We start from the raw sequence: 89,476 nt of genomic DNA on the forward strand, positions 1-89,476 counted from the left end.
TTTATTTTTTACTAGAAGTGATTATTTATTTTTATTCGTTGACCTAAAGGTTTCAGCTTAAGCTGAGGGATTTAACCCCATTATACAGACATTAAATTTTAAAAATACTTTAGCAAAGGTTGTATTTCAAAAATAAAACACTCTTTTATATATAGAAGGTAAATCGGTCGATGAATTCCTTTTAAAAATAATGAAAGTGAGGTGAAAAGAATGACATATCCTTTTACACGTACATTAACTGAAGGCAATACGGGACAAGATGTGTATAGAATGCAGTATGCATTAAACGCCGTCGGCAGATACTATTTAATTTCAAGCTGTCACTGCGAAGCAGATGGCATATTTGGACCAGAAACTAAAAGTGCTTTAATGTCTTTTCAATCCTGGGACGATATAACTGTAGACGGGATTTTCGGAAATATAAGCTCAGATCACCTTGTAAAAAGATACAACGCTGGTCCAGTTGCAGTATGGGGTGAAAAACCGTTAGATCAGGTTTTTCAATCTTAAAGATAAGGACCACAAAGCAAGAGAAGAAGTGAAAATATATTTTCTCTCACTCCTTCTCTTGCTTTAGATATCATTTATTATTTAATTTATGTCAATAAAAATATTTTTGTCTACTTGTTCAAATCATCCTTCAATTGTTTTAATACGTCGTCATTTAAATTTGACATAATATTTACAGTTGTCTTATCTTTATGGTATTCTTGTATAAATATAAATTTTGTAAAATCCTCGTTGTAGTAGTCAAGCTCAATAGCATTTTCATTTTTATATTTCCGTACCTCAAATAGCTTAAAACCTTTAGGAATCTTATCTGGTACAATTATATCAAAGTTAATAGCCTTCTGTGCATCATTAATCGAATGAAAAATATCAAACTCGGTTAATCTATCAATTACAGGAACGTTTGAAGGAAAATTAGGTTTTAAACTTTCCTTGTCAATGTCAGAAGCAAAATATGTCTTATACATTATTATTGTTTTAATATCGTTATGGAGAGTTTCTTGTTTTAAAATGAAATTTGTCTTTTTATCTATCCAATAAGTCTCTACCCAGCTATCATCCTTAGAATTACCTGATGTTACTTCAATTACATTGGTATCAATTCCATCTATTTTCTCGCTGCCTACCAATTTATAACTATCATTTTTTGCTATATCATCTATTTTTGATTTAAGGGCTAAGAAAGGTGAGCCAGATGGATCTGAAGGAATTATTTCAATGCGATTTAAGTCTTTGTAATAATTCCATGACTTATCGCCATTTACGACTCTTATAAAATCAGGCGTTTCATATCGATAGTTTAATGGGCCAGCATATATTTCTTTCCAGGAATTATTAGATAAAACCACATTTGTCTTCATGTTTTTTGATATCTCTTTGCCCTCAATTACAATAGTTTTAATATTGTCATAAGTTTTTTGCATAGCATAGACAATATTATACGATGGACTTAAAGTAACCTTAGGAACTATTCCATTTTCCTTATTTGATCCCCAAAAATGTATATTAACAAATATTATTGATAAAGACATTAAAATAGCCGCTGCTATGAATGATGTCAATAAATAATTCCATACTGATCTTTTTTGACACTCTACGCTTGTATTTTCTGTATTTTCGTTTAAAGGTGCTTTCAATACCTTTTCTAATACATCAGGCGTATGCTCATTAGCATACTTGCGACATTCCTTATAAAAGTAATACAACTTCATAATATCATCTCCTAATATTTTTTTAATAATTTACGAAGTTTTTTCTTGATTATGGAATATTTCCACCGTATGGTACCTTGTGGAATATTCAAAATCTCACTGATTTCTCTATGTGTATAACATCCAAAGACATGTAGCGAAAATATTTCTCTCTCATCATTACTGAGATAATTCAGCACATCATTTATCATTATAGAATCCGTAACAAACTCATCAACATTTACAGCTTCTTCAACATTAGCATTTATTTCTTCATAATTTAATAATTCAAACTTTCTATCCCGCAAACAATTCAGAGCAAGATTCCGAGCAATTTTCATTATCCATGTTCGTAAATTATTAATAGAGCCATATTTATAGATGTTTGTTCTCACTCTTATGAATGTTTCTTGCATGATGTCTTCTGAAAGTCCAGCATCTTTCAAGATAGATAAAACATAAAAATACACAGGTGTTTTGTACTTCATATATATTTTTATAAATTCATCGTCATTTTTTTGTTTTTCGTCATGCAATTTTTTACCTCCTCAATCTGAACTAATACAATCTATAGACACTTCGTCGATTCATTTTGTTGGCAAAAAGTTATAATTTAACTATAAGTTTTAAAGAAATTTTCATACTTTGTTTGTATAATAAATATGTTAAAATACTTATGAGGTGTTTTAAATGGTATCAGAAGTATGCAATATATGTCCAAGAAATTGTAATGTTGATCGCAGTGCAAAAGTAGGCTTTTGCGGCATGTCAAGTGAAATAAAGGTAGCAAAAGCATATCTTCATGAGTGGGAAGAGCCTTGCATAAGTGGCAGCAGAGGGTCTGGAACAGTATTTTTCACAGGCTGCAATTTAAGATGTGTATTTTGCCAAAACTACAAAATCAGCCAAGGGAATTTTGGAGTAAGTGTTTCACCAGAAAAGCTTGCAGATATTTTTATGAATTTAGAAAAAGCAGGTGCTCACAACATCAATCTTGTGTCTCCTACAATATATGTTCCAAAAATAAAAGAGTCTATTATTAAAGCTAGAAATAATGGACTTAGTATACCTATAGTTTACAACTCAAATGCGTATGAAAATGTAGAATCTCTAAAGACTTTAGAAGGGCTCATAGATATATACTTGCCTGATCTAAAATATTACAGTGATGAATCTGCTTTAAAATACTCTAAAGCATCACATTATTTTGAGTACGCTACAAAGGCGATTTTAGAAATGTATCGTCAGGTAGGTAACCCTGTCTTTGATAACGACGGCATAATGAAAAAGGGAATAATTATACGCCATTTAATATTGCCAGGGAAATTAGATGAGACAAAAAAGATACTGAAATGGATAAAGGATAATCTATCTAACGAAGTGTATATAAGCCTTATGGGACAATATACACCGTATTACAACGCAAATAAATACCAAGAATTAAATAAAAGGATAAGCAATAGAGAATATGAAGAAGCTATAGAATATTTCTTTGAAATAGGTCTGGAAAACGGGTTTGTCCAGGATGATGAAAGTGCATCAGAAAGCTTTATTCCTGATTTTGACTTAGAAGGCATTCTTTAAAACAGCCTTCATATCATCCGGAATTGGCGAATAGAGAGAGATGCACTTTCCAATAAAAGGCTGCCTAAATGTAAGTCTATAAGCGTGGAGTGCCTGCCTTTTTATATAAGAGGTATCCGAACCATATAACGTATCGCCAATTATGGGATGTCCTATATGGCTTAAATGAACTCTTATTTGATGCGTCCTGCCTGTCTTTAATTCTAACTTTACAAGGCTTAACTTTTCGCTTCTTTTTAGTACATAAAAATCTGTCACTGCCGTATCTCCTTCATCATCTACCATTCGCTCAATGGTGCTGCCTGGTTTTCTTTTTATAGGCAAATCTATCGTTCCTCTGCCATCCATATCTCCTTCGACTATTGCAATGTATAATTTTTTCATAGGGCAGACAATTTGAAGATAATTTTGCATAAAAGGATTTTTTGCAAAAATGATTAAGCCAGATGTATCTCTGTCTAGCCTATTGACAGGCCTTATTGGCGCCTTAATGTTATTTTTTTCGTAATACCAAGCAACACCATTTACAAGTGTACCATCAGGATGCCCGGCTGTAGGGTGGACAACTATACCAGCATCTTTATTGACAACCAAAATGTCTTCATCCTCATAGCATATATGTAAATCCATTTTTTCAGGACTTACTGATGTGTTTTCATCATCTAGCAAAAGTTCCACAGTGTCTCCTTCAAAGACAATCCTGTTAACTATTGAAATTTCTCCATTTACAAGCATCTTACCACGATTTTTGTACTTTCTTATTAGAGTTGGAGAAAAACCTTTATTTAGTAAAAACTCTTTCAATGTCAAATAAGCATCTTCTTTATTAACGACTATTTTCATTCCCTTACACCTTAAAGATCACGCTTTAATCAAGCCAAAAAGAGACTTTCTTTCTTCTTTTTTCAGTAATTTATCCAATACTTCTGTGTCATAATATTTAGCACCGCATTTTTGACAAACGTAAGTTGGAACATTTTTATAAACTACCGTCTTTTTCCCCTTCATCAACACATATTCTGCCATCTCTATCTTTACGTCTCCCCCACAGAAGCATCGATTTAGCATTATTGACCTCCTTACATATCTAAGTTCCATACATTATATCGAAAAAACGACAAGAAATTTTAACATTTGATATAAACATTATATCATTATTTGTAGAAACAGGGAATATTTTATACCGTAACAAAAATATTTTTTTATCATAATATGTTATTGTATCTGTTCCCATTTATATAAAAAAGGGGGTATTGTAATGTCTGGAACTGACTGCAAGAAGAAACCAAAAGACGACTATTACTGGGTATGGATAGTTTTGATAATTGTCATAATATTGCTTTTAGTACCAGGTGTATTTGTACTCGATAAGCAAGAACCTACAGTATAATATTAAAAAGGCGCGGCTTCATGCCAACGCCTTTTTTTAGCTTACAAAACACTTTTAATAAAATGGCCATCTTTATAGAAAAGTTCACCGTCTGCGTATATTTCCCCACCTTGCCTCATGTCGCAAAGCATATCCCAATGGATAGCAGAACGATTTTTCCCACCTGCTTCAGGCATAGAATCACCTAACGCCATATGCACTGTGCCTCCTATTTTCTCATCAAAAAGCATATTCCTCGTAAATTTTTGTATGCCGTAATTGGTGCCTATGGCTACTTCTCCAAAATGTTTTGCACCTTCATCTGTGTCCATCAAAGCGTGCAATAAATCTTCACCTTTTTCTGCTGTGGCTTTTACGACAAGTCCATTCTCAACTTCCAGGTATATACCTTCTATGCTTTTACCCATGTATATTCCTGGGAAGCTGAAAGTGATGTGACCATTGATTTTGTTTTCAACAGGTGATGTAAAAATTTCTCCATCAGGAAAATTCTCTGTACCACTGCAGTTTATCCACTTCCTACCTGACGTATTGACGTATATGTCAGTTCCCTCTGATACTATATGCAATTCTGACTTTTTATTTAGATAATCAATCCATATATCTTGCTCCATGCGTATTTTTTGCCATAATGATATAGGATCATCGCTGTCTAATAAACCTGCGCCGTAAACAAAATCCTCGTATTCACTTAGGCTCATTTCAGCTTCCTGTGCATCTGCCTGCGTAGGATATTGTGTGCCGCACCACCTTAAAGAACCATTGCCCATTCTTTCAGAGTAAACTTTCCTCCATGAAGACGCTCCTTTTGTCGCCAACTTAAGCTTAGCTGGATCTACATTCGAATTAGCTTTTGTGTTTTTGTTAGCCCACGCAGTAAGCCACACATCGGCTTTTTCAAGAGCAATTCTCTGAATATATTTTTCCATAAGAAGTTGCTCATCGGTAGAGTTTTTTAAAATAATCTCTGACACATCAAGAATGTCAACCAATGTCTCAACATGGGCCCCTGCCTTAACTGCCTCCCTAACTACTTCGCTTATCCATGGTATAGCAATATCTCCTGCTTGAACCAATAAAAAATCTCCTCTTTTGACTTTTGTAGAGTAATTCACCAATAGATTTGCAAGCTTTTTTAGCCTTGGGTCTGTCATCTACCCACCCCCCATTAAATAATACTTAACCATATTATTACATATTACAGACGAAAATCCAATACTATCTGCAAATTTTGTTGTATAAACACATACTGCAATATTCCCTTTTTCGGCTGACATATTCTTCAATCCCTTTAGCACCTAATAAAAATGGTGTAGCCTTAAGGATTTTCTCTAATGTTTCCATGATATAAAGATCAGAAATGTCAACTTCAACGTATTTGCCTACATCTAAAAAGTACAAAAAAGCACCTTTCAAAGTTTGAGAAAAACCACTTATAGTTTTTAAACGCCTTAAAACATGCGAATAAACATGAATCTGTGGTGTGTAATGTCTAGCTATTTTCTCCAAATCATCATCGCTATCTATTTTGTTTGTCTTATAGTCAAAAATGTACGATTCAATATTTCCATCATTTTCGTATATATCAATTCTATCAATTACTCCGTTTAAATTTATGTTGTCATCTATAGGCACCCTAAATTTGTATTCCTTCAATCTTTTTAATAATCTGCCACTTATCTTCTTTCTATGTTTATCTCTAAGCATGTAGTAATTGTCAATATACCTTTTGATGATTTCATCATTTACATTACTTACATCAATATAGTCATCATCATCTAAAGTTTCAAGTATTTTATGAACAATCGTCCCTCTTTCTAAAGCACTTATTTTGTCATCGCTTTCTGAATAAATATCATCACTGTTTCCATCTAATTCAACATACTCGTCAGTAAGCGATACAATATGTTTGTAATAGTAGAACATAGGACACGTCAGATAATCAATATATGCAGTTACAGAAACGTTGCCTTTAACGCTAAGAGGCATTTTATCTATCAACCCACCAAATAATTTCATTTTATTTACATTTTCATCCAATTCTTTTACATCATAAGGCTTGCTTTTTGCATATGATTGTAAACAACTACCATCAATGTAGTCTATGTTAGAACAGCCATCTTTAATAGCAAATAGCAACTGTTTCATAAATGAGTTAAGCTTGCTATCTTCGTCAATGTCGTCTATATTATCTTTCATTTGCCCTATAAACGCTAAAAACTTCTTTGCCCTTGTAGAAGCTACATAAAAAAGTCTCCTGCTCTCCATATTTTCCTTTTCAAGATACCTGTCATATTCCTCTTTGTATAAGCTGTTTGCCGATTTATCCAAATCTCCATCATCATTGACACCTATACAAAAAATGTAGCCTTCTTCGCTTAGCATAAATAAAGGAGCCTTTCTCACCGATATGCCATCAGTAGCTTTATCCATGTCAGGTATTATTACAGCATCAAACTCCAGACCTTTTGATGAATGAATAGTCATAATCTTAACAGCATTGCTTTCTTCAGTATCCAAAAAAGCTTCAGAGTCAAGCCCTGATGACTCTTTCAAAGCATCTAAATACTCAATCAAATCTTTTGAATCGAGTATGCGTTTCTCTTCAAAGCTTTTGATTATACTCTCTAACTTCTCAACATTTCTGAATTTTTGATACCCATTTGGCAATGAAATCAAAAGTTTTTTATACTCTGTGATTTTTAAAATCATCTTGAATATTTCGTATGGGTTGTATACACCCCTCATCTTCGAAATCTTATCCAAAATGTTGCAAGCTCTTTTTATGACCCATTTATCGTCACCGCACTTCGGAGAAAAATTTTTTAAAGCTTCCAGCGGATCATCTATGCATTGGCCATTGTATATATTCATGAACGCAAATAAATCATCATCGCTAAATCCAAAAATAGGCGATCTTAAAGCTGTAAGAAGCGCAATTTCATCCGATGTGTCAAAAGCCAATTTGTAAACCGAAATGATGTCAATTATCTCCCTTTTATCCCAAAATCCAATCCCACCTATGATGCAATACGGTATGCCGCAATCCGCAAGTGCACCTTCAATGCTTTTAAGACTTGACCTGCTTCTTAAAAGTACAGCAATATCCTTATATTCAAATCCTTCGCCTACAAGCTTTAAAATCCTACCTGCTATAATCTTGCCCTGAAAATCCTTTCTTGAATTAGCCAAAGCTCCGTCTTCCATCAGCAACTCATTAAGCTTTCCTTTATTGTCATCGTCTTTCAAAAGTTGTTTTATCTTTTTATATCTTTCATTCTTTTCATTAACTATATCATCTTTTTTGTAAGTGATGAGTTCTACTTTAGGGCCTTCGTCAGCAAAGCTTTGATACTTCAATTCTTCGTAAGGCTCTATCAAATTTTTAAAGACGTCATTGATTGTTGATATGATGTTTTTTGTGCTTCTGTAGCAATTGCTTAAATTAAGCACTTTTCCATCTGCTTCTATTTTTCTGCAAAACTCATCAAATATCCTAAAATCCGTCCCTCTAAAACCGTATATTGACTGTTTTATATCTCCTACAATAAACAATTTGCCATCTGGAATCTTACCATCTTTCTCAGTAAGCTTTAAAATAATCTCTTTTTGAAGGCGATTCGTATCTTGAAACTCATCTACGAGAATATATCTGTACCTTTCAAAATAATCGTTTCTTATGATATCGTTAGAAAGAAGTTTTAGCGCAATCGTCTCTAAGTCGTTAAAGTCAAGCAAATTCTTGCTTGATTTGAATGCCTTATAATTTTCCTCTATTTTCTCTAAGATTATAAGCGCCAAATTTTCCATGGCCTTTGTTGATTCATCGCTTTCATAAGACAATTTTATGTCTTCAACTGATAGTCCAGCTTCTTTCATGCGGAAATATAAGCTTATTACCTCAGATTGAAACATTTTTCCCGTAAATATCTTTGAAGGATATTTTTTTAATGCAGTTGCTAACATATATTTATTTTTTTCATCGTTTATCACTTCACCTGTCACAATTTCCGCCATCTTTTTAACTGCTGTGCTAACCTCCGCCTCATCCATAATAGAAAACGTAGGATCGACTGAGGCTTCGACAAAATTATCTCTTATCATTTTCTCGCAAAAACCGTGAATAGTATCGATGTTGGCAAATATCAGTGAATCTCTAAATACAGTCCATTTTTTGCCATCCTTATCTGATTTGCACAGTGATTCTATTTCTTTTCTTATCCTTTCTTTCATTTCAGCAGCAGCTTTCCGAGTAAATGTTATTGCGACGATATTGTCAATCTTGATATCAGTCACATCATTCAAAAGCTTTATGTACCTTTTAGTCAATACTCTCGTCTTGCCAGAACCAGCACCGGCTTTTAATGCTACGTTTTTACTTATATCAAGAGCTCGTGATTGCTCTTGGCTTAGATCTTCTTCAATCAACACACTACACACCATTTACACCTCTTTTACTTTCACTTTTATCATACCTGCATATTGATACATAAGGACATCTTATATTAGAATCATCGTATGGACATTCTTCAGGCAGATTAAAAGAACCTGTCATCATTTTGCCTACATTTTCAATTCCCTTTTTTTCGATCCATTCCATTATTACATCAAAGCTACTTTTGCTTAATACATCTCTCGGGCCTGCATTTCCCTTAAAAAGGTATTTCTTGTATTCATAAAGCATAATCCCATTTCTTTTGATATTTTCTACGCTGTAGTAGAGCAATCCTAAACAGGATGGATTTTTGATGCCAAGCTCATTTATTAGAATTTCTTCTGCAGCCATGTAATACGTGGGCAATTGAAAATCCAAACCATCTATGCACTGCCTTAGCCCTCCTACTGCCCCTAACTTATAATCGTATATAAGGTATTTCCCCGTCAAATTACCATCTATGCTTCGCTCTAAATCGATTCTATCTATCTTGCCGTAAAACCTGTAACCACCGTAATGACTGTCTATCTCGAATTTCTTTTCAAACATTAAAGGAATAAGCTCAGCACCAATCTTCTTGTAATAATTAAGCCTATTTGATATATCATCTACTATAAGCTTAAATATAGTGTCATACATCTCTTTTTTAAACTTTTCAAGTATAATATCATTCTTAATTCCATCTAAATTCTCACAGATTTTATCAATCACATCTTTAAGCCTTTCTTCATTCACATCGTAGAGATCTTTATTTTCACTGTAATATTTCATCAAAATCTCATGGTATGTAGAGCCCATGTTTTTCTTGAATTCAATTGACTCATCTGAAACTTTGATATCCAAAAGCGTCTCCACAAAAAACCTAAAAGGACAAGCAACATAACTGTTTAAGCTTGACGCGCTTAAGTGAATTTCATCAAGTATCTTTAAATTTTCCTCTCTATGTATTTTCCCTGTGTACTCATTTATTTCATTGCTTGTCATTCTTTTTCTCTCTAATGATGATAAATATTTAATATGCTGGTACGTTTTTGTAAGGTTTTCCCTGCCTGACAAAATGTTCAAGTCAACATCATCGCATTTCGAATTTGCCAAAAAATACATTATTTCATCTTCGCTGGATAAATTATTTAGATTATAGGTAAATCTATCTTTCATGTAAACAATAGGAGCAACTATTTTTCCTAATGATATTTCATCAAAAAGACTTTCAATCTCATATACAAATGGTGATTTAATCATTTTATTGCCTTCTTCATCTGTCGTTCTGTACGATATATAAACATCACCTAAAGAAGAAGCGATGCAGGCATTAAATCTTATTTTCTCCCTTTCTATTTCGAAGTTTCGGCTAAAAACATAGAGATGGCTATTTCCCAAATAAGCTTCATCCTGCAAATCAAAAATCGGATTGATAGAAGATGTAGTTGGAAAATCCCCCTCATTTGCACCAAGGATAAACACTGCATCGTATTTCTGACCTCTTGCCAAATCCGGATTTACCACCTTAACACCTTCAATGTCAAGATTTTTAATCATTATATCGCAGTTTACCATCATGTCTAATAAGTCCTCTTGAATAGTCTCAATGTCGTCAGAAGAAGTTTCACCATACAGCCTTTTTAATTCCATAACATTCTTTAAAATTTGTTTCATCGCTTCTAACGCTTTTAAACTGTATACAAAATTCCTTCCATCTATAATGCCTGATTCGTACAACGACATTATGTTTGAATCGATTTTAAGCATCTCAATGACATTTAAAATACTATCCAGAAATTCACTTGTATCTTTATACTGCTTTTCCTTGAAATCTACAAGCATATTGATGTATTTTTTTAATCTTTCAAACTCGTCGTCGTTTAATGCAGATAAAAATTCTTCTTCATAATTGCTATGAGATACATCTATCAGTTTTGATGCTTTATTGTATACGTCAATTATTTCATTAGGCATCAGATACTTTGATTTCATTATGCTGTCAAAGCTTTTAAAATCATGATTTATCTTATATGTGATCAAACTGTAAATATCACCGGCAATCATCATTGATATTAATTTCTTGCCATCATTAAACCTTAAAGGAATGCCCATCTCGTCAAAAATATCAATTATGCTTTCTCTGTAGTCATCAATATTTTTCACAAATACAGCAATATTTTCAGGTTTTACTTTCTCAAATACTATCTTCTTCTTTATTATCCTTGCAGCTTCTCTTACTTCATGCTCTATGGAAGGACTATTCAGGATCATAAGAGTGCCGTCTACGCTTTTAATAATCTCTTTCCCTGAATACAAATATTTAGAAACTTTCTCAGCATTGCTGCCATCTATACTTTCTTCCATCATTTCATTTAGCCTAAATCCAATCTCCAATAAATCTTTCACGATGCCGTTTTTTATGAAGATTTCATTGTACTCATTTTTAAATGGAATATTCACGTAAATATCATAATCGCCATTTAAGGCCATCTTCCTCAATAATTGCATATTTACACCGTCTAAATTTATAAAGCCGTCTATTACGACAATTCCTATTCTACTGAAATAATTTGAACTATTTGCATATTGAAAGGCTTTAACTGAAATATCGTCTACATCAATCAATCCATTTTTATTCTTGTACTCCTCATAATCAATGTAAATTTCCGCTAAATTATTCAGCTTTTCTCTTAACACATCTTTTTCTAAGCCATTTGCGATTTTTTTGATATCAGTAGGATTTAACATGTTTCTCTTCGCTGTCTTTATGAAACTTAAAACAGATTTTAAGAATCCTGCTTTGTCTTTCACATTTCTATAATAACCATTGTAATGAGATTTCCGTATGATATTTCTTAAAATTTCTTTTATCTCATAAGTCGATATTACCGTGTAATCTTTTATAAAATCACCGCACAAAAGCATCGATAGATCTTCAAACACTAATATATCCGTATCAACAATACCACCATTTAATTTAATAAACTTATCTCTTACATCAAACATAGCCTCACGGGAAGGCAATATGTATAAAATCCTTTTCCCATTTCTTATAGCTTCCATAGACTTTCCAATAAGCGTATCTCTAATATTGTTGCAAAAAGGCCCAAAAAATATCTCCTTCAATTTATCAACTCCCACAAACTAAATCACATATTTATTTTATTACATATGCTAAGGCATCTCAAGGTAAAACTGCGTATTAAAAAAGACTGATGCACTATGAACTATTCAGTCATTTGTGCAGCAGTCCCTTTTCATCATTTTTTATTAAGTTTATACTCTATTGAGTCTACAAGCGCTATCCAACTGGCATCTATTATATCTGTAGAAACACCAATGGTGCTCCAAATTTCGTTTCCATCGGATGATTCTATTATTACCCTTACTTTCGCTGCTGTAGCAGAATTAGAGTCTAAAACTCTTACTTTGTAGTCTGTAAGTTTCATCTCCTTGACTTCTGGATAAAACCTCTCTAAAGCCTTTCTGACTGCCTTATCGAGTGCGTTTACAGGTCCGTCGCCTTCTGCAGCGGTTATTTCTTCTTGCCCGTCTACTTCTATTTTTATGAGGGCAGATGAATTTACATCATCAACAGATGGTTCATTGACTATAACTTTAAATTCTATAAGCCTAAATGAAGGTTTATACAGTCCCAAAGTCTTCAATATCAAAAGCTTTAACGAACCTTCAGCACCTTCGTACTTGTATCCCTTAGATTCCATTTCTTTTAGCTTATCTAATATCTCTTTCGTCTTATCAGAATCGCGGTCTATGGTTGGATCTACTTCATTTACTATGCCTATTAAAGCACTTCTGCCAGCAACCTCTGACAATAAAAGCACTCTTTCATTGCCAACAAGCTCTGGATCGATGATTTCATACGACCTTGTGTTTTTGCAAACAGCATCTGAATGCATACCTGCCTTGTGGGCAAATGCGTTTCTCCCTACGTACGGTGCTCTTTCATCTGGTGCAGCATTGGCTATTTCACTTATTCTTCTTGAAAGTACCGTAAGCTCTCTCATCTTGTCGTCTTCAACGCATTTTATTCCTTTTTTAAACTGCAAGTTTGGCAAAATCGTGCACAGATTTGCATTTCCACATCTTTCACCATATCCGTTTATCGTTCCTTGCACTTGTACTGCACCTGCTTCTACAGCCATTATAGAATTGGCGACAGCCATACCATTGTCATTGTGAGCATGTATGCCTATCTCACAATCAAATTTATCTACAACCTTTTTGGTTATGTCATATATCTCTGTAGGAAACATGCCACCTTTTGTATCACAAAGGCAGATACTGTCTGATCCTGCATCATACGCAACCTGAATTGTTTTCAATGCGTAATCAGGATTTTCTATAAAGCCATCATAAAAATGTTCTGCATCAAATACGACTTTTTTACCCTGCTTTTTCAAGTAATTTATCGTATCATATATCATATTGAGATTTTCATCTAAAGTCGTTCGCAATATCTCGCTAACATGGAAGTCCCATGACTTTCCAAATACTGCCACATATTCTGTCTCCGCCAATAGAAGCGAACTGACATTAGCATCTTTCTCCACAGCCGTATTTGCCCGCCTTGTGCTGCCAAATGCTATCAACTTGGAATTTTTCAAACTTTTTCTTTTTATAATGTCAAAAAACTCCATGTCTTTAGGATTGGAACCTGGATTTCCAGCTTCAATGTAATCTACACCAAAATCGTCTAAAAGCTCAACAATCTTTATTTTGTCTGATACTGTAAAGGAAATCCCCTGTGATTGAGCTCCATCTCTCAATGTAGAATCGTAAATGACAATGTTTTTCACTTCAATGTCCCCCTTTGAACATATTCAACTATATCTATATATAAAGATATTTTATCAAATCAAATCATCAAAGTGAATAACTTGTTTAAAAAATTTAAATAAAAAATAGGAGAAAACACCCGCCGTTTAGTCATTTAATCCCTTCCCACTTAAGATTTTTTCTATGTATTTTTCAACTCTGGACTGTCTCGTCTTAGATTGTTTTGGTTGAGAAAAATAAAACTTTTTCTAAATACTCATCAACTTTGGGATTTTTCATATAAAAGCCTCATTTCTGTTTTTAATATATCAGCTTGCTTTATACACTTCCGGCACGTTCTTTAAGCCTTTGCATCCAGTGAGAATCATGGCTTGATACAACTCATCAGCAACCTTATTTAGATAAAACTCTATGGCTTCTCTTCCTCCTCCATGTGCAGCAATCATTATAGGTCTTCCTATCAAGACGGCTTTTGCTCCCAATGACAACATCTTTAAGACGTCGATCCCTGTTCTTACGCCACCATCTACCAATACCTCGATTTTGTCTCCAACAGCCTTTGCGATGTTCGGTAGAACATCAGCAGTTCCCATAGTGTGATCTAATACTCTTCCTCCGTGGTTTGAAACGACAATTGCCTTTGCACCTGCTTCTGCTGCAATCACTGCCTCTTCTGTCGTCATGATGCCCTTTAATATTAAAGGAAGCTCAATATTTTTAGTTATCGTCTCGATCTCTTTTCTCGATTTTGGTCCTACAAACTGACCGCTTCTTACCATCATAATAAGCCCAGCTCCATCCACATCGACGCCAAATGCTATAGCACCTGCTTCTTTGGCAATTTTCGCCTTCTTTATTATCTCATCTACTGTCCGAGGCTTAGAAAATGGTATACCTAAAACACCTGTTGATTTTATAGCATCAATGCCTGCAGGATACATGTCCATATCATTCGCATCGCCTGACATAAATATCGTTCCTACATTTTTACACGCCTCTGCGACAATCATATCGTATTCACGCTCAGACAAATATCCACCTGCATTTCCCTTAAGTCCTGTCATTGGAGCAACAAAAACAGGCATCTTGACTTCAAAGCCAAGAAAAGATGTGTTTATGTCTGGCTTTAGGACATCGTGAAGCGTCTTCAGCTTGACTTTCCATCTGTCTAATGCCTTTATGTTTTCAATGAATCCATTTCCCGTGCCTGTGCCTCCCATGCCGGGGACTTCACCTGCACATGCAATGCCATCACATCTTTTGCATCCTCTGCAATAGCCCTTCATGTTTTCCCTTGCTTTTTCTCTTATCTCATTCCAATCCATAAAAAGACCTCCAATGCAAAAATTTGTCCACATATATTATACAACTTTTTTTAGTTTAATCATATTACATAGTATGTTTATAGGAATTCTTTGTTTTTCAAAAAATATGTGGTATAATTTAGTTGTAACTTCAAAACTAGGGGGAAATTTTATGAAAGATTTAAAAGAAGTGTTCGAAGAAAGGCGTTCTGTCAATTTCTTTGATAAAAATAAAGGACTTGATGAAGATACATTAAAGAAAATAATCAACTTAGCAGTTTTGGCCCCATCTGCGTTCAACTTACAACCTTGGGAAATAATCGCTGTAAAGTCAAAGGAAGCAAAGGAAAAACTTTATGATGTTGCATTGAAACAGCCAAAAATTCTTGATGCGCCAGTAACTTTAATCATGATTGGCGATAAAAACGCATATAAGGAAGACAATCCTGCTTGGTGGTATATGAGAGATGTGGGAATTCCTGATGATAAGATTCAAGGTAGCATCGATTTTGCTAAAAACATGCTTTACAATACAGACTTAAAGGCGAACAATTTTGCCGTTAGAAATACATCGCTTTTAAGCATGTCCATAATGTACGCCGCAAAATACTATGGCGTTGACTCACATGCAATGATCGGCTTTGAGGAAGATAAGTTAAAAGAAGCATTTGGTATACCTGATGACAAGGTCGTAGTGATGCTTATATCTCTCGGATACTTTGATGAAAGCAAAACGCTTTATCCAAGGTTAAAGAGAAATGGATATGAAAAGATAGTAAAAGTCCTATAAATATGACTAAAACCACCTATTTAGGTGGTTTTAATTTTTTATTTCAAGTATCTTATTGCCTGTATCTATGTCTAAAATATATATGCCATCATCATCAATTATGCTTATAGTATTTATTCCATCAGCTCTTTTGCTTAAAGATGTAGAACCTGGATTTACAATTATGCAGTTGTCATGTCTCTTCAACTCCGGAATATGAGTATGTCCAGTAATAAAATAATCAAGCTTGTACCTGAAAATTAAATTCTTTATTTCGTCTTGGCTTACATTGTCACCATGCTGTACTAAAAACCTTTTATTCTCAATCACTGCAAAGACGTAAGGCGATTGAATAGGGATGTTCAATACCATTTGGTCTACAAATGCATCACAGTTTCCTTTTGATATCAAAATAGGTATTTTGCAATCATTTATGGCAGAAATAAGTTTCTTAGGATTATATCCAGACGGAATATCATTTCTGGGACCATGATACAAAACATCCCCTGCATGCAATATTAAATCAGCATCGTGAAGATAGCTAATAGCTTTTTCCCACGATGTATAATCGCCGTGTGTATCGCTTATTACCCCTATTTTCATATAAATTGCATCCCCTTTAACGTCAACTGATATTTATATTATATCACAAAATCACCTGTTATCTACTTTTTCAGGGTACATATCATGGTAAAAAAGCCTTTTTTGTGCTACATCTTCCCACTTCGTACCAGGTCTTCCATAGTTGCAGTAAGGATCTATAGATATTCCACCTCTTGGCGTAAACTTACCCCAAACTTCAATGTATTTTGGATCCAACAGTTTTATTAAATCCTTCATAATTATATTTACGCAGTCTTCATGAAAATCACCGTGATTTCTAAAGCTAAAAAGATAAAGCTTTAATGATTTACTTTCAACCATCAATTTGTCTGGAACATATGAAATGTATATTGTAGCAAAGTCAGGCTGTCCTGTCTTAGGGCAAAGGCTTGTGAATTCAGGGCAATTGAACTTTACAAAATAGTCATTCTCTTGATGCTTATTAGGGAATGTTTCAAGCAAAGATGGATCGTAATCGAAAATATACTTAGTTTCTTTATTCCCTAATTGAGATAACCCATTAAGCTCTTTCTCATCTCTCGGCATGATACTCACACTCCATCATAATTTGTTTTTCAACTGTTTGACTAACAGTACACCTACAATTCCGGGTATAATCTGACCTACTGTAACGCTTATGGCTAATATGTGATACGGTATTTTAAGCAAAACAGAAAGCCAAATTGGCACTATAAGGCCTGGAAATAATATTATAGGAATTGAGATAAACCAATCATTTAGACGATACTTTCTAACAAGGTAAACTGCATACGACGTCAATATGCCTACAAAGAAGCCTCCAATCATATCAGGAAGCCCTAAGCCTCCCATTAAAATATTACTAAGCATATTGCTTAATCCCATTGGCAATACCAAAAATGGAAAAATTGCAGACAACGCATAAATCGATGTTGCTATTCTTATTTGGTACTGGCCAAAAGCAAAATTTTGTGTAAAGTACATTACAACAAGGTACAATGCAATTACCAATCCAGAGATAGTCAATTTTTGAGTAAGGCTGTACTTCTTTTTTAAAAATCCTACGTTCATGATATACCTCCTAAAATTTCCAGTTATCACATCCTTCAATAAACATAATGAAAAAAGAGCACAGCCCACCTGTGCTCATATATGCAAACTTTCAATTTGCAATGCCCGTAGTTTTGTTTATAGACAGGATGGTTTCGAACTGTCTTATTCAATTACTTATTTATTTTAACACCTTTATAAGATTTACACAAGATTTTTTTATTTATACCCATAGCTCCAATTCCAATTCTATCGATCTGTCGAAGTGATCCTCTATCGCCCTTTTGTTTCTTCCTGTTATTATGAGTATATCCTCTATGCCTGAGTTTACAGCTTCCTCAACTATATACTGAATCGTAGGTTTGTTTACTATTGGCAGTTTCAAAATTATTAAATATTTATGTGAATCTTATGTGAATTTAATTTGCCGCATTTAACTTTTCATCAATTTTATTCTTATCTCCTACTTTTCCCGACAGCAAAATTGACAAAAGCATAAATAAAATCCCAAAACATGCTAAAATAAATAAATCATGAGTAATCACTCCTGTATTAGAGCCTGAAATGGCTTCTCTCAATGCTTGAGTACCGTATGTCATTGGGAAAAATGGATTTAGAATATTAAAGAATTTCGGCTCTAATTCCATAGGAAATACGCCACCAGATGATGTCAACTGTAGCATCAAAAGCACAACGGCGAAGAATTTTCCTGCCATGCCAAGAAGCATTACAAAAAAGCCAATAATAAACACAAAAACCACAGACATTACAGCATTTATAACGTAATAGTAGATCAAATTGTTCACAGGCAATTTAAGTGCTTCTATCAATACAAAACCAGAAACTATCGATTGAAAAATGCCTAAGATGCTTAAGCTCAGCAATTTACCTACGACAATTGAAGCGTTGCTAATATCTTTATAGCCGTTTTTATCGTAAATATCTATTATAAAGAATAAAATCAATGCGCCAACCCAAAGTGATAAAGGTATGAAATACGGTGTAAACCCAATGCCATAATTCGCTACTGGATTTAATCTCTTAGTATCAAGAATAATAGGTTCATTTATCATGCTCTTTTTCTCATCACTTGTACCCATCACTTCTATTTTGTCAGATGCATCACTAAGTTTTTTATAAAGAAGATCTTGATTTTTGTATAGTTTCTCCATGTTTACTTGTATCTGCTTGCTGCCATTAGATACCGTCACCAACCCGCTATTTAAGTCTTTAGAGCCATTGTATAAACTAGAAGCACCTTGTTTTAATGCATTAAGTCCATCATTAAGTTTTAAAAGCCCGGATGTAATTTCGCTCATCTTTTGATTTAACAACGATATTCCATTTGCATACTGAGAAATGCCATTGCTTAAATTATTTTCACCATTTATAATTTCTGTTACGACTGACTGCAATTGAGATACCCCATCATTCAATTTGTCATATCCAATTGTTAAATTATTAGTAGCGCTGTCTAATTTTTTAAGAGAATCGTTCAATGCATCCATCTTGGCCTTGTTAGTTTCAAGTCCATTGATTATTTGTTTTAATCCTGAATTTGATTCTGACACAACGGTAATCGCCGTCTTAAAATCCGCATCTGACATGGCCTCGGGATGTTTATCAACATAATTGTTTAATGCAACAACGGCGCTGTCCAAATTTGTCTGAATACTGTTCAATCCGTTACTTACCGAATCAAATTCTGTCAAAAATGACGATAGACTCTGACCAATTTGATCGTAACCATTTGTTACAGCAGTCGAACCGCTTTTCAATTGGTTTATGCTATTGCTTATCGCATTAAGACCTTGACTCACTCCATTTAAACCACTCTTTATATTATTCATTCCATTTAAAATCAAATTGCTATTTTTGTCTACTTCATCTAACTTCTGAGATAAAATCTGAGCGCCATTTGATAAATTTGACGCGCCATAAGATGCGTTATTTGCCCCAATGCTTAAATTGTACAACCCATCTTTAAATTGATTTGTTCCAGCCAAAGCTTTGTTAATGCCATCATTCAATTTTGAAACGCCATCATTTAGCATTTTTGCACCGTCTGATAATTGTTTTTCTGCTAAAGAGGCTTGTTTTAAACCATTTCCCATGTTTTTGACATTTGAAAAAACAGTATCTATATAGCTTTTTCTTATCGTATCAGCTATTCTTTGCGTCAAATTTTCTATGGCTTTATTTCCAAGCTGTGTCGCCAAAAAATTCTTTTTGTCATTTGTCATATACTGAATATGAGCTTTTTCTACGGCATTGCCATTGACACTTAAAATATTTTTGGAAAAGTCTTTCGGTATTACTATCATAAAATAATATTTATTGCCTTTTAAACCATCTAAACCATCATCGTAGCTTACAAAATTCCATTTGAAATCATGATTGTTTTTTAATTCCTTTACAATGTCATCCCCAAAACTTTTATATTTTCCATCGTATAGCACACTTTTATCCTGATTCACAACTGCAACTGGAAGTTTGTCTAACTTGCCATATGGATCCCAAAATGCATACAAATAAAGAAAACTATACAATAGCGGCATAAAAATAATTACTATGACAGCTAATCTAATAAATCTGTTTTGGGCCAATTTTTTAAGCTCATTAGAAATCACACCTATCATAAATACACCTCCAATATTTTTTATACTGACCAGTCAGTTCTAACTTATTATAGTATCTTTCATTTTAAAAGTCAATAAAAAAACCATTATAAAGATTTATCTCTATAATGGATTCCATTAAATGTATATTCAATAACACTATCTGCTATATTTTCTGGGTCTATAACATCATTATTTCTAAATTGAAAGATAATAAGAGAGCTTATCATGCCAAAAAAAGCAGAAGACAACAACTTTTTGTCACATTTTTCTATTAACTTTTCTTCAATTCCTTCATCGATGATGTCTTCAATAATCTTTAAATAATCGTAAATTTTTTCTCTAAAGCTATTCTGAATCTCTTCTTTTCCCCACAATTGACTTAGCAATATAAGGACAAAATCTTTATACTTAAATAAAAAATTCGACTGAACTACAATTATTTCTCTCAGTTTTTCTGCTGAATTTTTCATGTGGTTTATTTTCTCCAGTATTTGACTCTTTAAAAGTGACAATCCTTCGTCTATCAAAAAGATCAATATATCATCTTTGCTATTAAAATGATAATAAAGGGTTCCCTTGGCAACCCCTGCCTTATCTGCAATTTCATCCATTGTGGATTTGTAAAAACCTTTCTGAGAAATTATATCTATTGCTGCATTAAATATCTTTTCCTTTGTCTTATTCATTTAACACTATCCCTCTTCATTCGATATTATGCTATTAATATTATAATACATTTTTATACATTTTTTTAATTTGTGCCGCAATTTTTTAAACTTGTGCCTCAAACCACACGGTAATGTTTGCTCCTTTTCCTACATCTTTGTTTTTATATGATAGCCTTGAATATTGAGAAAATAAATAAGGTACCAATGCAACTGTTTTGCCTGCATCTAAAATTATTTCATTGCCATCCTCTATCCATAAATCATCACCAGGACTTATGAGGAGTTTTATTATAACTGAATTTTCACTTGTATTATACACGAAGTACGTATATTTGTCATATGCTGAACAATCATTTACATCTGTAAAATTTTCATCATCATATGCTGTGTAAGTAGACTTCGCCTTCACAAACCTTCTTTCGTTTAGCGTAAATGGGTATCCCCCTATATAAGTCAGTTGCAACATTGGCCTTAGAGATATGTTTATTGCTTCATCTTTAGAATAAAAACTTTTCGTTTCAAAGTTCTGTACTTCTGGCGTTTTAAGCATTATCCCATTGTTTACGTAAAGCCCACTTATCCATCCATTAACTATATTCGTTATATTCCATCCATACCATCCTTCTTTTGTCACGGCTTTTGTAGAGCCAAATACTGTTTCGTCAATATTCGGCCCATTATTCCATGTTGCTGTATTTTCATCCCATTCATCCACAATTAAAAACGGTGTAATATATGCAGGAATTGATGAATTTGTTGCATAATTGAAATAAAGCTTTAAAATAGCTTCAACCACGATAGAACCTTGTGGCACCATGCCTAAATCAAACTGTATAAGAGCTCTGTACACCGATTTTCCAGAAAAACCAATGTAATACCTACCGATCCAAAGTGTAGGATCACTTCCTCTATTGCTGTTGGGGTAACCCGATTCTAATGACGTATCTTTTGTGGATGGTTGTATAATTATAGAAGGCATTCCATCACCCCTACAATCAAAATCAAAACAATCAACTAATTTTATCTTCCTTTTGCCCACACAAACTGCGTAATATAATCATACCTTCTTCATCGATTATATCAAATAGCTTCATAGAACGTGTCAATTCTTCTTCAGCAAGTTTGTATGCTCCATGTCGATAATAAAGCTTTCCTAATCTCAGCAGAACATCTTTCTCATTCACCATATTAAGCATATTTAAAGATTTTTCAAACAACTCAAACTCCTGAATCTCAAATAATTTATCGAGTATAATAAAAATAACATTTGTATATGTGCCAGTGTCTTCAACGCCTATTGGCAATACCACATCTTTTTTAAGCAATAGGTCAAATTTGAAAAATACTTTATAAGCCTCTATAAAGTGTTTTTTTAACGACAACATTGGATTTTTTATATCTTTACCAATTAATAAACGGCAAATAATATTATTAATATGACTATCAAGGATGTATTCACCACCATCTATCATTTCAAAACATTCTACAGCTTCACCATATTTGTGTAAATACATCAATGTTCTTCCCTTTATATAATACGTTATATTATTCTTTAGTGAATTTAGTGCCATGTCTATAAATTTTAGCGATTCATGATACTTGCCATTTAAAAAGAATATATCGCTTATAATCGTATATGCTTCAGGTGACACGTCAAAATGCGAAACAATTTTTTCTATAGCAGTCTTCTCATCATATTTGCTGAAATAAGCGTTTGATAATTTGTACAGTATTGCTTTATTGGACGGGTTAAGTCTGAATGAATTCAAAAAACATTCAATAGCATTGTCAAAATCTTTTATATCCATAAAAACTTCCCCCATGGCAAGGTAAGCTTTAAATCCGCCTACGCCTGTTATAAACCTATAAATAAGTGGCGGTTCTCCCATATCTATGCATCTTTTAAAGCAATTTATGGCTTCTTGATAATGATTAATCCTGTGATATAACATACCTTTTAAAAACATTATATCAGTTACATTCGGATATTTTTCAATAGACTCATTGCATAAGCTAAATGCTTCGTCAACCTTATTTAGTTGATTTAAACAAATAATCATCCTGATAATTAGTTTTGTCGTATAGCCGGTCTTAACATCTTTTGAACAATAAAATGACTTTTTGAAGTAGTTATACGCACGCTCATAATCACCCAACGCCATGTACTCTGCTCCAATATTGAAATTGTGAAAAGGATTGTCTGGATCTCTTTTTAGCTCTTTTTTCAGTATAGACATGTTCCTATTTCTTTTATCTTTTTCTTTGATGATTTTGCTCAAATAGCCGTAGTGATAAACTTTTATCGGAACTTCTGCTACATTTCCACCATGATTTAATATTGAAATCAATATCTGTTCATGAATAGCTCCAATAAATCTATACTCAGCTTTATTCTTTATGAGCCTTACATTTAAGTTTGAAAGAGCATCTGAACCTGGTTCCTCTCCCACATAGCTTATTGTTTCGAATAAATATGCATCAATTTTATCATCTTCCAAAAGCACATTTATCATTTTTTTACCGTCTTCATCAATTGCATCATCAGCATCCATCAACAAAATCCAATCACCTTTTGCCTTATCTAATGAAAAATTTCTGGCTGCACTAAAGTCATTATTCCATTTATAGTAAAATACTGTTGCACCAAATTTTTTCGCTATGTCCACCGTTTTATCAGTACTACCTGTATCCACGATTATAATATCATCGACTACGTCGTAAACACTTTTAAGGCATCTTTCAAGATTGTCTTCTTCATTTTTTACGATCATGCACAGGCTTAACATTTGAATCCCCCTTTCGAAAATATATGGGGCTTAAAGCCCCATCGTTAAACCTGAGCGTTGTAATAAAATTCTGCAGTAGCTGCGGCACCGCCTGTATCGTAATACAACCTTGTATACTGCATAAATTTTACAGCAGTCAAGACCGTAATAGATCCACCTGCCAGACTAATACTATTGATGTCGTCGACGAAATAAGTGTCAGTAGTAGTAGGACTTATCTGAAGTTTGATAGAGATAGTATTAGTACCTGTATTCGTAATATAATAAGAGTACATAGATTTGTTGCCTGTATTCTCCATCAGAACAACACCTGTTCCAGTTACACCTGCAATATTTGTAGAGTCTTCTAAGAATGTCCTGCTTCCAAGTGTAAATGAATCGGTTGAAGCAGTAAGAGGCCTTATATCCAATGATGATGCAGTTACAGTCACTGTTCCAGCGACTGTAACTGTACCACTGCTAATGGTCACAGAATCAGTTGTACCACTTAAAGGTCTTATATCAAAATTTGATGCAGTAACCGTTAGAGTTCCTTGTGCCGTTACTGTACCTGCTACAGTCACAGAACCATCAACAGTTGATAAAAGCTTCCCTGTCGTCGAATCTAACAATAGAGGTGTTGGTATTGTTCCTTGCATTCCATGAACCAAAGTTTTTAGTTGCTCTGCCACTGGATTAAAAACTATATTGTTAGGCATCTATATCCCCCCTCTTTTTATATATTATGAAGATATAACTTATTTGTTACAGAAATATATATTATTAATATGTATAGAAAAACTTGTATATAGAAATGAGATTTTTAAACCATATCCACTATTGACATTTTAACGAATATTAATTATAATACCATTGTTAAGTTTTTTGACATAAAAATTTATGTGCGGATGTGGCGGAATTGGCAGACGCGCTAGACTTAGGATCTAGTGTCTTTGACGTGGGGGTTCAAATCCCTTCATCCGCACCAAAAATATATGAATTGTGATGGAGATTTACATAGATAAAGGCGTTGACCTACTTTTAGGTTAACGCCTTTTACTTTTAAGACTATCCATACATATTATCTATAAATTTTTTATGAAAAATTGAGATAATAAAGTAGGTCTGAAAGCTGCGTTTTTCTAATGTCCCATTTCCTTCTGTAAAGTTTAACCACTTTATATGGCAGGTTTAGGTTATTTACAAACTTAAAAAACTCATCGTCAAGCCAAGGTGGTGTCCATGCACCCGATCTGCATATATGTATAGCTGCTGTATATATACCATTAGGCAATGCATCAATATCATTGTAATATCTAACCTTAAAAAGTTTATTAAAATCTTTAAAATCCTCTGGCTTTTCAGTTGTATGATGGCTGTATACTATATGAGCCCTTTTTATCCGACCTTCATTTAACAGTTTACCCATCCAATTAGCACAATTTAACTTAAAACTTACTGAACTAATTCCCCCATATCCTAAATCAGCATGCGTATCTAAAGAGTACACTTCTTCACATTCATTTTTTATAGCTATATGATATGACAACATGTGAGACTCAGACACGTATACTTCAATGTCTTTTTCAAAACTGAAATGTTCTCTTATCTTATCCCAAAAATTATTCAACCGCAAGGATATGCCTACCGATTTTTCTAAGTCAACACCTCTTAAAGAGCTTTCTAAATACCTTTTATACCATATCCACTCTATATTTCTTGGTGTCTCAGTGTAGGAATTCAACCACTCTTTTTTTAAAGGAATAAAGTAATCCCAATCTATACTTAGTAGACTGCGAACCATATCCCTTCATCACCCAAAATGCTTAGAATAGTGGTTTCTCTCTATTTTTCAAATTCCATACATTATATTATATCACAAGAACAGATTAAGTGAGTTTATTCTTCTTTATGCTTATATACAATAAGTACCTCATTGTCATAGCATATTGACATGCTCCATGACTTCCCTAAAAAAAACATTTTTGACACATTAGCAATAGTTTTGATATAATTTATTCGTAATTTCTACTAACGAAAGAATGATTTATATGCAGTCAATGGGATATCGTGGAAAAAGATTTTACAGAGAAACTGATGAAAAGCCTCACATCACAAAATCACTTATTTTACGCATACTAAAATATTTTTTGCCATATTGGAAGCTAATGATAGTATTGTTTATGACTGTTATTTTTACTTCCATATTAGGCGTAATCCCATCTATACTAACTAAAAACGTAATAGATATTGCACTGCCAAAGAAAAACTTGAAGCTTTTGGTTGTATATATTCTTTTGTCATTTGCAACGACATTATTGCTTAATATTATTACTGTTGGACAATCATATCTAAACAGCATTGTCTCAAAAAGCATAATTAGAGACCTAAGATCCATCATGTACAACCACTTAGAACATATGTCTATAAGTTTTTTCTCTAATGCAAAAACAGGTGAAATAACTTCCAGAATCAATAACGACATTGGTGGAATAGAAAGTGTATTTTCAAATACGTTTATTCAGCTTTTGTCTGGTATATTTGTATTTCTAACAACTGCAGCAACTTTATTCTACACAAATTGGATACTTGCCATCGTCAGCCTTTTGACATTGCCCTTGTTTGTAATACCTACAAGAAGGGTTGGTAAAAGACGCTGGGAAATAGCACTTAAAACCCAATCAAAACTTGCTGAATTGACAAACATAATAACTGAAACTCTAAATATAGGCGGTATGTTCCTTATTAAGCTCTTTACAAAAGAAAACGAAAAATATAAAGAATTTGAAAAAGTAAATAATGAAGTAACACAACTTCAAATTAGGGAGACTATAATTGGCAGATGGTTTTTTATGACAATACAAACTTTTATTGCAATAGGGCCAATGCTCATTTATTTGGTTGGAGGAATAATACTTATAAGATATAACAATATTACAATAGGCGGAATAATCATGTTTGTATCACTTGTGTCTAGGCTATATGGCCCAGTAAACACATTTTCAAATATACACGTAGATATTATTCGGTCATTAGCATTGTTCGAACGAATTTTTCAATATTTAGATCTAAAAAGCGAAATTTATGAAAAAGAAGATGCAATGGTTATTAATGCTGTAAAAGGCGATATCAAATTCGATCATGTTTATTTTTCCTATGATGGTCTACACGATACTCTTAAAAATATCAACTTCGAAATAAAGCCTGGTCAAATGGCAGCTTTAGTTGGACCAAGCGGGGCTGGGAAAACTACCATTACTTATCTTCTTCCCAGACTTTATGATGTGAAAATAGGAAGAATCTTTTTGGATGGCGTAGATATAAGAAATATCTCACTTAGCTCTCTAAGAAGCCATATAGGAATGGTTACACAAGATACGTACCTTTTTAACACAACTATAAAAGAAAATTTACTTTTTGCACGCCAAAATGCCACAGATGAGGAAATAATAAATGCGTGCAAAGCAGCATATATTCACGATTTTATCGAATCTCTTCCTAACGGCTACGATACAATTGTAGGCGATAGAGGTATAAAATTGTCTGGCGGTGAAAAACAACGCATATCCATTGCAAGGACATTACTAAAAGATCCCAAGATTATAATATTTGATGAAGCTACATCAGCACTTGACTCCAATTCTGAGTTTTATATACAAAAGGCATTAGAACCTCTCTTAAAATCCAGAACCAGCTTAGTTATTGCTCATCGTCTATCCACCATAATTGCTGCAGACATAATATTTGTTGTAGTAAATGGTGAAATAGTTGAAAAAGGAAGCCATGAAGAACTTTTAAAAAAAGGAGGCGTCTACAAAGATTTGTATAACACTCAGTTTAGAATGAAAAAATGACGCCTTGATTTTAAACTCTGCGCCATCAATATCTTTCAAAAACTTTTTTGTATCTAATTAGTGTGTCTTTATTTAAAAAGTGATTTCGCATACAAAAAGTGTATCGATAAAATCTCGATACCCTTTGATTGGCTTAAATACTAGTGCGCCATTAGGGACTCGAACCCCAGACCCGCTGATTAAGAGTCAGCTGCTCTACCAACTGAGCTAATGGCGCATATTGTATGGAGCGGACAACGAGACTCGAACTCGCGACCCTCACCTTGGCAAGGTGATGCTCTACCAACTGAGCTATGTCCGCACGATATATGGTGCGGGAGAAGGGACTTGAACCCATATGCCATGACTGGCACTAGAACCTGAATCTAGCGCGTCTGCCAATTCCGCCACTCCCGCATTAACGCCAGATTGTTCTCTTTCAATATCTTTTTAAGTGACCCATCCGCGATTCGAACGCGGGACACCCTGCTTAAAAGGCAGGTGCTCTGCCGACTGAGCTAATGGGTCATGCTGGCTGGGATGGCAGGATTCGAACCTACGAACTGCCAGAGTCAAAGTCTGGTGCCTTACCACTTGGCTACATCCCATTAATGGGGTGGGTAGTGGGACTCGAACCCACGACCTCCAGAGCCACAATCTGGCGCTCTAGCCAACTGAACTATACCCACCATATTATAAAATATACATCACATTCTCCAAAAAATGGTGCGCCTGAAGAGATTCGAACTCCCGACACACGGATTAGAAGTCCGTTGCTCTATCCAACTGAGCTACAGGCGCATATTGGAGCGGGTGATGGGAATCGAACCCACGTAGCTAGCTTGGAAGGCTAGAACTCTACCATTGAGCTACACCCGCATATACAGTTGTCATCGCTTATTTCTGCCTCATCGCTCTGACAGTTTTAAATTATATCAGGAATATTTATCTTTGTCAACACCTAAAATTCAAATTTTGTTCCACTTTTTTTATTTCCAATGTATTCCTCCATATCATCTATATTTATTAGCTGCGGTACAATGATGCCATCCTCTATATTTACTATAGATACTGTCCGTGATGACCCTTCACGTGGCATTGAAGGGCTTCCAGGGTTCAATACAAGCATATCACCAGCCCTGTATACTAATGGTACATGGGTGTGGCCATAAAATACCGCATCAACGCCGTATTCTCTAGCTTTTTCTATTATGATGCTTTTTTCAAATTTGACGTAGTACTTATGTCCATGTGTTAATAATATTTTTTTACCAGCTACTTCAATAATCTTTTCGTACTTCTCTTTGTCGCCAAAATCACAATTCCCATATACATAAATAGTCGGTATTCCAAATTCTTTATCTAATTCCTCTGCATCTCTATAATAGTCACCTAAATGTATAATGTAATCAATATTTTTAATATTTTTTAAAATATTCCTGACTGATTGTAACATTCCGTGAGTATCACTTGTAACAAATAGTCTCATTTGCGGTCCTCCAAATTATTTTTTATATATTCTTTTAATTTTTTTAAAGCATTTGCCCTATGACTTACTTTATTTTTTTCTTCTAATGTAAGCTCTGCTAATGTCTTCCCTATTTCATCAACATAAAATATAGGATCATACCCAAAGCCATATTGTCCTCTTGGAGCATCAATTATCCTACCATCCACTTTTCCTTCTATTATAGCTTCTCTTCCTTTGTAAATCAATGCTATTACGGTTTTAAAAGTAGCTTTCCTCTTTTCCATCGGAACACCTTTTAATAAGTTTAAAAGCTTGTTGTTGTTGTCTTCGTATGTGGCATTTACACCGGCAAATCTTGCAGTATAAACTCCTGGTTCACCATCTAAATAGTCCACAAACAAACCTGTATCATCTGCAATTACCAGTTCATCGGTTAAATATGCTATAGCCCTGGCCTTTAAAAGAGCATTTTCTTCAATCGTCTTCCCTGTTTCTTCTACTTCATCATATGATCCAATGTCATCTGCCGACAATACTTCATAATCTCCTTTAAAAAATTCCCTTATCTCATCCACTTTATGCTTGTTGTGGCTCGCTACAACTATTTTCATCGCTTTCAACTCCAATTTCTAATGATATATCTCCTAATGATTCTTTTTGAACCTGTATGATTTTATTCAAGCCTTCCTCCGCTAATTCTAAAAGCTCTGAAAAATCACTTTTGCTAAAAGGCCCACCTTCACCAGTTCCTTGTATCTCGATGAATTCGCCTTTATCCGTCATGACGATGTTCATATCAACGTGCGCATTGCTATCTTCTAAGTAACAAAGATCTAAAAGCTTCTCATTGCCTACAATTCCTACACTTACAGCAGCGACAAAACTTTTTATAGGGAGTTTACTTATGGCGCCCTTTTCCTTAAGTTTATTCATGGCATCTACAAGTGCTACAAACGAACCTGTGATGGAAGCTGTCCTTGTTCCGCCATCAGCCTGTATTACATCGCAGTCAATCCATATCGTCTTCTCACCTAACGCATCTAAATCGACAACAGCTCTCAATGCTCTGCCTATAAGCCTTTGGATTTCCATGGTACGTCCTGATTGTTTGCCTTTTGTGGACTCCCTCTGTGTTCTGGTTTCAGTAGCTCTCGGAATCATTGAATACTCACTTGTAATCCATCCCTTGCCAGTCCCCTTTTGAAATGGCGGTACTTTATCTTCAATTGATGCTGTACAAATGACCTTTGTATTGCCAACTTCTATCAAAACAGATCCCTCAGCGTATCTGTTGAAATTTCTTGTTATCTTTATAGGCCTTAATGATCTGGAATCTCTTCCATCTACTCTTTTCATTTCTTCAGCTCCTTTATATTTTATACTATAATTTTAGCCTTATTTAATTTTCATTATCCAGTGCGTAAACCATAATATTATTTTAAAACCTTTTAAATCAATTTACAAGAAAGCATATAAAAAAAACAGGCGATTTTTTGCCTGTTTAATTGCTGCCATATACAGAGTTTGAAACAGTCGTGCTTATGCTGCCATTAGATAATTTGTCAAAATAATCGACAATCCCATTGTATATTCCTTGTGCTACTTTCCACTGAAAATTTTCATCAGTCAAAAGCTGAGCATCTGTAGGACTTGTGACAAATCCAGTCTCCACCAAAACAGCAGGCATCTTCGTCTGATTGAGAACAACTAAATTAGGCCTTTCTGAAAGCCCTCTGTCAGTGGTATTTATCTGTTTCATCAGATCATCATGAATTATCTGTGCAAATGTCTTTTCATCTCTTGTATCGCCATTGTAACCGTTTGGGTAATACAAAACTGTTGTGCCGTTTGCTGAAGGCGATTCAAAAGAATCAGAATGGATGCTTACAAAGACATCTGCTCCAGCATTATTTGCTTGTGAAGGCCTGTCATAAAGACCCACATCAGTATCTGTTGTCCTGGATATCATAGTCCTATATCCTCCATTGTCCAATAGCGTCTTCAATTTTAATCCAATGGCAAGATTGATATCTGCTTCGTGTATCCCTCCGACACCTATAGCACCTGGATCAGAACCTCCATGCCCTGGATCTATATAAACTAACTGCTTCTTGTTAGGGTCTGGTTTTGTTATTGTAAGCAATACGCCCTGAGGAGTTGGTTGAACACTAAAATCTGCTTTAAGGCTTGTCTCCGCAACAATCCTAACTGTATTTGTATCAAGCTGGGAATATCTAATACCAGTAACGACATTTCCAATATACGATATGTTACCTGCCAGTTTACCATCAGACATTGTCAGACTTGCACCTGCCACATCTATAATGATCTTGTTATCACCATATCTAGATGGGCTAAAGTGGTCGGAATCTGTATTTATCGTTATCTGATCGCCATTGTTGACCTTAGCAGCTAAAATGTTCGTCACCTTATTTTGTCCTATTTTAAACGATATATCAAATTCTTTTTTATCTTGTGACTGTGTTATGGTATATGGCATTGAATAGTCCATATTCACAACAAGCCTGGTTACTGCTGGTTGCAACTTGTTCTGCCCTATATAAGCTTGATTTAAGCCATTTTTGTCTATATTTATCTGCTTATTAGTAACAGTATTTATCGCATTGTTGAAGTCAAAGTAAATTCTTATACTGCTGTCATCATTTACAAACCCTCGTGTATACGTTAAAGGTCCATCACCTTTAACAGTTATGGTGTACGTACCATTTGTGTAATTTGATGTAAAACTCACAATATTAACATTGTTTGCAGAGGGAGGATCTACTTTCTTAGTAACTTGAATTAGATATTTGTCTGCAATCCATTTCACATCATAACCTAAGTTTTCAAACAAAAACCTCATAGGCACATACGTCGTATTGTTGTTTATAAGCCTTGCTGGAACATCCAACGATACATTATTGCCGTTTACTGTAGCGTAATTCTTACCTATAACCAATTTAATTACTTTGTCCTTTGAAGTCACAATAACTGTCTGAGTCTTACCATCCCAGTCGACTTTTTGACCTAATCCTTCGCTAATTGCTCTAAGCGGCACTATCGTGCTATTGTCAATTATAAGCGGTGGATTATTGCCAGTGTCAAATTTTCCTCCATCGACAGTAATCGACACGTCAGGCACATTGTAGCTTATAGGTTTGTTATCAACTACAATCGTAGCTTTATATGCATAGGCAGTTATGTAAAACGTAGACAAAAGCAGTAAAAGTGCAAAAAAAGCGATGACCTTTTTCAACATTTTCCCCCCTTTGCATATAAAATCGGCATTTTTTTCATCATATTTATATATTATTATACATATATTACAGACAAGTTACAAATATATTAAGATTTTATTAAGATGGTGAACGTTATTATTTAAATTCAATATTGATAATCTTCTCGTGAATTGCACCAGTTACTATATGGAAATGATAACTGTATTAATTTCATAAAAATAAAGCACTCAAACGAGTGCCTTATTTATCAAAAAGATGACATGCAACAAAGTGTCCACTTCCAACCTCTTTCAATTGTGGCGTGACTTGGCTGCATATGTCCATGGCATATTTACACCTTGTTCTGAATTTACAGCCTGAAGGAGGATTAATTGGGCTTGGCACATCTCCTTCAAGTATGATTCTCTCCCTCTTTCTCTCCACTTCCGGATCAGGTATTGGAACAGCAGAAAGAAGCGCTTGTGTATATGGATGCAATGGATTTGAATACAGTTCACCACTTTGTGTAAGTTCTGCAATCGATCCTAAATACATAACTGCAACTCTATCGCTTATATGCCTTACCATGCTTAAATCATGAGCAATAAAGAGATATGTCAATCCCTTTTCTTCTTGTAAATTCATAAGCAAATTTACAATCTGGGCTTGTATAGACACATCCAATGCTGATATAGGCTCATCGCAGACTATAAACTCTGGCTCAATTGCCATTGCCCTTGCTATGCCTATCCTTTGCCTCTGCCCACCGGAAAATTCATGAGGAAACCTATTAGCATGTTCTTTGTTTAAACCTACCGTCTCAAGGAGGTTGTATATCCTTTCTCTCCTCTCTTTTCCAGTGTACAAACCATGAATATCTATTCCCTCTCCTATGATATCGCCAACAGTCATGCGAGGATTCAACGATGCGTAAGGATCCTGAAAAATCATCTGAGCTTTTCTTGCAAATTTCTTTCTTATTTCATTGTTCATTTTATGAACAGGTATATCATCAAATATCACAGAACCACCTGTAGCCTCATAAAGCCCAATTATAGTCCTACCTGTAGTAGACTTTCCACATCCTGACTCGCCAACAAGCCCCAATGTCTCACCTTTTTTTATGCTAAAACTCACATCGTCAACAGCTTTTAACACACCACCGCTGACGTGAAAGTATTTTTTCAAATTCTTAACTTCAAGTATTATATTATCTTTCACCAGCATACGCCTCCTTTTCAAAAGGATTCTTAACCTTCGGCGCATATGGATGCTTCAACCAACATGCTACTTTATGCGTATCAGTTTCATCTGTATACTCTGGTTGGGCCTCATAGCAAATCTTCATGGCATAATTGCACCTTGCAGCGAATGGACATCCTACAGGAGGCGCAAATAAATCAGGAGGCGTTCCAATAATAGGTACAAGCTTCTCTTTATTCTGAGCATCAAGTCTTGGAACAGATTTTAAAAGTCCCCATGTATAAGGATGCTGTGGATGCTTAAATATCTCATCAGATGTACCTGTCTCTATAACTTTACCTGCATACATGACTATGATTCTCTCTGCTATATCTGCAACAACGCCTAAATCGTGCGTAATCATGATTATAGACGTATTGAATTCTCTTTGCAGATCTTTCATCAAATCGAGAATTTGCGCTTGTATTGTAACATCAAGTGCAGTAGTAGGCTCATCAGCAATGAGAAGCTTAGGTCTACATGCCAGTGCAATAGCGATCATGGCTCTCTGCCTCATGCCACCGGAAAATTCATGAGGATACTGATTTATACGCCTTTCAGCATTTGGTATACCTACTACGTCCAACATTTCCTTAGCTTTTTTCATCGCTTCAGCTCGTGTAACCTTCTGATGCTTCAAAATCACTTCGGCAATTTGTTTTCCGATAGTCATTGTCGGGTTTAAAGATGTCATAGGATCTTGGAATATCATCCCAATTTCTGAACCCCTTATTGCCTGCATTTGCCTTTCACTAAATTTTGAGATCTCTTTTCCATCGAATATGATTCTTCCAGCTTTAAATCTTCCTGGAGGCTCAGGATTTAACCTCATTACAGCCTGCATTGTAACTGATTTCCCGCATCCTGATTCTCCAACTATGGCTAACGATTCACCTTTCATAACTTGAAAGCTGACATCCCTTACTGCCTTTACTTCGCCTGCATACGTGTCAAATGAATATTCCAAATTTTGTACATCCAACAATACTTCTCTATCTTCCAAAATACTTACCTCCTTTAACGGCGAAGCCTTGGATCTAATGCATCTCTCAAGCCATCACCAAGCATGTTAAATGCCAGCATTGTTATGCTTATAAAGAAGCCCGGTATGAAAAGCTGCATTGGATACATTAGCAAAACTTGTGTAGCGTCATTCGCAAGCGTACCCCAGCTTGCCAGAGGTGGCCTTATGCCAAGACCGATGTAACTTAAAAATGCTTCTGCAAATATTGCATTAGGAACATCGAATGTCATTGATACTATTATTGGACCCAATGCATTTGGTATCAAATGTCTCAATATTATCCTGCCTGGACTCGCTCCAAGCGTCTTAGCAGCTAAGACAAACTCCTGCTCTTTAAGCTGCAGCACTTGACCTCTAACTATTCTGGCCATACCTACCCAACCTGTCATAACCATTGCAGTGATGATCGTCCATAAGCCTTGACCCATGACAACCATCAAAAGGATTACAAGTATTAAGTAAGGTATGCCATAAAGTATATCAACTATACGCATCATGATATTATCTACTTGCCCACCAAAATAACCAGCTATACCACCATACGTAACACCAATTACTGCATCCAACAATGCAATTGTAACACCGATAAACAATGATACCCTTGCACCCATCCAAACTCTTACAAACAAATCCCTTCCAAGGTAGTCTGTTCCGAACCAGTGAACTTTTGAAAATGGCTTGTTTGTATTAAACAAATCCTGATGTGCGTAGTCAAAAGGCCTTAAGTGAGGACCTATTATCGACATTATAACAAGAAGTATTAAGAAAACCAAAGATGCCATAGCAACCTTGTTCTTTTTAAGCCTTCTCCACGCATCTTGCCAGTAACTAATGCTTGGTCTTACAATCGACTGGCTTTCAGAAGCATTTGCTCCAACTATCTCAAATTTATCTTTACTTATATCCACCATTTTACTTTCCTCCCTTTGCCAGTCTTACTCTTGGATCTATAAGTCCATAAGCAATATCTACTATAAACATCATAACCACCAATATGATGCTATAAAATATGGTTGTACCCAATATCATGGAATAATCTTCATCGTATATGCTTTGCACAAAAAACTTTCCAAGACCCGGTATGCTAAAAATCTGTTCGATGACAAACGTGCCGGTGACTATTCCAGCAAACAATGGACCTAAAACTGTTACAACAGGCATAATGGCATTTCTAACCATATGCTTCCATATTATCTGCAACTGTGAAAGTCCTTTCGCTTTTGCCGTCTTTATATAATCCTGTCCAATGACGTCTAACATGCTTGTTCTCATCATACGAGAAATTATAGACAGTGTAGCGAATGACAATGCTATAGATGGCAATATAGTGTATTTAAATGAACCCCATCCTGACACAGGAAGCAGCTTTAGCTTTGATGCCAAAAGAAGCTGCAATAGGGTCGCTATTATAAAGTTTGGAACAGAAATACCAATAATGGCTAAAAACATCGAAAAATAATCCCAACCACCTCCACGCTTTAATGCCGCAACAATTCCAAAGAATAATCCGAAGACAACACCGAGGAAAATTGATTGCACACCAAGCTGGAATGAAGCTGGAGCAGATTGCTTAATTATATCATCTACCGTTCTGTTTAAATATTTAAGAGAAATTCCTAAATCGCCATGCATCAAATTATCTAAATAATACCCATATTGTACAATGAGAGGCTTATCAAGATGATATTTTGCCAACATATTTTGTCTTATTTGTGGCGGAACCTTTTTTTCGCTTGTAAAAGGATCGCCAGGTATCATGTGCATCAAGAAAAATGTCAATGTTATGATTACCCATATTGTAATAAGCATATACACAAACCTTTTAATTGAATAATTTAGCAATCAAAACACCTCCTATAAATATTTGTTTATGGTATATATGATGATACATATATACCATAAATCTTAAATTTTAATTGTTTTGAATATAAGCCCATTTAAATTCCCAATCAGAACCGAATGTATGGAAATACAAATCTTTCACATAAGGCTTTACTACGAATGGCCTTGCTTGGAAATATACAGGTCCTATTGGCATATCATCCATTAAAATCTTCTCTGCTTGTATAAGCTCATCGTTTCTCGCTTTCAAATCTACATTTACTTTTGCTTCATCTATAAGTTTATCATATTGGGGATTGCTATAAAATGCCGTATTATTCCCATTGTTTGTTTCCCACATATCAAGGAATGTAAGTGGATCATTGTAGTCAGCACCCCAGCCAGCAAATACCATGTCATAGTTTCCTTTGTCCATCATGTCAATTCTCACTTTAAATGCTACGTTCTGAATTTGAACATTTACACCCAAGTTTTGGCTCCACATCTGCTGAAGTGCTTGATCATACTTCTTTGCATTGTCTGTATCATCCCCCAGCAGTGTTATTGTAGGAAGCCTACTTATGCCAAGCTCTGACATCCCTTTCTTAAGCAGCTCTTTTGCTTGTAACACATCGTTGTCCTTAAAATAAGCTTCTCCTGCTTCTTTTCTAAAATCACCATTATAACCTGGTATGCCTGGCGGCACAACAGCTTCGGCAGGAATAGAACCATCTTTTGTCACCTGTTCAACAAAAGATTTTCTGTCAATAGCCAGTGTAAACGCCTTTCTTATATCTGCATTTTTAAACACTGGATTTTTCGTGTTAAATTGTATATACCAGTTAGTGGCAAGGGCTTTATCGCTGTACTCACTTGAGCTTTTGTACTTATCGATGTAATCACCAGGCACAAATATAGAATCAAGCGTACCGCTATCATAGTTTTGAACAAGTGTGTTATTGTCTTTTATCATAGTAAAGTTAACTGTCTGCAATTTAACGCTGCTGCTATCCCAGTAATCCTTGTTCTTTTCTAAGGTTATGCTTTGCTCATGGTTCCATTGGCTAATGACAAATGGACCACTGTACACTAACTTATCAGGATCTGTACCAATCTTATCACCATATTTTTCATAAACTGATTTTTCAAGTGGTAGATATGTTACGAATGAAGTGAGTCCTAAGAATTGGGGAGTAGGTGCTTTTAGTGTAACCTGCAATGTCTTATCATCCAATGCCTTAACAGCAACCTGATCAGCAGTACCCTTGCCGGCATTGTACTCTTCTGCACCTTTTATATAAAATAGCTGGTACGCGTACTGCGATGCTGTTTTAGGATCAAGGGCTCTTTTCCAAGCGTATTCAAAATCCTGTGCTGTTATGGGATTGCCATCGCTCCACTTAGCATCCCTTAAATGAAATGTATAGGTAAGTCCATCTTTTGAAATATCCCAACTTTTCGCAAGACCTGAACCAGGTTCTATCTTGCCATTTTTGTCATATCTTGTCAATCCATCTAATACTTCTGTCAATATATCAATAGAAACCACATCAGTCGCTTTTTGCGGATCAAGCGTAGGTGGCTCTTGTACCAGATTTAGGTTTAACACTTGCTTATCATTACCGCCATTTGATGCACTGTTTGTAGCACTCCCCCCACAACCTGTAACAACTACACTCAGCGCCATCAATAAAACAAAACCCATTATGACTATCTTCTTCTGTCCTTTCATCATTTCTCCTCCTAAAGTTAATAAAAATAAAAAATGAAAATAACAGTATTCGCCCCCCGGCTATACTTAAAAAGCACACCCCCCATTATTCATATTTTTTGATTTATATGATAATTGAATTTTTTATATACATAAATTTTATTACATTTAGATTTATTAATCAATAACAAATTTTTACCCTTTACACTTGCAGAGAGACACTATATTTTACTTATTTTAAACTGCGAAAAATTCTGCCACAAAAATTTCATAAAAATATTGTTATTTATAAACTAAACACTTTTTAAGTATAGCACCATTGACAATCAATCTCAATATTTTAAAGTATTTCGGCAATTTTTTAGAGTCAATTAAAATCCTTGTTGAATTGCACGAAAATTTGCAAACATGCAAAAACCGGGGAGCGACCCCGGTTCATCCTCATTGATGAATTATTATTGATTTTTTCCTTCTATATATGTCCACTTAAGTTCCCACTCTGTTCCGAATGTTGGAACAACCAAATCCTTAACATAGCTCTTTGTAGCTAATGCGTAAGCTTGGAAGTAAAGCGGACCTATAGCCATATCGTTCATGGCAATTTTCTCTGCCTGTATCATATCGTCGTTTCTCTTCTTCAAATCTGGCGTTGACTTTGCATCATCAATTAACTTGTCGTATTCTGGATTGCTGTAAAAAGCAGTATTGTTGCCATTGTTTGTCTCCCACATATCAAGGAATGTCATTGGGTCATTGTAGTCTGCACCCCATCCAGCTAATACCATATCGTAATTTCCTTTATTCATGTCGTCTATTCTTATCTTAAATGCCTCATTCTTTATCTGCACATTTACGCCAAGATTCTGGTTCCACATTTGCTGCAATGCTTCAGCATCCTTTTTAGCCGCACTTGTATCATCTGCTGTAAATGTAATTGTAGGCAATTCTTTTAAGCCTAATTCTTCAAGCCCTTTCTTCAGATAATCTTTTGCAGCCTGCACATCATTATCTTTAAAGAATGGTGAACCGTCTTGCTTTGAAAAATCCTCGCCGTTATATCCAGGAACTCCTGGCGGCACTATTGATTCTGCTGGTATAGAGCCATCCTTCAAAACCTGCTCTGTAAATGCCTTTCTGTCTATAGCTAATGTAAATGCTTTTCTAATATTTACGTTTTTAAATACGCCTTTCTTATCGTTAAACTGTATATACCAGTTGGTAGCTACAGGCTTTATTGAAAATTCTTTTGTATTCTTATACTTATCCATCAGATCGCTTGGAACCCTCATCTGATCAAGCGTACCATTGTCGTAGTTCTGAGCCTGTGTATTTGCATCTTTTATTATCAATAATGTGACTTTCTGTAACTTCACACTGTCTTTATCCCAGTAATCAGGGTTTTTCTCTAAAACGAGATTTTGATCGTGATTCCACTGCTTTAATACAAATGGACCACTGTAAACTAATGTATCTGGACTTGAACCTAATTTATCAACTCCTACTTTTTCTACGAAAGACTTCTCCTGTGGCAAATACGTTCCAAATGCAGTAAGACCTAAGAATTGTGGCGCAGGTGCTTTTAACTTGACTTGCAACGTCTTGTCGTCAAGAGCCTTTATTCCTACTTGGTCAGCACTGCCTTTGCCTGAATTGTACTCCTCAGCACCTTGAATGTAATAAAATTGATATGCGTATTGTGATGCTGTCTTAGGATCTAATACTTTCTTCCATGAGTATTCAAAGTCATAAGCTGTTATCGGGTTTCCATCGCTCCACTTTATCCCATCTTTCAAGTGGAATGTATAAGTGAGACCATCGCTTGATATGTCCCAACTTTTTGCAAGCCCAGAGCCTGGTTTAAGCTAGCCATTCTTGTCATACCTTGTCAATCCTTCAAGAACATCATTCAATACATCAAATGACGCAACATCTGTCGTTGTGAATGGATTTAAGTTCGGCGGATCAGCCCTTAAATTTAAAGTCAAAACCTGTTCATCTGCCTTTGCAGTTTGAGTACCTGAGCTACTATTGTTTTTGCTTTGTGAACTGCTGTTACTATTTGCTGAACACCCTGCCAATAGTGCAGAAAGTGCTAATACCAACGTCAACAATAATGCTAACCAATTTTTTCTCTTCATCAAAAATTTCCTCCCATCAAAATATAATATTTTTGATTTTACTCCCCCCAAAAATAAGTCCTCATCTCTCACCCCCAGCTATGTAAGATTTATTTTAAAGTACTTCTTGACTACATCAAAATTTTAATATTTTAATATAGGCACAACTTAATTGAAAATCAGGACATATCGCAAATAAAAATATTTTACTCACAATATACTATGCATGCGGCATTAAGATAAATTTACTGTTCATAATTTTGAAACAATTTATGATGATTTTTATTTATTATATCATTAGATGTTTTGCTAAACAAGTATATATTAAAAATTCAGTGAAAATTGTTTATATAATACTACTATCTTGTATTTTTTAGTATATTCTGAAATAATATTAAATTTAAAAAGCATACACTGTTATTAATAGTGTATGCTTAAATTTTAAAAATAATAATATTTATTTTGAGAGCTCTTCTAATAAAATTTTATTTGCCAATTGCGGATTTGCCTTTCCTTTTGTCGCCTTCATTATTTGTCCTACTAAGAAACCTATTGCCTTATCCTTGCCATTTTTATAATCTTCAACAGATTTTGGATTGTCCTCAATGACTTTTAATGCAATCTCCCTAATCTCATCTTCATTGCTAAGCTGTTTTAATCCCTTCTCCTCTACGACTTCTTCGGGATTTTTACCTGTTGCAAACATTTCCTCAAAAACGGTTTTAGCAATAGAACCTGTAATAGTGCCATTATCTATAAGATTTAAAAGCGAGGCCATCTGATGTGGTTTAATCAAAACTTCTTCGACTTCTTTTCCCGTTTCCTTTAAAAGCCTCATCATTTCACCCATTATCCAATTACTTACTGTTTTGGCTGAGGAGTACTCTAAAACGCACTTCTCAAAAAAATCTGCCAATGGTTTTGATGAAGTAATTACAGATGCATCATATTCTGGAATCCCGTATTGTGTGATAAATCTTTCCTTTTTATGCTCAGGCATTTCAGGAAGTGATTTTCTTATTTCCTCTTTCCATTCATCAGAGACTATTATTGGCACAAGGTCTGGATCTGGGAAATACCTATAATCATGTGCTTCCTCTTTAGAGCGCATTGACTCAGTAATGCCTTTTTGCTCGTTCCACCGGCGAGTTTCCTGCACTATCATCTCTCCGTCTTCTATAAGTCTTATCTGTCTTTTTATCTCGTATTCCAATGCCTTCTGAACAGCTTTAAATGAATTTAAATTTTTAAGCTCTATTTTTGTCCCAAATTCTTTGCTGCCGACAGGCCTTACTGATACGTTTGTATCAACTCTTAAAGATCCCTCCTGCATTTTACAGTCAGATACTTCTGAGTACTCAAGGACGCTTTTTAGTTTTGTCAAGTACAAGTAAGCTTCTTCAGGTGTCCTCATGTCTGGTTCAGATACTATCTCAATAAGCGGCACACCTGTCCTGTTGTAATCTACTAATGATCCATCTACGTTTTCATGCATTAACTTTCCAGCATCTTCTTCTATGTGTATCCTCGTAAGCCCTATTTTCTTTTTTACACCATCAGATGTCTCAATTTCTACGTATCCATTCTTGCAAAGCGGAAGGTCGTACTGAGATATCTGGTATGCCTTAGGCAAATCTGGGTAAAAATAATTTTTTCTATCCATTTTGCTAAATTTAGATATTTCACAATTTAGCGCAAGTCCAGCCTTCACAGCATACTCTACAACTTTTTTATTCAAAACAGGCAGCGTACCTGGTAACCCTAAGCATACTGGACATACATGTGTATTAGGTTCACCCCCAAATTCAGTAGTACAGTTGCAAAATATCTTCGTCTTCGTAAGAAGCTCTGCATGTACTTCAAGTCCTATAACCGCTTCGTACTTCATCATTTAGCACCACCTTTTATACTTGGTTTTGCATTAAAGCTTAAAGCTTTTTCGAAAGCATATGCTGCATTTAATATCGTTCCTTCATCAAAATGCTTACCGACGATTTGAAGGCCTACAGGAAGTCCATCTGAAAGTCCACAAGGCAACGACAATCCCGGAAGCCCCGCTATATTAACTGGAACTGTATATACATCAGCCAGGTACATTGCTAAAGGATCTTCCACTCTTTCACCGATTTTAAAAGCCGTCGTAGGTGACGTTGGCCCTACTACTACATCCACATCTTGAAAAGCCTTCTCATAATCCTGTTTAATAAGTGTCCTTACTTTCAGCGCTTTGTTGTAGTACGCATCATAATACCCCGAACTTAATGCATATGTACCTAACATTATCCTTCTCTTTACTTCTTTTCCAAAGCCTTCGCTTCTGGATACCATGTACATATCGATAAGGTCTTCGTATTTTTCTGCTGCGTGGCCATACCGTATGCCATCATACCTTGCCAAATTTGAACTTGCCTCTGCAGATGCTACTATGTAATACGCCGCCAGCGCATAATCCATGTATTTAAGGCTTATTTCCCTTATTTCGGCTCCTAACTCCTCAAATGTCTTTAACGCGTCTTCGATGGATTTCTTTACTCCTTCATCAAGACCTTGCCTAAAGAATTCTTTTGCATATCCTATCTTCATTCCCTTTATATCGTCTTTTAGGAAATCTTTATAATCGCTTTTTCTTACATTGTCTACAGAAGTAGAATCTTTTGGATCATGACCTGCAATGGCATTTAACACAATAGCACAGTCTGTCACGTCCTTTGTGATAGGACCTATTTGATCTAAAGATGACGCGAAAGCCACAAGTCCATATCTGGAAACAAGACCATACGTAGGTTTCATGCCAACGACGCCGCATAATGATGCAGGCTGCCTTATAGAACCGCCTGTATCAGATCCAAGTGAAAATGCACACTCATCAGCAGCAACTGATGCGGCAGAACCACCAGATGAACCGCCAGGCACTCTTTCCAAATCCCATGGGTTTTTAGTCGTCTTGAAAGCAGAATTTTCGGTTGAGGAACCCATCGCAAATTCATCCAAATTTGCCTTTCCCACCATTACAGCGCCAAGATTGTTAAGGTTCTCGACTACCGTCGCATTATATGGTGGGACAAAATCTTCAAGCATTTTCGATGCACACGTAGTTCTTATGTTCTCTGTACACATATTGTCCTTTATGACAACAGGTATACCTGTCAAGTCATTTATGTTTCCATCTTTAATCATTTTGTCAGCTTTTTCGGCTTTTTTAAGCGCAAAATCCTCTGTTTCGCATATCAACGCGTCTACTTTTGGTTCAACTTCATTTATTCTTTTTAAATACGCTTTAGTCACATCTACAGCGCTTACTTCTTTTTTCCTTAAAAGTTCATTAAGCTCATGTATTGTTAATCCATGCAATTCCATCAATATCACCTCACTCGATTATCTTTGGTACTTTAAAGCATCCATCTTCTTTTTCTTTAGCATTCATAAGGATTTTTTCTCTGTCCATTGATGGCACAACTTCATCTTCACGGAAAACATTGCTTATTGGTACAATATGCGCTGTAGGCTCTACGCCATCTGTATTTAGCTCATTTAACTTGTCCACATATTTTATAATGCTATCAAGCTGATGAGAAAATTTCTCTAATTCGTCATCAGAAAATTTAAGCCTTGCTAATTTTGATACGTGGATAACTTGGTCTTTTGTAATTGACATGCATACACACCCTTTCAACTCTTAAATACTAATAAAAAGCATCGTTTAGTTAATTTTATCATTGTTTCAGCATGTTTTCAAACTGTTCTTCATTTAAAATCTTTACTCCAAGCTCTTGTGCTTTTGAAAGCTTTGAACCTGGATCTGCACCTACGACGACATAATCTGTTTTTTTGCTAACAGAACCTGTCACTTTTCCTCCTCTTTCTTCTATAAGCTTTTTAGCCTCATCTCTTGTGTACTTTTCAAGTGTTCCTGTTAAGACAAAAGTAAGTCCTTTAAAATTGTCATTAACATTTATTGCATCCTTCTTGCGCATATTTACACCAGCAGCTTTTAATCTATCTATTATATCCAGATTTTGTTTTTCCTTAAAAAAGGCCACCACACTGTCTGCCATCTTAGGGCCAATTTCTTCTATTTCAGTAAGTTCCTCAAAAGTAGCTTTCTCAAGAGATTCCATCGTCTTGAAATGACTGGCTAAAATGCCGGCAGCTTTGCTTCCAATGAGATCAATGCCAAGCCCAAAAATCAATCTGTCTAAATCTCTGCCTTTGCTTTCTTCTATAGCATTGATGAGATTCTTTGCTGATTTATCTCCCATCCTGTCCAGTTTTACTAAATCATCGTACTTCAAATAATACAGATCTGATATGTTGTGTATAAGATGGTTGTCAAGAAGCTGTCCTATTACCGCTGGTCCTAATCCATCTATGTCCATAGCATCTTTAGATGCAAAGTGTATTATGCCTCTTTTTAACTTAGCAGGACAATTTAGACCTGTGCACTTAGTCACAGATTCACCGGGAAGCCTCACCGTTGCAGCACCGCATTCGGGACACACTTCTGGCATGATAAAAAACTTCTCGCTGCCATCTCTTTCTTCTGCTACAACACTTACAACTTCAGGTATGATTTCGCCTGCTTTTTGAATTATCACCGTATCACCGATTCTTATGTCCTTTTCTCTTATGTAATCTTCATTGTGAAGCGTCGCTCTTGATACGATGGAACCTGCAATTTTCACAGGCTCTAATATGGCAGTTGGTGTCAGTGCACCAGTCCTTCCAACCTGAACTACTATATCTTTGACTTTCGTCTTTTGCCTTTCTGCTGGATATTTGAATGCAATTGCCCAACGAGGATCCTTTGCAGTAGACCCCAAAATTTCCCTTTTTCCCAAATCATTTACCTTGACAACTGCTCCATCTGTTTCATAAGGCAAACTATCCCTTATGTCTCTTATATAATTTATGTCTTCAATGACTTCGTCTATATTTCCACATACTTTAATATGCGGACTTACTTTAAATCCTTGATATTTTAAAAATTCTAATGCTTCAGCATGTGTTTTTAATTCTATTCCATCTATTCTCTGTAAATTAAATACGAAAATATCCAGATCTCTTTTAGCCGTGATTTTAGGATTTAATTGCCTAAGTGATCCAGCAGCAGCATTTCTCGGATTTGCAAAAAGGCTTTCTCCGTTTAATTCTCTTTCTTCGTTTAACTTTTCAAATGAAGCCTTAGGCATAAAAACCTCACCTCTTACGATGAGATTTAAATCATCTTTAAGTCTTAAAGGAATTGATTTAATGGTTTTTAGATTGTTTGTCACATTTTCACCTATAATTCCGTCACCTCTCGTGGAGCCGACGGTAAAAAAGCCATTTTCATATATAAGCTCCACAGATAAACCGTCAATTTTAAACTCTACTACGTATTCTACATCACCGACAGATGCTCTTACTCTCCTGTCAAAATCTCTAAGCTCGCCTTCAGAAAAAGCATTTGCCAAACTTTGCATCGGCACTACATGTGTAAATGGTTCAAACTCTTTCAAAGGTTCACCGCCAACCCTTTGAGTCGGTGAATCAGGCGTCTTAAACTGAGGGTACTTTTCTTCTAACTCAATGAGCTCTCTCATCATCATATCATACTCATAGTCAGATATTTCAGGCTTGTCCAGTACATAGTACATGTAGCTGTGATGATTAAGCTTATCTCTCAATTCTTTTATCCTGTCTTCTATCGCCATAAATACACCACCTTATAATATAGCCCTGATTGGAGCGTACTTCAAAGACAACCTCTTTATGCCAACATTAGGAAATGCGACTGTAATCTCCTTATCATCGCCGCTTCCATCAACGCTTACTACAGTTCCAATGCCCCATAATTTGTGCTCAACCTTATCTCCTGGATTGTAGTTTTCTTTATTATTCGCCTTCCTGGCAAAAGTATTTATATACGATGAAACTGAGACATAGTCATTTCTTTTAACAGTGCCTTTGTCGTATTCGATGACCAAGTCTCGAGGAATTTCATTGATAAACCTTGAAGCCGTATTGTACTGTGGCTTGCCGTACAGATTTCTATTTCGTGCATAAGTCATAAAAAGCCTTTCTTTTGCCCGAGTTATGCCTACATAGCACAACCTTCTCTCTTCTTCCAGTTCATGCTCGTACACAAATGACATAGAATTAGGGAATATCCCTTCTTCCATACCTGCTATAAATACGACGGGAAATTCAAGCCCTTTAGCTGAATGTAGTGTCATTAAAACTACGCTCTCTCCTATTTCACCTGCCGTATCAATATCAGATACCAATGTTATGCCTGACAAAAATGCTTCTAAAGATTTCTCCTGGGAACTTTCCATAAATTCACGTGCTGCACCGATAAACTCATTTATATTTTCTATTCTTCCTTCAGATTCTTCAGTGCCGTCGGCCTTAAGTTCCTCTATATATCCAGTTTTATCCAGTACATAATCGATAACTTCAGTGACAGTCATAAAATCAAGCTGGCTTATCAGATCGTCAATAAACTCTTTAAATCTATCAAGTGCCTTTCTCGTTCTTCCACTAACTTCAACATGAGGAATCGCAAAATACATACTTGTATCATGTTCTACAGCATATTTTTCTAAAGAAGCTATAGTTGACTCACCAATGCCTCTTTTAGGTACATTTATTATCCTTTTTAATGATACGTCATCGTATGGATTTACAAGAATCCTTAAATACGCAATAATGTCTTTTATCTCTTTTCGATCGTAAAACCTCAATGCTCCAACCAATTTATACGGTATGTCATTCGCCATAAAAGCTTCTTCAAATATACGAGACTGGGCATTTGTCCTATATAAGACAGCAAAGTCCGAATATTTTCTCCCCTCAGAAACCAAGTTTTTTATCGTCTCTATGATGAAATTAGCCTCATCTCTCTCATTTTGCGATTCCCATACGACAATCTTTTCACCGTTTTTATTATCTGTCCACAGTCTTTTTCTTTTTCTTTTGACATTGTTATCAATTACGCTATTAGCCGCATCAAGTATAACCTGCGTTGAACGGTAATTTTGTTCAAGCTTTATAACCTTAGCCTCTGGATAATCTTTCTCAAAGTCTAAAATATTCTTTATGTCGGCCCCTCTCCATCCATATATGCTTTGATCATCATCGCCTACGACACAAAGATTTCTGTACTTTTTAGCCAATAGATTTACAAATTCATACTGTGGCCTGTTTGTATCTTGATACTCATCTATCATTATATACCTGAATTTATCTTGATAATACCTCAATATGTCCTCGTTTTTTTGAAAAAGCTCTATGGTTTTTATTATTATATCATCGAAATCCAGTGCATTGTCTTTTTTAAGCTTCTTCTGGTACAGCTTATAAACGTCAGCGATTTTTTTATTTCTGTAGTCATTGCCAAATTCCAGCAAAAAGTCGTCTGGCGATATCATCCTGTCTTTCGCCTTTGATATGGCACCTAACATTCCTTTTATTGTGTACTGCTTGTCATTTAAATTCAATTCTTTTATGCAGTCAGAAATCAGCGTTTTTTGATCTTGCGTATCGTATATTACAAAATTTCTATCATACCCGATTTTTTCAATATCTCTTCTCAATATGCGAACACATGCCGAATGGAATGTAGAAACCCAAAGATCTCCTACATATCCTAATAGTGACTCAACTCTGTCCTTCATTTCTTTTGCTGCCTTGTTTGTAAAAGTAATAGCGATGATGTTTGCTGGTGACACATTTTTTTCCCTTACAAGATATGCAATTCTATGTGTTAAAACTCTCGTCTTTCCGCTACCTGCACCAGCCAAAATCAGAACAGGTCCTTCTGTAGTGACAACTGCCTCCTTTTGTCTATCATTTAGTCCTTCAAGAATATTCATCTAATTCACTCCAAATAAAATATTTGTACCTAGACTTACGATTATATTGTATATGTAACTTTTTAATTAATCAACCATTTTATTGTTATGCCTATAATAAAATAAAATCTCGGGTCTACCGAGATTTTTCCTTTAATCTATCTAAAATCAAATTGTATCCATTCGCTCCATAATTAAGCGCCCTGTTAACTCTACTTATGGTAGCTGTGCTGGCACCTGTCTTTTCAGCTATTTCAATATACGTCTTCCTATCTCTTAACATTTTAGCCACTTGAAGTCTTTGAGCTAGCGACTTAACCTCGTTTATAGTAGCTATATCTTCAAAAAAACGATAACATTCTTCCATGTCTTTAAGCATTAAAATCGCTTCAAAAAGCTTGTCCACGTTCTCGTCTTTTATTTTAGAATCGTACATCGACAATCCCTCTCTCTTAAAATTTTTTATAAAATGTCCATCTCCATTGTACAAAATTTACACAAATTATTCAATACTTTAAAGCAAAAAAGATAAAAAGCAATCTAAAATGGCAAAATTAAAAGGTGAGGATGACTCACCTTTTAATTCAGTATTTATTTTACTTTCTTTTCAAGAGCATCTAACCTCTTGTAAAGATCTATAAGCCTTCTTATGAGGTTCTTTTCTGCAAGAGCCGTCATAAGCTGGTCTTGAGCGTGTATAACAAGGAAGTTAGGTGTTTCGCTTTGTTCACCTTGTACCAATGCGTTTTGATAATCATGACCTGCGTAAAATTCCTCATCAGCCTTTTCCAGATGCTTCTCGGCAGATTCAAAATCCCCTTTTTCTGCTGCATCTAATGCTTCATAAGCCTCGCCTCTGGCGTTTCCGCCATGTAAGACTAGATTGTAAATGATTTGCTCTAATTCCATCAAAGGGTTCCTCCTTAATATATTTTAATTATTTTTCCTCAAGCTCTCTTTCATTCTTCAAAAGCTGTGCTTCATACATTTTGAAGAATGGATAGTATATAATACCTGCTACAATCAGGTTTACAAGCTGCAAAATTGGTCCTCTCCAGTCAAGACCACTTGATATGAAACCTCCTATAAATACAGGAACTGTAAATGGAAGCTGATACAATGGTCCTGTTACTAAGTGGAAATGGAATGCGATATAGTTTATCGTGACAACCGCTGCAGGTGCAATTATAAATGGTATCATCAATATAGGGTTCAAAACTATTGGAGCACCGAAGATGAGCGGTTCATTTATATTAAATATAGCAGGGATAAGCTCTGCTGTACCTATCGTCTTAAGCTGTTTTGATGCTGAGAACAAGAACATTATGACAAGAGGCCATGTTGTACCAGAACCACCAAGGTGTGTGAACATGTGGAAGAATGGCTCTGTAACAATACCTGTCATAGGTTGATGTGCATTTAATGCCTTTACATTTGCAGCAAGCTGACTCATCCAGAAAGGATATGCTATAGACGATACGACATTCATACCATGGATTCCAAGTGACCACAAAAGCATCATAAGGATTATCTCAGCTAAAGCTGCCCAATAGCTATTTGATGCTGCAACAAGCGGCTTAAATAACTCAATTACCAACTGTGGCAATGTAACTTTGAAGTTAGCCCATACAATCCACTCTACTATCCAGGCCGATACTACCATGACAAACATCGGTACAAGTGCCATAAAGCTTCTTACAACATAAGGTGGAACGGCTTCAGGCATCTTAATTACAAGACCTTGCCTATTGAAAAATCTAACCACAACTGCTGTCAATACGCCTATTATTATAGCTACAAACAAACCTTGTCCACCAAGGTAATTTAAAACATCACCGAAGCTTACTTTTGTAACATCTGATGCTGGGAATGTTGTAACTAAAAATGCTAACATGGAAATAATACCTGTCATTGCTTCATCAAGATCCCAGCGAGTAGCCAAACTGTAAGCTGTACCAAATGCAACCATCAAAGCCATGATGCCAAATGATAAATTGAAAGGAATCATCAACTGACCAGCAATAGGCTTAATAGCATTTGCCCATGCCACAATAGGGCCCCAATTTGCACCTTCTGCAAGTGGTGGATTAGCTATTATCAAAAACAGTGAACCTGTCAATATAACTGGCAATGCGAAACTTGAAAAAGCATCTCTTATAGATTGAAGTATAACATTTTGAGCAATCCTTGCCAGTACAGGCACAAAGATGACTCCATCCATTTCATAAACCAATTGTTAGTAAGTCTTTCGTTCATTTACATTACCTCCTATGCATCTTTTCCATTTTTCTTAGCAAGCTCGATAATCTGATTCAATATCTTTTTTGCATCCATAAGTGCAAAAGCCTGCATATCAACGATGTCGACAGGAATGCCAAACTTTTCAGCTATCGTCTCAACTTCCTTCTTTAAATGCCTTACCTGCGGCTCTAAAAGAGCAACATCGTATTCTTCAGCTTTTTTCTTAAATTCACCTGTGCCTCCTGCATCTACTGTCACATCTAAACCTTGCTTTTTTGCTTCATCAGTCACTTTTTTTGCTAATGCACTTGATGTAGCGCCCCAACTGCATAATATAACACCATGTATAGCCATAGTAAATTACCTCCTTTTTTTATTTTTCTTTTTTATTTCATTTTTTAAATTTTTGTCATACAATTTAAGCATTCTTATCATGTACGCTTGTATAAGCGCAATTCCCGCAATGAAAAATGCACCAAACAAAAGAATCTCTAAGCCATGTGCAAATGTATCATTTATCATAGAATACACAGCAGTTGCAATCCACACCAAAGACAGCATCATATAGAAAATTTTTCGCTGTTTTACCGAAATACTAAACATTTTAATCACCTACAAGATTTCTTTTTATTTCATCGTAATACTTATCCATCAAGGCCTTCTTGACAATTTCCTTCGCCTCATCAATTTTGTCAACCTCATTGAGATTTTTTACCAAGTCTTTACTTTCAATGAACGAAACACTTAAATCGCCAAGTATTTCTATCCACATCTTGTCGCCATCTGGTGCAACCATTAGAAAAGCCGTCTTTATAATTTCATATTCGTTAATCAAATTTTTCATCTTAACATCGCTTCTCAGTTTTCCAAAGACGAGGATTGGCTCCACCAAATCAGATGCTGTACAGTGGTAGATTACAAATCCTTTCCCTGGAAGTATTATCTTTCCAAGGCTTTCTCTTCCCAAAAGCTTATCTTCTATCTGCTTTATCTTCTCATTATTAATTCCATCATTACCAGCAAAATCTTCTAAGAGAGAATCTATGATAGCTTTTGAGTTTTTGCCATACACATCTTTAAGCTTAAGGGAATCGCACAGCTCAATTATCCTTTTGCCATACCACGCAATGTGTTCTAATTCTTTGTATCTGTCGCCTATGACTTTGACTTTTTTCTCTGAAAAGTCCATTATAAAATCTGTATTTAAAGCGTCTTTCAGCTTTTTTACGTCTTCATCTAAAAGCAACGGATTGACTATTACAGTCTCTTTGCCCTTTATGTCCAGCGGAATTGTAGACACTATCAAATCAATATCATCTCTATCTTTAAAGTCTTTAACCCTCAAACTGGAAACCGTATCTACAATGTTTAATTGTGGAAACATCTGGAGCTTAGATAGAAGCATCCTCGATGTCCCTATGCCGCTGGCACACACGACTAAAATATTGTGCCTTTTCGTCATATCGCTTTTTCTTGCTATGGATGCGCCAAAATGCATCGCAATATATCCTATCTCATCATCAGGCACATCAACATTAAGCTTGTCTTTAATCACATTTGCAATAGATATACATTTTTCAAATAAACTGCTGTACCGTTCTTTAATGTCATTTATAAGCGGGTTTCTAATCGCAAGACCCATGCGAAGTCTAAAGATAGTAGGCCTTAGGTGCGTCTTTAAACCGCTTAAAAGCATCATATCATCTTTGAAGTCAGTGCCAAATTCATCTTCTGCAACGCTGATCATTTCCTGCAGTATTTCATTTAGCAGCTCGTCATTTACGTCTTCGGTATTTGCCCTGTACCTTGCTCCTTGTAGATGAATCGTTATATAACCGATTTCATCTTCCGGAATAGAAATGTCGAATTCTTCTTCCAAAAACCTGGCAAGCATTTCTGCAAATTCGAACTCATCCGACTTTTTAAGCTCATAAAGGCTTTCATTACCTATTTTTATCTTTTCGCCTTCTTTTATTCTTTTTAGCGCCAATGCCAGATGCACTGTAAGCCCCATGTACGAGCTTTCTGCTAATTCGTAATTAAGGGATTTCTCCAATTTTTGTATAGCCTTCTCTATCTTTAAAACCGTATCATAGTCTATAAGCCTAAGCAGCCTGTCATTTATGTCTTCACTAAGTTTGTTTATATTATTGTACCCCTTATTTAAAAACTCAATTAGGTCTTTTGTCTCTACATTGTCATACAAAAAATTTATAATAGCCCTTCTTATATTGTTTTCATCGCCTTTTACGTATATGCCAACACCAGGCTTAGTTACAATTGTAACATTTTGCTTGTTTAGCCATTTATCGATCTCTTTAATGTCATAGCTTATTGTTGCCGTAGTCACATTGTATTCTTTAGCGAAGTACTCAAGTTTTACAGGTTCTTTCATCTGCAAAAGCTCAGACAGTATCAGCTTTCGCCTTTTATCAGCATCAATGCTTGGCCTATAACCTATTACATCGAATTTGAATTTTTCGATATCATTATCAGTTCCTTCTAAGACTAATGCTCCATCGTCATTTTTAAGCCTCAAATTGTATTCTTTTATATACTCATTTATCGCATTTATTTCCCTGTAAACAGTCCTTTTGCTTAACTTGTACAAAATGACGATATCGTCCAAACTGGAAACTTCTTTTGAAAGAACCTTTTTGAAGATTTCTAATTGGCGCCTACTTAACTCTTTCATAGATATTTGTCCTTTCATCTATGACAAATTATTAATAAGTTAACTTATCTTTCATCTTAATTATAATCAATTTATTGATTAAATCAACACAAACTTGTGAACACGCTGTCAGATTTATTATGACAAAAATTTAATATTGCCGCATGAAAATTTTGCTTGACTTTTCAACATCCATCCTATATAATCATTTTAACAACTAAAAACGAAATTATTCTCTTATCTAGAGAGGTGGAGGGACTGGCCCGATGAAACCCGGCAACCGGCACGTATGTGCAATGGTGCCAATTCCTGCAGCGATTGCTGAGAGATGAGAGAGGACAAAACCTCTTTCATTGGAGGTTTTTTTTTATTGCTTTTTTAAATTAAATTTGCGAAAAGAAGGTGAAATGATTTGATCGAAATAAAAAACTTAAGCAAAGTTTACAACACAAACGGAAAAGATGTAGTAGCTTTAAAGGACATCAACTTAACTATAAGCGATGGTAAAATTTATGGCATAATGGGTCTAAGCGGTGCCGGGAAATCATCATTGATAAGGTGCATCAACATGTTGGAAAAACCTACATCTGGCAGCATACTGATAAACGGCGTAGAAATGACAAAGTTAAAGCCAAAAGAACTAAGAAATATGAGAAAAAAGATTGGCATGATATTTCAGCATTTCAATCTTTTGATGAACTCTACAGTGTATGAGAACATAGCATTTCCTCTTAAGATCTCGAAAGTCAGCGATTCTGCCATAAAAAAACGCGTTGATGAATTGCTGGATGTGGTAGATTTAAAAGATAAAAAGTACGCATACCCTGCACAGCTATCTGGCGGGCAAAAACAACGGGTAGGAATCGCAAGAGCTTTAGCAAACAATCCAGACATAATTCTATCTGATGAAGCCACATCCGCTTTAGACCCTACAACGACAGAATCCATCTTAAATCTTTTAAAGGACATAAACAAGCAATACGGAATTACAATCGTGGTAATAACGCACGAAATGTCTGTCATAAGAAATCTGTGCGACAAAGTGGCAGTTTTGGAAGACGGCAGAATAATCGAGGAAGGAAATGTAATAGACATCTTTTCAAACCCTTCAACAGAAACATCTAAAAGATTTTTAAAAGATATGATAGCTGAACTTCCACCAGACATATTGCTTGATGACGATAACCCAAACGAGGAAGTCTTAAGATTATCGTTTTTTGGCAGCAGCAGCAACCAACCTGTCATATCTCACATGATAAAAAATTTCGATGTTGAAGTGAATATCATTTCAGGAAATATCGAAAGGGTGCAAAACTCACAAATAGGAAATCTCCTAATAAAAATAAGCGGTGGACAAAATTCTATAAAAGATGCGATAAAATTTTTAGAAAATAATGGTCTTAGAATAGAGGTGCTTAAAAATGGTGTCATCTAATACATTGCAGTATCTGTTAAACTTGTGGCAACTTATGGAGGAGCCTCTTTGGGAATCTTTGTACATGGTATTTTTCTCAACACTTTTCTCAGTAATCATAGGACTGCCTCTCGGCATAATACTCGTCATAACAGATAAAGGACATATAAAGGAAAACCTAAAGTTAAATCAGATATTAGGTACTGTAATTAATGTCATGAGGTCAGTGCCGTTCATAATCCTCATAATCGCAATCTTCCCATTGGCAAGGCTTATTGTTGGCACAACTATAGGGCCTACTGCTGCTATTGTACCATTGTCAGTTGCTGCAGCTCCATTTGTTGCAAGAGTCATAGAATCATCTCTTAAAGAAGTAGACTGGGGTGTCATTGAAGCATCTATATCTGTCGGTGCATCAATACCACAGATAATATTTAAAGTCATGATTCCAGAATCATTGCCATCACTTATATTGGGAATAACTCTTACGGTTATAAATATTTTAGGGTATTCTGCTATGGCAGGTGCTATTGGAGGAGGTGGTTTAGGAGATCTGGCTATAAGATATGGCTACCAAAGGTTTCAGACAGATGTGCTTATAGCTACAATCATAGTCTTAATAATCTTTGTAGAAATTGTACAAAGAATTGGAAATTATCTTGCAAAAAAAGTTGATAAAAGATGAAAGGATGGTATGTGATGAAAAAATCATTTTTATTTCTCACTCTCATATTGACATTTGCATTTATCTTATCAGGATGCACAAAATCAAATAACGTATCTACTACATCTAATGCAAACTCAAACACAGATAGCTCTACTAAAATGACGAAGATAGTCGTTGGTGCAACACCAAACCCCCATGCAGAAATACTTAATGTAGTAAAGCCTATTCTTGCAAAAGAAGGCGTAGACCTTGAAATAAAAGAATTTACCGACTATGTGACGCCAAATACTGCACTTGTCGACAAGCAAATCGACGCAAATTTCTTCCAACACGTTCCATACCTTGAGGACTTTGAGAAGAAAAACAATGTAAAATTGGTGCCATTAGTCAAAGTGCATGTAGAACCGATGGGGGCATATTCAAAAAAGATTAAGTCAAAAGATGAACTAAAAGACGGTGCAACAGTGGCTGTTCCAAACGATGCTACAAATGAAGGAAGAGCGCTGCTTTTACTGCAAAAAGAAGGGTTAATTAAGTTAAAAGATCCAAATGGTCTTACACAAACCCCGAGAGACATAGTGGATAATCCAAAGCATTTAAAGATTGTAGAGCTTGAAGCACCTCAGCTTCCAAGGACACTTCAAGATGTAGATTTGGCCATTATAAACACTAATTTTGCATTAGAGGCAAACTTAAATCCTTTAAAGGATGCAATTTTTATGGAGGACAAAAATTCTCCTTATGCTAATGTGTTAGTCGTAAGGCAGGACAATCAAAATGACCCAGCAATACAAAAATTAGCAAAAGCCTTAAATTCTGATGAAGTCAAGAAATTTATAGAAGACAAATATAAAGGCGCTATAGTTCCTGCCTTTTAACATTAAAAAAACCCGTTTAAAGCGGGTTTTTATTATTTATTCCTTGAAAATATAAGTCTATTTAAATCTTCTAAATATGGAAGCTTTACAAGTTGACATGATGCAATGTATACTAAAAATCCTGATAATACTGTAATAGACATTGTAATCCATTCGTTTGCTACTGCTGTAACCAGATTAAAATAAATAATCGTGTCGTAAATCCCCATTATAAGCGCAGCTATAAGCGGTTTTAAGAACCAATTGTTAAAATCAATTTCTAAGTTAGTAATCTTAACCAATGCTTTAAAATTTAAGAAGAAGACAAAAGCATCAGCGAATATGAAGCCGTAAATATACCCGAAAAGCCTTAAACTTGGTATAGGAACTAATAGATACATGGCAATCACAGAAATTGTAGTCCAGATGACAGAATTTCGCAAAACTAAGTTTTGCATCCCAAGCCCATTCAATATGCTTGTGACTATCGACTCCAGGTAAGCAAAAATGCTTCCTGCAGCTATTACCTTAACTAACAAACCTACTCCTGGACTTTTAGGGTAAAGCAATGAAGCTATTTCATCAGGCAACATCAAAAACAATACGGCTGCTGGTATGCCTATCATAGTAGTATATCCTATGGCTTGATTTATCCTCTGCCTTACTACATCCCATCTTTTTAAAGATGCCGCTTCTGAAACGGCAGGAAGCACTGTCACTGACAAACTCATTGTTATAACTGCAGGCATATATGCAAGTGGATAAGCCATTCCAGATAACTTTCCAAACTCAGATATAGCGTCTTTGTGTGAAAGTCCTGATTTGACAAGCTTTGAAGGTATGATGAGAGATTCAAACAAATCCAAGATATTTACAATCATCCTTGAAATAGTAATAGGAAAAGACGTCTTTATTATTGTATTTGCAATATCTACCTTATTCCAAATCTCCCCTTCATTTGGCATTTCCTCATTTATGTATTTCAATTCACGCCTATAGTAAAATATGTACATGATAAAACTTGTGACTTCTCCTATGGCTATTCCAAATACAGCTATTGCTGCAGCATATTCCAACTTCATTCCTGTAAATACGCTGAATAGATACAGCGTCAAAAAAACTCTCACTATCTGTTCCACTATCTCAGACACCGATGCAGGAACCATGTTAATTAATCCTTGGAAAAAGCCTTTGAATATAGAAGATGATGAAACTACAATTAGTACAGGTGAAAAAATCAATATTGATAGATACGCTCGTGGCTCATGAAGCAAGTTGTTTGATATGTACTTGGCATTAAAGAATATTATAGATGAAATTGCTATGCCCATTATAATTACGATAAAAAATGAAACTTCCATTATGCTGAAAATATTTCTTTTGTTATTTTTGGCTCTTTCCTCAGACACAAACCGAGATGTAACAGCCGTAATTCCTGATGTTATAAATGTTATTGATACAAAGTAGATTGGCAGCGCTATTTGATATATCCCAGTTCCCTCAGAGCCCAGCAGATTAGAAAGGATGATTCTGAAGACAAAGCCAATAGCTCTGTCTACAACATTTGCTATAGTCAAAATAAAAGCACCGCGAACAAAAGATCTATTGCGCATACACGACACCTCACAATAGTTTATTCGCGGCACCTAATATATATTACCTTCTAAAGTTTTTCCAAAACAGCCTTTGCGTACTCCTTCGCGGTAAAAAGAGAATGATCTCTATAGTTACCGCACTGAATCTCATTTGTAGCAGGTACATCTTCTTCTTTTGTCGTTAAAACTCTTTCTAAGACTTTTCTCAATGCATCTTTTATTTCATCAATTGATGTGTCTCCAAACTTTGTAAGGTAAAATCCAGTCCTGCACCCCATAGGAGAAATATCTATTATGTCATCGAAATAATCTCTAAAGTAAGTAGCAAATAAATGCTCTAACGTGTGAATCCCACCTGTAGGTATTGAATCTACATTGGGCTGTGTCAACCTTATATCGTACTTTGTTACGACATCACCGTTAGGTCCAACCAGAGTACCTGATTTTCTCACGTACGGTGCTTTTACCGTTCTATGATCTAATTTAAAGCTTTCAACTTTTATCTCCATAACATCACCTCATCAATTGTTGATACATTATATTTTATCATTTTTCTTTACATTTACCAACATTAAGCCGATGGATTTAAGGCAGAAAATAAAAATATCCGGCATAGCCGGAGGTCATGTTTAAATGGGAGGAGTTTTTCATCTATCTTAACTTGTAACTATAAGCTAATTCACTGAAATCTTCATTTCTAATTGTCGCATCAGCCGTATCTTTGTAGCCAAACTCGCTTCTTAAAAATTCTTCGTACTCAGTGTTATCTTTCTCTATCGCTGCGGGTACAAATATCATTATAAACGCCATCAATGTTATTATAAATAACATTTTCATCACCCACCCTTCAATACATATTATGCATCAATAATCTAATTTTGTCAAGATTTACTTCATATAAATTATTTTTGCAAGATTTCCTGTATTTTTGTAAATATATAAACCTATTCTCAAGATTATACATCAGTATGGCTATATATGGCAAAAAATCATGCATAAATATGTATCAAGAGCATCTTTGTTTTCCAATTTATTTTTATATATTACAAAAAAATTTTAATAAAATGCTAATTTCATAGAGAATCGCTATAATTAAGCATATTTTTAAGCATCCTCTTTTGCTTAACTGCGTCTTTTGAGTCATTTTGTAAATAATTTATGGCAGTCAATACATGTATAGCTATGCCATAAGGAATGCAGTTTTCGTCAACATCAAACATGTTGTTGTGGATAGGCTTATCTATCCCCTTCTCCTTATTTCCACACCCTAATTTATAAAAGCATCCAGGAACTTCCTTCAAGTAGTATGCAAAGTCTTCCACACCAAGCGTCGGCAATACACTTATTACATTGCTATCACCTACGATTGATGCAGCACTTCTTTTCATTATGTCTATCATATTGCTATCGTTTATAAGGCAAGGGTATCCTTCCACGCGATTAAATTCGGCTTTGCCTCCCATCGCTTCCGCGGTATTTTTAGCTATGCTTTCCACCCTTTTTGTTATCTTATCGCGATTTTCTTCATTTAACATCCTTATTATGCCAGACATGCGCACTTTGCTGGCAATTACATTTCTGGCATAGCCGCCTTCAATGCTGCCAATAGTTATGACAAGAGGCTCCAATGGGTTTGATTCTCTGCTTACCACTGTTTGAATCATGTTGATTATATTTGCAGATATTGCTATAGGATCTACAGATTTGTGTGGCTCAGCTCCATGGCTGCTTTTACCTATTACATTTATGTCAAACATATCCGATGATGCGTAAGCTTTTCCATATGTGTAGCCAATTTGTCCAACATTGAGATCTGGATCTACATGTAAGCCTATGATGGCATCTACTTTTGGATCATCAAAAACACCTGCATCAAGCATAGGCTTAGCTCCTCCCGTAGTTTCCTCAGCAGGTTGAAAGATAAATTTCACATTGCCGTCAAGCTTATCTTTCATTTTAGATATAAGCTTAGCTGCTCCAAGAGCAATTGCCGTATGCACATCGTGTCCACAGGCGTGCATTTTGCCAGGTACAGCCGAAGCGTAAGGCAAGTCATTTTCTTCCTGAATTGGAAGTGCATCTATATCAGCTCTAATCGCTATGGTTTTCTGCCCATTGCCATAAATTGTCCCTACAACGCCGGTCTTTGCAATTGTCTTTGTTTCTATACCTAAACTGCCAAGATACTTCTTTATAAGCTCAGAAGTCTTTGTCTCTTCAAAACCCAGCTCTGGCTCTCTATGTATTTTTCTCCTTATATCTACGATTTCCTCTTGAATCTTTATGGCTTCTTTTAAAATCTCATTCATTTTTCTCCCCTCTTTATCATTTTAATATTTCTCTATGTCAACGTAGCTTATGTTCTCAATGTCTTCATTTAGTATTAGTTTCGCAACATCTACAAATTTTTTCGCATCGCCGCTTACAAAATAATGAGTTACACCACCAGTCAAATTAAGCATATCATTTTCTTTCAAATAATTCATCACATCATGCGACAATCTAACAGCCGGATCAACTATAAGCACATCTTCTCTTGCGGCATTTTTGATGGCATTTAAAAGTATCGGATAATGTGTGCACCCTAAAACAAGTGTATCGATTCCTTCATCGTTTAAAGCTTTTAAATACTCTTTTGCCAATCTAAATGACTCGTCACTTTCTGATAGCCCTTTTTCTACCAACGGAACAAATCCCGGACAAGCTTTTTGAAAAACATCTACATCGCCATTTTTAAGCCTTATGCTTTTTTCATAGCTGCCGCTTTCTACCGTCCTCGTCGTGGCGATAACACCAACTTTATTGTTCTTTGTAATGTCTGCAGCGCTTTCAGCTCCAGCTTCCAGCACACTAAAAAGAATTTCCTTATATTCATCTTTATCAATTGAAGCACACGTAGTATTGCAAGCAATCACTATTATCTTCGTATTTTTCTCATTCATAAAATTGATTATTTGCCTTGCATACATTTCTATTTCACCTTTAGACTTATCACCGTACGGCACTCTTTTCGTATCACCAAAATATATGTAATCTTCATTTGGCAATAGTTCCTTCAACTTCTTCAATACCGTAAGTCCGCCTACACCTGAGTCAAACACTCCTATCGGTCTTCTATCCATTTCACCACATCCTATTTTGTTGATATTCTATTATATAATATCACAAAAAGTGTGGATTGATAACAAATATGCAAAAAACCCGCATGGCAAAACCATACGGGTTTACTTTCAAACGGTACCTATATCGTTTCTATAGTACATTCCTTCAAAGTGTATCTTCTTAAGCTCATCATAAGCCTTTTTTCTGGCCTCTTGGTAAGTATTTCCCAGCGCGGTGACTTCCAATACTCTCCCACCAGATGTTTTGTACTTACCATCTTTTATTGTAGTTCCTGCATGGTAGACAAAAACGCCATCTGTATTTTCGACACCTGTTATATCATATCCTGTATTAAACTCACCAGGGTAACCTTCTGACGCTGCTACTACGCAAACAGCTTTTTTATCCTCCCATTCTATTTTTACATCACTAAGCTTTTCATCAATTATAGCCTCTACTATATCAACAAGATCTGTTTTCAAAAGCGGAAGAACAACTTGTGTTTCAGGATCTCCAAATCTTGCATTGAATTCTAAAACCTTCGGTCCATCTTCTGTGAGTATTAACCCAGCATAAAGAACTCCTTTGTAGACTATTCCTTCTTTTTTCAGCGAAGTTATGACTGGTTTTAATATTGTATCCACCACAACACTAAGCAATTTATCATCGAAATAAGGATTTGGAGCTATATTGCCCATGCCTCCTGTGTTTGGTCCTTTATCCCCATCGTAAATTCTCTTGTAATCCATAGCAGATACCATCGGGACTATCATCTTTCCATCAGTAAATGCCAACACAGAGACTTCTCTGCCGAAAAGCATCTCTTCTATTATCACAGTGTCACCAGATGTTCCAAACCGTTTTTCCTTCATAAGTATGTCTAAAGCTTCTTTTGCACCTTTATAGCTGTATACTAAAAACACCCCTTTACCTTGCGCCAATCCGTCCGCCTTTATGACCACAGGATACCATACATCCTTCAAAAAGTTTAATGCCGCATCGTATCTGTCAAAAGCCTTAAATCTGGCTGTAGGAATGTTGTACTTATGAAGCAGTAGTTTTGTAAAGTATTTGCTGCCTTCGATAGCAGCAGCGTCCCTTCTTGGTCCGAAAATTCTAAGTCCGCTGTTTTCGAATTCATCCACTATGCCTTTCATCAGTGGGACTTCAGGCCCTACAATCGTCAAGTCAACATTATTGTCAATAGCGAATTTCTTAAGCTTCTCCACATCAGATACATTTATATCGATGCATTCCGCTATATCCGAAATACCACCATTCCCAGGAGCACAATAAATCTTATCTACCCTTTTGCTTTCGCTGATCTTTTTAACTATGGCATGCTCTCTGCCACCGCCACCTATAACAAGAACATTCATATTCTCTCCTCCAAACAATTGGGGCTTCTATTTAATGCTTAAAGTGCCTTATGCCTGTAAATATCATTGAAATCCCGGCTTTATCTGCCGCATCAATCGATGCATTATCATTTATAGATCCGCCAGGCTGGATAATAGATGTAATACCCGCTTTCGCTGCTTCTTCCACAACATCAGGGAATGGGAAAAACGCATCTGAAGCCAGCACACTTCCCTTTGCCTTTTCACCTGCTTGTTTTATAGACTGCTCTGTCGGCCAAATGCGGTTCACCTGTCCAACTCCAATTCCAACCGTCATCCCGTCTTTAGCCAAAACGATGGCATTTGATTTCACATGCTTTACAACTTTCCAAGCAAACCTTAAATCCTTAAGCTCACCTTCAGTGGGAGCATTTTTTGTGACAACAGTCAGTTTATCATCGTACAAGTCAACTTCATCTTTTTCCTGAACTAATATTCCGCCTTCTACCTTCTTCAAATCGTACTCTTTTACGTATCCACCTAAAAGCTTGAGAATTCTGACATTTTTCTTTTTCTCAAGAATTGCCAACGCTTCTTCCTCAAAGTCAGGAGCTATTATTATCTCTAAAAATATCTTTGAAAGCTCTAAAGCCGTATTTGCATCTAATGTGCGGTTAAACGCCACAATACCGCCAAATATTGAAACCGGATCGCATTCATAGGCTTTTTTATACGCATCATATATGTTGTCTGCAACTGCAACGCCACATGGATTTGTATGCTTTACTGCCACTGCAGCAGGTTCATCAAATTCTTTTAACAGTTCAATCGCAGCATTTGCGTCGTTTATATTGTTGAAAGAAAGCTCTTTTCCGTGCAGCTTTACGCATTCAGATATTCCAAAAGATTTTAATGAGTTTTTGTAAAATGCAGCTTTTTGATGCGGATTCTCGCCATATCTCATGTCCTGCGATTTCTCAAAAGAAAAAGTTATTGTGTCAGGAAACTCTACACTATTTTTATCCAAAAGATAATTGTATATAAGTGAATCGTATGAGGCAGTATGTCCAAATGCTTTCATAGCAAGATAGAACCTTGTTTCTTCCTTCGTATTCCCGTATTCTTTTATTTCTTCAACGACTTTGTCGTAGTCATAAGGGTCAACTAAGACTGTCACGTATTTGTAGTTTTTCGCTGCAGCTCTAATCATGGACGGTCCGCCGATGTCTATATTCTCTATTGCATCTTCCAGCGTAACATCATTTTTCAGTATCGTCTCCTTAAAAGGATACAAATTTACTGCTACTATGTCGATAGGTTTTATCCCATTTTCCTCCAACTGTTTTCTGTGGTTTTCATCATCTCTTATAGCTAAAAGTCCACCATGTATCTTAGGATGCAGTGTCTTGACTCTGCCGTCTAAGATCTCAGGAAACCCTGTAACATCTGAGACTTTTAAAGCGTTTATGCCCATATCCTTTAACAGCTTGTAAGTGCCGCCAGTCGATAATATCTCATATCCCATTTCATCTAACTTTTTTGCAAAGTCTACAATTCCATCTTTTTTAGATACACTTATCAATGCTCTCTTTGACATCATCATACCTCCTCTTTTATATAAACCTTTCTTCCTTCAACTTTAAGCCTTCCTTCAGTAAACAGCTTTACAGCATAAGGCAACAATTTGTGCTCCAGCTTTAAAACTTTAGATGCTACTGTCTCAGGTGTATCATCATCTTCAACCTTTACCACATCTTGCATTATGATAGGCCCCGTATCTGCTCCTGAATCAACAAAATGCACTGTGCAGCCAGTGTATTTCACACCGTAATCAACGACAGCCTTGTGGACATTTATTCCATAGTACCCTTTGCCGCAGAACGATGGTATTAAAGATGGATGTATGTTTATTATCCTATTGTGATATTTATTTACGATTTCCTCATTCAATATCGTTATAAAACCTGCCAAGATTATCCCATCTGGATTTATCTCATTGACAACATTGGCAAGCTCTTCATAAAATTTGTCCTTTAGCTTCTTCTTTGGAATGCAGTAAGCAGGTATATTATTCATTTCTGCTCTTTTTAAAGCATATGCTCCTTCTTTGTCGCTAATAAGTGCTACAATTTCAGCGTTGATATATCCGCTTTTAATGCCATCTATGATAGACTGAAAGTCAGTACCATTTCCTGACGCCATAACTAATAATCTCATAGCAATACCTCTTTTTTACCATTTACAATTTCTCCTATTATAAATGGTTTCTCACCTGCAGCTTTTAGGCGATTTATTGCATCATCGCACTGATGACTTGGGACAATAATAATCATTCCAATCCCCATGTTAAACGTCCTGTACATTTCCATGTCGTCAATTTTTCCGATGTCTTTTATCAATTTGAATATATGCGGAACATCCCATGAATTTTTGTCTAATTTAGCAGAAACACCATCCTTAAGCGTCCTCGGTATATTGTCTATAAACCCTCCACCTGTTATGTGAGCCATTCCTTTAATGCTTATGCCTTTTAAGGATTTAAAAGCCTTCACATATATTCTGGTAGGCTTTAAAATGACCTCCCCTAACGATAACCCGTATTCTTCTACATAATCATCAGTGCTCATTTTGCCTAAATCAAACAAGGCTTTTCTCACCAATGAATATCCATTTGAGTGTATCCCTGATGATGCAAGCCCTATTATTGCATCACCAACTTCAATATTTCTGCCATCAATTATCTCATCCTTCTCAACAGCACCTACAGCAAAACCAGCAAGGTCAAATTCGCCTTCATTGTACATACCTGGAAGCTCTGCCGTTTCCCCTCCTATCAATGCACATTCCGCTTCACTGCATCCCGCTGCAATGCCTCTTATCACTTCAATGCCTACATCGCTTTGTAACTTCCCAGTAGCAAAGTAATCGAGGAAAAATAAAGGTTTTGCACCACTGACGATTACATCATTTACACACATGGCAACTAAGTCTATACCTATAGTATCGTACTTTTTCATCATAAAAGCAATCTTTAGTTTTGTCCCGACGCCATCTGTGCCTGAAACCAAAACAGGATTTTTATAATCTGTCAATTGGTAAAGAGCTCCAAAACCGCCTATTCCATTTAAAACGCCGCTTTTCATAGTAGCTTTTGCAATAGGTTTTATCATTTCTACAAATTTGTTTCCCTCATCAATATTTACACCAGCATCTTTGTAGTCCATGGCATCCTCCTTGAATTTACTTTTTTTCGAAAAGGTATTTGCTGCCTTCTTTTGGGACTTCCATAGGATACTTTCCATCAAAACATGCTGCGCAGATGCTTTCTAAAGCCACACTTTCTCTTAGACCTTCTAAGCTTAAAAAGCTTAAGCTATCTGCTCCAATGTAATCCCTGATATCTTCCACTTCCATGTATGAACCTACCAGTTCCTTCTTAGTAGGAGTATCTATTCCAAAATAACATGAATACTTAACAGGTGGAGAACTTATCCTTACGTGCACTTCTTTTGCACCACCTTTTTTTAAAAGGGAAACAAGCCTTTTCATAGTAGTGCCTCGTACAATAGAATCGTCAATCAATATGATTCTTTTATCCCTTACCAGCTCTTTTAAGACATTTAATTTGACTCGTACACCGATTTCTCTGTCTTTCTGTTTTGGACAGATAAAGGTTCGCCCTATATACTTGTTTTTGATAAGACCCTCTCCTATTGGAATACCTGATTGAAAAGAGTATCCTCGTGAAGCCGGTACTCCAGAATCAGGGACAGGTACCACCAAATCAGCATCTACACTGCTTTCAATGGCTAATCTCTTTCCCATCTCATACCTTGCCTTATAAACACTGACTCCTTCTAAGACGCTGTCAGGCCTTGAAAAGTATATATACTCAAAAACACATGGCATCTTTTTTTCAAAGGTATCGACTTTCACAGAGTTTAAACCATTTTTATCTATTATCACTATCTCTCCAGGTTCTACATCTCTAATAAGCTCTGCTCCAATCACATCCAGTGCACATGATTCAGATGATAGATAGTAATTGCCATCCTTTACGCCTATGCAAAGTGGTCTAATGCCATTTTTATCTCTTATTCCAATTAGCTTGTCTTCCATCAATATGACCAATGCGTACGAGCCTTTAATCTTTTCTATCGTTTTTACAATAGATTCTACAAGCCCGTTGCGATAATACTTAGCAATCAAATGAAGTATTATCTCACTGTCAGATGTAGTCTGAAGAATCCTACCTTCCTCTTCCAGCTCTTTTCTAAGCTCTAATGCGTTTATCAAATTGCCGTTATGCGCCAAAGCCATATATCCGCTGCTAAAATTCGCAACAAATGGCTGTGCATTGCAGGCATCGCTGTTTCCAGTAGTCGAATATCTTACATGACCTATCCCCACATTTCCTTCAAGGTCATCTATGTTTTCTTTAGAAAATACCTCTAATAAAAGCCCCATGCCTTTTATGCAGTTTACATATGAGCCTTTTAGCACAGCAATACCTGCGCTCTCCTGACCACGATGTTGCAGTGCTTGAAGTCCATAGTATATATGGTGATGTATTGGGCTATTTAAGCTAAATGCTCCAAATACTCCACATTCTTCTTTTAACTTTACAGTTTCAATCATAATTTTACCTCACTGTTTTTCAAGTCGATTCAATACTTCCACATAAGCTCCTTCTACATTTCCGAGATCTCTTCTAAACCTGTCTTTATCCAGTTTTTCCTTCGTTACACTGTCCCAAAATCTGCACGTATCCGGTGAAATCTCATCAGCCAAAACTATGCCATCTTTAGATTTGCCAAATTCCAATTTAAAATCTACTAAAATGATGTTTTTTGATGTGAAAAATTTCGAAAGTATATCATTGATCTTAAAAGAATATTCTTTTATAGTTTCCACTTCTTCCTTTGTAGCTAATTCCATCGCTTCTATGTGGTATTCATTTATGAAAGGATCTCCAAGTTCATCGTTCTTGTAGCAGAATTCTAAAACCGTCCTTTTAAGTTTTGTTCCTTCTTCTATTCCTAATCTCTTTGATATGCTTCCCGCCGCATAATTCCTTATTAAAACTTCAATAGGATAGATTTTTACGCTTTTAACAAGCATTTCTCTGTCATTAAGTTTTTTTACATAATGTGTTGGAATACCTTCTTTTTCAAGTAGCTCAAACAAAATCGCAGATATTTCATTGTTTAACACGCCTTTATTTTGAATAGTACCTTTTTTTATGCCGTTAAATGCTGTAGCATCATCTTTGTACTCAATAATGTAATAATCTTCATCTGTGGTCTTATAGACCTTTTTTGCTTTTCCTTCGTACAACATGCTTAACTTTTCCATTATAAAATCTCCCCCTGTAATTTTTTATCTTTCTCAATAACTTCCTCTGCTAAATTCTTTTTGTACTCAACGACTTTTCCCATAATCTCAGGATACTTTACTCCAAGTATCTCTACTGCCAACAATGCCGCATTGTATGCTCCGTCTATGGCAACAGTGGCAACTGGTATCCCCTGAGGCATTTGAACAGTAGATAAAAGCGAATCCAAGCCATCTAATGTAGATGATTTTACAGGAACTCCAATGACAGGAAGCGGCGTCATAGATGCCATAACACCAGCTAAATGAGCTGCTTTTCCTGCTGCCGCTATTATGACTTCGTATCCTCTATAAGCTGCATTTTTTGCAAAGTCATGTGCCACATCTGGTGTCCTATGTGCTGAAATAACCCTTACATCATAGTCAATTCCAAACTGCTTAAAAACATCTAATGCTTTCTTCATCAATGGAAAGTCTGAATCGCTTCCCATGACGACTGCAACTTTCACCATAACGTTAGACTCCTCCTCTATATTTGTTTTATTTGCAAAATGCAGAAAGGAATTTCTTCCTTTCTGCATTTTATCTGCTTTATCCCATAAAGAATGCAAATCTTAACAAGAACAAAAATCCAATTATATACATTAATGGATGAACTTCTTTAGCCTTGCCAACAACTATCTTTGTGATTGGATAGAATATAAATCCTGCAGCTATGCCGTTCGATATGCTGTAAGTAAATGGCATGATAGCAATTGTCATAAAGGCAGGAAATGCTTCACTAAAATCTTCAAAGTTCACCTTTGTCACAGAGCCTATCATCAATGCCCCAACGATGATGAGGGCAGGTGCCGTGGCTTGAGATGGCACTATTCCTATTATTGGCGCAAAGAATAATGACACCAAGAAAAGAATTGCAACGACTGTAGATGTCAAACCAGTCTTACCACCCTCACTTATGCCTGACGCACTTTCAACATAAGTAGTTATAGTGCTTGTACCCAAGAAAGAACCTAATGTTGTGCCTATAGCATCTGCAAATAAAGCTCTTTCAAATTTCGTCTTGAAACCGCCATTTGATTTTTCAAAATCATCTTCTTTAAAAATCCCTGTCTTTGTACCTGTGCCAATCAATGTGCCTATTGCATCAAACATATCAGCTAAGCTAAACGCCAGTATGACAGTTATAAGGCCTGTAAGTATCGAAATGATATTTCCATCAGTGCCAGGCTTTAATAGTCCAGCAAAATCCAACTTCATAAATGTTGGTGCCAAACTTGGAGGCATCTGTACAATCGTCTTAAGATTAGAAATGTTCGTTATTCCCATCGGTATACCTATAATCGTCGTGGCAATTATGCCTATCAGTATAGCGCCTTTAACGCCTCTGCTCATAAGTATGGCAATTATTACAATGCCGATTACAGTAAGTATTACACCTGGATCCTTGAAATTTCCTAAAGTTATAAGAGTATCGCTGCTTTTCGTTACAATACCGCCGTTTTCCATACCTATGATTGCAATGAAAAGTCCAATACCAGCACCAATAGCACTTCTCAATGACTGCGGTATAGCCTTTATTATAAGTATCCTTAATTTAGTAGCAGTAATAACGATGTTTATTATACCGCTTATAAGTGCAAGTGATAGTGCAGCTTGCCAAGAATAGTGCAATGTCAATACGACATAAAATGTAAAAAAGGCATTCATGCCCATTCCCGCCGATAAAGCAAATGGAACATTTGCAAACAACCCCATGACTAAAGTAGCAGCTACAGACGATAATATAGTAGCGACAAAAACCGCGCCTATTACAGGGTCATTTGCTATAGATAAACCTGCTTTTACTGCTTGAGTGCCTAAAAGACCTTTCGCATTCATGCCAGCCTGCATAAGTATCGATGGATTTACAAAGATGATGTAAGCCATCGTGATGAAAGTTGTAATACCAGCAATGACCTCTGTCTTTACCGAAGTACCATTTTCTTTTAGCTTGAAGAAATTGTCAAGAAAGCCTCTCTTTTCGTTGTTTTTTACCATTATAATCCTCCTTATGATTGAAATAAAAACGAATTTTAAAAATAAATAAGCCCGAAAGAATAGATTCCAACACATAGAGTGAAACCTATCCTCCCGGGCTTTTATCCCACAGGTGTGGCAATACAATGCCTGTACCGCTCGGTCCGAACGCCTTTAAGCTTTCAAAAGCATGAACAAATAAGGCTGGAACCCTCAGGTACACTTTCACTCATAGTCAGACAATTTACGGTTGTCTGGTAGAGACTTCTGAGCCGTATTCTCAGAATTATATGAGCTATTATTTACTTGTCCTGACACAATTATAATATCAAGTTTTTCAATTCAAGTCAATAATTTTACGAATATTTTTTTGATATTTTTAAAAAATGTTCGTGTTACTCCCACTCAATTGTTGCTGGAGGCTTTGATGTAATGTCATACAAGACTCTATTTACACCGTAAACTTCATTTACAATGCTTGTAGATATGTCCTCCAGAATATCGTATGGCATCTTCACCCAGTCTGCCGTCATTCCATCGTTGCTTTCTACAATCCTTAAAATTATTGGGTATGCATACGTCCTGTCATCTCCCATGATGCCGACGCTTTTTATGTCTGGCAACACAGCAAATGACTGCCATACATTGTTGTACCAGCCGTATTTTTTCATCTCTCTTAGCACGATGCTGTCAGCTTCTCTCAATATGTTTAATTTTTCTTCTGTTACTTCCCCAAGTATCCTGACTGCCAGACCTGGCCCCGGGAAAGGCTGCCTATTTAAAATCTCATCAGGCATACCCAATTCTCTGCCAACCTGTCTTACCTCATCTTTAAAAAGCATCCTCAATGGTTCAATAAGCTCAAATCCTACATCTTGAGGTAATCCACCTACATTGTGGTGGCTTTTTATCGTTGACGCGACAGGGCTTCCGCTTTCGATGACATCAGGATAAAGAGTGCCTTGCACTAAATATTTCACATCGCCGATTTTTTTTGCTTCTTCTTTAAATACCTCTATAAACTCATTTCCTATTATCTTTCTCTTTTCTTCAGGATCCTTAACTCCTTTTAACCTCTCTAAAAATCTGTCCTTTGCATCTACTTTTATTATCTCCATATCAAAATTGTTTTTAAAAGTGTCGACTACTTTTTCAGCTTCGTTTTTCCTTAGAAGACCATTATCTACAAAAATACATATTAGCTGGTCGTGTATTGCTCTATTTACCAAAACTGCAGCAACAGATGAATCAACACCACCACTTAGAGCACAGACAACCTTGTCATTTCCGACCTTTTGCCTTATTTCTTTTACAGTCTGCTCAATGAGTGAATCCATTGTCCAATCTGCAGAGCAATCGCATATTTCAAACAAGAAATTCCTGATTATCTCAGTACCTCTTGGAGTGTGTATTACCTCTGGATGGAATTGTACGGCATACTGCTTTCCTTCTACGTTGGCGATTGCTGCAATAGGGCAATTTGCTGTCGATGCAACGACTTTAAAATTTTTAGGTGGAAGTTCTATTTGATCCGTATGGCTCATCCAACAGCTTGTATCTTTTTCAATTCCTTTAAACAGAGGAATATTGTTGTTTATCACAACGTCTGTTTTGCCATACTCTCTTACAGGTGCTTCCGCAACTTTACCGCCTTGGATCATCGTCATAAGCTGTGCACCGTAACAAATGCCAAGAATAGGATAGTTAAGCTTAAATATGCCTTCATCGCACATTGGTGCATTTTCTGTATAAACGCTGGCAGGTCCTCCTGATAAGACCAAACCCTTAGGCTGTCTTTTCTCAATTTCTTCTGGCTTTATATTGTACGGAACAATTTCGCAAAACACATTTGCTTCCCTTATTCTCCTTGCAATAAGCTGCGTGTATTGGCCGCCAAAATCAAGTATCAATATAACTTCTCTATTAATACCCATCAAAATCCTCCTTTATTTAATACTATAATTTGGAGCTTCCTTCGTAATAATTATATCATGTGGATGGCTTTCAGTTAATCCTGCATTCGTTATTTTTATAAATTTCGTCTTCGTCCTGAGCTCCTCAATGTTGTGGACACCGCAGTAGCCCATTCCAGCCCTTAAACCTCCAATCATCTGGTAAACAGTATCCTTCAAAGGTCCCTTGTACGGCACTCTGCCTTCTACACCTTCGGGAACAAGCTTTTTCATACCTTCCTGGAAATACCGATCAGAACTTCCGCTTTTCATTGCTGATATTGAGCCCATTCCTCTATATACTTTGTAGCTTCTTCCTTGGTATATTTCTACTTCACCAGGACTTTCCTCAGTCCCTGCAAAAAGACTTCCAATCATTACCGTAGATGCACCAGCAGCAATCGCTTTGACAATGTCTCCACTGTACTTTATGCCACCATCTGCGATTACAGGTATACCATATTTATCGGCTTCTTCCGCACAATCATAAATTGCTGTAATCTGAGGAACTCCAATGCCTGCTACGATTCTCGTTGTGCAAATCGAACCAGGTCCAATGCCAACCTTAACGCAATCAGCACCTCTTTCTATTAAGTCTCTTGTAGCCTCTGCAGTCGCCACATTTCCAGCAATAATCTGAAGATCAGGAAATCTATTCTTTATCTTTTCCACCGTATTTAAGACACCGACAGAATGTCCATGAGCCGTATCAACAACCACAACATCCACATTTGCATCCACCAATGCTTTTACTCTTTCCATCACGTCTGCAGAAACACCTACAGCAGCACCAACAAGCAATCTTCCTCTTGAATCTTTTGCAGAATTAGGATATTCTACGGCCTTTTCAATATCTTTAATGGTAATCAATCCTTTTAAATTGTTGTCTTCATCCACAAGCGGCAACTTCTCTATCTTATGCTTTTTAAGTATTTCCCGAGCCTCATCTATAGTAGTCCCAACAGGTGCAGTGACTAAATTCTCTTTTGTCATGACCTCTTTAATCGGCCTGTCTAAATTGCTTTCAAATCTTATGTCTCTGTTGGTAATTATTCCCACAAGTTTGCTGCCAACTGTTATAGGCACTCCCGATATTCTATATCTCTCCATAAGTTCTACAGCATCTTGTATCTTGTGATCTGGTGTCAAATAGAAAGGATTTGTGATAACACCGTGTTCCGACCTTTTAACTCTGTCTACTTCTAAAGCCTGTCTTTCTATAGGCATATTTTTATGTATTATGCCAATTCCTCCTTCTCTTGCTATGGCAATAGCTAGAGAAGACTCTGTCACTGTATCCATTCCTGCGCTAATCAATGGTATATTCAACATTATACTATTTGTAAGGCGTGTTTTAGTGTCGACCTCCTTTGGCAGCACATCAGATTTTGCCGGTATAAGCAGTACATCATCAAATGTCAGTCCTTCTTTAACGAATTTATCAGCCATTTTTATCCCCTTCCTTTAAAATTTATTATGCCTGAGTTTAATAATAAAAATGCCCGAACAGAGAATTTCGTTCAGGCAAAAAAGAGTACAACAATAACTCCCCATAGTAAAGAGTTACGGCTCTTTGTAGATACTCCAGTGCCTATTCACCAGATTATATGCGGATAAGATTTTATTATTAAATTACTAAACAATATAACAAATTTAGATGTCCATGTCAACAGTACAAAAAAAATAACCGGGCATCCCCGGTTATTTTTCTTACATCATATCCATGCCTGCTCCTGGTGCTGGAGCTGGTGGATTCTTTTCTGGTATGTCTGCCACAACAGCTTCTGTTGTAAGTATCATAGACGCAACAGATGCAGCATTTTGGAGTGCTGACCTCGTAACCTTTGTTGGGTCAACTATACCTGCTTTTAACATGTCTACAAATTCTTCTTTGTATGCATCATAACCAAAAGCAGGATCTTTTGATTCTTTTATCTTCTCAATGATCACTGAACCGTCTACACCAGCATTTCTTGCTATCTGCCTTACTGGTTCTTCTAATGCCCTCAATACGATTTGAGCACCTGTTCTAAAGTCACCTTCTAAAGAGTCAACTACTTTTTGTACTTCTGGTATAACATCTAACAGTGCTGTACCACCACCAGGAACTATACCTTCTTCAACAGCAGCTCTCGTAGCTGAAAGCGCGTCTTCTATCCTGTGTTTCTTTTCTTTAAGCTCTGTCTCTGTAGCAGCACCGGCTTGAATTACTGCGACACCGCCAGAAAGCTTAGCCAATCTTTCTTGCAGTTTTTCTCTGTCATAATCTGACGTCGTCTCTTCGATCTGAACTTTTATCTGATTTATTCTGTTCTTTATGTCTGCAGCATTTCCCGCACCATCAACTATTGTAGTGTTTTCTTTTGTTACTTTTACTTGTCTTGCACGACCAAGCATGTCTATTTTAGCTTCTTTGAGATCAAGGCCCACTTCTTCAGATATTACTTGACCACCTGTCAAGATAGCTATATCTTGAAGCATTTCTTTTCTTCTGTCGCCAAATCCTGGAGCTTTTACTGCAACACATGTAAATGTACCTCTTAATTTATTTACTACTAATGTTGCAAGTGCTTCACCTTCAACATCATCTGCAATTATCAAAAGCTTCCTTCCTTGTTGTACTACTTGTTCAAGCAATGGCAACAAATCTTGGATATTTGAAAGTTTCTTGTCTGTGATGAGTATTAAAGGATCATCCAAAACTGCTTCCATCTTATCTGTATCAGTTACCATGTACTGTGAAATATAGCCTCTGTCAAACTGCATTCCTTCTACTATTTCAATAGTCGTATTCATTGACTTTGATTCTTCTACTGTTATTACGCCATCTTTACCGACCTTATCCATTGCTTCAGCTATTAAGTTGCCGATCTCCTCGTCAGCCGCTGAAATTGATGCAACATGTGCTATAGAATCTTTTCCTTCTACTGGCTTTGAAATATTTTTTAATCCTTCAACAGCAGCATCGACAGCTTTTGCCATGCCGCGTCTTAAAAGCATTGGGTTCGCACCAGCAGCTAAGTTCCTTAAACCTTCCAATACCATGGCTTGTGCCAATACAGTAGCTGTTGTCGTACCATCGCCAGCTACATCATTTGTCTTTGTTGCAACTTCCTTTAAAAGCTGTGCACCTTGATTTTCAAAAGGATCTTCTAATTCAATTTCCCTTGCGATTGTAACACCATCGTTTGTAATTGTTGGTGAACCATATTTTTTATCTAAAACAACATTACGGCCTCTTGGTCCTAATGTTACTTTAACTGTGTTGGCAACAGCATTTACGCCTCTTTCCAAAGCCTTTCTTGCATCTTCACCGTACAAAATTTTCTTTGCCATTTCTTCTACCTCCTTATTCTACTACAGCTAATATATCGCTCTGCCTTAAGAGAAGATATTCTTCTCCATCAAGTTTTACTTCTGTGCCAGCGTACTTTGAGAATATTACTTTGTCTCCAACTTTCACTTCCAGTTCGACTCTTTTCCCATCTATGTATTCACCAGAGCCGACAGCAAGTACTTCACCTTGTTGAGGTTTTTCTTTTGCAGTGCCAGGCAATACAATGCCGCCTTTTGTTACCTCTTCGGCTTCAGTAACCTTTACTACAACTCTGTCACCAAGTGGTTTTAATCTCATAATATCCCTCCTCGAATTTTGTTAGCACTCATTCATGACGAGTGCTAATCATCACACTTTTTATATTAGTTTAATTACAAGTTCATAGCAAACTCCAAATTCCTCTAATTTTTGCCGTTTTAGACGATTATTATAGATTTTTCCCATTTATCTTCTAATTATACGATTAATATTAAATTTACGCAAAAAAATGCAGGCTTTAGTCACCTGCAACATTATTTACATTGCCATTTGAACTTTGTTGTTTTAGATAATTTATCATGTTGTACATAAACTGCTGCTGTTCTTTCGTAAGCATTGATTTAAGACCGTTTACCACTTCCGACTGCTGATTTGTAAGTCCAAGATTTTTCGGCACATCGTCCTTCTTTATTTCCCTTTCCACATCATTGCTTTTTACACCTTCCACCATTTCATCATTTACAGCGTCTTCTGCATCTTTAACTTCTTCTGTCTTTTTATTTTCTTCAGATCTGTCAAACAAATTATTCTTCACATCGCTTCTATCGCTTTCTTCTACCTTCTCGTGCCTTGATTCACTATTTTTTGAATTCATAATGCTTTCAGCCTTGTTCAAAGCTTCTACAAGCTTTATGTTTTTTATGATTTTTTCTGCCATATCCTTTTTATCATCTGGAATAACAGGTTTTATCGCTTCAAAAATATCCAGAATTTTATCTATGATGTTATTTTTATCTCCTTCCACTTCGTATTTTTTCATTTTTTCGTTTAGGTTTTGTATCCCTTCATGAAGCTTTATAAATTTGTCTATGATCATCTGCTTATCTTCTTTCATGTACGGTTTTACCGCTTTTAACATCCCAATCTGATCAAAGTCATCTTCTTGCATTTCAGCTTCTTGATTAAATTCCATCAACTGTTTGTGGCATTCAAGTATCTCGGCAATTTTTGTGAATATATCTATGTAGTACTGTTCTTTCCTGTGTAGATACGGTTTTACGCTCCCCATAAAGTTTTTGCTTTTCTCTATTATCTCAAATATATCCAAATCGCTTTTCTTCTCGTCGTTCTTTTTACTTTCTGTTTTATCATCTTTATCATGCTCCACAATTTCCTCGCCTTCTTTTTTCTTTAAAAGCTGCCTTTCTCCTTCAATGCTTAAGCCATCAAAAATTTGAAACCTTATAAAAAATATTATAAAAAGTTCAATTATCAATACCTTTAGTAATTTTTCTTTATCCACGGCAAATCCCCCATTTCCATAAATACTTCTTAAATAATATATGTATAGGGCAGGTTTATTATCACCTGCCCCATGCTTTTATTTCTTATCCACCACAAAAATACCTGGGACAAACAAGAAGATTATAAAAATCACTATTATGATCCAAATCCATCCACCGTCCCATGCTGCTCCTTTTCCTTCAGGCATATGAAAACCCCCTTTACATTATTTATCGACCACAAATATTCCAGGTACAAAGAGGAAAATTATTAGTATTATGATTATGATCCAGATCCATCCGCCGCCCCATGCTGCTCCTTTTCCTTCAGGCATACTAAAAACCTCCTTTATTTTTTGGCCTCAAGGACCTAATACATTATACGTGATGTGTTAAATATTGTTACTGAAATTCATGGTGGCCAATGACCACAAAAAGCGCCTTGCCTTTTTCCGCGGTTTGTCTTGCTGCAAGACAACTAACAGAAGAAAGAAAAACAGCAAATCTTCGAATTCAAACTTTACATCCATTACAACAGTCAATATGACAAAAAAGAATAGAAGCGTATTTCCAGATATATTCATAAGATCAGCTCCATTTAATTTACTTTAATTCATTATATTCTTATTTTTAATTATTGATATTGATTTCGTCTTTTATGTAAAACAAATGGTCCTACCGCAAGATAGGACCATTTACTTTATTTGACTTGATTCAAGAATAATCCCATTCCACCGTCCATGATTATGACTAATAGTACGAAGAAGAACAGCAATGTTTCCATTGACCATGCTCCGCCAAACCATCCGCCGCCCATAAGGACAACGAGAATTAAGAAGAAGAACAGCAAATTGCTTTCGCCAAATACTGAACTTGTTCCTGCCATAATAATCCTCCTTTTAAAAATTTAAAATTTAATCAAGCTTTAGGCTCTTCAACTATGAAGCCAGGTACAAACAAGAAGATAAGAAGTATTATAATTATAATCCAGAACCATCCACCGCCTATCCATGATGCACCTTTCTCTGTGGGCATATAAATATCCCCCTTTCGCAAGATTTATGTCAGGTCTTTTTGACCTAATACATAATATGACATCGCCAATATTTGTGACACTTCTATTTTTAAAACTAACAAAAATTTGCCTTAAACATATTCTGATATAAGAAAGGGGGATTCAATTTATGGATATAATTTCTGCTCTAATTTTGTCAAGTGTTATTCAAAGCCTTTATCCCAAAAGCAAAATAGACTCAAGGCTACTACGAAAAGCTTCCACATATAGAAGTGAGTGTGTTAGCGCTATTGTGTATTCCAACTTGCCGTACGATGCGCTTAAAAAGAAGATAGAATCAATTGGAGGAACGATAAAGTACGAACTGCCTATTATTAACGGTTGGGCTGTAAACATACCTTGCAACAAGCTAAACAGCATCGCAAAAAATAAAGGTATCAAATTTATAGCCGAAGATTCAACTGTAAAAACACAGCTTAACATTGCCACACAAGAAATCAAATCAAGAGAGGCAAATGATCATGGATACACTGGTAAAGGCGTCACAATCGCTTTTTTAGACACAGGAATATACCCTCATCCAGACTTTACCAAGCCAAAAAACAGGATAATTGCATTCCACGACATTGTAAACGGGAAAAAAAGTCCATACGATGACAACGGCCATGGCACACATGTAGCAGGTGATGCCGCATCCAGTGGCTATTTATCAGATGGCAAGTACAAAGGTGTAGCGCCTGAAGCAAATATAGTATCAGTAAAAGTTTTAGATTCCAGAGGCAGCGGCTCAACATCAGATATATTGACAGGTATGCAGTGGATACTTGACAACAGAGATAAATACAATATAAGAATCGTATCGCTTTCCATCGGTGAAACGCCATCATTGCCGCCTTTTTTAGACCCACTTGTCAAAGGAGTGGATAAACTCTGGAGAAGTGGCTTAGTCGTTGTAGTAGCAGCCGGTAATTCAGGACCATCTATAAATTCCGTCACATCGCCAGGAAACAGCATGAATGTTATAACAGTTGGTGCAGTTGATGACAAAAGAACCGTTGACACTTCAGACGATGAAATTGCTAATTTTTCAGGAAGAGGATCTGCATTCTTGCCGAAACCTGACGTAGTAGCACCCGGTGTAAAGATCGTATCAACTGCATCAGGGAATGTGCCTTTAGGGACTGACGACAACATCCTTCTCAACAAATCGTACAGAACAGCGTCTGGCACATCAATGGCAACACCAATTGTAGCAGGTGCTGCCGCACTTCTTTTGGAGAAAAACCCATCATTGACAAATTACCAAGTAAAAAATATTTTAAAGTCGACTACAACAAATGTTGACCACTACAGGTATTATTCACAAGGATATGGAATAATAAATATAGAAATGGCATTAAAAAAAGTATGAGGTATTGCCTCATACTTTAATCTTTTTTTACGTCATTTTCATTAGCTGGAATCGGCGTCGGCAAGCCTATTATCAGGTTAGCCGTAGCACCCGGTATGAATGTATACGTCAGTGCCGCATAAATCGCATACAGATACTGAAGATTGGAAAAACCTAATAGCGTAAAAATAGAAAGCAGTGTAAAGCCAAAAAATGTATCTTTAGTTATGCCTGTTGGTGGAGGAAATACAAGCTTAGGCAGTTTGCTGTTTTCATTTGGTGCTTCGAGGGAAATTGGTTCGGCAGAATAGATATTGTATATGGCTGGGAAAAATGAAATAATATCCGAAGCAGCCAAAAGTGCATTCAGTGCAATGGCAGAAAATTTTGTATCGTTAATCAAGATAAGTAAAAAAACAAAAAGTATGAACTTTGCTATATAAATAGGCTGTGTATCTGTCTCCATCTCCTCTAAAATTGGCGATATCGCATCCATCAATTTTTCCAATTTTTCTTCATCCATCGCATCAAAACTTTTAATATCTTCATTTTGCATTAAAACACCTCATTTCTCGTTGAATCCTTTTAATCTCATTATATTCAAAACAAGAAACGGGTGTGAGTAAATCCTATGCCAACATCACCCTATCGTCCACAAATTCTGCACCATTGACCTCATTAAACATCTTTAAAAGCTTATCTACAGTAAGATTTTTCTTTTCTTCCTTCAAATCAAGCACGATACGTCCTTGATGCATCATTATTATCCTATTTCCAAATTCTAAAGCATGCTCCAGATTGTGAGTAACCATAAGCGTAGTCAATTTGTTTTCGTAGACGATCTTATTTGTAATTTCATTTATTATATTGGCAGTCCTTGGATCTAACGCAGCAGTATGCTCGTCTAACAAAAGCAGTTTAGGCTTTGCAAATGTAGCCATAAGAAGCGTCAATGCTTGCCTCTGTCCTCCAGATAAAAGCCCAACTTTTGTCTTCAATCTGTTTTCAAGTCCTAATCCTAATTCCGCCAGCTTTTCCTTAAAAAATTCTCTATTTTTCTTGTTAAGCCCCTTTTTAAGGTTTAGTCCAGTACCTTTTGAATAAGCAATTGATAAATTTTCATCAATCGTCATAGATGGAGCTGTTCCTAAAAGAGGGTTTTGAAATACCCTGCCTATATATCTGGACCTTTTATATTCAGGATACGATGTCACATCCAAATCATCGATGACGACAGAACCACTGTCAACAGGATACGCTCCAGCTATCAGATTGAGAAGCGTAGATTTGCCTGCGCCATTGCTGCCCACAATCGTTATAAAATCACCGTCATCTACTTCGAGATTCAATTTATTGAATACCTGAATCTCATTAGGGGTATTTTTATAAAAATATTTATCCACATCTATAAGCTTTAACATTGTAAATCCCCCTTTTCAGTTAGAGCTTAAAACAATTTTCTTCAATCCAGGCAACGACAATGCCACAACTACTAAGATAGCAGTCAAAAGTTTTAGATCCGTCGGATTAAATCCTATTGTAAGGGCTATTGCTATTGCACTTCTGTAGACTATCGATCCTACGACGGCAGAAATCACTGCCCACAATATATTTCTCTCTCTTATCAACACTTCACCGATAATGACAGAAGCAAGTCCTGCAACAAGTGTTCCAATGCCCATGCCAGCATCGGCAAAGCCTTGATACTGCGACACTAACGATCCTGCCAAAGCAATATAAGCATTTGATATTACAAGTCCCAACGTAATCGTAGCATTTGTGTTTATTCCCATGCTGCGAACCATCTGCTGGTTGTTTCCTGTGGCTCTCAGCGCAAATCCCGTCCGCGTCTGCAAAAAATAATTTGTCAAAAGCAACATAAAAACGACAATAAGTCCAAAAAATAGTATGTTTTTATAGCTTCCTGCAAAATCAAAGTAGTCAAATATAGATCTATTGCTAAGCATAGGTATGTTTGATTTTCCCATTATGCGCAAGTTTATAGAGTAAAGAGCAGTCATCGTAAGTATACCTGCTAATAACTCCGTGATTTTTAGCTTCGTATTCAAAAATCCAGTGATTAAGCCAGCTAATCCCCCAGCAATGATGGAAATAAAAATAGAAAAAACAGGGTTTGCACCACTTGTTATGAGTTTTGCTGTAACGGCAGCCCCTAAAGTGAAGCTGCCCTCTACAGTCAAATCAGCAAAATTTATTATCTTAAAAGATATATAGACACCAAGTGCCATTATGCCATAGACAAGCCCCTGCTCTAATGTAGAAATGGCAAAAGACATTGTATAGACCCCCAATTATATCTATTTATTTGATGACCTCTTGTGCTTTCTTCATGATAGAATCTGGTATTTTAAAACCAATGGCATCTGCTTCTTTTTGATTTAGTATAAGCTGCAGATTCTTAGCAGTTTCCACTTTTATATTGGCAGGCTTTTCACCTTTTAAAATCTTAATAGCCATCAAACCTGCCTGATAGCCTAAATCGCTGTAGCTTATGCCAAGTGTAGCCAATGAACCGCCTTCAACCATTCCTTTCTCTGCAGCTATTACAGGTATCTTCGCTGAATTGGTGACCTTTATTATAGCCGCAACAGAAGAAGCAACAGTATTGTCTGTCGGAAGCCATATGGCATCAACTTTCCCTACTAAAGATTGTGCCGCTTGGCTGACTTCGCTGCTATTTGATACAGTAGCTTCTTTTACGCTAAAGCCTAATTTTGCCGCATCGTCTTTTGCAATCTTAACTTGAACTGTAGAATTGACTTCACCTGCATTGTATATTATCCCTATCCTTTTAGCATTTGGAACCAAGTCCTTTATCAACTTTAACTGATCATTTATAGGCTCCATATCGGAAGTACCTGTCACATTTCCGCCAGGATTATCCAACGATTTTACAAGCCCAGCAGCGACAGGATCTGTAACAGCAGTAAACACGATTGGAATAGTAGAAGTGGCTTTTTTAACTGCCTGTGTAGTAGGCGTTGCTATGGAAAAAATTAAATCGACATTTTTATCAACGAACTTTTTGGCTATTGTTTCAGCCGTCGACATATCACCTTGAGCGTTTTCCTTGATATAGGTGACATTCTTCCCTTCTTCATAGCCATTGTCTTTCAAAGCTTTTATAAACCCTTCTCTTGCGCTATCAAGCGCTGGATGTTCAACTATCTGTGTGATACCGATCGTTATCATTTTTCCCGTGCTACCAGTGGATGTTGTCTTGCTTTGGCATCCAGATATAGCAAAAGATATTATAAAAAAAGCTGCCAAAACAAAGATAGACCTTTTCATAAAAACTCCTCCCCCTGCATGGCAACAACAAAAATCCTACCGTGCTACCATGCTAAATTTCAAATGACACTTGTGATAAAATTTTCATTAATTAATAAAATAGTAAGATAAAAACATTTATTAGTCAATAAAAGTTTTTTGTAGTATTTATTAGAAAATTTGAATATGCCTTAAAATAATTAATCTTGATGTAAATATCATCAATAAAGTATAATTATAGTAAATTTATCGTCTGTTTTCTTTAATTTTTCTACCGGTAGAGAAAAATTTTAATTTTATTAAATTTTAAAAAATGGGAGGACATATCTATGAGAAATTCGTTAAAAAAAGCATCAATGCTTTTAGTCGGCATAATGACAGCTTCACTTCTGTTTTCTGGATGCAGCAAAAATACCAGCGCTACAAGTAGCAACAAAATAAACGTGGGAGCCCTTTTTGAATTGACAGGACAAGTAGCGTCATACGGAACTTCTGAGTATAATGCAGTAAAACTGTATATAGATGATGTCAACAAGAACGGCGGTGTTCTTGGCAAGCAGATTAATCTTATTAAAGCCGACAACAAATCTGCGACAGATGAATCAATAAATCAGGCAACAAAGCTTATCGTTGAAGACAATGTAGTGGCAATATTAGGACCTGCCACAACAGGCAACACAAAAGCAGCTTCTTCAATTGCATTAAGCAAAAACATACCTCTTATAACTCCATCCGGTACATCTTTTGATGTAACTGTTGATCCAAACACGAACAAAGTAAAAAGCGAAATATTCAGGGCATGTTACACAGACCCATATCAAGGCAAAGTAATGGGCGAATTTGCCGCAAAGGATCTAAATGCAAAAACCGCTGTCATATACATTGATGACAAAAGCGACTACAGCAAGGGCCTTGCTCAAAGTTTCAAAGAACAATTTGAAAAACTTGGCGGCAAGGTAATAGACCAAGAAGCTTATGTGGCAGGTGATCAAGATTTTAAATCAACACTTACTAAGATAAAAGGATTAAATGCTGACGTCATATTCATACCCGGATATTATCAAGACACAGCAAAGATAACAAAACAGGCAAGAGAGATGGGCATAGATACACCTCTACTTGGTGGGGACGGTTGGGACTCACCTGATCTATTAAAGATAGCAGGTGCATCTGCATTAAACAACGTCTATTACAGCAACCACTTTATATCAACAGATCCAGATCCGACTGTTCAAGACTTCATAAAGAAGTACAAAGACGCTTACGGTACAGAACCTGATGCTTTTGCCGCTTTGGCATACGACTCAGCAGGCATGTTGGTACAAGCGATAAAAGATGCAAACTCAACTGACCCGGCAAAGATAACAGAAGCCTTGGCAAATCTGAAAAATTTCAAAGGTGTTACAGGCAATATTTCGATAGATGCACAACACAATCCTATAAAACAGACAGTCATCATCGAATTGAAGGACGGTAAACAGACACTTAAGAAAAAAGTAAGTGCTGAATAAATAATCATAAGATAACTTTAAAGAAATACGGCAATGCGGTCACCTTGTGGCCGCTTATGTTCTTTTAATACATTTTTACTTGAGGTGATGTTTATGAAGACATTTATTGAGCAGTTGATAAATGGTTTATCTTTAGGCAGCATATACGCACTCATTGCCCTTGGATATACTATGGTTTACGGCATAATGAAGCTTATAAATTTCGCTCATGGCGATATATATATGGTAGGTGCATTTACAGGCTTCTTCGCATCAACATACTTTCACCTTGGCTTTATACCATCTCTTCTATTGGCAATGTTAGTAAGCCTTATACTAGGTGTGACAATTGAGCGAGTTGCATATAGACCTTTAAGGGATAAGTCAAAAATCTCAATATTGATTACAGCCATCGGTGTCTCACTTTTGCTGGAAAACGGAGGTATAATCCTTTTATCACCACAGGTCAGGACATATCCTCAGATTTTCAAGCAGCACATGTACTCATTTTTCAATGGAATAATCACCATATCAAACCAGCAAATCGTCATATTTGTCGTATCCATAATCATGATGGTGGGACTTCAGCTTATTATATATAAGACAAAAATAGGAAAAGCCATGAGAGCTGTCTCCACAGACCCTGATGCTGCAAGACTTATGGGCGTAAATGTAGATAGGACCGTTTCTTTCACATTTGCCATAGGCTCTGCCCTTGCTGCTGTTGCAGGCGTCTTAGTTGGCATATACTACAATTCCATTGACCCACTGATGGGTATCATGCCAGGCTTAAAAGCATTTATAGCAGCAGTATTAGGCGGAATAGGAATAATACCAGGTGCTATGGTAGGAGGCCTTTTGATGGGCGTCATAGAAGCACTTGTTTCAGGCTACGGCAGCTCTTTATACAGAGACGGCGTTTCATTTGCAATACTCATCATAATACTTTTAATCAAGCCCACAGGACTATTTGGCAAAAACGTAAGAGAGAAAGTGTAGGTGATAAAGTTGAAGCAGATATTGAAAAACAGGTTGTTGATTTTCTTAGGGCTGTTGGCTTTTTACGGTATAATACAAATCTTACTGTCAACAAATATATTGAACGATTATTACGAAATAAACATAGTTCTCATGGGCATAAATGTAATACTTGCTGTAAGCCTCAACCTGATTAATGGCTTTACTGGACAATTTTCATTAGGTCATGCAGGATTCATGTCAATCGGTGCATACACATCAGCTATCATAACATACAAGTTAGGACTTCCATTTCCACTGGCATTATTAGTAGGAGGCATAGCAGCAGGAATAGCCGGAATCTTGATAGGAATACCATCATTGAGATTAAAAGGAGACTACCTCGCTATAACAACACTTGGATTCGGAGAAATAATTAGGGTAATCTTTTTAAACACTGAATACGTCGGTGGAGCAAGCGGCCTATCTGGAATACCGAAGTACACAAACTGGACGTGGGTATTCTGGATAGCAGTCATAACTGTTGTATTAATCAGAAACTTCATAAACTCCAGCTACGGCAGATGCTGTGTAGCAATCAGAGAAGACGAGACAGCTGCCGAATCGATGGGTATAAACACGACATACTACAAGACATTGGCATTTACGATAGGTGCATTTTTCGCAGGAATAGGCGGTGCCCTTTACGCTCACAACTTCTACATCATACAGCCAGAGACATTCAACTTCATGAAATCATTCGATATCTTAACAATGGTTGTATTAGGAGGACTTGGAAGCATAACAGGATCTATCCTATCAGCCATCTTCTTAACTTTTGTATACGCACTTTTGCAGGATTATGCTGCACTAAGAATGGTAATATACGCTCTCCTCTTAATTATCGTAATGCTATTTAGACCAGAAGGATTGATGGGTACAAGAGAATTTTCTCTCAAAAAACTATTTAAGAAAGGGGAGAAAAGCAGTGAGTTTACTGTCAATTAAAGACGTATCTATAGACTTTGGCGGCATAAAAGCCTTGATAGACGTCAACATAGAACTGGAAAAAGGCTCTCTTACAGGACTTATAGGACCAAATGGTGCTGGAAAATCAACAGTATTCAACATAATAACCGGCATATACAAGCCTACATCAGGAAAAGTGACATTTGACGGAAAAGCTATATCTCAAAAGCCCTACAACAACACAAAGCTTGGCATAGCAAGGACATTTCAAAACATACGTCTATTTAAAAACCTAACTGTCCTTGACAATGTCAAAATAGCTGAGCACATTCACGTGCAATACGGACTTTTAAGCTCCTTTATTCAGCACAAGAAATACTTAGATGGAGAAAAAACACAAGACAAACAAGCGATGGATCTCCTTAAAATATTCAATCTTGATAAGCACGCTTTAAACCTTGCCAAAAATCTGCCTTATGGCGAACAGAGAAGACTTGAAATTGCAAGAGCACTGGCAACAAAGCCAAAGCTTTTGCTCTTAGATGAACCTGCAGCAGGAATGAATCCACAAGAGACAAAAGAGCTTACAGACACAATTAGATTCATAAGAGACAAATTTGACATAACGATACTCTTGATTGAACACGACATGTCGCTGGTGATGGATCTCTGTGAAGACATATACGTCATGAACTACGGAAAAATAATAGCACATGGTACACCAGACGAAATCAAGAAAAATCCAGAAGTAATAGCAGCGTATCTTGGAGAAGAAGACATTGATGAAAAAGAAATTTTATCAATTGAAGGAGGTGCTTAAATCATGTTAGAAATAAAAGATCTCAATGTATCATATGGAATGGTAAACGCCTTAAAAGGCATAGACATAAAAGTAAATGACGGTGAGATCGTGACTATAATAGGTGCAAATGGCGCAGGCAAAAGCACAACTTTAATGACGATATCAGGCATATTGAAGCCAAAAAAAGGCTACATCAAATTCAACGATGTAGACATAACGAAAAAACCCGCTCAAAATATAGTTGCTATGGGCATCTGCCAAGTGCCTGAAGGAAGAAGAATATTTGCCAACATGACTGTCATGGAAAACCTTGAGATGGGAGCATATCTCAGGAAAGACAAAATGGTAAAAAGCGACATGGAAAAAGTATTTCACCTATTTCCACGTTTAAAAGAAAGGCATAAACAGATTGCCGGCACATTAAGCGGTGGTGAGCAGCAGATGCTGGCAATAGGGCGTGCATTGATGTCGAAGCCAAAAGTGCTTTTGTTAGACGAACCATCAATGGGACTTGCACCGATTGTAGTACAAGACATATTCAAGACAATAAAAAATATAAATGAAGACGGCACAACCATCCTTTTGGTAGAGCAAAACGCTAAAATGGCTCTATCCATTGCAGACAGAGCATACGTCCTTGAAACAGGCAATATCTCCCTTGAAGGTGCTGCATCTGTCTTAAAAGACGATGAAAGGGTTAAAAAGTCATACTTAGGAGGTTAAAAGAGGGTTCGCAATGAACCCTATTCTAATAGCAATTTATTTATACCAGATAAAAGCTTCCCATTAAAATCAATTTTCCAAATCCCTTTGCAGCAGCAAAGTATGTTTTAAAGTTGATGGTGCTTTGTATAAATATCCTAACAACAATAAAAATCCACTTATAGCATAAAAATATACCACCGAAATTCCTTCTCGTTGGAAAATTGAAATTCCATAGCCTAAAAGATAAAGACTTGATATAAATGCATTAAAAGCAGATGCTAAATAAAACACGTATATCTCATTAAAAAATACCATTGATAATAAAGAAGTTGTTAAAAAGCAGTTCCAATATTAACAAATTTTCCTTTCGCCAATTTCGCTTCAAACTTGATGTACATCAATGATGCTAAAATAGAAAAAATAGACGAAATCGCTCTTGACCAGGCAAAAGTAGATTCCGATTTTAAAAGAATTTGCGTAACATAAAGTATCAAAAGAGGTATGGAAATACCTTCAACAAGTGAGCGAATACCTTCAAGTATAACAAGCCATTTTAACTCTATATTATTCCATATAATATGAAAGCCTTCAGTTGCCTGATGATAAAAATTAAGATTGCTTTCACTTTCTGATAAATGTTTGTCCTCATGACTCTGAATTTTTAAAATTAAAAATGCACTCAATAAATAGCTAACTGAATCTGCCATTAAAAAAATAGTAGGTAAAATGCCTATTGAAATCAACAATGCACCAAAAACCGGTGCTAGCATATTAATTAGATCATCTACTCCTAAAGAAATCCCAATTGTTTTAGTCAAAGTTAAATCATCTGTATTTGATTTAATTATGCTTGTTCTAAATGAACCGTATATTGAATTAAAACAGCCTAAGAAAAATATCAAACATAAAACGATATATGGTATTTTAATAAAATTTAATATTCCAACAACAATCAAAAATCTCATTAAATCACATAAGACTAAAATAAATTTATCAGACATCTTTTTACTTAAAGTATGAGGAATAATTGGTCCTATAAAAAGCCACGGCAATGTTTCAGCAATGAAGGCCAGTGACAATATAGTAGACGAATGGGTCTGATTGTATACAATTATTGGAAAAGCAAGGCTATGAAGCTGTGTCCCAAAATTAGAAATCCATTTTGCAAAAAGTAATAACCTGATATTTTTATTCATTGCTTTTTCCTTTAATATTTAGAATATTTTCGGCAACTTTTGTTGCCTTATATATTCTGAACATATTCAAATTTTATCCTCCCGAAATGTTTGTATATATTACTGTCTTATTGATTCTACAATTTTATCAGCCTTACTCAAATGATTATTACACTTGTCTGCATTACCATCTTCTAAATACAATATGGATAGCTTTATATGGACTTTTAGCAATTCTTTTATGCTGTTTATATTTTTGGCGACTTCCAATATTTTATTGTATATGTGTATCACTTTTTCTCTATCATTTAATTGCTTATAAATATCAGCCAATCTATAATTTCCCATTATGATGTATTCTATGTCATTGTTTTTATTAGCTATCGAAATGCCTTCTTCCATGAGATTTATAAATTCTTTGATGTGCCCCATTTTTAATAAAACATTGGCTTTTTCAATAAGCGTGTGGGACAATAACTTTTCATCTTTGTTACGCCTTATTTTCTCTGCTTTATCAAAATACTCCAAAGACTTTTCATAATCATTTAGATCTGCATAAATTTCGCCAATATTGCTGTAAATCAATCCTGATATTGAATCTTCATCATTAACATTATTTAGTAAATTTTTATATGCGTCTAAAGATTTTTCAAGAAAGCCCATTTCCCTGAAGCAATTGGCTTTTATAGAACTTGCATAAATATAGTTAATAAGTTCATCGGATTTATTACAATCTTTAAGAAATTTCTCAACATATTCTATTGCAACATCATATTTGCCAATGTGTTTATAACATAATGAAATATTATAAATCGCTTTATTTCTTATACTTTTATCATTTGTTTCCTCAGCAAAACTCATGGCTTTATCAAAGTAAAATATTGCTTCTGCATAATCAGTTATATTCATCTTGCAAACGCCCAACATGTTATAAACGTATGGTATCTGTTCCTTGAATCCATACATCATCAATAGTTCAAGGGCTTTGTTGTAATTTAGTATTGCATCTATATATTTATTTGCATTATACATTATGTCGCCAATTTTAATGCTTATCAGTGCGTTTACTCGCTTTCTTCCGTATTTTTCTGCAATTTCAAGTAATTCATTTACTTTGCTTAAATCCTCTTCATTGTTAATCTCTTTTAATTTTTGGATACAATAGTATTCGGCTTCTTCTGCAGGTGTCATTAAAAGGTATTCACCATCTATGTTTAGATTTATGCCAATTTCTTTGGCTCTTTTATTAAGTTTCTTTGCAATGGCAGAAGCTGTTTCTTTGCTCATAGTGCTTCTACCGCTTTCAATCATGCTTATAAAACCTCTGGTAATGTTTTTATCCTGTAGTTCTTTCTGTTTCATCTTAAGCATTTTCCTGATTTTCTTTAGTCTTTCACCTTGAGTTGAAAATTCCATATAAATTTCCCACTTTCCTTCTTTATATACTGTCTTAAGTCTTAAATTAATATCTATTATATAATAAATGACTTCTAAAGACTATTATTTGCCCTTTAACAAATCAAATATATTTTAATAACTCAAACTTCGCACTTATAAAAGTAGCTCTGTACCTTGATAATTCAATATTATTTGGCTATAAAATAGCATGAGACCTCCATTTTTGGTATAATTGAATTATCAAAAAATAAACCAATTGGAGGCTCATGCTATGAATAGTATAACACAAAATTACCAAATTGATAATAAGGTTTCTACTTCGATTAAAAGTTTCTTCAAAAAATATAGA

The 89,476-nt window shown here is 35.9% G+C and carries 77 protein-coding genes, 9 tRNA genes, 3 pseudogenes and 3 riboswitches; of the genes and pseudogenes, 15 read left to right on the forward strand and 74 right to left on the reverse strand.

Features of this window, described 5'->3' with window-relative positions; genetic code table 11:
• Positions 1-210: 210 nt before the first annotated feature.
• On the forward strand, positions 211-510 hold the full coding sequence (locus tag HNR52_RS05835; protein WP_094044706.1) for a peptidoglycan-binding domain-containing protein: 300 nt from the start codon (positions 211-213) through the stop codon (positions 508-510).
• Between the two features lie 110 nt (positions 511-620).
• Here the strand turns inward: HNR52_RS05835 and HNR52_RS05840 are convergent, their stop codons facing one another.
• Together HNR52_RS05840 and HNR52_RS05845 are read right to left on the reverse strand one after the other, a co-directional pair.
• A complete protein-coding gene (locus tag HNR52_RS05840; protein WP_434629429.1) occupies positions 621-1,721 on the reverse strand; it encodes a LolA family protein in 1,101 nt (366 codons plus the stop codon).
• 11 nt (positions 1,722-1,732) lie between these two features.
• The gene (locus HNR52_RS05845) at positions 1,733-2,236 is read right to left on the reverse strand and encodes an RNA polymerase sigma factor (protein WP_094044710.1); all 504 of its coding nucleotides are present in this window, start codon (positions 2,234-2,236) and stop codon (positions 1,733-1,735) included.
• Between the two features lie 154 nt (positions 2,237-2,390).
• Between HNR52_RS05845 and HNR52_RS05850 the strand changes: the two genes are divergently transcribed.
• A complete protein-coding gene (locus tag HNR52_RS05850) occupies positions 2,391-3,284 on the forward strand; it encodes a radical SAM protein (RefSeq protein ID WP_435619961.1) in 894 nt (297 codons plus the stop codon).
• Here the strand turns inward: HNR52_RS05850 and HNR52_RS05855 are convergent.
• Entirely contained in the window at positions 3,267-4,127 is an 861-nt protein-coding gene (locus HNR52_RS05855) for an RluA family pseudouridine synthase (RefSeq protein WP_013787571.1), read from the reverse strand. The genes HNR52_RS05850 and HNR52_RS05855 overlap by 18 nt on opposite strands.
• A gap of 18 nt (positions 4,128-4,145) precedes the next feature.
• The gene (locus HNR52_RS05860) at positions 4,146-4,352 is read right to left on the reverse strand and encodes a YgiT-type zinc finger protein (protein WP_013787570.1); all 207 of its coding nucleotides are present in this window, start codon (positions 4,350-4,352) and stop codon (positions 4,146-4,148) included.
• Between the two features lie 190 nt (positions 4,353-4,542).
• Here HNR52_RS05860 and HNR52_RS05865 point away from each other — a divergent pair, with 190 nt between their 5' ends.
• A complete protein-coding gene (locus tag HNR52_RS05865) occupies positions 4,543-4,674 on the forward strand; it encodes a hypothetical protein (RefSeq protein WP_274893191.1) in 132 nt (43 codons plus the stop codon).
• 41 nt (positions 4,675-4,715) lie between these two features.
• Here the strand turns inward: HNR52_RS05865 and HNR52_RS05870 are convergent, their stop codons facing one another.
• The 5 genes from HNR52_RS05870 to HNR52_RS05890 all read right to left on the reverse strand — a co-directional run bounded on the left by HNR52_RS05870 (position 4,716) and on the right by HNR52_RS05890 (position 15,216).
• Positions 4,716-5,828: an aminopeptidase gene (locus HNR52_RS05870; RefSeq protein ID WP_435619962.1), complete on the reverse strand. Its 1,113-nt coding sequence runs from the start codon at positions 5,826-5,828 to the stop codon at positions 4,716-4,718.
• A 64-nt stretch (positions 5,829-5,892) separates the two neighbouring features.
• Positions 5,893-9,117 carry a UvrD-helicase domain-containing protein gene (locus tag HNR52_RS05875; RefSeq protein WP_435619963.1) on the reverse strand — a complete coding sequence of 1,075 codons (3,225 nt, stop codon included), beginning with the start codon at positions 9,115-9,117 and terminating at the stop codon, positions 5,893-5,895.
• Positions 9,107-12,217 (reverse strand): PD-(D/E)XK nuclease family protein, encoded by a 3,111-nt coding sequence (locus HNR52_RS05880; RefSeq protein WP_435619964.1) that lies wholly within the window; start codon positions 12,215-12,217, stop codon positions 9,107-9,109. The genes HNR52_RS05875 and HNR52_RS05880 overlap by 11 nt, the downstream gene beginning before the upstream one ends.
• A gap of 134 nt (positions 12,218-12,351) precedes the next feature.
• Positions 12,352-13,911, reverse strand: coding sequence for a citramalate synthase (gene cimA, locus HNR52_RS05885; protein ID WP_435619965.1), 1,560 nt, complete (start codon positions 13,909-13,911; stop codon positions 12,352-12,354).
• 288 nt (positions 13,912-14,199) lie between these two features.
• A complete protein-coding gene (locus HNR52_RS05890; RefSeq protein WP_435619966.1) occupies positions 14,200-15,216 on the reverse strand; it encodes an alpha-hydroxy-acid oxidizing protein in 1,017 nt (338 codons plus the stop codon).
• Positions 15,217-15,367: 151 nt separating this feature from the next.
• Here HNR52_RS05890 and HNR52_RS05895 point away from each other — a divergent pair, with 151 nt between their 5' ends.
• A complete protein-coding gene (locus HNR52_RS05895) occupies positions 15,368-15,985 on the forward strand; it encodes a nitroreductase family protein (RefSeq protein WP_435619967.1) in 618 nt (205 codons plus the stop codon).
• A 30-nt stretch (positions 15,986-16,015) separates the two neighbouring features.
• Here HNR52_RS05895 and yfcE read toward each other — a convergent pair whose 3' ends face one another.
• The 9 genes and pseudogenes from yfcE to HNR52_RS05940 form a co-directional block, all read right to left on the reverse strand.
• Complete coding sequence (gene yfcE, locus HNR52_RS05900; RefSeq protein WP_435619968.1) at positions 16,016-16,567, reverse strand: phosphodiesterase; 552 nt, start codon at positions 16,565-16,567, stop codon at positions 16,016-16,018.
• Positions 16,568-16,618: 51 nt separating this feature from the next.
• A complete protein-coding gene (queF, locus tag HNR52_RS05905; protein WP_013787561.1) occupies positions 16,619-17,113 on the reverse strand; it encodes a preQ(1) synthase in 495 nt (164 codons plus the stop codon).
• Positions 17,114-17,128: 15 nt separating this feature from the next.
• Positions 17,129-17,617, reverse strand: a complete 489-nt coding sequence (locus HNR52_RS05910; RefSeq protein ID WP_435619969.1) for a QueT transporter family protein — start codon at positions 17,615-17,617, stop codon at positions 17,129-17,131.
• A 211-nt stretch (positions 17,618-17,828) separates the two neighbouring features.
• A pseudogene (locus HNR52_RS05915) lies at positions 17,829-17,975 on the reverse strand (sugar phosphate nucleotidyltransferase); the annotation flags it as partial.
• Positions 17,976-18,015: 40 nt separating this feature from the next.
• Positions 18,016-20,235 (reverse strand): YhgE/Pip domain-containing protein, encoded by a 2,220-nt coding sequence (locus tag HNR52_RS05920; RefSeq protein ID WP_013787559.1) that lies wholly within the window; start codon positions 20,233-20,235, stop codon positions 18,016-18,018.
• Positions 20,236-20,321: 86 nt separating this feature from the next.
• Positions 20,322-20,903 carry a TetR/AcrR family transcriptional regulator gene (locus tag HNR52_RS05925; protein WP_435619970.1) on the reverse strand — a complete coding sequence of 194 codons (582 nt, stop codon included), beginning with the start codon at positions 20,901-20,903 and terminating at the stop codon, positions 20,322-20,324.
• Between the two features lie 85 nt (positions 20,904-20,988).
• Positions 20,989-21,864 carry a DNRLRE domain-containing protein gene (locus tag HNR52_RS05930; protein WP_435619971.1) on the reverse strand — a complete coding sequence of 292 codons (876 nt, stop codon included), beginning with the start codon at positions 21,862-21,864 and terminating at the stop codon, positions 20,989-20,991.
• A 31-nt stretch (positions 21,865-21,895) separates the two neighbouring features.
• Positions 21,896-23,671, reverse strand: a complete 1,776-nt coding sequence (locus HNR52_RS05935; RefSeq protein ID WP_435619972.1) for a glycosyltransferase — start codon at positions 23,669-23,671, stop codon at positions 21,896-21,898.
• Between the two features lie 44 nt (positions 23,672-23,715).
• Positions 23,716-24,369, reverse strand: a complete 654-nt coding sequence (locus HNR52_RS05940; RefSeq protein ID WP_435619973.1) for a DUF6385 domain-containing protein — start codon at positions 24,367-24,369, stop codon at positions 23,716-23,718.
• 185 nt (positions 24,370-24,554) lie between these two features.
• On the opposite strand from HNR52_RS05940, the gene HNR52_RS05945 reads away from it, so the two are divergent.
• Positions 24,555-24,638: transfer RNA gene (locus HNR52_RS05945), tRNA-Leu, on the forward strand.
• Between the two features lie 108 nt (positions 24,639-24,746).
• Here HNR52_RS05945 and HNR52_RS05950 read toward each other — a convergent pair.
• A complete protein-coding gene (locus HNR52_RS05950) occupies positions 24,747-25,454 on the reverse strand; it encodes an arginase (RefSeq protein WP_435619974.1) in 708 nt (235 codons plus the stop codon).
• A 238-nt stretch (positions 25,455-25,692) separates the two neighbouring features.
• On the opposite strand from HNR52_RS05950, the gene HNR52_RS05955 reads away from it, so the two are divergent.
• Positions 25,693-27,504: an ABC transporter ATP-binding protein gene (locus HNR52_RS05955; protein ID WP_435619975.1), complete on the forward strand. Its 1,812-nt coding sequence runs from the start codon at positions 25,693-25,695 to the stop codon at positions 27,502-27,504.
• Between the two features lie 144 nt (positions 27,505-27,648).
• On the opposite strand, the gene HNR52_RS05960 is transcribed toward HNR52_RS05955, so the two are convergent.
• The 29 genes and pseudogenes from HNR52_RS05960 to HNR52_RS06100 all read right to left on the reverse strand — a co-directional run bounded on the left by HNR52_RS05960 (position 27,649) and on the right by HNR52_RS06100 (position 52,858).
• Positions 27,649-27,721 (reverse strand) — tRNA-Lys (locus HNR52_RS05960).
• Positions 27,722-27,729: 8 nt separating this feature from the next.
• Positions 27,730-27,805: transfer RNA gene (locus HNR52_RS05965), tRNA-Gly, on the reverse strand.
• Between the two features lie 8 nt (positions 27,806-27,813).
• Positions 27,814-27,900, reverse strand: a tRNA-Leu gene (locus tag HNR52_RS05970).
• Between the two features lie 38 nt (positions 27,901-27,938).
• Positions 27,939-28,011: transfer RNA gene (locus tag HNR52_RS05975), tRNA-Lys, on the reverse strand.
• A gap of 4 nt (positions 28,012-28,015) precedes the next feature.
• Positions 28,016-28,091, reverse strand: a tRNA-Gln gene (locus HNR52_RS05980).
• 4 nt (positions 28,092-28,095) lie between these two features.
• Positions 28,096-28,172 (reverse strand) — tRNA-His (locus HNR52_RS05985).
• Positions 28,173-28,207: 35 nt separating this feature from the next.
• Positions 28,208-28,284: transfer RNA gene (locus tag HNR52_RS05990), tRNA-Arg, on the reverse strand.
• Between the two features lie 4 nt (positions 28,285-28,288).
• Positions 28,289-28,362 (reverse strand) — tRNA-Gly (locus tag HNR52_RS05995).
• Positions 28,363-28,444: 82 nt separating this feature from the next.
• Positions 28,445-28,972 (reverse strand): metallophosphoesterase, encoded by a 528-nt coding sequence (locus HNR52_RS06000; RefSeq protein WP_013787539.1) that lies wholly within the window; start codon positions 28,970-28,972, stop codon positions 28,445-28,447.
• Positions 28,969-29,565, reverse strand: a complete 597-nt coding sequence (locus HNR52_RS06005) for an XTP/dITP diphosphatase (RefSeq protein WP_013787538.1) — start codon at positions 29,563-29,565, stop codon at positions 28,969-28,971. Before HNR52_RS06005 ends, HNR52_RS06000 begins: the two co-directional genes overlap by 4 nt.
• On the reverse strand, positions 29,531-30,310 hold the full coding sequence (gene rph, locus HNR52_RS06010) for a ribonuclease PH (RefSeq protein WP_013787537.1): 780 nt from the start codon (positions 30,308-30,310) through the stop codon (positions 29,531-29,533). The genes HNR52_RS06005 and rph overlap by 35 nt, the downstream gene beginning before the upstream one ends.
• 145 nt (positions 30,311-30,455) lie before the next feature.
• Positions 30,456-32,210, reverse strand: coding sequence for an N-acetylmuramoyl-L-alanine amidase (locus HNR52_RS06015; RefSeq protein ID WP_435619976.1), 1,755 nt, complete (start codon positions 32,208-32,210; stop codon positions 30,456-30,458).
• 223 nt (positions 32,211-32,433) lie between these two features.
• Positions 32,434-33,399, reverse strand: coding sequence for an ABC transporter ATP-binding protein (locus tag HNR52_RS06020; RefSeq protein ID WP_195890939.1), 966 nt, complete (start codon positions 33,397-33,399; stop codon positions 32,434-32,436).
• Entirely contained in the window at positions 33,383-34,417 is a 1,035-nt protein-coding gene (locus HNR52_RS06025) for an ABC transporter ATP-binding protein (protein ID WP_013787534.1), read from the reverse strand. Before HNR52_RS06025 ends, HNR52_RS06020 begins: the two co-directional genes overlap by 17 nt.
• A 14-nt stretch (positions 34,418-34,431) precedes the next feature.
• Positions 34,432-35,349 carry an ABC transporter permease gene (locus tag HNR52_RS06030; protein WP_013787533.1) on the reverse strand — a complete coding sequence of 306 codons (918 nt, stop codon included), beginning with the start codon at positions 35,347-35,349 and terminating at the stop codon, positions 34,432-34,434.
• Position 35,350: 1 nt separating this feature from the next.
• Entirely contained in the window at positions 35,351-36,280 is a 930-nt protein-coding gene (locus HNR52_RS06035) for an ABC transporter permease (RefSeq protein WP_013787532.1), read from the reverse strand.
• Positions 36,281-36,350: 70 nt separating this feature from the next.
• Complete coding sequence (locus tag HNR52_RS06040; protein ID WP_435619977.1) at positions 36,351-37,991, reverse strand: peptide ABC transporter substrate-binding protein; 1,641 nt, start codon at positions 37,989-37,991, stop codon at positions 36,351-36,353.
• 434 nt (positions 37,992-38,425) lie between these two features.
• Positions 38,426-40,108 (reverse strand): annotated as a pseudogene (locus HNR52_RS06045) (peptide ABC transporter substrate-binding protein).
• Positions 40,109-40,544: 436 nt separating this feature from the next.
• Positions 40,545-41,975: an Asp-tRNA(Asn)/Glu-tRNA(Gln) amidotransferase subunit GatB gene (gatB, locus tag HNR52_RS06050; protein ID WP_435620002.1), complete on the reverse strand. Its 1,431-nt coding sequence runs from the start codon at positions 41,973-41,975 to the stop codon at positions 40,545-40,547.
• Positions 41,975-43,444, reverse strand: coding sequence for an Asp-tRNA(Asn)/Glu-tRNA(Gln) amidotransferase subunit GatA (gatA, locus tag HNR52_RS06055; protein ID WP_435619978.1), 1,470 nt, complete (start codon positions 43,442-43,444; stop codon positions 41,975-41,977). Before gatA ends, gatB begins: the two co-directional genes overlap by 1 nt.
• Positions 43,445-43,454: 10 nt before the next feature.
• Positions 43,455-43,742, reverse strand: a complete 288-nt coding sequence (gene gatC / locus HNR52_RS06060; RefSeq protein ID WP_013787527.1) for an Asp-tRNA(Asn)/Glu-tRNA(Gln) amidotransferase subunit GatC — start codon at positions 43,740-43,742, stop codon at positions 43,455-43,457.
• Between the two features lie 58 nt (positions 43,743-43,800).
• Positions 43,801-45,780 carry an NAD-dependent DNA ligase LigA gene (gene ligA / locus HNR52_RS06065; protein ID WP_435619979.1) on the reverse strand — a complete coding sequence of 660 codons (1,980 nt, stop codon included), beginning with the start codon at positions 45,778-45,780 and terminating at the stop codon, positions 43,801-43,803.
• Positions 45,781-45,792: 12 nt separating this feature from the next.
• A complete protein-coding gene (gene pcrA / locus HNR52_RS06070; protein ID WP_435619980.1) occupies positions 45,793-47,943 on the reverse strand; it encodes a DNA helicase PcrA in 2,151 nt (716 codons plus the stop codon).
• Positions 47,944-48,058: 115 nt separating this feature from the next.
• Positions 48,059-48,358 carry a YerC/YecD family TrpR-related protein gene (locus tag HNR52_RS06075; protein WP_013787524.1) on the reverse strand — a complete coding sequence of 100 codons (300 nt, stop codon included), beginning with the start codon at positions 48,356-48,358 and terminating at the stop codon, positions 48,059-48,061.
• 155 nt (positions 48,359-48,513) lie between these two features.
• A complete protein-coding gene (locus HNR52_RS06080) occupies positions 48,514-48,831 on the reverse strand; it encodes a PTS sugar transporter subunit IIA (RefSeq protein WP_013787523.1) in 318 nt (105 codons plus the stop codon).
• Positions 48,832-48,859: 28 nt separating this feature from the next.
• Positions 48,860-50,178 (reverse strand): annotated as a pseudogene (locus HNR52_RS06085) (PTS sugar transporter subunit IIC).
• Between the two features lie 12 nt (positions 50,179-50,190).
• The gene (locus tag HNR52_RS06090) at positions 50,191-50,517 is read right to left on the reverse strand and encodes a PTS sugar transporter subunit IIB (RefSeq protein ID WP_013787521.1); all 327 of its coding nucleotides are present in this window, start codon (positions 50,515-50,517) and stop codon (positions 50,191-50,193) included.
• Between the two features lie 6 nt (positions 50,518-50,523).
• The gene (locus HNR52_RS06095; protein ID WP_435619981.1) at positions 50,524-50,727 is read right to left on the reverse strand and encodes a hypothetical protein; all 204 of its coding nucleotides are present in this window, start codon (positions 50,725-50,727) and stop codon (positions 50,524-50,526) included.
• 40 nt (positions 50,728-50,767) lie between these two features.
• Positions 50,768-52,858 (reverse strand): BglG family transcription antiterminator, encoded by a 2,091-nt coding sequence (locus HNR52_RS06100; RefSeq protein WP_435619982.1) that lies wholly within the window; start codon positions 52,856-52,858, stop codon positions 50,768-50,770.
• Positions 52,859-53,071: 213 nt separating this feature from the next.
• Positions 53,072-53,172: riboswitch (SAM riboswitch) on the forward strand.
• A gap of 77 nt (positions 53,173-53,249) precedes the next feature.
• On the opposite strand from HNR52_RS06100, the gene HNR52_RS06105 reads away from it, so the two are divergent.
• The 3 genes from HNR52_RS06105 to HNR52_RS06115 are packed head-to-tail and all read left to right on the forward strand — an operon-like array spanning position 53,250 to position 55,796.
• Positions 53,250-54,272: a methionine ABC transporter ATP-binding protein gene (locus HNR52_RS06105; protein WP_435619983.1), complete on the forward strand. Its 1,023-nt coding sequence runs from the start codon at positions 53,250-53,252 to the stop codon at positions 54,270-54,272.
• Entirely contained in the window at positions 54,259-54,936 is a 678-nt protein-coding gene (locus tag HNR52_RS06110) for a methionine ABC transporter permease (RefSeq protein WP_013787517.1), read from the forward strand. The genes HNR52_RS06105 and HNR52_RS06110 overlap by 14 nt, the downstream gene beginning before the upstream one ends.
• A 14-nt stretch (positions 54,937-54,950) precedes the next feature.
• On the forward strand, positions 54,951-55,796 hold the full coding sequence (locus HNR52_RS06115) for a MetQ/NlpA family ABC transporter substrate-binding protein (RefSeq protein WP_013787516.1): 846 nt from the start codon (positions 54,951-54,953) through the stop codon (positions 55,794-55,796).
• A 32-nt stretch (positions 55,797-55,828) separates the two neighbouring features.
• Here the strand turns inward: HNR52_RS06115 and spoVB are convergent, their stop codons facing one another.
• From spoVB to HNR52_RS06215, 20 genes are all read right to left on the reverse strand, one after another.
• Complete coding sequence (gene spoVB, locus HNR52_RS06120) at positions 55,829-57,388, reverse strand: stage V sporulation protein B (protein ID WP_435619984.1); 1,560 nt, start codon at positions 57,386-57,388, stop codon at positions 55,829-55,831.
• 50 nt (positions 57,389-57,438) lie between these two features.
• Positions 57,439-57,879 (reverse strand): S-ribosylhomocysteine lyase, encoded by a 441-nt coding sequence (locus HNR52_RS06125; protein WP_085111627.1) that lies wholly within the window; start codon positions 57,877-57,879, stop codon positions 57,439-57,441.
• A 142-nt stretch (positions 57,880-58,021) separates the two neighbouring features.
• A complete protein-coding gene (locus tag HNR52_RS06130; RefSeq protein ID WP_230197635.1) occupies positions 58,022-58,207 on the reverse strand; it encodes a hypothetical protein in 186 nt (61 codons plus the stop codon).
• Positions 58,208-58,443: 236 nt separating this feature from the next.
• A complete protein-coding gene (locus HNR52_RS06135; protein WP_013787512.1) occupies positions 58,444-59,679 on the reverse strand; it encodes a M20 metallopeptidase family protein in 1,236 nt (411 codons plus the stop codon).
• Positions 59,680-59,700: 21 nt separating this feature from the next.
• A complete protein-coding gene (murI, locus tag HNR52_RS06140) occupies positions 59,701-60,492 on the reverse strand; it encodes a glutamate racemase (RefSeq protein ID WP_435619985.1) in 792 nt (263 codons plus the stop codon).
• A gap of 108 nt (positions 60,493-60,600) precedes the next feature.
• Positions 60,601-61,851: a phosphoribosylamine--glycine ligase gene (gene purD / locus HNR52_RS06145; RefSeq protein ID WP_435619986.1), complete on the reverse strand. Its 1,251-nt coding sequence runs from the start codon at positions 61,849-61,851 to the stop codon at positions 60,601-60,603.
• Between the two features lie 31 nt (positions 61,852-61,882).
• Positions 61,883-63,409, reverse strand: coding sequence for a bifunctional phosphoribosylaminoimidazolecarboxamide formyltransferase/IMP cyclohydrolase (gene purH, locus HNR52_RS06150; protein WP_435619987.1), 1,527 nt, complete (start codon positions 63,407-63,409; stop codon positions 61,883-61,885).
• A gap of 2 nt (positions 63,410-63,411) precedes the next feature.
• Positions 63,412-64,029: a phosphoribosylglycinamide formyltransferase gene (gene purN, locus HNR52_RS06155; RefSeq protein WP_435619988.1), complete on the reverse strand. Its 618-nt coding sequence runs from the start codon at positions 64,027-64,029 to the stop codon at positions 63,412-63,414.
• On the reverse strand, positions 64,026-65,036 hold the full coding sequence (gene purM, locus HNR52_RS06160) for a phosphoribosylformylglycinamidine cyclo-ligase (protein ID WP_435619989.1): 1,011 nt from the start codon (positions 65,034-65,036) through the stop codon (positions 64,026-64,028). The genes purN and purM overlap by 4 nt, the downstream gene beginning before the upstream one ends.
• Positions 65,037-65,052: 16 nt before the next feature.
• Positions 65,053-66,450 carry an amidophosphoribosyltransferase gene (purF, locus tag HNR52_RS06165; protein ID WP_435619990.1) on the reverse strand — a complete coding sequence of 466 codons (1,398 nt, stop codon included), beginning with the start codon at positions 66,448-66,450 and terminating at the stop codon, positions 65,053-65,055.
• Positions 66,451-66,459: 9 nt separating this feature from the next.
• Positions 66,460-67,167, reverse strand: coding sequence for a phosphoribosylaminoimidazolesuccinocarboxamide synthase (gene purC, locus HNR52_RS06170; protein ID WP_435619991.1), 708 nt, complete (start codon positions 67,165-67,167; stop codon positions 66,460-66,462).
• Positions 67,167-67,658 (reverse strand): 5-(carboxyamino)imidazole ribonucleotide mutase, encoded by a 492-nt coding sequence (gene purE / locus HNR52_RS06175; RefSeq protein ID WP_435619992.1) that lies wholly within the window; start codon positions 67,656-67,658, stop codon positions 67,167-67,169. Before purE ends, purC begins: the two co-directional genes overlap by 1 nt.
• 79 nt (positions 67,659-67,737) lie before the next feature.
• Positions 67,738-69,186 (reverse strand): NCS2 family permease, encoded by a 1,449-nt coding sequence (locus tag HNR52_RS06180; RefSeq protein ID WP_013787503.1) that lies wholly within the window; start codon positions 69,184-69,186, stop codon positions 67,738-67,740.
• Positions 69,187-69,377: 191 nt separating this feature from the next.
• Positions 69,378-69,479, reverse strand: a riboswitch (purine riboswitch).
• Positions 69,480-69,560: 81 nt separating this feature from the next.
• Entirely contained in the window at positions 69,561-71,099 is a 1,539-nt protein-coding gene (guaA, locus tag HNR52_RS06185; protein ID WP_013787502.1) for a glutamine-hydrolyzing GMP synthase, read from the reverse strand.
• Between the two features lie 12 nt (positions 71,100-71,111).
• Positions 71,112-72,566 (reverse strand): IMP dehydrogenase, encoded by a 1,455-nt coding sequence (gene guaB / locus HNR52_RS06190; protein WP_435619993.1) that lies wholly within the window; start codon positions 72,564-72,566, stop codon positions 71,112-71,114.
• Between the two features lie 84 nt (positions 72,567-72,650).
• Positions 72,651-72,748: riboswitch (purine riboswitch) on the reverse strand.
• Between the two features lie 79 nt (positions 72,749-72,827).
• The gene (gene groL, locus HNR52_RS06195; RefSeq protein WP_013787500.1) at positions 72,828-74,453 is read right to left on the reverse strand and encodes a chaperonin GroEL; all 1,626 of its coding nucleotides are present in this window, start codon (positions 74,451-74,453) and stop codon (positions 72,828-72,830) included.
• Positions 74,454-74,466: 13 nt separating this feature from the next.
• Positions 74,467-74,751 carry a co-chaperone GroES gene (gene groES / locus HNR52_RS06200; RefSeq protein ID WP_013787499.1) on the reverse strand — a complete coding sequence of 95 codons (285 nt, stop codon included), beginning with the start codon at positions 74,749-74,751 and terminating at the stop codon, positions 74,467-74,469.
• Positions 74,752-74,950: 199 nt separating this feature from the next.
• The gene (locus HNR52_RS06205; RefSeq protein WP_435619994.1) at positions 74,951-75,955 is read right to left on the reverse strand and encodes a hypothetical protein; all 1,005 of its coding nucleotides are present in this window, start codon (positions 75,953-75,955) and stop codon (positions 74,951-74,953) included.
• 372 nt (positions 75,956-76,327) lie between these two features.
• Positions 76,328-76,519: a hypothetical protein gene (locus HNR52_RS06210; protein ID WP_013787495.1), complete on the reverse strand. Its 192-nt coding sequence runs from the start codon at positions 76,517-76,519 to the stop codon at positions 76,328-76,330.
• 116 nt (positions 76,520-76,635) lie between these two features.
• Positions 76,636-76,821 (reverse strand): hypothetical protein, encoded by a 186-nt coding sequence (locus HNR52_RS06215; protein WP_013787494.1) that lies wholly within the window; start codon positions 76,819-76,821, stop codon positions 76,636-76,638.
• A gap of 298 nt (positions 76,822-77,119) precedes the next feature.
• On the opposite strand from HNR52_RS06215, the gene HNR52_RS06220 reads away from it, so the two are divergent.
• Positions 77,120-78,361, forward strand: a complete 1,242-nt coding sequence (locus HNR52_RS06220) for a S8 family peptidase (RefSeq protein WP_435619995.1) — start codon at positions 77,120-77,122, stop codon at positions 78,359-78,361.
• 16 nt (positions 78,362-78,377) lie between these two features.
• Here the strand turns inward: HNR52_RS06220 and HNR52_RS06225 are convergent, their stop codons facing one another.
• From HNR52_RS06225 to HNR52_RS06240, 4 genes are all read right to left on the reverse strand, one after another.
• Positions 78,378-78,896, reverse strand: a complete 519-nt coding sequence (locus tag HNR52_RS06225; RefSeq protein WP_435619996.1) for a hypothetical protein — start codon at positions 78,894-78,896, stop codon at positions 78,378-78,380.
• A 73-nt stretch (positions 78,897-78,969) separates the two neighbouring features.
• Positions 78,970-79,761 carry an ABC transporter ATP-binding protein gene (locus HNR52_RS06230; RefSeq protein ID WP_435619997.1) on the reverse strand — a complete coding sequence of 264 codons (792 nt, stop codon included), beginning with the start codon at positions 79,759-79,761 and terminating at the stop codon, positions 78,970-78,972.
• Positions 79,762-79,776: 15 nt separating this feature from the next.
• On the reverse strand, positions 79,777-80,637 hold the full coding sequence (locus HNR52_RS06235; RefSeq protein ID WP_013787489.1) for an ABC transporter permease: 861 nt from the start codon (positions 80,635-80,637) through the stop codon (positions 79,777-79,779).
• Between the two features lie 25 nt (positions 80,638-80,662).
• Positions 80,663-81,652: an ABC transporter substrate-binding protein gene (locus HNR52_RS06240; RefSeq protein ID WP_013787488.1), complete on the reverse strand. Its 990-nt coding sequence runs from the start codon at positions 81,650-81,652 to the stop codon at positions 80,663-80,665.
• Between the two features lie 308 nt (positions 81,653-81,960).
• Between HNR52_RS06240 and HNR52_RS06245 the strand changes: the two genes are divergently transcribed.
• From HNR52_RS06245 to HNR52_RS06265, 5 genes are all read left to right on the forward strand, one after another.
• Positions 81,961-83,142 (forward strand): ABC transporter substrate-binding protein, encoded by a 1,182-nt coding sequence (locus tag HNR52_RS06245; RefSeq protein ID WP_013787487.1) that lies wholly within the window; start codon positions 81,961-81,963, stop codon positions 83,140-83,142.
• Positions 83,143-83,235: 93 nt separating this feature from the next.
• Complete coding sequence (locus HNR52_RS06250; protein WP_435619998.1) at positions 83,236-84,120, forward strand: branched-chain amino acid ABC transporter permease; 885 nt, start codon at positions 83,236-83,238, stop codon at positions 84,118-84,120.
• 9 nt (positions 84,121-84,129) lie between these two features.
• The gene (locus tag HNR52_RS06255; protein WP_435620003.1) at positions 84,130-85,086 is read left to right on the forward strand and encodes a branched-chain amino acid ABC transporter permease; all 957 of its coding nucleotides are present in this window, start codon (positions 84,130-84,132) and stop codon (positions 85,084-85,086) included.
• Entirely contained in the window at positions 85,067-85,867 is an 801-nt protein-coding gene (locus tag HNR52_RS06260; RefSeq protein WP_013787484.1) for an ABC transporter ATP-binding protein, read from the forward strand. The genes HNR52_RS06255 and HNR52_RS06260 overlap by 20 nt, the downstream gene beginning before the upstream one ends.
• 3 nt (positions 85,868-85,870) lie before the next feature.
• A complete protein-coding gene (locus tag HNR52_RS06265; RefSeq protein ID WP_435619999.1) occupies positions 85,871-86,572 on the forward strand; it encodes an ABC transporter ATP-binding protein in 702 nt (233 codons plus the stop codon).
• A gap of 314 nt (positions 86,573-86,886) precedes the next feature.
• On the opposite strand, the gene HNR52_RS06270 is transcribed toward HNR52_RS06265, so the two are convergent.
• Entirely contained in the window at positions 86,887-87,750 is an 864-nt protein-coding gene (locus tag HNR52_RS06270) for an MFS transporter (protein ID WP_435620000.1), read from the reverse strand.
• Between the two features lie 99 nt (positions 87,751-87,849).
• On the reverse strand, positions 87,850-89,145 hold the full coding sequence (locus HNR52_RS06275; protein ID WP_435620001.1) for a helix-turn-helix domain-containing protein: 1,296 nt from the start codon (positions 89,143-89,145) through the stop codon (positions 87,850-87,852).
• Positions 89,146-89,476: the final 331 nt, after the last annotated feature.

Source organism: Thermoanaerobacterium thermosulfurigenes, from assembly GCF_051201035.1.
GTDB lineage: Bacteria > Bacillota > Thermoanaerobacteria > Thermoanaerobacterales > Thermoanaerobacteraceae > Thermoanaerobacterium > Thermoanaerobacterium thermosulfurigenes.

Bases quoted from the DNA above. Each gene is read 5' to 3' on its own strand.
- HNR52_RS05835 (WP_094044706.1), top strand. From the start codon at position 211: ATGACATATCCTTTTACACGTACATTAACTGAAGGCAATACGGGACAA.
- HNR52_RS05840 (WP_434629429.1), bottom strand. From the start codon at position 1,721: ATGAAGTTGTATTACTTTTATAAGGAATGTCGCAAGTATGCTAATGAG.
- HNR52_RS05850 (WP_435619961.1), top strand. From the start codon at position 2,391: ATGGTATCAGAAGTATGCAATATATGTCCAAGAAATTGTAATGTTGAT.
- HNR52_RS05855 (WP_013787571.1), bottom strand. From the start codon at position 4,127: ATGAAAATAGTCGTTAATAAAGAAGATGCTTATTTGACATTGAAAGAG.
- HNR52_RS05860 (WP_013787570.1), bottom strand. From the start codon at position 4,352: ATGCTAAATCGATGCTTCTGTGGGGGAGACGTAAAGATAGAGATGGCA.
- HNR52_RS05865 (WP_274893191.1), top strand. From the start codon at position 4,543: ATGTCTGGAACTGACTGCAAGAAGAAACCAAAAGACGACTATTACTGG.
- HNR52_RS05870 (WP_435619962.1), bottom strand. From the start codon at position 5,828: ATGACAGACCCAAGGCTAAAAAAGCTTGCAAATCTATTGGTGAATTAC.
- HNR52_RS05875 (WP_435619963.1), bottom strand. From the start codon at position 9,117: ATGGTGTGTAGTGTGTTGATTGAAGAAGATCTAAGCCAAGAGCAATCA.
- HNR52_RS05890 (WP_435619966.1), bottom strand. From the start codon at position 15,216: ATGGATTGGAATGAGATAAGAGAAAAAGCAAGGGAAAACATGAAGGGC.
- HNR52_RS05895 (WP_435619967.1), top strand. From the start codon at position 15,368: ATGAAAGATTTAAAAGAAGTGTTCGAAGAAAGGCGTTCTGTCAATTTC.
- yfcE (WP_435619968.1), bottom strand. From the start codon at position 16,567: ATGAAAATAGGGGTAATAAGCGATACACACGGCGATTATACATCGTGG.
- queF (WP_013787561.1), bottom strand. From the start codon at position 17,113: ATGCCGAGAGATGAGAAAGAGCTTAATGGGTTATCTCAATTAGGGAAT.
- HNR52_RS05910 (WP_435619969.1), bottom strand. From the start codon at position 17,617: ATGAACGTAGGATTTTTAAAAAAGAAGTACAGCCTTACTCAAAAATTG.
- HNR52_RS05920 (WP_013787559.1), bottom strand. From the start codon at position 20,235: ATGATAGGTGTGATTTCTAATGAGCTTAAAAAATTGGCCCAAAACAGA.
- HNR52_RS05925 (WP_435619970.1), bottom strand. From the start codon at position 20,903: ATGAATAAGACAAAGGAAAAGATATTTAATGCAGCAATAGATATAATT.
- HNR52_RS05930 (WP_435619971.1), bottom strand. From the start codon at position 21,864: ATGCCTTCTATAATTATACAACCATCCACAAAAGATACGTCATTAGAA.
- HNR52_RS05935 (WP_435619972.1), bottom strand. From the start codon at position 23,671: ATGTTAAGCCTGTGCATGATCGTAAAAAATGAAGAAGACAATCTTGAA.
- HNR52_RS05940 (WP_435619973.1), bottom strand. From the start codon at position 24,369: ATGCCTAACAATATAGTTTTTAATCCAGTGGCAGAGCAACTAAAAACT.
- HNR52_RS05950 (WP_435619974.1), bottom strand. From the start codon at position 25,454: ATGGTTCGCAGTCTACTAAGTATAGATTGGGATTACTTTATTCCTTTA.
- HNR52_RS05955 (WP_435619975.1), top strand. From the start codon at position 25,693: ATGATTTATATGCAGTCAATGGGATATCGTGGAAAAAGATTTTACAGA.
- HNR52_RS06000 (WP_013787539.1), bottom strand. From the start codon at position 28,972: ATGAGACTATTTGTTACAAGTGATACTCACGGAATGTTACAATCAGTC.
- HNR52_RS06005 (WP_013787538.1), bottom strand. From the start codon at position 29,565: ATGAAAATAGTTGTAGCGAGCCACAACAAGCATAAAGTGGATGAGATA.
- rph (WP_013787537.1), bottom strand. From the start codon at position 30,310: ATGAAAAGAGTAGATGGAAGAGATTCCAGATCATTAAGGCCTATAAAG.
- HNR52_RS06020 (WP_195890939.1), bottom strand. From the start codon at position 33,399: ATGCTGGTGAAAGATAATATAATACTTGAAGTTAAGAATTTGAAAAAA.
- HNR52_RS06030 (WP_013787533.1), bottom strand. From the start codon at position 35,349: ATGGTGGATATAAGTAAAGATAAATTTGAGATAGTTGGAGCAAATGCT.
- HNR52_RS06040 (WP_435619977.1), bottom strand. From the start codon at position 37,991: ATGAAAGGACAGAAGAAGATAGTCATAATGGGTTTTGTTTTATTGATG.
- gatB (WP_435620002.1), bottom strand. From the start codon at position 41,975: ATGAAGTACGAAGCGGTTATAGGACTTGAAGTACATGCAGAGCTTCTT.
- gatA (WP_435619978.1), bottom strand. From the start codon at position 43,444: ATGGAATTGCATGGATTAACAATACATGAGCTTAATGAACTTTTAAGG.
- gatC (WP_013787527.1), bottom strand. From the start codon at position 43,742: ATGTCAATTACAAAAGACCAAGTTATCCACGTATCAAAATTAGCAAGG.
- ligA (WP_435619979.1), bottom strand. From the start codon at position 45,780: ATGGCGATAGAAGACAGGATAAAAGAATTGAGAGATAAGCTTAATCAT.
- pcrA (WP_435619980.1), bottom strand. From the start codon at position 47,943: ATGAATATTCTTGAAGGACTAAATGATAGACAAAAGGAGGCAGTTGTC.
- HNR52_RS06075 (WP_013787524.1), bottom strand. From the start codon at position 48,358: ATGTACGATTCTAAAATAAAAGACGAGAACGTGGACAAGCTTTTTGAA.
- HNR52_RS06080 (WP_013787523.1), bottom strand. From the start codon at position 48,831: ATGGAATTAGAGCAAATCATTTACAATCTAGTCTTACATGGCGGAAAC.
- HNR52_RS06090 (WP_013787521.1), bottom strand. From the start codon at position 50,517: ATGGCTATACATGGTGTTATATTATGCAGTTGGGGCGCTACATCAAGT.
- HNR52_RS06095 (WP_435619981.1), bottom strand. From the start codon at position 50,727: ATGATGCTGTCTTTGGTGTGGATTGCAACTGCTGTGTATTCTATGATA.
- HNR52_RS06100 (WP_435619982.1), bottom strand. From the start codon at position 52,858: ATGAAAGAGTTAAGTAGGCGCCAATTAGAAATCTTCAAAAAGGTTCTT.
- HNR52_RS06110 (WP_013787517.1), top strand. From the start codon at position 54,259: ATGGTGTCATCTAATACATTGCAGTATCTGTTAAACTTGTGGCAACTT.
- HNR52_RS06115 (WP_013787516.1), top strand. From the start codon at position 54,951: ATGAAAAAATCATTTTTATTTCTCACTCTCATATTGACATTTGCATTT.
- spoVB (WP_435619984.1), bottom strand. From the start codon at position 57,388: ATGCGCAATAGATCTTTTGTTCGCGGTGCTTTTATTTTGACTATAGCA.
- HNR52_RS06125 (WP_085111627.1), bottom strand. From the start codon at position 57,879: ATGGAGATAAAAGTTGAAAGCTTTAAATTAGATCATAGAACGGTAAAA.
- HNR52_RS06130 (WP_230197635.1), bottom strand. From the start codon at position 58,207: ATGAAAATGTTATTTATAATAACATTGATGGCGTTTATAATGATATTT.
- HNR52_RS06135 (WP_013787512.1), bottom strand. From the start codon at position 59,679: ATGAATGAGATTTTAAAAGAAGCCATAAAGATTCAAGAGGAAATCGTA.
- murI (WP_435619985.1), bottom strand. From the start codon at position 60,492: ATGGATAGAAGACCGATAGGAGTGTTTGACTCAGGTGTAGGCGGACTT.
- purD (WP_435619986.1), bottom strand. From the start codon at position 61,851: ATGAATGTTCTTGTTATAGGTGGCGGTGGCAGAGAGCATGCCATAGTT.
- purH (WP_435619987.1), bottom strand. From the start codon at position 63,409: ATGTCAAAGAGAGCATTGATAAGTGTATCTAAAAAAGATGGAATTGTA.
- purN (WP_435619988.1), bottom strand. From the start codon at position 64,029: ATGAGATTATTAGTTATGGCGTCAGGAAATGGTACTGACTTTCAGTCT.
- purM (WP_435619989.1), bottom strand. From the start codon at position 65,036: ATGGACTACAAAGATGCTGGTGTAAATATTGATGAGGGAAACAAATTT.
- purF (WP_435619990.1), bottom strand. From the start codon at position 66,450: ATGATTGAAACTGTAAAGTTAAAAGAAGAATGTGGAGTATTTGGAGCA.
- purC (WP_435619991.1), bottom strand. From the start codon at position 67,167: ATGGAAAAGTTAAGCATGTTGTACGAAGGAAAAGCAAAAAAGGTCTAT.
- purE (WP_435619992.1), bottom strand. From the start codon at position 67,658: ATGGTGAAAGTTGCAGTCGTCATGGGAAGCGATTCAGACTTTCCATTG.
- HNR52_RS06180 (WP_013787503.1), bottom strand. From the start codon at position 69,186: ATGGTAAAAAACAACGAAAAGAGAGGCTTTCTTGACAATTTCTTCAAG.
- guaA (WP_013787502.1), bottom strand. From the start codon at position 71,099: ATGGGTATTAATAGAGAAGTTATATTGATACTTGATTTTGGCGGCCAA.
- guaB (WP_435619993.1), bottom strand. From the start codon at position 72,566: ATGGCTGATAAATTCGTTAAAGAAGGACTGACATTTGATGATGTACTG.
- groL (WP_013787500.1), bottom strand. From the start codon at position 74,453: ATGGCAAAGAAAATTTTGTACGGTGAAGATGCAAGAAAGGCTTTGGAA.
- groES (WP_013787499.1), bottom strand. From the start codon at position 74,751: ATGAGATTAAAACCACTTGGTGACAGAGTTGTAGTAAAGGTTACTGAA.
- HNR52_RS06210 (WP_013787495.1), bottom strand. From the start codon at position 76,519: ATGAATATATCTGGAAATACGCTTCTATTCTTTTTTGTCATATTGACT.
- HNR52_RS06215 (WP_013787494.1), bottom strand. From the start codon at position 76,821: ATGGCAGGAACAAGTTCAGTATTTGGCGAAAGCAATTTGCTGTTCTTC.
- HNR52_RS06220 (WP_435619995.1), top strand. From the start codon at position 77,120: ATGGATATAATTTCTGCTCTAATTTTGTCAAGTGTTATTCAAAGCCTT.
- HNR52_RS06225 (WP_435619996.1), bottom strand. From the start codon at position 78,896: ATGCAAAATGAAGATATTAAAAGTTTTGATGCGATGGATGAAGAAAAA.
- HNR52_RS06230 (WP_435619997.1), bottom strand. From the start codon at position 79,761: ATGTTAAAGCTTATAGATGTGGATAAATATTTTTATAAAAATACCCCT.
- HNR52_RS06235 (WP_013787489.1), bottom strand. From the start codon at position 80,637: ATGTCTTTTGCCATTTCTACATTAGAGCAGGGGCTTGTCTATGGCATA.
- HNR52_RS06240 (WP_013787488.1), bottom strand. From the start codon at position 81,652: ATGAAAAGGTCTATCTTTGTTTTGGCAGCTTTTTTTATAATATCTTTT.
- HNR52_RS06245 (WP_013787487.1), top strand. From the start codon at position 81,961: ATGAGAAATTCGTTAAAAAAAGCATCAATGCTTTTAGTCGGCATAATG.
- HNR52_RS06250 (WP_435619998.1), top strand. From the start codon at position 83,236: ATGAAGACATTTATTGAGCAGTTGATAAATGGTTTATCTTTAGGCAGC.
- HNR52_RS06265 (WP_435619999.1), top strand. From the start codon at position 85,871: ATGTTAGAAATAAAAGATCTCAATGTATCATATGGAATGGTAAACGCC.
- HNR52_RS06270 (WP_435620000.1), bottom strand. From the start codon at position 87,750: ATGAATAAAAATATCAGGTTATTACTTTTTGCAAAATGGATTTCTAAT.
- HNR52_RS06275 (WP_435620001.1), bottom strand. From the start codon at position 89,145: ATGGAATTTTCAACTCAAGGTGAAAGACTAAAGAAAATCAGGAAAATG.